59 protein-coding genes and 1 tRNA gene (1 of these 60 cut by a window edge) are annotated in these 83,994 nt (G+C 72.6%); 30 read left to right on the plus strand and 30 right to left on the minus strand.

Annotated features, from left to right (window positions below; genetic code table 11):
- Both ACZ63H_RS13150 and ACZ63H_RS13155 read right to left on the minus strand, forming a co-directional pair.
- A protein-coding gene (locus ACZ63H_RS13150) for a 6-pyruvoyl trahydropterin synthase family protein (RefSeq protein ID WP_469864329.1) crosses the window boundary here: on the minus strand, positions 1-362 show its 5' portion. Its footprint begins 37 nt before the window's first position; the window shows 362 of its 399 coding nt (coding positions 1-362); it begins with the start codon at positions 360-362; its stop codon lies off the left edge, out of view.
- Between the two features lie 111 nt (positions 363-473).
- Complete coding sequence (locus tag ACZ63H_RS13155) at positions 474-1,463, minus strand: zinc-dependent alcohol dehydrogenase (RefSeq protein WP_469864331.1); 990 nt, start codon at positions 1,461-1,463, stop codon at positions 474-476.
- Positions 1,464-1,570: 107 nt separating this feature from the next.
- Here ACZ63H_RS13155 and ACZ63H_RS13160 point away from each other — a divergent pair, with 107 nt between their 5' ends.
- A complete protein-coding gene (locus ACZ63H_RS13160; RefSeq protein ID WP_469864333.1) occupies positions 1,571-2,335 on the plus strand; it encodes a CDP-alcohol phosphatidyltransferase family protein in 765 nt (254 codons plus the stop codon).
- Positions 2,336-2,680: 345 nt separating this feature from the next.
- Complete coding sequence (locus ACZ63H_RS13165) at positions 2,681-3,280, plus strand: HD domain-containing protein (protein ID WP_469864335.1); 600 nt, start codon at positions 2,681-2,683, stop codon at positions 3,278-3,280.
- Positions 3,281-3,377: 97 nt separating this feature from the next.
- Here ACZ63H_RS13165 and ACZ63H_RS13170 read toward each other — a convergent pair whose 3' ends face one another.
- The 7 genes from ACZ63H_RS13170 to ACZ63H_RS13200 all read right to left on the minus strand — a co-directional run bounded on the left by ACZ63H_RS13170 (position 3,378) and on the right by ACZ63H_RS13200 (position 13,338).
- Entirely contained in the window at positions 3,378-5,426 is a 2,049-nt protein-coding gene (locus tag ACZ63H_RS13170; protein ID WP_469864337.1) for an Hsp70 family protein, read from the minus strand.
- Positions 5,423-6,001 (minus strand): hypothetical protein, encoded by a 579-nt coding sequence (locus tag ACZ63H_RS13175; RefSeq protein ID WP_469864339.1) that lies wholly within the window; start codon positions 5,999-6,001, stop codon positions 5,423-5,425. Before ACZ63H_RS13175 ends, ACZ63H_RS13170 begins: the two co-directional genes overlap by 4 nt.
- Complete coding sequence (locus ACZ63H_RS13180; RefSeq protein ID WP_469864341.1) at positions 5,998-7,698, minus strand: hypothetical protein; 1,701 nt, start codon at positions 7,696-7,698, stop codon at positions 5,998-6,000. The genes ACZ63H_RS13175 and ACZ63H_RS13180 overlap by 4 nt, the downstream gene beginning before the upstream one ends.
- 83 nt (positions 7,699-7,781) lie before the next feature.
- Entirely contained in the window at positions 7,782-8,285 is a 504-nt protein-coding gene (locus ACZ63H_RS13185; protein ID WP_469864343.1) for a hypothetical protein, read from the minus strand.
- A gap of 10 nt (positions 8,286-8,295) precedes the next feature.
- A complete protein-coding gene (locus ACZ63H_RS13190) occupies positions 8,296-11,376 on the minus strand; it encodes a HelD family protein (protein WP_469864345.1) in 3,081 nt (1,026 codons plus the stop codon).
- A gap of 133 nt (positions 11,377-11,509) precedes the next feature.
- On the minus strand, positions 11,510-12,076 hold the full coding sequence (locus ACZ63H_RS13195; protein WP_469864347.1) for a hypothetical protein: 567 nt from the start codon (positions 12,074-12,076) through the stop codon (positions 11,510-11,512).
- Positions 12,077-12,108: 32 nt separating this feature from the next.
- Entirely contained in the window at positions 12,109-13,338 is a 1,230-nt protein-coding gene (locus ACZ63H_RS13200; protein WP_469864349.1) for a ParB N-terminal domain-containing protein, read from the minus strand.
- Positions 13,339-13,601: 263 nt separating this feature from the next.
- Here ACZ63H_RS13200 and ACZ63H_RS13205 point away from each other — a divergent pair, with 263 nt between their 5' ends.
- From ACZ63H_RS13205 to ACZ63H_RS13235, 7 genes are all read left to right on the plus strand, one after another.
- Positions 13,602-15,800, plus strand: coding sequence for an N-6 DNA methylase (locus ACZ63H_RS13205; protein ID WP_469864351.1), 2,199 nt, complete (start codon positions 13,602-13,604; stop codon positions 15,798-15,800).
- A gap of 104 nt (positions 15,801-15,904) precedes the next feature.
- Positions 15,905-17,896, plus strand: a complete 1,992-nt coding sequence (locus ACZ63H_RS13210) for a type I restriction-modification system subunit M (protein ID WP_469864353.1) — start codon at positions 15,905-15,907, stop codon at positions 17,894-17,896.
- Complete coding sequence (locus ACZ63H_RS13215; RefSeq protein ID WP_469864355.1) at positions 17,893-19,125, plus strand: restriction endonuclease subunit S; 1,233 nt, start codon at positions 17,893-17,895, stop codon at positions 19,123-19,125. The genes ACZ63H_RS13210 and ACZ63H_RS13215 overlap by 4 nt, the downstream gene beginning before the upstream one ends.
- Complete coding sequence (locus ACZ63H_RS13220) at positions 19,122-22,304, plus strand: type I restriction endonuclease subunit R (protein WP_469864357.1); 3,183 nt, start codon at positions 19,122-19,124, stop codon at positions 22,302-22,304. The genes ACZ63H_RS13215 and ACZ63H_RS13220 overlap by 4 nt, the downstream gene beginning before the upstream one ends.
- Before the next feature lie 97 nt (positions 22,305-22,401).
- Positions 22,402-22,815 (plus strand): ATP-binding protein, encoded by a 414-nt coding sequence (locus ACZ63H_RS13225; protein ID WP_469864446.1) that lies wholly within the window; start codon positions 22,402-22,404, stop codon positions 22,813-22,815.
- Between the two features lie 181 nt (positions 22,816-22,996).
- Positions 22,997-24,535, plus strand: coding sequence for a serine/threonine-protein kinase (locus ACZ63H_RS13230; protein WP_469864448.1), 1,539 nt, complete (start codon positions 22,997-22,999; stop codon positions 24,533-24,535).
- A 49-nt stretch (positions 24,536-24,584) separates the two neighbouring features.
- Positions 24,585-26,735, plus strand: a complete 2,151-nt coding sequence (locus ACZ63H_RS13235) for a UvrD-helicase domain-containing protein (protein ID WP_469864359.1) — start codon at positions 24,585-24,587, stop codon at positions 26,733-26,735.
- 193 nt (positions 26,736-26,928) lie between these two features.
- Here ACZ63H_RS13235 and ACZ63H_RS13240 read toward each other — a convergent pair whose 3' ends face one another.
- The 4 genes from ACZ63H_RS13240 to ACZ63H_RS13255 all read right to left on the minus strand — a co-directional run bounded on the left by ACZ63H_RS13240 (position 26,929) and on the right by ACZ63H_RS13255 (position 32,017).
- Entirely contained in the window at positions 26,929-28,167 is a 1,239-nt protein-coding gene (locus ACZ63H_RS13240; protein ID WP_469864361.1) for an MDR family MFS transporter, read from the minus strand.
- Positions 28,164-29,888 (minus strand): ABC transporter permease subunit, encoded by a 1,725-nt coding sequence (locus tag ACZ63H_RS13245; RefSeq protein ID WP_469864363.1) that lies wholly within the window; start codon positions 29,886-29,888, stop codon positions 28,164-28,166. Before ACZ63H_RS13245 ends, ACZ63H_RS13240 begins: the two co-directional genes overlap by 4 nt.
- A 3-nt stretch (positions 29,889-29,891) precedes the next feature.
- The gene (locus tag ACZ63H_RS13250; RefSeq protein ID WP_469864365.1) at positions 29,892-31,385 is read right to left on the minus strand and encodes an ABC transporter substrate-binding protein; all 1,494 of its coding nucleotides are present in this window, start codon (positions 31,383-31,385) and stop codon (positions 29,892-29,894) included.
- A gap of 65 nt (positions 31,386-31,450) precedes the next feature.
- Positions 31,451-32,017, minus strand: coding sequence for a GNAT family N-acetyltransferase (locus ACZ63H_RS13255; RefSeq protein ID WP_469864450.1), 567 nt, complete (start codon positions 32,015-32,017; stop codon positions 31,451-31,453).
- A 136-nt stretch (positions 32,018-32,153) separates the two neighbouring features.
- On the opposite strand from ACZ63H_RS13255, the gene ACZ63H_RS13260 reads away from it, so the two are divergent.
- Positions 32,154-33,566, plus strand: coding sequence for a hypothetical protein (locus ACZ63H_RS13260; RefSeq protein WP_469864367.1), 1,413 nt, complete (start codon positions 32,154-32,156; stop codon positions 33,564-33,566).
- 119 nt (positions 33,567-33,685) lie between these two features.
- Here the strand turns inward: ACZ63H_RS13260 and ACZ63H_RS13265 are convergent, their stop codons facing one another.
- From ACZ63H_RS13265 to ACZ63H_RS13285, 5 genes are all read right to left on the minus strand, one after another.
- On the minus strand, positions 33,686-35,551 hold the full coding sequence (locus ACZ63H_RS13265) for a discoidin domain-containing protein (protein ID WP_469864369.1): 1,866 nt from the start codon (positions 35,549-35,551) through the stop codon (positions 33,686-33,688).
- A gap of 125 nt (positions 35,552-35,676) precedes the next feature.
- A complete protein-coding gene (locus ACZ63H_RS13270; RefSeq protein ID WP_469864371.1) occupies positions 35,677-37,041 on the minus strand; it encodes a GH1 family beta-glucosidase in 1,365 nt (454 codons plus the stop codon).
- Between the two features lie 29 nt (positions 37,042-37,070).
- Positions 37,071-37,910, minus strand: coding sequence for a carbohydrate ABC transporter permease (locus tag ACZ63H_RS13275; RefSeq protein ID WP_469864452.1), 840 nt, complete (start codon positions 37,908-37,910; stop codon positions 37,071-37,073).
- Between the two features lie 55 nt (positions 37,911-37,965).
- The gene (locus ACZ63H_RS13280) at positions 37,966-38,952 is read right to left on the minus strand and encodes a carbohydrate ABC transporter permease (RefSeq protein WP_469864373.1); all 987 of its coding nucleotides are present in this window, start codon (positions 38,950-38,952) and stop codon (positions 37,966-37,968) included.
- 8 nt (positions 38,953-38,960) lie between these two features.
- Positions 38,961-40,277, minus strand: a complete 1,317-nt coding sequence (locus tag ACZ63H_RS13285) for an ABC transporter substrate-binding protein (protein WP_469864375.1) — start codon at positions 40,275-40,277, stop codon at positions 38,961-38,963.
- Between the two features lie 348 nt (positions 40,278-40,625).
- On the opposite strand from ACZ63H_RS13285, the gene ACZ63H_RS13290 reads away from it, so the two are divergent.
- Together ACZ63H_RS13290 and ACZ63H_RS13295 are read left to right on the plus strand one after the other, a co-directional pair.
- The gene (locus ACZ63H_RS13290) at positions 40,626-41,222 is read left to right on the plus strand and encodes a TetR/AcrR family transcriptional regulator (RefSeq protein WP_469864377.1); all 597 of its coding nucleotides are present in this window, start codon (positions 40,626-40,628) and stop codon (positions 41,220-41,222) included.
- Between the two features lie 173 nt (positions 41,223-41,395).
- On the plus strand, positions 41,396-42,691 hold the full coding sequence (locus ACZ63H_RS13295) for an MFS transporter (protein ID WP_469864379.1): 1,296 nt from the start codon (positions 41,396-41,398) through the stop codon (positions 42,689-42,691).
- Positions 42,692-42,737: 46 nt separating this feature from the next.
- On the opposite strand, the gene ACZ63H_RS13300 is transcribed toward ACZ63H_RS13295, so the two are convergent.
- Both ACZ63H_RS13300 and ACZ63H_RS13305 read right to left on the minus strand, forming a co-directional pair.
- Positions 42,738-43,478 carry a class I SAM-dependent methyltransferase gene (locus tag ACZ63H_RS13300; RefSeq protein ID WP_469864381.1) on the minus strand — a complete coding sequence of 247 codons (741 nt, stop codon included), beginning with the start codon at positions 43,476-43,478 and terminating at the stop codon, positions 42,738-42,740.
- 143 nt (positions 43,479-43,621) lie between these two features.
- Positions 43,622-43,709: transfer RNA gene (locus ACZ63H_RS13305), tRNA-Leu, on the minus strand.
- A 325-nt stretch (positions 43,710-44,034) separates the two neighbouring features.
- Here ACZ63H_RS13305 and ACZ63H_RS13310 point away from each other — a divergent pair.
- The 4 genes from ACZ63H_RS13310 (at position 44,035) to ACZ63H_RS13325 (ending at position 50,646) form a co-directional block, all read left to right on the plus strand.
- A complete protein-coding gene (locus ACZ63H_RS13310; protein ID WP_469864383.1) occupies positions 44,035-45,711 on the plus strand; it encodes a thiamine pyrophosphate-binding protein in 1,677 nt (558 codons plus the stop codon).
- Between the two features lie 11 nt (positions 45,712-45,722).
- Positions 45,723-46,955, plus strand: a complete 1,233-nt coding sequence (gene frc / locus ACZ63H_RS13315; protein WP_469864385.1) for a formyl-CoA transferase — start codon at positions 45,723-45,725, stop codon at positions 46,953-46,955.
- Position 46,956: 1 nt separating this feature from the next.
- Positions 46,957-49,104, plus strand: coding sequence for an acetate--CoA ligase family protein (locus tag ACZ63H_RS13320; RefSeq protein ID WP_469864387.1), 2,148 nt, complete (start codon positions 46,957-46,959; stop codon positions 49,102-49,104).
- Positions 49,105-49,236: 132 nt separating this feature from the next.
- A complete protein-coding gene (locus ACZ63H_RS13325) occupies positions 49,237-50,646 on the plus strand; it encodes an OFA family MFS transporter (RefSeq protein WP_469864389.1) in 1,410 nt (469 codons plus the stop codon).
- A gap of 73 nt (positions 50,647-50,719) precedes the next feature.
- Here the strand turns inward: ACZ63H_RS13325 and ACZ63H_RS13330 are convergent, their stop codons facing one another.
- Positions 50,720-51,397, minus strand: a complete 678-nt coding sequence (locus ACZ63H_RS13330) for a GntR family transcriptional regulator (RefSeq protein ID WP_469864390.1) — start codon at positions 51,395-51,397, stop codon at positions 50,720-50,722.
- Between the two features lie 137 nt (positions 51,398-51,534).
- Positions 51,535-52,482: a beta-ketoacyl-ACP synthase III gene (locus tag ACZ63H_RS13335; protein WP_469864392.1), complete on the minus strand. Its 948-nt coding sequence runs from the start codon at positions 52,480-52,482 to the stop codon at positions 51,535-51,537.
- Positions 52,483-52,711: 229 nt separating this feature from the next.
- On the opposite strand from ACZ63H_RS13335, the gene fdhD reads away from it, so the two are divergent.
- Entirely contained in the window at positions 52,712-53,560 is an 849-nt protein-coding gene (gene fdhD, locus ACZ63H_RS13340) for a formate dehydrogenase accessory sulfurtransferase FdhD (protein ID WP_469864394.1), read from the plus strand.
- Positions 53,561-53,978: 418 nt separating this feature from the next.
- Positions 53,979-55,856, plus strand: coding sequence for an exo-alpha-sialidase (locus ACZ63H_RS13345; RefSeq protein WP_469864396.1), 1,878 nt, complete (start codon positions 53,979-53,981; stop codon positions 55,854-55,856).
- On the opposite strand, the gene ACZ63H_RS13350 is transcribed toward ACZ63H_RS13345, so the two are convergent.
- Positions 55,806-56,870, minus strand: a complete 1,065-nt coding sequence (locus ACZ63H_RS13350; protein ID WP_469864398.1) for a bile acid:sodium symporter family protein — start codon at positions 56,868-56,870, stop codon at positions 55,806-55,808. The two genes, ACZ63H_RS13345 and ACZ63H_RS13350, sit on opposite strands and share 51 nt — an antisense overlap.
- A gap of 173 nt (positions 56,871-57,043) precedes the next feature.
- On the opposite strand from ACZ63H_RS13350, the gene ACZ63H_RS13355 reads away from it, so the two are divergent.
- The 3 genes from ACZ63H_RS13355 (at position 57,044) to ACZ63H_RS13365 (ending at position 61,971) form a co-directional block, all read left to right on the plus strand.
- Positions 57,044-57,913 (plus strand): LysR substrate-binding domain-containing protein, encoded by an 870-nt coding sequence (locus ACZ63H_RS13355; protein ID WP_469864400.1) that lies wholly within the window; start codon positions 57,044-57,046, stop codon positions 57,911-57,913.
- 1,267 nt (positions 57,914-59,180) lie between these two features.
- Positions 59,181-61,007: an AMP-dependent synthetase/ligase gene (locus ACZ63H_RS13360; protein ID WP_469864402.1), complete on the plus strand. Its 1,827-nt coding sequence runs from the start codon at positions 59,181-59,183 to the stop codon at positions 61,005-61,007.
- 127 nt (positions 61,008-61,134) lie between these two features.
- Positions 61,135-61,971, plus strand: a complete 837-nt coding sequence (locus ACZ63H_RS13365; RefSeq protein WP_469864404.1) for an aldo/keto reductase — start codon at positions 61,135-61,137, stop codon at positions 61,969-61,971.
- 26 nt (positions 61,972-61,997) lie between these two features.
- Here the strand turns inward: ACZ63H_RS13365 and ACZ63H_RS13370 are convergent, their stop codons facing one another.
- On the minus strand, positions 61,998-62,609 hold the full coding sequence (locus ACZ63H_RS13370) for a hypothetical protein (RefSeq protein ID WP_469864406.1): 612 nt from the start codon (positions 62,607-62,609) through the stop codon (positions 61,998-62,000).
- Positions 62,610-62,811: 202 nt separating this feature from the next.
- Here ACZ63H_RS13370 and ACZ63H_RS13375 point away from each other — a divergent pair, with 202 nt between their 5' ends.
- Positions 62,812-63,507, plus strand: a complete 696-nt coding sequence (locus ACZ63H_RS13375; protein WP_469864408.1) for a glycoside hydrolase family 75 protein — start codon at positions 62,812-62,814, stop codon at positions 63,505-63,507.
- 13 nt (positions 63,508-63,520) lie between these two features.
- Here the strand turns inward: ACZ63H_RS13375 and ACZ63H_RS13380 are convergent, their stop codons facing one another.
- The 3 genes from ACZ63H_RS13380 to ACZ63H_RS13390 form a co-directional block, all read right to left on the minus strand.
- Complete coding sequence (locus ACZ63H_RS13380) at positions 63,521-64,228, minus strand: SDR family oxidoreductase (protein ID WP_469864410.1); 708 nt, start codon at positions 64,226-64,228, stop codon at positions 63,521-63,523.
- A 72-nt stretch (positions 64,229-64,300) separates the two neighbouring features.
- The gene (locus ACZ63H_RS13385) at positions 64,301-65,218 is read right to left on the minus strand and encodes a methyltransferase domain-containing protein (protein ID WP_469864412.1); all 918 of its coding nucleotides are present in this window, start codon (positions 65,216-65,218) and stop codon (positions 64,301-64,303) included.
- 144 nt (positions 65,219-65,362) lie between these two features.
- Positions 65,363-67,108, minus strand: coding sequence for a glycoside hydrolase family 6 protein (locus tag ACZ63H_RS13390; protein ID WP_469864414.1), 1,746 nt, complete (start codon positions 67,106-67,108; stop codon positions 65,363-65,365).
- A 625-nt stretch (positions 67,109-67,733) separates the two neighbouring features.
- On the opposite strand from ACZ63H_RS13390, the gene ACZ63H_RS13395 reads away from it, so the two are divergent.
- Entirely contained in the window at positions 67,734-70,646 is a 2,913-nt protein-coding gene (locus ACZ63H_RS13395; RefSeq protein ID WP_469864416.1) for a glycoside hydrolase family 48 protein, read from the plus strand.
- A 152-nt stretch (positions 70,647-70,798) separates the two neighbouring features.
- Positions 70,799-73,465, plus strand: coding sequence for a cellulose binding domain-containing protein (locus ACZ63H_RS13400; protein ID WP_469864418.1), 2,667 nt, complete (start codon positions 70,799-70,801; stop codon positions 73,463-73,465).
- A gap of 52 nt (positions 73,466-73,517) precedes the next feature.
- Here ACZ63H_RS13400 and ACZ63H_RS13405 read toward each other — a convergent pair whose 3' ends face one another.
- From ACZ63H_RS13405 to ACZ63H_RS13415, 3 genes are all read right to left on the minus strand, one after another.
- Positions 73,518-74,231, minus strand: coding sequence for a hypothetical protein (locus ACZ63H_RS13405; RefSeq protein WP_469864420.1), 714 nt, complete (start codon positions 74,229-74,231; stop codon positions 73,518-73,520).
- A gap of 102 nt (positions 74,232-74,333) precedes the next feature.
- Positions 74,334-75,089: a class I SAM-dependent methyltransferase gene (locus ACZ63H_RS13410; RefSeq protein WP_469864422.1), complete on the minus strand. Its 756-nt coding sequence runs from the start codon at positions 75,087-75,089 to the stop codon at positions 74,334-74,336.
- Between the two features lie 5 nt (positions 75,090-75,094).
- Entirely contained in the window at positions 75,095-75,400 is a 306-nt protein-coding gene (locus ACZ63H_RS13415) for a 4a-hydroxytetrahydrobiopterin dehydratase (RefSeq protein ID WP_469864424.1), read from the minus strand.
- A 102-nt stretch (positions 75,401-75,502) separates the two neighbouring features.
- Here ACZ63H_RS13415 and ACZ63H_RS13420 point away from each other — a divergent pair, with 102 nt between their 5' ends.
- From ACZ63H_RS13420 to narI, 6 genes are all read left to right on the plus strand, one after another.
- The gene (locus ACZ63H_RS13420) at positions 75,503-76,339 is read left to right on the plus strand and encodes a helix-turn-helix domain-containing protein (RefSeq protein ID WP_469864426.1); all 837 of its coding nucleotides are present in this window, start codon (positions 75,503-75,505) and stop codon (positions 76,337-76,339) included.
- Positions 76,340-76,442: 103 nt separating this feature from the next.
- Complete coding sequence (locus tag ACZ63H_RS13425) at positions 76,443-77,306, plus strand: helix-turn-helix domain-containing protein (protein ID WP_469864428.1); 864 nt, start codon at positions 76,443-76,445, stop codon at positions 77,304-77,306.
- A 100-nt stretch (positions 77,307-77,406) separates the two neighbouring features.
- Positions 77,407-81,090 carry a nitrate reductase subunit alpha gene (locus tag ACZ63H_RS13430; protein WP_469864430.1) on the plus strand — a complete coding sequence of 1,228 codons (3,684 nt, stop codon included), beginning with the start codon at positions 77,407-77,409 and terminating at the stop codon, positions 81,088-81,090.
- A complete protein-coding gene (narH, locus tag ACZ63H_RS13435) occupies positions 81,090-82,685 on the plus strand; it encodes a nitrate reductase subunit beta (protein ID WP_469864432.1) in 1,596 nt (531 codons plus the stop codon). Before ACZ63H_RS13430 ends, narH begins: the two co-directional genes overlap by 1 nt.
- Positions 82,685-83,179, plus strand: a complete 495-nt coding sequence (narJ, locus tag ACZ63H_RS13440; RefSeq protein ID WP_469864434.1) for a nitrate reductase molybdenum cofactor assembly chaperone — start codon at positions 82,685-82,687, stop codon at positions 83,177-83,179. The genes narH and narJ overlap by 1 nt, the downstream gene beginning before the upstream one ends.
- Positions 83,176-83,898 (plus strand): respiratory nitrate reductase subunit gamma, encoded by a 723-nt coding sequence (gene narI, locus ACZ63H_RS13445; RefSeq protein WP_469864436.1) that lies wholly within the window; start codon positions 83,176-83,178, stop codon positions 83,896-83,898. Before narJ ends, narI begins: the two co-directional genes overlap by 4 nt.
- Positions 83,899-83,994 lie beyond the last annotated feature (96 nt).

Raw genomic sequence — 83,994 nt, forward strand, 5'->3', positions numbered from 1 at the left:
GACTCGTGCAGGGTGACGGTGAGGCCCGCGAGGGCCCGGGCGCCCTTGCCCAGCCGGCCCGTGGCGATCCGCTCGGCGAGCCGGTCGGCGATGACCTTGGCGAGATACTCGGTGGAGGTGTTGACGCCGTGGAAGTCCGGCTCGTCGTCCAGGTTGCGGTAGTTCAGCTCCTCCACGACCGCGTGGAGTTCCCGGGTCGCCAGGCCGATGTCGACCACGATGCCGTCCTCGTCCAGCTGTTCGCGGCGGAAGGTGGCGTCCACGAGGAACGTGGCGCCGTGCAGGCGCTGCGCGGGTCCGAAGACCTCGCCGCGGAAGCTGTGGGCGATCATCAGGTGATCGCGGACGGTGATGCTGAACAACGGACGACCCTCCGGGTGCGGCGCCTTCGGTCCCCCGGCCCTTGCCCGCCGGGGGATGCCGTGTAGTACGGCTTGTCGCTTCCCCGTGTTCAGCCCTCTCTCACCCTTCCCTCAAGCCGGGCCGGTCCCGGTGTAGCGGATCCGGTGGCACAGGGCGGGGATCTCGCCGGACGCCAGCCGCGGCAGCACGGACGGGAGTTCCTCGAAGGGGCTCTCCCCGGTGACGAGGGCGTCCAGGGCGGGGTCGGCGAGCAGGTCCAGGGCGAGCGCCATCCGGTCGGCGTAGGTGCGGCCGGGGCGGGCGGCCGGGGAGACGGTGCCGACCTGGCTGCCGCGGAGGGTGAGCCGGCGGGAGTGGAAGGCCTCGCCGAGCGGCAGGGCCACGGTCCGGTCGCCGTACCAGCTCAGTTCCACGACCGTGCCTTCGGGGGCGAGGAGGGAGAGGGCCCGGGTGAGGCCGGCCTCGCTGGCGCTGGCGTGCACGACGAGATCGCAGTCGCCGAGGGCGTCGGCGGGCCGGGCGAAGTCCACGCCGAGGGCCCGCGCGGTCTCCTCGCGCGCCGGGTCGGTGTCGACCAGCTGGAGGCGGAGGCCGGGGAAGCGGGCGAGCAGCGCGGCGGCCGCGCAGCCGACCATGCCGCCGCCGACGACCGCGATCCGGTCGCCGATCAGGGGGGCCGCGTCCCACAGGGCGTTGACCGCGGTCTCCACGGTCCCGGCGAGGACGGCCCGTTCGGCGGGTACGGCCTCGGGGACGACGGTGACGGCGCCCGCCGGGACGACGTACCGGCTCTGGTGCGGGTACAGGCAGAAGACCGTACGGCCGGTCAGCGCGTCCGGGCCCTCCTCCACCACGCCGACGCTGAGGTAGCCGTACTTCACGGGGCCCGGGAAGTCGCCCTCCTGGAACGGCGCGCGCATCACGGCGTGCTGGCTCTCCGGCACCCCGCCGCGGAACACGAGCGTCTCGGTGCCCCGGCTCACCCCGGAGTACAGGGCGCGCACCAGGACCTCGTCCCGGGCGGGTTCGGGGAGGGCGACCTCGCGGAGTTCTCCGTGGCCGGGCGAGCGGAGCCAGAACGCGCGGGCCGAGCGGTGCATCGGCGTCCTCCTGAACGATCGGGGAGCGGGGCACGTACCGGGTGGTGCACAGGCCGCGCACAGTACGCGGCGTTGATCGACTCTGTCACTCGGCCGGAGGGTGTGCGGTGGCCCCGAACGACACGTACGACGCGAGGCTCGGGCAGGAGACCGCCATGGGGGCGGGGGCACAGGTCCTGCTGCTGGCGCTGCTCGGCCCGGCGACCGGCATGGGGCCGGCCGGCTGGCTGACGGGGCTGGGGTTCGCGTGCGCCACCTGGGTGGTGCTCCGCCGGGCCGGGCGGCGGTCGCGGCTGCGGTCCCTCGGGCCGGCGAACCGGGTCACGCTCGGCCGCACCGGTCTGGTCGGCGGGGTGACGGCGCTGGTCGCGGACTCCTTCGCGAGCGCGCCGCCGGTGCCGGCGCTGGTCGCGCTGACCGCCGTGGCGCTGCTGCTGGACGGCGTGGACGGCCGGGTGGCCCGGCGCACCGGCACCGCCTCGGCGCTGGGGGCCCGCTTCGACATGGAGGTGGACGCGTTCCTGATCCTGGTGCTCAGCGTGTACGTGTCGGCGCGGCTGGGGCCGTGGGTGCTGCTGATCGGCTCGATGCGCTACGCGTTCGTCGCGGCGGCCCGCTGGGCACCGTGGCTGACGGCGCCGCTGCCGCCCTCCTTCGCCCGCAAGACCGTCGCCGCCACGCAGGGCGTGTGCCTGCTGGCGGCGGGCTCCGGGCTGCTGCCGTACCCGGCGGAGCTGCTGGTCGTGCTGCTGGCGCTGGGCTCGCTGGTGTGGTCGTTCGGGCGGGACGCGGTGTGGCTGTGGCGCACCTCCCGTGCCGTACGCCCGGCACGGACGCGGCGGGTACCGGAACCGGTGCCGTCGGGCCGCTGACGACTCCCGCCGGCCGCGGCGTTCCGCCAGGGGCCGCCGTCACCGGCAGGCGATATCCATACAAAGCGCGCCGTCGCCCCGACCGAGCCGCAGCCGGGGGACGTCGACCCCCTGGCCGGGGCCATCCGGCTGCTGCGGGACCTCGGCGACTCCCGGAAGTGGGGTGGCCGCTCGGCCGCCTACCGGCCCTGCGCCTTTCCGCGCCTGAACCTCGTCCGCGCCCTCCAGGAGAAGGAGTGCTCGATCGATTGACCCGACACCGGTCCGGTGGCCCGGCGGGGCCGGTCAGGAGCCCGGACCGGAGAGTCACGCGACCCACTCCACGGTGGTTGTTACGCTCACCGGATGAGCATTCCGGGACCCGACGAGATCCGTGCGCTGCACCAGAAGTACGCGCCCACCGCCGAGGCCTTCGCCCTCGTCCACACGCACTGCGAGATCGTCTGGAGCATCGCCGAACAGCTCCTGTCCACCCCGCGCCTGAGCCACCTCGACGCCGATCTGGTCCGCGCCGGCTGCCTCCTCCACGACATCGGCGTCTACCGCCTCTATGACGACGGCCACCTGGACCACACGCGGTACATCCGGCACGGACTCCTCGGCCACGAGATCCTGGAACAGGAGGGCTACCCCGAGCCGCTGCGCCGCTTCTGCTCCCACCACACCGGGGTCGGCCTCACCCGGCAGGACATCCTCAGCCAGGGCCTCCCGCTGCCCCCCGCCGACTACCTGGCGGTGACGGAGGAGGAGCGACTGGTGATGTACGCGGACAAGTTCCACTCCAAGTCCCGCCCGTCCGCGTTCCTCACCGCCGACGAGTACGCCGCCCACGTCCGCCGCTTCGGCGAGGACAAGGTCACGGCCTTCCAGTCCCTGCGGGCGGAGTTCGGCGACCCGGACCTGTCGGGGCCGGTGCCGTGCGGTGGTACGCCGGTCGGCACCTGACCGAGGCGGCGGGCGGAGGGCCGCCTGCCCGGTCCGGGCAGTGCGCGCGCCCGGCGCCGACGTGACAGCCGCGTCCGTCGGCGCCGGGACGGCGGCCTCAGCCTCTTCCCCGAGGCGCTACGCACGTCCGGGGAGTGAAGACCCACCTGCCTTTGGTGTGGGTGGCTCCGAGGACCCGTCCGTTCTCCCGCAACCAGGGATAGCGGCTCTGCAGTTCGACGTAGTTGTCATTGGTGACGACGATCGCGCCCGACTCGTCCGCGATGGCCACGACCAGAGCGTCGCCCTTCCCCTCCGTGCCGGCCGGCGGCTGGAGGATGTCGCCCTTGCTCAGGGCGGCGGTCACGGCAGTCCTCTCCTCCTCGGCGACCTTGTGCCTGAAGGTGGCGTCCACGACCACGTGGATCTCCGCCTCGGGGAACTTGAGTGCCAGCGCGTCGCGGGCCCCGACGAGCTGGGCGTAACTCGGCCGGTCCTCCTCCTCGTAGACGCCGGGGTTGGTGGGTGAGTGCCCGATCCACGCCAGGTTGGAGCCGTCGATCACGAGCGTGTGCACTTCCCCGTCCTGGCCGGAAGCGCCCGTGCCGGGGTGTGGGGAGGCGTGCCGGGTCTGCCGGCCGGATCCGTTGGCGAGGAGGACGGACGACGCCGCCGGGTTCACCGTGAGCAGGTCGTCGAGTTCCTTGCGCACCTCGGGCGTCGGCCCTCCGGAGCCGAAACTCCTCACCTCCTCGTCGACGACCACCTGGCCGGTGTGTTCGAGAGTGGCCTTCACGTGCAGCAGGCCGTCGGAGTCGTAGGTGTACTCGAGATCGAACCTGGACTGCTCGCGCACCCGCGGGGTCGGGTAGTTCAGGGTCAACTCGGTGAGCTGGACGTTGTCGGGGTCCGTCAGTTCCTTGTCCGGGTCGCCCTCCCAGATCTCCACGGTGAGCTTGCGCTCGTAGTCGCGGGTGGGCGTGTAGCTCTTCCGCTCGCTCCAGGGCAGCGGGGAGTTCCTGGGGATGATCTCGCTGAACTGCCGGCGCCCGTCGGGCCTCTTGGTCACGGTCCCCAGAGCGTGGCTGTTCGCCACCTGGATGACACCGGGCGTCTCCTTCGCCAGGACGGCCGCGGCGATGGCCGCGCCCCTCGCCACGGCGGTCATCGGATCGCACAGGTGGGCCGGGACGGGCTCCATCTGCAGGGCCTCCGCGACCGCCGCGCGGACACTCGGGATCTGGCTGGTGCCGCCGATCATGAGGACGTCGTCGACGTCGAGCGGAGCCATGTGCAGGTCCCTGAGGCACTCCTCGACCGGGGCGAGGGCACGGTCGACGAGATCCGTGATCGCTTCTTCCAGTTCCCCCTGGAAGATCTCCACTTCCTTGTCGTCCGGCGTCCGGATCTTCACGGAGGGCTGGGAGGAGAGCAGGATCTTGCTGCGCTCGACGTCGAGTCGGAACTGGCGCTCCTGCGCCGGTGTCCACTCGCGCCGCATCGGTGCCCGCTCCAGGACCAGCCTGCGCAACCGTCGGTCGATCTCGAGACCACCGAGCTCCGTGACACCCCGCGAGGCCCGCTCCTCGAAGAACCCGTCCTCGTAGTCGAGGACCGTGACGTCGATGGTTCCGCCACCCCAGTCGAACACGAGGATCTGCATGTCCTCACGCATGTCGTGCGCGTACGACATGGCGGCGGCCGTCGGCTCGTTGAGGAGTGCCTGGACATCGATCCCGGCGAAGCGGGCCGCGGCGCGCGTCCGGTACCGGGCGGCACCGGTGGCGTTCGCGGGGACCGTGATCACGGCCCGGTCGATCTCGGTGAGGTTGTGCCGCGCGCCGTCCTTCATGGCGGTGAAGACACCGGCCGCCACGGTGGTGGCGGCGAAACGGCGGCCCTGCACGCTGACGTACTCGTCGCTCTTGAGCAGACGCTTGCACGCCTCGGCCGCCTCTTCCGAGCGGAGCTTCGCCTCCCATCCGAAGAGGGGACCGCTGCGCAGCGAGCTCATCCCGACCACCGAGGGGAAGAGCAGGTCGAAGCCGGGGCGACGCCAGTCGGCGTCGAGGTGGTGGGCGTCGAGCGGCAGCACCTCGACGTCGTCGCCCTGCCACTGGGCCACCACGGAGTTGGTGGTGCCGAAGTCGATCCCGGTCGCGGTCACGGCTTCTCCTCGTTTCCGATGCTCTGTGCCTCGTCGGCGGAATCAGCCTGCTCGGCCACACCGGGAACCCGGCGAAGCTGACCCGAAAGGATCAATTTGCCCGTGGCTTGATCCACGTAGGCAGGCCGCACGATCTCGAACCGATCGCCTTCACCCTCCACAACGACGAAAAGCTCCTGCTCCCCGGCATCCTCAACGACACGTACACCCAGCCCCAGAAGTGCCTTGCGGATGGAGACCTGCCACTTCAGTGTGCTCATCCGGTTGCCCGAGCCCCGTGCCTCGAGGTCGCTTTCGACCATGCGAGCCAAGTGTTCCTCTCGGGTCCTGAAAGCCTCCAGTACACCTTGTCGAAGAGCAGACACGACGGCGGCCTGCTTCGGCCGGTCCCCTTCAGGAATATCCTCGATCAATCGCTGAGCGCTTTCCGAGAAGCGCCTCAGCAGATCAGCCGGGTTGAGCAGCTCATCAGGCCGGTACATGAGGAGCTCAGGAGCGAGGGCTCTGCGTTTTTCCCCACGGTGACGACTCCTCGGGGAGTCGGATTGCCTGCTCCAGTTCTTTGGCTTGCTCATGGTGTCGTCCTGTGCTGGTGGTCCGGGCGCCGTGGCGCGTTGAGAAGGGTGGGAAGGAGGTCCGTGATCGCTCGACGTCGAACGGCGTCCGCGTCCTCGGAAGCGTGGGGGGCCGTCCGCCGGGGCATCGGTTCGACCGGCGGCACCAGGGAGGCGGGCGGGTCGTCGGGAAGCCTGAACACCGATGCGTCCAGCGGCAGGACGAAGAAGTCGGACCAGTCTTCGTGCTGTTCGGCCTGCTGGATGCGGCGCATGGCCCGGTTGAGCCGGGCGGCCTCATCGCGATCGTCGGCGAACTCACGTCGTAGGTCCCGGTACCGGTGTTTCCAGACCGCCGACTGATGGGGCAGGCCGAGTTCCAGATAGGGGTTGGACGGGTGCGGCCGGTCGTTGCGCGGTGTGGCCTGCCGTCGTTTGACGAGGTCGAGGTTCCGCTCCGCTGCGGGCCGGTGGTCCGCGACGCGCGTCAGGGCGATGAGCGCGGTGTTCAGGTCCTCGTCCAAAAGCGCCAGGTAGGCGGACATGTTCCAGGCCTCGGCGTTCTGCAGCGGATCCCCGTCCTCGTGGTCCAGGAACCTGTTCACCTGGGCGCGGGCCCTCTTCAGATCGCCCGCGCAGAGGGAGTCGTAGGCGTGGCGCAGCGCGGCCAGGGCATGGAAGTCGCTGCGCTGGGGCCGGATCGCGGCCTTGGGTTCCCACAGCGCGGTCATGAGCCGCCACAGGCCGCGGTCGGCCAGCACGTCCGGCTCCCAGTTGCCGGTGAGCGCTCCGTCCCTGACCTGGCGCAGTCTCAGCACGAGGGCACGCGGGAGGACGTACTCGAGTTCCTTGACGACACCGGTGTCCCCCTCGGCGGCCCGCTGGAGCAGGTCGTAGAGCTCCCCCTCTTCGGCCTCCTCTTCCGTGTGCTCTCCGTCGAGGAACCGTTGCCGCCGCAGGAACTGCTGCCATCCGATCGCCTCGGCGGTGCCCCGATCCACCAGTTCGGGTGCGAGCCGGGCCTTCAGATAATCCCGTTCGTTCCGGTCGGAGCGCGCTTCCCAGGGCTCGTCGTCCCGGGTGACCGTCCCCGCGTCGATCAGGTCGTCGACGGTCCCCAGAGGAGCCCAGGACAGGACGCGAGTGCGGACGGAACGCGGCAGTGCGGTGAGTTCGTCGTGGTGGAGGGCGTGCAGCAGGGCGAAGGCGCCCGAGCCGTCCTCGGACACCGAGGGGCGGGGCTCTCGCGGCGACACGGTCGGCGCGGGGCTCATGAGGTGCTCGAGCCTCTCCTGACCGTGCGGTGTCAGCCATGGCAGGCCGCACTCGTGGATCAGCGTCATGGCGGCCACCGTGTCGTCGGCCGCGCGGTTGTCCAGGACGGCTCGAACGGCGGAGGGCAGCTGCGCGACCGGGTCACCGTCGAGGCACCGGCGCACTGCCGCCAGCGCCCAGTCGGGTTCTTCCCCGGTACCGGAACGCGTACCGAGCAGGCCGGTCAGGTACCCCTCCACGCGTCGTACCGCATCCGCACCGAACACACCGGCCCTGCGCCATCTGCGCAGGGCGAATCCGTCCGGGCCGGCCGCCCCGGAGGTGTCGGTGTCCGGTCGGGCGCGCCGTGCGCGGCGTCGCTCACGCCACGCCTCGACCATCTCCGACCGGGACATCGAGGCGTCCGGTTCGAGGCCGGTGTCCGGCCGTTCCTCATGGTTCATCTGTTCTCACATCACTTGTACGGAGGCGTCCCGTGGGGTCACGGGTCCGCTGCCCGCCGCTTCCCGCTCCTGGACCGGCGGTGTCACCGGTGCGACGACACGTCGTGCTGGTCCGACGGCGCGGGCCGGATGCGCCGCGCGGCGGGGCCGGCCCAGGCGTCACCGTCCCGCCAGGCCAGGTCCACACGGAACGCGCGGTCGCAGGCATCGGCGGCCCACGCCTCGGCCGGTGGTTCCCGGAGCACGACGACCAGGTATTCGGCGGGTCCCTGGGCGTGCAGGCTGGAGGCCTCCAGCAGGTGCAGCGCGGCTTCCCGGATCCGCCCGTACGTCGGCGCCTCCTCGGCCAGTACCTCGAAGAGGGTGGTGCCGTCGGGCCCGTGGGTCCACGCGTCGATGTGCGCGGTGTCTCCCACCTCCTCGAAGCCGGCGTAGAGGTCGGCCAGCAGTCTGTGCCGCAGGCTTTCGTGCGGGCGGTCGGTCCGGGCCGACCGTTCGTGCCGCGCGACCACGTCGGCCAGGCCGAGGTCGTCCCCCGGCGCCGTGGCCTCGCCCCGGGCCTCGTCGGTGATGCCGCTCGTCGGCATGTCCTCCCCTTCACCGGCGGGATCGTCGGCCCCCAGCGCCTCGAATCCCCGGTATATCTCGCTTCCGGCCCTGCGGACCGTCGTCAGCATCCGGCCGTCCGACCGCAGCCACCATTGGTGGCGTTCGCCTTCGACGACCACGCGATCTCCCACCCGCTCGATCCGGCCCGTCGAGAGGTCGGCCGCGAGTTCTCCCCGCAGCCTCGCCAGGAACGCGTCGTCCGCCGGGTCCAAGGACCGGGAGAGCCGCTCGAAGGTGACGCAGGCGCCCTGGGTGACGTGGAGGCCGTCCGGGTTCACCGCGCGCACGGCGGCGTCGTCGGCCAGGGCCGCACCCGCCTCGGCCTCCGGGGGGGGTGAGCGCTGATCGCCGTTCCCCTCGTGCCCGCTGCCCCACCCGTGAGGGAACTCCCGCGGCCACCTGCGCGTAGCTGCGCTCCGGGTGGCCCGTCACGTACGCCTTGACCGCTCGCGCGCCGGCGTCGAGTACGAGGCGGTACCCCTCCAGGTCCAGGAGCCACCCGTGCGGCGAACGGAGATGGCGGCCTTCGGCCAGGAAGGGGGTGAGCATCGCGTGCAGTTCCACTGCCGCCTCACCGAGACTGCCCCGGTGCCGGATGACGAAAGCACCGCACGCGGCCGAGGTGATGCGGATGTCGGCGATCTGTTCCGGTGTGAGTTCGAGCCGCTCCTCCGTCACCCCGTCCTCGGGCGTTCCGAGGTAGTCGCTCCTGCCGAGGGGCGCGGGCTCCGCCGTGCGGAACCCTCCGCATCCCGGCTGCCGGCACCACCCGTCCGCCTGCCGTGTCTCGTTGGCGCACCGTGTGCCGTCCGACCGGTACCGGGTGCACAGGCCGGAGGTGCCCTGAGGGCTCTTTCGCCGGCTGACCTGTGCCAGGAACTGCTTCGGCGTGGGCACGGGGTTCACCGGCCCGCCGATCCAACGGGGCAGGGGCCGCCGGTGCACCACCGTCAGCGACTGGGTGCACCGGGTGAGCGCCACGTACAGGCGACGCGGTCCGGCCGGGTCGTCCGCGGTGATCGCCGCCGGTTCGGCCACGACGACGTGGTCGAACTCCAGTCCCTTGGCTTCCTCGGCGGTGAGCACCGAGACCGACTCCTGCTCGAAGACGGCGGCGGTCACGGTCTCCTTCCACGGGGCCACGTCGGGGACGATCACCGCGCTGGTCCGGCCCTGCTGCGCGCCGTCCGGTCCCGTGGCGACGGCCAGCGCGCACTCGGCGGCGCGCCGTGCCGGGTCGTCGCCGCCCTGTACGACGTTCACCTCGACGCCCGTCCACCGTACGGAGTCGGGAACACCGACCCCGGGGGCGCAGTGCGCGCCGAGGGGCCGTACGTAGTCCATGACCTCGCCGGGCACGCGGAATCCGGTGAGCAGTTCCGTCACGCGCCAGCCGTCCCTGCCGGTGAGTGTTGTGCCGAGCTCTTCCCAGTCCTGGTAGGAGAAGGGCCCGGTCGCCTGGGCCAGGTCTCCCAGGATGGTCATGGATCCCCCGGGGCAGCGACGCGACAGCGAGCGCGCCTGCATCGGCGTGAGGTCCTGCGCCTCGTCCACGACGACATGGCCGTAGGTCCGCTCGGGGCGCCCGGACAGCAGGTACTCCAGCTCGTCCAGGCAGACCTGGTCCTCGAAGCCGAGTTCCCCGGCCGTCCCGGCACGGGCGGGGCCGTCCTGCCGGGCCACGAGGAGCGCCTGCTCCGCGGGGGTCAGGATTCCGTCGGCCGCCGCGGCCAGGGCCGCGCCGCCGGCGAGGAGCCGACGCAGCACGTCGCGCGCCGACAGTTCGGGGGCGATGCGGCGCAGCAGCCGGGTGACGGGACGTGACTGATGGATCTCCGCGAAGTAGTCGGTGTCGGCAGGTCCCGGAAGCAGACCGGTGTAGACCTGGGTGAGGTGCTGTACGAGCCGTTGGACGCACCGCTCCCGGCGCACTCGGTAGGGGTTGTCGCCGGTGAGGGCTTCCGCCACGAGGGCGGCGATCTCCGTGACGGGCACGACGACCTCGCGGCGGCGGAGTTCGAAGGCGAATTCGGGGCCACCGACGAGTGCTTCGAGGCGCTCGGCCGTCGTGGTGGTGTGGTTGTCGACGGCGCGTCGGAGGACCTGGGCCATCCGCGCGTCGGACTTCACGACGGCGACCTCCCGCCGGTCCCGGCGAGTGGTCCCGTCCGACCACAGCGCGGGCAGCTCCAGCATGGTCACGCCCTTGCCGCCCAACTCGACCAGGGCCCTGCCGGCGTAGTCCAGGAATTCCCGGCTCGGTCCGACCACCAGGATGTCGTCCGGCGACACATGCCGGTTGTCGAGCAGCCAGCTCACGCGGTGCATGCCCACGGCGGTCTTTCCGGTGCCCGGGCCGCCCTGGACGATCAGCACACCTCGGGCCCGCTCCGAGACGAGTCGGAGCTGGTCCCGCTGGATCGTCTCGACGATGTCGTGCATGGTGCCGTCGCGCGCCCGGTCCAGTTCGTCGAGCAGCGGGTCGTTCCACTCCGGCTGATCGGACGCGTCGGCCTCCGCGGTCCCCTCGGGGCCCTGCACCGGCGTGTCCTCCTCGGTGGCCGAGATTCCGGCGTCCGGCCCGGCGGTCCGCTCCCCGTCCGCTCGCGCGGCCCGGGACGACGGGCCCGCACCGTCCGTCCCGTGCAGGTCGAAGTACCTCCGGACGACCCGTTCGTCGCAGACGAGCCGGCGCAGCAGGCGCACATCGCCCGGTTCCTGCTCGCTGGTGAGCCGCCATTCGATCGCGGCGGGCGCGTTCCAGGAGATGACGGCGGCGTTGTGTTCCTCGTCGAACACCGCTCGCCGTCCGATGTACACCACCTCGCGGCCGGCTCCTTCGTCGATGTCGGCCCGCATGAACACCAGGGCGTTGGTGCCGAGGTCGAGGCGGCTCAGTTCCCGCTGCCACGCCCGGTTGACGTCGATGGCGTCCTTACCGCTGGCGGCGGCGGCCACTTCCCTGAGTCGTTCCGCCTCACGTCGGGTACGTTCCAGGCAGCGGTAGGCGTGGTCGACCGCCCGCTGTTCGAGAGCAAGCACATCGGCTCGTCGTGCGTGCTTCGGCATACTGCCCGTTCTGCCTTTCTCCACCGCTGTGCTCTGCCGGTTCCGGAACAGACATCGGACGTCGGCTCATGTTGGACCGCGCCGCACCCCGTCCGGTTGTTGTGACGCTCCTCACTACAGCCGACGCGGGATCTCAGTCCACCCTCTTCCACTCCTGGCACCGGTTCGTCTTGAAGTACTCCCCGCTGCCGAGCGTCACCCGCCCCGGCCCGTCGAGGTTGTTGTTGGCGATGATGGAGCCGAACTCGCCGCTGGCGTCCTTGGCGCGTTCCCAGTAGCAGCCGAAGCCGCCGTCGGGCCCGGCCGTCCTGTAGGTGCCGGCCGCGATGTCCTCGCCGACGAGGTACTCGCCCTCGCCGGAGAAGCTGGTCGCCGGTCCGGGTGCCTCGGTCTTCTTCGGCCGGGCGGTCACCGTCTCGGTGACGGTGGGGGCCGGCTCCGCGGGGGCCGCCTCGGCCGTCTCGGTGACGGTGACCGTCGGCCGGGGGCCGGCCGCGGGCCCGGTGGTCTTTCCGGAGTCCGCCGCGTTGCCGCTGTTGCCGATGCCGACCCCGGCGAGCAGCGAGACCAGGGCGACCGCCCCGTACTTCAGCCACCGTCTGCCGGCGCGGCCCTGCTTGGCGGGACCGGCGGGCGTGCCGGGCCCGTAGGGCCCCTGCGGTCCGGGGTGGGGCGGCGGGGAGGGCTGCTGGAAGGTCATGGGTGTACTCCGTTCCGTGGTGTGCGGGGTGGTCAGAGGCCGCGGATCTTCCGGCCCGCCTCGGTCGCGGGGTAGAGGATCGCCTCGGCGACCCGGCCGCCCGAGTCCTTCACCCCGCCGCTGAAGTTGAGGCGGCCGGAGGTGCCGGTCTTGGCGGCGACCCCGTCCCAGTACGCCGCCTCCCGCTCCCAGCGGATGCCGTCGAGGAGGCGTCCGAGGTCGTCCGGATGGAAGGCGGTGGCCGGGTCGCTCCACGGCATGGTGTGGTGGGCGGCGATGCCGATGCCGGCGAGGACGGCGGGCGCGGTGATGGCGCCGCGCTCGGTGAAGGCGCGGGCGTGGCGGGCGATGAGCCGGGCGAGGACGGGTACGACGGCGGCCTCCACCTCTTCGGGGCGGGTACCGGCCGGCAGTTCGTCCTCGTGCACCGACTCGGCGGACCGCTGGAGTCCGTTCCGCCCGTAGATCGCCGTGACGACGAGGGCGCGCAGCGCGGAGAGGGTGACGACCTCGCGGTCGCTCGCGGACACCTGCCGCTTGCTGGCGTTCACGAGCCGCGCGAAGGGGACGCGCTGCCCGTCCGCGTCGGCGACCTTGACCGAGTCGGCGACCAGGTGCGCGAGCCGGGTGCCGAAGTCACGCTGGTCCATGGACATGGCGAGGTTCTTGGCGACGGCCACGCCCTCGACGTTGCGGTCGTAGAAGATCTGCCGCGCGTCGGCGGGGGCGAGGTCGATGTACAGCTCGAACGGCAGGCGCACCCGGGCGAGTTCCGGGTACGTCAGGCCGTACGTCCCGGGGTCGTCGTAGAGGTCGTGCCAGGCGGTGGTCTGGGTCTCGCCGTCGATGGCGACGACCATCGTGCCCGGGGCGACGGTGAGGGTGCGCAGGCCGCTGCCGGGGACGAGTTCGTCGCTGAGCGCGGCGAGCGGTCCGGCGTGCCAGAGGGTGACCGGGGGCGTGGACCAGGCGGCGCCCAGCTCGCCCTTGAGGCCGGCGGCGATGTACTCGGCGTACGGGCCGACGTTCTTGCCCTTCTGCGAGGACCTCAGCGTGCGCTGCACAGTGGCGCGCAGCTCGGCGTGCCGGCGCACCAGCCCGGAGGCGGCCTTGAGCCTGCGCGGATCCTCCTCGGCGCGCGGCGAGGGCACGAGCTGGACGAGCGTCGGCACGGACATCGTCCCGACGACGGCGTCCGCGCGGAACGGCATGACGGTGAGCTGGGTTCCCTCGACGGCGGCGGTCGGCATGGTGAGGCGCACGGGTCTCCCCCCGGAGTGGTTCGGGCCGGGCGCGGACGGCGCCCGCGGCGGTGCTGCGCGGTGTGGTGACGAGCGAAGGGGTGGCGCGCGAAGGGGCGCGGCACGGGTCGCCGCTGCGGCGGTCAGGGCCCGCCGGAGGGCGGCTTCCTGTGGAAGCGCCGCCAGATAAGCATGACGTTGAAAGCACTGTCAATCACGTTGACAGATTTGACGCGTGCTGTAGCTTGTTGACTCCACCGACCGAGAGGCCCAGGTCTTCCGTCATGCCCCAGCCATCCGCCCACGTGACCGCCGCGGAGATCTCCCGTATCGCGGGAGTCACGCGCGCCACGGTCAGCAACTGGCGTCGCCGGCACGAGGACTTCCCGGCGCCCTCCGGCGGCACGGAAAGCAGCCCGCTGTACGACCTGGAGGCGGTGCGCGCCTGGCTCGCCTCGCGCGGGCAGGCCGCGGCGGCCAGTCCCTCGGACGAGCTGCGCACCACCTTGCGCGTCCACACCTGGGAGAGCGCCGGCGGCACGTCCGACCTGCTGCTCCTCGCCCTGGGCGCGGCGCGCCACACCTCCGAGGAGCTGACGGCGGCCGCGCGGCTGCCGGACGCGGACCTGGTCGCCCACGCGGAGCGGGACGCCGCGGCGGTCGCCGGGGCCGTGCCGGGCGGTGACACCGTGCGCCTCGGCGCGATCGACGCGGCCGTGCTGCGCGCCCTGTACGTGTGTGTACGCGACGAAGGCGCACAGGCGGCGGTGGGCGTGCTGGCGACTCGCGAACTGGAGGACAGCGCCGTCACCGGCGCCTACCGGACGCCCGAGCCGCTCGCCGACCTCCTCGCCCGCCTGGTCCCGGGCACCCCGGCGCGGGTGCTCGACCCGGCCTGCGGCAGCGGCGGCCTGCTGACCGCGGCCGGACGCCGTGGCGTACGCGAGCTGTACGGCCAGGACGTGCTGACCGTGCAGGCCCGCCGCACCGCGGTGACCCTGATGCTCACGACACCGCAGGCCGAGGTCACCGTCCGCGCCGGCGACACCCTCCGCGCGGACGCCTTCCCCGGCCTGCTCGCCGACGCGGTGCTGTGCAACCCGCCGTTCGGCATCCGGGACTGGGGGCACGACGAACTCGCCTACGACCCGCGCTGGGCGTACGGGGTGCCGGCCCGCGCAGACTCGGAACTCGCCTGGGTGCAGCACGCGCTCGCCCACCTGGTGCCGGGCGGGTACGCGGCGGTGATCCTGCCGCCGGCGGTCGCGGGACGCGCGTCCGGGCGGCGCGTGCGGGCGGAGCTGGTGCGCAGCGGCGCGCTGCGCGCGGTGATCGCCCTGCCGGCCGGCGCGTCGGTGCCCCTGCACATCGGGCTCCAGATCTGGATCCTGCAACGGCCGGAACCGGGCGGCGCGGAGCGCAGGTCCCTGCTGTTCGTCGACACGGCGGAGGCGGCGGCCCCGGTGGCCGCGTCCCCCCGCACCCGGAGCGGCGGCCGCTCGGCCGCCGTGGACTGGGCGGCGATCGGCGAGCGGGCTCTCGGCACATGGCGGGCGTTCCTCGCGGACCCGGACGCGTTCGAGGGCGAGCCCGGGGTCGCCCGGGCGGTCGGCGTGGTGGACCTGCTGGACGACCTGGTGGACCTCACCCCGGCGCGCCTCGTACAGGCGTCGCGGGCCGCGATCGACCCGGCCGGGCTGGCCGAGGAGACCGAGGCCGCTCGCCGGGACCTCGTCGGGGCCGCCCGGGCTCTGGGTGAGGCAGCCGGTCACGCGGGCTGGCGCGCGGCCGGCCCCGCGGCACGCGAGTGGCGCACGGCGACGGCGTCCGACCTGGCGCGCGGTGGCGCGCTGGCGCTGCTGCGGACGCTGCCGGAGGGCGCGCGGGGCCGCGGGGGCGACGGTGACCACGGCGGCGGAGGCGACGGCGGCGGGGAACTCGCCGGACGGCCGGTGCTCACCGCCTCCGACCTCTCGGCCGGCACCGGCCCGACCGGCGACGCGGCCGACCTGCGCACGACGGAGTCCACGCCGGTGATCGAGGCCGGTGACGTGCTGGTGCGGGCGGTGGCGAGCGGGCCGGGTCCGGCGGCGCGGGTGGCCGGGGAGGAGGAGGCCGGTGCGCTGCTCGGCCGGCACGTCCACCTCTTCCGGCCCGACCCGGCCCGCCTGGACGCGTGGTTCCTCGCGGGATTCCTGGGCGCGGACGAGAACATCGCGAGCGCGTCCACGGGCAGTACCGTCCGCCATGTCAGCCCGGGCCGGCTGCGCGTGCCGCTGCTGCCGCTGGAGGAGCAGCGGCGGTACGGCGAGGCGTTCCGGCGCGTGCACGAGCTGCGGGCGGAGGCCCAGCGCGCGACGCGGCTGGCGGAGGAGACGGCACGGCTGCTCGCGGGTGGGCTCACGGGTGGCCAGCTGCTCCCTCCACGGGACGCGGAGCCGGTAAGGGCGGGGCGCCTCCGGAGTGGTGATTCGCCCCGTTAGGCACGCGCGCATTCACGCACAGACCACAATTGTCGGACCATCCCGGCTGCTCAGCGGCCCGGACGGTGGGGTCGGGACATTTCGGAAGGAATCCGGGGATCCAGTTGAACGTGAGCAAGCACACGGAGTTGGCGAACCACGCGTGGTCCGTCGCCGACCTCCTGCGGGGGGACTACAGGCAGTCCGACTACGGCAAGGTGATCCTGCCGTTCACGGTGCTGCGGCGCCTCGAATGCGTGCTGGAGCCGACCCGCGACAAGGTCGCGGAGATCGCCGAGCAGCACAAGGACAGCGACATCGACCCGGACCGCTTCCTGCGCCGGGCCTCGGGCCACTCCTTCTACAACCGCTCCCGCCTCACCCTGAAGAAGATCGCCGCGGACCCGCAGAACGCGGCGAAGAACCTCACGGTGTACGTGGGGGCCTTCTCGGACAACGCGCGGGGCGTCCTGGACCGCTTCGAGTTCGCCCAGCAGATCAAGCGGCTGGACAGCGCGGGGCTGCTCTACCAGGTCATCGGCAAGTTCACCGACCTGGACCTGCGCCCCGAGGTCGTGCCCAACCACAACATGGGCTACATCTTCGAGGAGCTGATCCGCCGCTTCGCCGAGCAGTCCAACGAGACGGCCGGTGAGCACTTCACCCCGCGCGAGGTCATCCAGCTGATGGTGCGGCTGCTGGTCGCCCCGGACGGCGACGCGCTGCACCTGCCGGGTACGGTCCGCACGGTGCTCGACCCGGCCTGCGGCACGGGCGGCATGCTCTCCGCGATGGACGACCTCATCACCGAGTTCAACGAGGACGCCACGGTGGAGGTGTACGGGCAGGAGCTCAATCCCGAGTCGTGGGCGATCTGCCGGTCCGACCTGATGATCAAGGGCCAGGACCCGGAGAACATCGCCTTCGGCAACTCCTTCTCCGACGACGGCCACGCCCGCAAGACCTTCGACTACATGCTGGCCAACCCGCCGTTCGGCGTGGAGTGGAAGAAGGTCAAGGACGAGGTCGAGGCCGAGCACAAGCAGCTCGGCGACGCCGGCCGCTTCGGCGCGGGGCTGCCGCGCATCAACGACGGCTCGCTGCTGTTCCTCCAGCACATGATCTCGAAGATGAAGCCGGTGGACGTGAACGGCGGGGGCGGTTCGCGCATCGCGATCGTCTTCAACGGCTCACCCCTCTTCACGGGCGCGGCCGGCTCGGGCGAGTCGGAGATCCGCCGCTGGATCCTGGAGAACGACTGGCTGGAGGGCATCGTCGCCCTGCCGGACCAGCTCTTCTACAACACCGGCATCTCCACGTACTTCTGGATCCTGACCAACCGCAAGAGCCCCGACCACAAGGGCAAGGTCGTCCTGCTGGACGCGCAGGACCAGTGGCAGAAGATGCGCAAATCGCTGGGCGACAAGCGCAAGGAGCTGGGCAAGGAGCACATCGCCGAGGTGGTCAAGCTGTACGGCGAGGCCCTGGCGGTGGCGGGAGACGCGGAACACCCCCTGCACGGCAAGGTGAAGGTCTTCCGGAACGAGGACTTCGGCTACCAGCGGATCACGGTGGAACGCCCGCTGAAGCTGCGCTTCGAGATCACGGAGGAGACCCTGGCGGCGCTGGAGGCGTCCAAGGCCATCCAGAAGCTCCCGCAGGCCCCGGTCCTGGCGGACGCGTTCAAGTCCCTGATGGGGTCGAGTTGGGGCACGAAGCAGGAGGCCTGGCTCGCCCTGAAGGACGCGGTGGTCCAGGCCGGCGGCACGTGGCCCACGGGCGCGCCGTTCAACAAGGCGCTGCGCGAGGTCGTCGGGGTGCGGGACCCGGAGGGGGAGGTGCAGCTCGTCAAGGGGCAGCCGGAGCCGGACGCGGAGCTGCGGGACTACGAGAACGTGCCGCTGGGCGAGGACGTCGAGGAGTACCTGAAGCGGGAGGTCCACCCGCACGTGCCGGACGCGTGGATCGACCACGGCAAGACGAAGATCGGCTACGAGATCCCGTTCACGCGGCACTTCTACGTGTACGAGCCGCCGCGGCCGTTGGCGGAGATCGACGCGGAGCTGAAGGCGCTGGAGGCGGAGATCCAGGGGTTGCTGGGAAGGATCGCGGAATGACGGCGTATCGCATCAAAGACGTGGCACGCATCAACCGTCGAACCCTCCCGGAAGAAACTCCTGCCGACTACCGTTTCAAGTACATCGATATCGGAGCGGTCGACGGTCTGGGCAACGTCACCATTCCGGAGCAAGAGATGACTTTCGGCACGTCGCCCTCGCGTGCTCGCCGCCTGGCTCCAGCCGGATCCGTCATCGTATCGACCGTGCGAACCTATCTTCGAGCGATCGCCACGGTTCCTCGCTGCGATGAACCACTGGTCTTTTCCACGGGGTTCGCCGTCCTGGAAGCGGAACCGCACATCGACAACCGGTTCCTCGGGTATTACTGCCGTTCGCAACCATTCGTCGATGAGGTGGCGGCTCGGTCCACGGGTGTGAGCTATCCCGCCATCAACGCGAGCGAGATCGGTTGCCTGTCCGTCCCAGTGCCTTCTTTGGAAGAGCAGCGCCGCATCGCCGACTTCCTCGACGCCGAGACGGCACGAGTCGAACAGATCGAACGCCTGGCCAAACGCGCCGGTGAATTGGCATTTCTCCGCCGCACGGCAGTGGTTGACGAAGAACTCGGAAAGCTCTCACAGGACCACGTAGTACCAGTCACTCGCGTCTGCGAAAGAGTTTTGGACTGCGTCAACAAAACGGCACCCCTCTCACCCACAGAAACTCCATACCGCATGATTCGCACGTCGAACGTGCGGCTCGGTCACGTAGACGTGGACAACACATACAGGGTCACCGAAGAGGTCTTTCACCAGTGGAACCGACGCGGAGCCCCCAAGGTCGGGGACATTCTCTTCACGCGTCAGGCCCCAGTGGGAGAAGCGGGCCTTCTGACTTCGAGCGCTCCCGTGTTCCTGGGTCAGCAGGTGATGCTGTACCGACCGAAGCAGGAACTCATCAGCCCAGAATTCCTCCTTTACAACTTCCTCAGTTCGTTTATGAGGCAACAGTTCGAGCGGGCCAGCGATGGTGCAGCCCATGCCCACATGCGGGTGCATGACTGCCTGAAGCTTCGCGTCTACTGCCCGCCACCGGAGCTGCAGTCCCGAGCCGTGCACCGGATGCGTCAGGCACTGAACCACGCCGACACCCTGCGGACTGCTACGACGCGACAGGTGGCCCTACTGGCCGAACGCCGCCAGGCCCTGATCACCGCCGCCGTAACCGGACAGGTCGACGTGTCCACCGCCAGCGGCCGCAACGTCAGCGAAGGAGTCTCCGTATGAGTCCCGTGCACGACGAGTCCTCCTTCGGGTCTGCCATCGTCGCCGCCCTCTGCCGGCGCGGCTGGCGGGAGGCGAGCCCCGAGAAGTACCAGCCCGACCTCGGGCTCGACACCGATGAGCTGTACGAGTTCATCCGCGAGACCCAGCCCGACGAGTGGGACGAGCTCCTCACCGTCTACGGCGGCAACCCCACTGAGGCCCAGCGCGGTTTCGCGCAGCGGCTCGACCGGGCCATCGCCGACGACGGACTGCTCCACGTCCTCCGCAACGGCGTCAAGGACCGCGGTGTCCGCCTCCGCGTCGCCTACTTCAAGCCCAACCTCATCTCCGCCGAGTCGGTCCTCGACGGCTACCGGGCCAACCGCCTCACCGTCGTCCGGGAACTCCGCTACGCCACCAAGCAGGCCGACTGGGGCAACGAACTCGACCTGACCCTGTTCCTCAACGGCATCCCCGTCGCCACGGCCGAGTTGAAGAACCCGCTCACCGGGCAGGGCGTGGAGCAGGCCAAGGAGCAGTACCGGACCGACCGGGACCCCACCGAGCTGATCTTCACGCGGCGCGTCATCGCGAACTTCGCCGTCGACCCGGACCTGGTCTTCGTCACCACGCAACTGCGCGACAAGAGCACCCGGTTCCTGCCCTTCAACACGGGATCGAACGGCGCCGGCCAGCCCGGCGGGGCCGGGAACCCGGCGCCCACGGCCCACGGCACGTACGCCACCTCGTACCTGTGGGAACAGGTCTGGGAGCGGGACAACTGGCTCGACCTGCTCCAGCGTTTCGTGCACCAGCAGAAGCACAGGACGCCCGGCGGCGGCACCACCAAGACCACGATCTTCCCCCGCTTCCACCAGTGGGACGTGGTCCGCAAGCTCACCGCGCACGCGTCCGTCCACGGCGCCGGCCAGAACTACCTGATCATGGCCTCCGCCGGGTCCGGCAAGTCGAACACCATCGGCTGGCTGGCCCACCGCCTCAGCGACCTGCACGCCCGCCGCGATCCCGCCGTCCTGCGGCCCGACGCCCTCGCCGACGGCCGTATCAAGCCGGGTGAGCCCGTCTTCGACAAGGTCATCGTCATCACGGACCGCCGTGCGCTGGACGCCCAGCTCTCGGCGACCGTCGGCGGCTTCTCGCAGACGGACGGCCTGGTCGTGAAGGTGGACGACAAGCACGGCGCGAAGAGCGAGCAGCTCGCCCGTGCCCTCTCCCGCGACACCGGCAAGATCGTCACCGTCACCCTGCACTCGTTCCCGGCCCTGCTGGACTACATCAAGCGCAACCCCACCAAGATCGAGGGAACCCGCTTCGCGATCATCGTGGACGAGGCGCACTCCTCCCAGTCCGGCGACGCCGCCACCGCCGTGAAGTCCGCGCTGCGCGACCTCGGCCTGGACGCGGACTCGGACGACGAGGGCGCGACCACGGTCACCCTCGACGACAAGCTGAAGGCGAAGGCGGTGGAGCGCTCGCGCGCCGCGAACCTCTCCTACTTCGCCTTCACCGCCACGCCGAAGGCCAAGACGCTCGAACTCTTCGGCACGGAAGGCGTCGAGAACGGCAAGACCGTCTACCGCCCCTTCCACACCTACTCCATGCGCCAGGCCATCGAGGAGGGCTTCATCCTCGACCCGCTGCGCAACTACGTCACCTACAACACCTACTGGAAGCTGGTGAACCAGAACCCGGACGAGAAGGAGGTCGACCCCTCCAAGGCGAACTCCCTCCTCGCCCGGTTCGCGCTCACCCACGAGCACACCGTCTCCCAGCACGCCCAGGTGATCGTCGAGCACTTCGTCGCCCACACCCGCGGCCGGCTCGGCGGACGCGCCAAGGCCATGGTGGTCACGGCCTCCCGGCACTCCGCTGTGCAGATGGCCCGCGCCATCCGCAGCTACATCGCCGACCGCGAGTACGACACCACGTACCCGGACCTCGGTGTCCTGGTCGCCTTCTCCGGGTCCCTGACCATCGACGGCGAGGAGACCACCGAGAGCAAGGAGAACGGCGGTCTGCCGGAGAGCGCGCTGCCGAAGGCGTTCGGCTACACCCGCGCCGACGACAAGGCCGCGAAGGCCGGCGGCAAGGGGCAGCAGGAGTATCGGATCCTGGTCGTCGCGGAGAAGTACCAGACCGGTTTCGACCAGCCGCTCCTGACGACCATGTACGTCAACAAGACGCTGACCGGCATCGCCGCCGTGCAGACCCTCTCCCGCCTCAACCGCACCGCCGAGCGCAAGACGCAGGCCGACCTCGCCGTCCTCGACTTCGTCAACGAGGCCGAGGACATCCAGGACGCCTTCCGCCCGTACTTCGAGGAGGCGCACACCCTGCCCTCCGACCCGAACCTCCTCTACTCGGCCCAGAGCCGCGTCATGTCCGCGCCGGTCGTCTCCGAGCAGGACATGGACGAGTTCGCCGCCGCGTACTTCGAGGCGCAGGAGAAGGCGGCCGGCTCCCAGTCCAGGTGGGAGAAGCTGCACGCCGAGCTGTACCGGCTCCTGTCCCCCGCCGTCACCCGCTTCACCGCGCTCCTGGAGAGCGATGAGGAGGACGACGTCGAGACCGCGGAGGACTTCCGCGCCAACCTCACCGACTACGTCCGCAAGTACGGCTTCCTCGCGCAGATCGTGCCGTACCACGACGCCGAACTGGAGCGCCTGTACCTCTACGGACGCCATCTCCTCAACCGGCTCCCCCGCCTCGCGGACGGCGGAGTCGACATAGGCGAGGTGGACCTCAGTCACCTGCGCGTCGAGAAGACCGGCGAGCACGACGTGTCCCTGAACCCCGAGGGCGCGGCGGAGCTCAAGGGTTTCGGTGACGGGGTGGGCGGCGGCAAGGACGCCGAGAAGTCACTGCTGTCCGAGCTGATCGACAAGTTCAACGCCAAGTTCGGCACGGAGTTCACCGAGGAGGACGTCCTCCCGGCCTTCAACGCGACCAAGGAGGACCCCAAGGTCCGGGCCGCCGCCCTCGTCAACGACGAGGAGAACTTCGGCATCGTCTTCGACAAGAAGTTCGAGGAGAACATGATGGACCATGTCTCCACGATCGAGACGCTGGGCAAGCGGTACTTCGGCACGGACCGCGACTTCAAGTCCAACCTCGACCGCAGTGCGCGCCGCGCGGCCTGGCGGATGATCCGCCGCGAGGAGGGGCTGGAGGACTTCTGACACGGTCGGGCCCGGTGCGACGCAGGCACCGGGCCCCGCCGGTTCAGCGCCGGACGGCCGGCCGTATGAATCACCCCTCACGGTGCACGAGTTCTCGATGCGCTTCAGTTCGACACCGCGCGGCGCCCGCCTGGCCCGGCGGCTGTGCGGGAACCGGCTCGACGCCTGGGGCGTTCCGTACGGCAGCGACGCGCACGACGCGCTCACCCTCATCACGGCGGAGCTGTGCGCCAACGCCGTCCGGCACGGGCACGTGGCCGGCCGCGACTTCCGGGTCTACTCCCTCACCGCCGATCCGGCCACCGGCACCGTACGGGTCGAGGTCACCGACACCCGCGGCGAACGCCTCCTCCACCTGCCCGCGCCCGCCCCGCACGCCGGTCTTCGCGACGGCGGTCGCGGGCTCCTCCTCGTCGAGGCCCTGGCCGACCGCTGGGGCTGGACACCCCGCGCCGACGGCGGCCCGGGCAAAACCGTGTGGGCCGAGCTGGCCGCGCCGCACCTGACCTGATCACGCAGGTGGCCCGCCACCTGGCTGGACGCGCGAAACCCGCACCCGCGAAACTGTGCCGAGTACATCGAAGAGCGAGGAAGACGTCGGACACTCGACGGGGCGGGGCGGGGACCAGGTGCCGGACGCTGGACGGATCGCGGGACGCTACGAGCTGCTGGAGCAGTTCGGCCACGGCGGCATGGGGGACGTCTGGCGCGGCTACGACGCCGTCCTGGACCGGCCGGTCGCCGTGAAGCTGATCCGCCCGCAGGCCGTGACGTCGCCGCACGCGGCGGAGGAGTTCGAGAAGCGGTTCCGGCGCGAGGCGCGGATCACCGCGCGGATCCAGCACCCGGGCGTGCCGCAGGTGTACGACGCGGTACTCGACGAGTCGTACGAGCAGTTGTTCCTGGTGATGGAGCTGGTCGACGGCGTGCCGCTGACCGCGTACGTGCGCCCGGACCGGCCGCTGCCCGTCAGCTGGGCGGTGGCCGTGGCGGCGCAGGTGGCGACCGTGCTGTCGTACGCGCACGACGTGCCCGTGGTGCACCGCGACCTGAAGCCGGGCAACGTCCTCGTCGCGCGGGACGGCACGGTGAAGGTGCTGGACTTCGGCATCGCGGCCATGCTGCGGACGGACGTCACCAAGCTGACCGCGACGGGCAGCCCCATCGGCACGCACCAGTACATGGCGCCGGAACAGGTGCGCGGCGGCCGGGTCACGCCGCGCACCGACCTGTACGCGCTGGGCTGCCTGGTGCACGAACTGCTCTGCGGGCGCCCGCTGTTCACCGGGGACAGCGAGTTCCAGCTGATGATGCAGCACGTCAACGCGGCACCGACGCCCCTGCGCCGGTTCCGTGCCGACGTGCCCGAGGCCCTGGAGGAGCTGGTCCTCGACCTGCTCCGCAAGGCGCCCGAGGCGCGTCCGGCGGACGTGCAGGAGGTGTACGAGCGGCTGCGGCCGTTCCTGCCCGCGCCGGGAGAGGAGTCGGCGCCCGAGGAGGCGGGGCCCGCCGGGGCGCCCGACCCGACCGGGATCTTCCGCCGCCCCTACGCCCCCCGTTCCCGCGCCGGTGCCGGGAGCGTGCGGCCAGGTGCCGCCGCGCCGGGCGCGCCGCCGGTCGTGGCGGCGGCCGAGCGGGAGGCGCTGCGGGAGCAGATCCGCGCAGTGCACGAGCACTACCTCGCCCTGATGGAGGAGGAGCGGTACGCGCAGGCCGCCGAGGTGGTGGACGAGCTGATCGGGCCGGCCGCGCGCGCCCTCGGCTCGGACAACAGGGCGGTGCTGCGGCTGCGCACGTGGCGGGCGGTCAGCCGTCAGCTGGCGGGGGACCACCGGGCCGCGCTGCCCGAGTTCGAGGCGCTCGCCGACGCCTTCGCGCGGGTCAGCGGACCGAGCAGCGAGGACGCGCTGAACAGCCGCGCCCAGGCGGCCCGCTGCCGCGGTGAACTCGGCCGGGTGACCGAGGCGCTGGCCGGACTGAACGACGTCCTCGACGTCGTCCGCGCCGTCGACGGCGACGTGAGCGAGAACGCGGTGGAACTGCGCCGCGACATCGGCATGCTGCTGCTCGCGCAGGGCCGGACGGCGGACGCCTTCGACGTCCTCGACCCGCTGCACGCGGACCTGTGCCTGGTGTTCGGCCCGGACGACGAACTGACCGCCGAGGTGGCCGAGACCCTGGCCGTGATCCGTCTGGATCTCGACGGCGCCGGGCCCGGTGTCCCTTCCTGACCTGGCCTTCCTTCCCCCCGCCGCCCCGCCGGAGCCTTAGGATCCTCCCATGCCCCAGCTCGCCTTCGACATCGGTTTCTTCGCCGAGCTCCCCAAGCTCCAGCCCCCGGTCAGGAAAGGCGTGCTGGACGCCTGGGAGAAGTTCGGCCGGCTCACCCTCGACCAGCTCTTCAAGGACCAGGGACTGAAGCTGGAGAGCCTGACGAACGCGCGGGACAAGCAGATCCGGACCATCCGCATCGACCAGTTCTGGCGCGGCGTGGTCCTCGCCCCGGCCTCCGGCGACACCTTCGTGCTGCTGCGGGTCATGCAGCACGACAAGGCCATCGCCTGGGCGAAGAAGCAGAAGTCCAGCATCAACGAGGTGACGCGGGCCGTCGAGATCCGGGACGCGGCGACCCTGGACGAGATCACGCCGGCGTACGAGCGGGTGGCGCGGGACTCGCCCAAGGAGCGGCTGTTCGCGAAGTTCTCCGACGGCGACCTGAAGGCGCTCGGCATCGACGACGAGACGCTGCGGCAGGCCCGGTCGCTCGTCGACCAGGAGCAGCTGGACGTCTTCGCGCCGCTGCTGCCGCAGGACCAGCGCGAGGTGCTGCAGTACCTCGCCGCGGGCTGCACGGTGGAGGAGGTCTGGCAGGACATCGTGGCGCCCGCCTTGCAGGCGTCGGCGCAGCCGGTGGACACGCAGGACTACGAGACGGCGATCCGGCACAGCCGGGCGCGCATCGCGCTGGTCACGGCGTCCGAGGAGCTGCGGGACATCCTGGAGAAGCCGTTCGCGGCCTGGCGGGTCTTCCTCCACCCCTCCCAGCGGAAGGTGGCCTACCGGGCGTCCTACTCGGGGCCCGCCCAGGTCACCGGCGGGCCGGGCACCGGCAAGACCGTCGTCGCGCTGCACCGGGTCAGACACCTGCTCCGGCACCTGCGCGACGGTGACCGCATCCTGCTCACCACCTACACCAACGCCCTCGTCAACGCGCTCCGCTCGGGCCTGGAGTCCCTGGTGGAGGACCCGGAGCTGCGTGAGCGGGTGGACGTGACCACGGTGGACGGCTTCGCCGGCCGTGTCGTCGCCGGAGCACCGGGCGCCGTGGCGCTGCGGCCGCTGGTGAACAACGAGGAGGAGAGCCGCTGGGGCAGGGCCGCCAAGGCGACCGGCTTCACCGGCAGCGCGCAGTTCCTCGCCCAGGAGTACCGGCACGTGATCCTGGCCCAGGACATCAGGACCCTGGCCGAGTACGAGGCGGCGGACCGGCGGGGCCGCGGAAGCCGGCTGGCGGCGGCCGAACGGCCGCTGGTGTGGGAGACGGTGGAGCGGTTCACGGCCGACCTCGCGGCGGACGGGTGCCGCACCTGGTTGCAGACGTGCGCGGAGGCGGCGCGCCTGCTGGAGGAGACGGGGCCGCGGTACCGGCACGTCGTGGTGGACGAGGCGCAGGACCTGCACCCGGCGCAGTGGCGGCTGCTGCGCGCGGCCGTCCCCGCCCGCCCGGACGACCTGTTCATCGCGGGCGACCCGCACCAGCGCATCTACGACTCGAAGGTGTCCCTCAGGTCGCTCGGCATCAAGGTGACCGGGCGGTCGGTGAAGCTGCGCAAGAACTACCGCAGCACCCACGAGATCCTGCGCTGGTCCACGGCCCTGCTGATCGGCCGTCCGGTCGCGCAGCTGGAGGACGAGAACCGCAACGAGACCCTTCTCGGCTACCGCTCCGCCCTGCACGGCGACGGACCGGTGGTGCACGCGGCGGCCACCGAGGACGCCGAACTGGACGCCCTGGTCGCCCAGGTGCGGACCTGGCTGGAGGCGGGTGTCGGCGCCGGGGAGATAGGTGTCAGCGCCCGGTTCAACAAGACGTGCGCGAAGGCGGTGGGGCGGCTGAAGGACGCCGGTATCGCGGCCGCCACCCTGCGCGCCGCGGACGCGTCCGGCGGGAAGGCGGAGAGCGTGCGGGTCGGGACCATGCACTCGTTCAAGGGCCTGGAGTTCCGCTGCGTCGCGGTCATCGGCGTCACCGGGGACGCCCTGCCCTTCCCGAAGGCGGTCACCCCGCCGGAGCTGGACGCCAAGCAGCACGAGACGGACATGATGTCGGAACGCTGCCTGCTGTTCGTCGCCTGCACCAGGGCCCGGGACAGCCTCTACGTGTCCTGGTCGGGCGAGCCCAGTCCGTTCCTGGTGGAGGCGGGCGTGTGAGCCCCCCGCTCACGCAGCCGGCCCGCGGCCTGCCGTTCGGCAGTCCGTCGGTGCCGTCGCGCGGACCCGCCTCGGCCCTGTTCGGGCATGGAGCTGGGCCGGGCGCCGGCCGCGGTGCCCGTGGGAACGAGCCCGGCAAACGGATCATTCCGGCTGCCCCAGCTGCCGGAGCCGGCGGCGCGTTGAGCGGCGCTCAGCCCGGTTCGGGCACCGTACGGCGGGCGGGGTGCTCCCTCGGCAGGACCAGCACCGCCGCCAGGGGCACCGCCGCCAGGGCCGCCCAGGGCAGCGCCGGGGGCAGCCCGAGGTCGAGGAGCGCGCCGGAGGCGGTACTGCCGAGCAGGACCAGCAGGCCGGAGACGGACGACAGGGCGCCGGTGTACAGGCCGATGCGGCCGGGTGCGGCGAGGTCGGGCAGCCAGGCGCGGGCGACCGGGGCGACCAGCATCTGGCCGAGGGTGAGCAGCACGACCAGGGCGGCGAGCGGGGCCAGTCCGGCCGTGCCGGTGAGTCCGGCGGGGCGGACCGCGGCGACGGCCGCGAAGCCGGCGCCGGTCAGCAGCAGCCCGGCGGCCAGCGAGCGGCGCGGGGCGAGCCGGCGGTCCGCCCAGCGGGTGACGGGCAGTTGGGCGGCCACCACCAGCAGGGAGGACAGCGCGAACAGCCAGGCGACCGGTGCCTGGGAGCCGGAGGTGCGCCGCACTTCGGCGGGCAGGGCCAGGTAGAGCTGGTTGTAGGCGAGCAGTTGGGCGCCGTACCCGCAGCACAGGGCGAGGAAGCGGCGGTTGCGCAGCAGCGGTCCGAGTCCGCCGCGCACGGCGACGGGCCGGCGGCCGGGGATGTGCCGGGGCAGCAGGACGGCGTGTCCGGCGAGGACGACGGTGAAGACGGCCGCGCCGGCCAGGCAGACCGTGCGGAAGTCGGCCGTCAGCAGCAGGGCGCCCAGCAGCGGGCCGGTGAAGGCGCCCGCCTGACCGGCGACGGTGAACAGGGCCAGCACCCGGGCGCGCGGCCCGCCGCCGGCCTGCTCCCGCAGGACGGCCTGCCGGGCGACCTCCGACTCCACCGCCGGGGAGAACAGCGCGGCGGCGCAGCCGATCAGCAGGACGGACCCGATCACCGACCAGGTGCGTTCCGCGTGTCCGAGCCAGGCGAACCCGGCGATGCGCAGCGCGCAGCCGATGAGGACGACGGGCCGCACGCCGTACCGGTCGGCGAGGGCGCCGCCCACCACGAACAGTCCCTGCTGGCTGAAGGTGCGCAGGCCGAGGACGACCCCGACCAGCCAGCCGGCCATGCCGATCGTCGTGCCGAGGTGTTCGGCGAGGAACGGCAGGACGGCGAAGAAGCCGATGTTGAAGGCCAGTTGGGTGAGGATCAGCAGCCGCAGCAGCGGCGACAGCGGGACCCGGTCGGTGCGCGGGGCGCTCATCGGGCGGTCGGCTCCCTCACGGTGGTGGCCGGGCGGCGGCGGTGCAGGGCGCCCGCGGAGGTCACCGCCAGCGCGCCGAGGACGGCGAGGACGGCGGCGGGCGCGAGGACGGCCCAGGGGGCGCGCTCGGCGTAGGGCTGGTTCTCGGCGAGCAGCCGGCCCCACTCGGGGGACGGCGGCTGGGCGCCGAGGCCGAGGAAGCCGAGCGCGGCGAGGGCGAGCGCGGTGCCGGGCAGCCGCAGCAGGGCGTGCCGGGTGACGGACGGGACGACGGCGGGCAGGAGTTCGTGGCGCAGCAGGTGGTGGCGGCCGGCGCCGAGGGCCCGGGTGGCGGTGAGGTGGAGGGCGGCGCGTTCCTGGCGCAGCAGGGCGGAGGTGTGGGTGGCGAGGGGTGCCCAGGCGACGGCGGCGACGGCGAGCGCGGGGGTGGCCGGGCCGCCTCCGGTGACGGCGGTGACCAGCAGCGCGGCGAGCACGGGCGGCACGGCGTTGACGGTGTCGGCGAGCGGTCCGGACAGCCGGGGCAGCAGGCCGAGCAGCAGCCCGGCGAGCAGCGTGCCGGCGCTGATCGCGAGCGCGAGCAGCAGGGTGTCCAGGGCCCCGTGGGCGACCCGGGCGAGCAGGTCGCGGCCGAGTGCGTCGGTGCCGAACGGGTGTGTCCAGGACGGGCGCTGGAGGCGGGCGGCGGTGTTCACGGCGAGCGGGTCGCGGGGCAGGCCGGCGGCGAGGACCGCGAGCAGCGCTCCGCCGAGCAGCAGCGGCGGGGTGCGGCGGGCGGCCGGGGTGAGCCGGGGCGGGGCGGGCAGGGCGCCGTCGCGCAGGGCGGGGCCGGTGAGCAGCCGGACGGCGAGCCGGGCCGCGCCGGTGGCGAGCGCGGCGAGCAGCAGCAGGGCGAGGGTGCCGGCCTGGAGGACGGGCAGGTCCTGGGCGAGGGCGGCCTCCAGGGTGGTGCGGCCGAGGCCGGGGATGTCGTAGAGCTGTTCCACGGCGACGGCGCCGCCGGTCATGCCGACGACGAACAGGGCGGTGTTCGGCAGCAGTCCGGGCAGGCAGCGCCGTACCGCCTGCCGGGCGACGCGCGCCCGGGACAGTCCGCGCGCGGCGGCGGCGCGCGCCCAGGGCTCGGCGAAGGCGCCGGGCAGCTGGTCGTCGAGGAGCCGGCCGAGGACGGCCCCGGCGGGCAGGCCGAGGGCGAGCGCGGGCAGCACGGTGTGGCGGGGCCCGTACCAGCCGAGGGCGGGCAGCCAGCCCAGCTGGACGCCGACGACGGTGGCGAGGACGGAGGCGGTGAGGAACTCCGGCAGGGTGGCGAGCATCGCGGAGCCGGTGCCGCCGGGCCGGGTCCGGCCGCCCCGGTACAGGGTGCGGGCGCAGACCGCGGCGGCCGTGCAGGCGGCCACCAGGAGGGCGACCGCCATGAGCAGCAGGGAGGCCCCGAGCGCCTGTACGACGACCGGTCCGGCCTCGGCCCCGGAGATCCAGGACCGGCCCGCGTCCCCGCGCGGCAGCCCGCCGAGCCAGCGTCCGAGCAGCGTGAGCGGACCGGCGTCCAGGCCGAGTTGGTCGCGGATGGCGGCGAGCACGGCGGGGTCCGGGTCGCGGTCCTGGGCGCGTGCCTTGAGGACGGTGAGCGCGGGGTCGGTGTGGCTGAGCCAGGGCAGCAGGCCGATCCCGCACACCAGGGCGGAGGCGAGGACGGCCCGCCACAGCAGGGTCCGCACGGGTCAGCGCCGGGTGCCGGTGCCGATGAGGGTGCGCTCGTAGGGGTCGAGCAGCACGCCCTTGACGGAGCGGCCGACGCCGGTGATGACCCGCTGGTGGACCAGCGGGACGACGGAGTCGGTGCCGAGGACGCGGGCCTCGGCGCGCAGCGCCGCGTCCTGCCGCTCGACGGTGTCGGCGGTGCTCTCGGCCTCGGCCACGGCCCGGTCGACGCCCTTGTCGCACAGCAGGGCCAGGTTGTAGCCGCCGTCGCAGGTGTAGTCGCCGGCGAGGATGGCGACCGGGTCGCCGGTGTCGACGAGGCTGTTGCGGGCGAGGACGAAGGCGTCGAACTTCCCGGCGAGGGCGTCGCTCTCCAGCCGCGCGTACTCGCGGACGACGAGTTCGACGCGGAAGCCGGCCTTCTCCAGCTGTTCCTTGAGCACCTGGGCGGCCTCGGGGAGTTCGGGCCGGTTGTCGTAGGTGGCGAGGGTGATCCGGGTGCCGTCGGGCCGCCGCGGCGCGGCCCTGCCGACCGGGGCGAGGTGGCGTCCCTCGGCCCAGCTGACGGCGGGGCCGTAGATCCCGGTGCCGCGGTCGGCGTGGCCTTCGTACACGCCCTTGGCGAGGGCGGAGGTGTCGACGGCGGCGCGGGCGGCGGCGCGCAACCGCGCGTCCTCGAACGGGCCGGTGCGGTGGTTGAGCAGCAGGCTGGTGGTGCGGGTGGTGGCGGTCTCCCGGCGGGTGTCCGCCCGGAGCGTGGCGGCCTGGGCCACGGGGACGGCTTCGGCGATGTCGGTGTCGCCGCTGCGCAGGGCGTTGGTGCGGGCGGTGCCGTCGGGGACGAAGCGGACGTCGATACCGGCGGCCTGGGCGCGTCCGCCCCAGTAGCCGTCGTACCGGTCGAGCGTGGCGGAGGCGGCGCCGGTGACCTTCTTCAGGGTGAAGGGGCCGGTGCCGGTGCCGGCCGGGTCGACGCGGTCCTTGTCCCGGTAGGCCTTCGCGGAGAGCACGGCGAGGCTCGGGCTGGACAGCCTGAGCGGCAGGATGGGGTCGGGCCGGCCGGTGCTGACGCGTATCCGGTGCCGGTCCACGGCCTTCGCGGTGAGCGTCACTCCGGACAGCGCGGCCGGGGCGGGCCGGGCGTGGGCTGCCCGGCCGAGCGAGGCGGCCACGGCGTCGGCGGTGACCTCGGTGCCGTCGTGGAAGGTGGCCTCGCGCAGGGTGAACTGCCAGGTGCGCGCGTCCTGCCGGCGCCAGGAGGAGGCGAGGGCGGGGGCGGCGGTGCCGTTGCCGTCGAGCGCGGTCAGGCCCTCGGTGACGCCGAGCCGGCTGAGGATCGTGGCGTCGGCGCCGTAGGGGGAGAGCCGTTCGGCGGGCGGGAAGGCGAGTGCGACGCGGAGCCGCGAGCCGTCGGCGGGCTTGCCGTCCGCCTCGCCGGAGGAGGCGAAGCACCCGGCGAGAAGGGGCGCGGCGAGCAGGGCGGCGAGCAGGCGGGAAGGGCGCGGGGCAGGCATGGTCCTCGGTTCGTGCTGGGTGGGGGGCGGCGTGCGGGTGGCTCGGACGACAGATTACATGGAAATCATTTCCAATTAGCCGTCGCGCGCCCGGCGTCCCCCGCGGTCCGCTCCAGGGGGATCTCGAAGTGCACGACACTCTGCCCGCCGCCGTCGCCCTCGCGTTCGTCGTGCACGACCGTGCCGAGCGAGCGCCAGAAGGGCTCGGCGCCGGGCACGGCGGGGTCGGTGTGCAGGTACACGGACCGGTAGCCGCCGTCCGCGGCGGCGAAGTCCAGCAGCCGGGCCACCAGTTCGCGCGCGATGCCCCGGCGGCGGTGCCCGGGACGCACGTACACGCGGCGCAGTTGCGCGGTCTCGCCGGAGGGGTACCGCTCGGCCAGCCGGGGCGGGTTCGGCGGCGACTGCGGGCCCCGCGAGTCGAGGGCTCCGGTGCCGACGACCCGCCCGTCCGCGTCCACGGCGACGAGCAGGGTGTGCCGGGCGGGCGCGAGGTAGTAGGCGGCGGGGTCCACGATGTCGGCGTGCCACCGGGGCACGTACCCGGTGCCGAAGTCGCGGTAGACGGTGTCGAGCATGACGGACCTCGCGCTGTCGAGGTCGTCGGCGGTCGCGGGCCTCACGCTATACATACGCACTTGCACATCATATGCATCAAGCGGCAGGTCATGATCACGGGGCAACCTTCCCGCCCGCTCGGCGGTCGCCTCTGCGGAGGCGACGTCTCCGAGCCGCGAGCGCGGCGTCCGGCCCCCTGAGCGAGAGACCTTGAGCGAGAGCACCACCACCCTGCGGGAGGGGCACGTCCCCGTCCCGCCCTCCCCCGCGGAGATACGCGCCGAGCGCCGCCGGCTGATCGAGTCGGTGCGCGCCCTGCGCCGCCTGCTGGACGGGCGCCGCGCCTTCGAACTGGCCGACCGGCGGCGGCTGAACCGGGAGGCCCGGGAGCGCGGGCGCGCCGAGGCCGCCTGCGCGAAGACCCTGCAACGCGTCCACGAGCGGCGGTTGCGCCGCGAACGCTCCCTGGCTCGGCGGCTCGCCGGCCTGGACGGCAAGCGGGAGCACCAGGAGCGGCGCGCCCTGACGGCGCTGCGCCGGGAGTCGGTCGAGAACTCGCTGCGCGCCACCCGGCTCACCGCGAACGACGTCAACGGCATCGGCGCGGGCCTGGTCCGGGACCTCGCCGCGGCCGGGATCCGCACGGCCGCCGACTTCACCCGGGTCAGCTGGGGCAAGGCCCCGGGCGGCAGGGGCGGCGAGGTGCTGTACCTCCACCGCCCGCACGGCCGCAAGGTGCACATCAACGGGATCGGGGAGCACCGCGGCCGGCCGCTGATGGAATGGCGCCGGGCCGCCGTGGCCCGCGCCAAGGCCCGCGCGCCGCAGGAGCTGCCGCCGGACCAGCGGCACCGCATCGCCGAGATCATCGAGGCCGAACGCGCCCGGCTGCGGGCGGAGGCGGCCGAGGTGCCCCGGGAGGCGGACGCGGCCCGCGAGGACGCCGTACGGCTGCGCACCGAGGCCTTGTCCCGGCTCGCCGGGGCGGCCCGCGAGGCCGGCCGGCGGGCCGCCGAACGCCGGGCGGAGTTCGACGCGATGGCCGAGCGGCTGCTCGCCCTCCAGGCGGAACTCGCCGCCCACCAGGACCGGTACGGCGACCCGGGCCGCCGCCTGCGCCACGCCCAGTCCCGTGCCCTGCGCCCGCTGCCGGCCGTCCCCGCCCCCCGCGCCCCCGAGGACGGCGCCGGGCCCGGGGAAGACGCCGGGACCGGGGAAGGCACGCCGGTGCGTGATCCGGGGACCGCGGGAACGCCCGGCACGCAGGTGCGCGCGGGCCTCGGCTGGCTGCTGCCCCTCCTGCTGTTCGCGCTGTTCACCGTGGCCGGCGTGGGCGAGCTGGGCGAGGTGACGCCGCCGCTGTGGCTGCGGGTCGGCTCCCGGCTCGCCGCGCTCGCGGCCGCGGCGGAGCTGCTGCGGCTGTGGGTCCCGCGCAGACGCCCGTGGACGGCGGCCCCGATGCCGCCCGGCACCGGCACGCAGGCCTGTGGCGTGTTCCTCGCGCTGGTCGCGGCGGGCATGTCCGGATCCGGGGAGCACGGCGTCCTGGCGACCGCCTGGGCGACCGCCGCCCTGTCGGCGCTGCTGCTGGCGACCGGGACGCGGCGCCGCGCGAAGGGCTGAGCGGGCGGGGGCCGGCCCCCGCCCGCTCGCCCGGCGCGCAGGCCGGTTTCCGGCCTCCCGTCCTCCCCGGCGCGCAGGCCGGGTTCAGCCCTTCCGTCCTCCCCGGGCGGAGGGGCGGTTCAGCCCTTCTGTTCCACCCGCACCCAGTCGATCTCGGCCTGCACTCCCCCGGACGCGACCTTGTCGACACTGGACTGGGGCAGGCCCCAGTAGGGGCTGGTGACCTTGTTCCAGCCGGCCGGGTAGGCGCCGCCGAGGGCGAGGTTGAGGATGACGTACTGGTTGTGGTCGTAGACCCACTGGCCCCGGGTGGACTCCAGCTTGTTGCGGGTGGTCTCCTGGACCAGGCGGTCGTCGACGTAGAAGCGCATGGCGGTCGGGGTCCATTCGACCGCGTAGGTGTGCCACTGGTCGGCGGTGCCGCCGCCCGGGTAGGTCTGGCGGGCGCCGATGTTGCCGTCCGCCGAGTAGCCGGGGCCGTGCAGGGCGCTGCTGGTCCAGTCCGGGTAGCCGATGTTCTCCATGATGTCGGTCTCGCCGGACGCCGGCCAGGACACCGAGGGGTCGTCGACGTTGCTGCCGAGCAGCCAGAAGGCGGGCCAGAACCCGTCGCCGACGGGGAGCTTCATCCGGGCGCTGACCTTGCCGTAGGTGAAGTCGAAGTGGGTGCTGGTGTCGATGCGGCCCGAGGTGAAGTCGTAGGTGCCGCCCCCCGCGCGGGTGCAGCCCTTGCAGTACTTCGCCTTCAGGATCAGGCTGCCGTTCCGGGTGCTGATGTTGTCGGGCGAGTCGACGTACGCCTGGGACTCGCCGTTGACCGGGCCCATCTCCGTGCCGGTGCGCACCACCCGCCACTTGGAGCGGTCGAGGCCGGCCGAGGTGAAGTCGTCGAAGAAGGTGGTGCGGTAGGTGCCCGGGAGGTCGGCGGGGAGCGCCGGGTAGGCGGCCGACGCGCTGCCGCCGGTGCCCCAGACCTGGAACTCGTACAGCGAGTAGCCGAACTGGGCGGTGGCGGGTGCCGGGTTGTAGAAGGAGCGGCGTTCCTTGCCGAGCATGCGGACGTAGCGGCCGGTCGCGGGCGACGGCAGCTTGACCGTGTCGTGCCGGCCGGCCGCGTCGCCGGGGGCCTTCACGTCGGCGCGGCGGGCGGCGATGTCGGCGGCCGACGGTTCGTAGACCGTGCGCCAGGTGCGGTTGTCGTCGGACACCTGCAGGAGGTAGTCGACGGCGTAGGCGGCTTCCCAGTAGAGGTCCACCGTGTCGATCGTCGACTGCGCGCCGAGGTCGACCGAGACCCAGCGGTCGGTGTTCCAGTCGCTGGACCAGCGGCTGGTGTCGCCCTTGAGGTCGGCGGGCCAGCCGCCGTCGGTGAGGAAGGCCGGTGAGTGGCCCGCGTCCTGGTGGAAGTTGGCGTACGCGGGGTGGTTGAGGGCCAGGTTGGTGCGGGTCGTGGACGCCGGGGCGGGTTCGCCGCCGTAGACCCTGAAGCTCCACAGCGAGTAGCCGTAGGGCGTGGCGCGTTCCAGGCCGCGCAGCCGGACGTAGCGGCCGGTGACCTCCTGGGGGTGGGTGTGCGCGGTGACCGAGCCGCCGGTGCCGGCGGTCTCGGTGAAGAAGGGCGTCCAGTCGGTGCCGTTCCTCGAGACCTCCAGGACGTAGCGCTTGCCGTAGGCGGCCTCCCAGTCGAGGGTGACGCGGTCGACCCGGAGCACGGAGCCGAGGTCGACGCGGATCCAGGCGTCGTCGGCGAAGTCGCTCGACCAGCGGGTGGCCGCCTGGCCGTCGAAGGCCAGGCCGGGGCCGGTGCCGGCGTTCTCGCTGCCGGAGGCGGTGACGGCGGCCGGGTTCAGCGCGTAGGCGGCGGCCGCCCGGTCGGTGTCCCAGCCGACGGCGGCGGGGGCCGCGGAGGCGGGGGCGGTCAGCAGGGGGCCCGAGCACAGCAGGGCGGTGGCGGCCAGGGCGGCGAGCAGGGGGCGGGACGGCATGCGGCGCTCCTTGTGGGGTGGAGGTGCACTACTGCTTCTTTGTCGTGCGCATGACATATATGGAGGAGGGTGGGCCGGTGGACACGGACTCCCCAGCCGTGTCCACCGGCCGTCCGGGCCGGGGCTCAGGCGGCCCGGCGTGTCCGGCCGCGGTGGGCGCGGATCAGGTCCGCGTACCGCCGGCCGCTGCCCTTGATGGTGCGGACCTGGGTGCGGTAGTCGACGTGGACCAGCCCGAACCGCTTGTCGTAGCCGTAGGCCCACTCGAAGTTGTCCAGCAGGGACCAGGCGAAGTAGCCGGCCAGCGGGGCTCCCTTGCGGACGGCGGAGGCGCAGGCCGCGAGGTGGCGCTCCAGGTAGTCCTGGCGCTCGGGGTCGGCCACGCTGCCGTCGGGGCGCACGACGTCCGGGAAGGCGGAGCCGTTCTCGGTGACGTACAGCGTGCGGGCGCCGTACTCCTCGGTGAGCCGGAGCAGCAGCGTCTCGATGCCGGAGGCGTCGATCTCCCAGTCCATGCCGGTGCGCGGGACGCCCTCGCGCCGGACGGAACGGGCGTACGGCGCCGGTCCCTCCGGGTCGTCGACGATGTGCGCCGGGAAGTAGTAGTTCAGGCCGAGCCAGTCGAGCGGGGCCGCGATGGTCGCGAGGTCGGCGTCCTTCAGCGGGAGTTCGACGCCGTAGGTGTCCACCATGTCGGCGGGGAAGCCGCGGCCGTGCACGGGGTCGAGCCACCAGCGGTTGACGTGGCCGTCCTGCCGGCGGGCCGCCGCCACGTCCTCGGGGCGGTCGGTGGCCGGGTGCACGGTGGAGAGGTTGTTGACGATGCCGACGCGGGCGCCGGGGGCGGCGGCGCGGATCGCCTCGGTGGCCAGGCCGTGCCCGAGGAGCAGGTGGCAGGAGGCCCGGACGGCGGCGGTGAGGTCCTTCCAGCCGGGTGCCATCGTGCCTTCCAGATGACCGATCCAGGCCGAGCACAGGGGTTCGTTGAGGGTGGTCCACAGGGTGACGCGGTCGCCGAGGCGGCCGGCGACGACGGAGGCGTACTCGGCGAACGCCTGCGCGGTGTCCCGTTCCGGCCAGCCGCCGCGGTCCTGGAGCACCTGGGGCAGGTCCCAGTGGTAGAGGGTGACGGACGGGGTGATGCCCGCCTCCAGCAGCGTGTCCACCAGCTCGTCGTAGAACGCGAGGCCCTTGGGGTTCACCGGGCCGGTGCCGCCGGGGAGCACCCGGGGCCAGGCCACGGAGAGCCGGTAGGCGTTGACGCCCAGTTGCCGCATCAGGCCGATGTCCTCGCGCCAGCGGTGGTAGTGGTCGCAGGCGACGTCGCCGTTGTCGTCGTTCGCGATCTTCCCGGGGGTGTGCGAGAAGGTGTCCCAGATCGAGGGCGTACGGCCGTCCTCGGCCACGGCTCCCTCGATCTGGTACGCCGCGGTGGCCGTGCCCCACAGGAAGTCGGGCGGGAAGGCGGCGAGGTCGATGGGTTCGGACACGGGAGTCCCTTCGGGAGCGGGGGTGGGGGTCACTTGACGGCGCCCGCCGTCAGACCCGCGACGAGATAGCGCTGGAGCAGCAGGAACCCGGCCACCACGGGCACGCTGACGACCAGCGAGGCGGCCATGATCTGGTTCCAGTAGACGTCGTTGAGGGTGGAGTAGGCCTGGAGGCCGACGGCGAGGGTGCGGGTGGTGTCGTTGGTCATGACCGACGCGAAGAGCACCTCGCCCCAGGCGGTCATGAAGGCGTAGACGGCGACCGCGACGATGCCGGGCGTCGCGGCCGGCACGACGATCCGCAGCAGCGCCTTCAGCGGCCCGCAGCCGTCCACCAGCGCCGCCTCGTCCAGGTCGCGCGGCACCGAGTCGAAGTATCCGATCAGCATCCAGATGGAGAACGGCAGCGAGAAGGTGAGGTACGTCAGGATCAGCCCGCCGCGCGAGCCGAACAGGGCGATGCCGGTGGTGTTCCCGATGTTGACGTAGAGCAGGAACAGCGGGAGCAGGAAGAGGATGCCGGGGAACATCTGCGTCGACAGCACGGTCACCGTGAAGACGCGCTTGCCGCGGAAGTCGTGGCGGCTGACGGCGTAGGCCGCGAACACGGCGATGACGACCGAGCAGACCGTGGCCGCGCCCGCCACGATGAGCGAGTTCACGAAGTACCGCGCGAGCGGGACCGTCGACCAGATGTCGATGTACGGGCGGATGGTCAGTTCGCTGGGCAGCCAGTGGAACTCGCCGCTGACGTCCGCGAGCGGCTTCAGCGAGCTGGAGACCATCACGTACACCGGGACCAGCACGAACCCGGCGAGCAGGGTGAGGAAGATCCGCCGGAGCCACAGGAACGAGCGCGCCGGCGCCATGGGCGAGCGGGTGTTCGTCACCGGCGTGCGGGTGTGCGCCGCCGGCGTGGGGGTGCTAGACATCGGCGGCCCTCCGTCCGCGCGAGGTGAACAGCAGGTAGCCGCCCGTGACGACGAGCAGGAAGAGCAGCAGCAGCACGGACATGGCGGAGCCGGTGCCGAAGTTCCAGGTGACGAAGGACGCCTGGTAGATGTGGACGGAGACGAGGTCGGCGGCCTCGGGCGCGGACTTGCCGAACAGCACGTACGGCGTGTTGAAGTCGTTGAACGTCCACAGGAACAGCACCAGGACGAGGACCTGGTTGACCGGGCGCAGCGACGGCAGGGTGATGCGGCGGATCCGCTGCCACGTCCCGGCGCCGTCCAGCGCGGCGGCCTCGTACAGCTCCTTGGGGATGTTCTGGAGCCCGGCCGTCACGATGAGGAAGGCGAACGGCCAGCCCTTCCACACCGAGACGGTCAGCAGGGCGTAGAAGCTGTTGTCCCCGATGAGCCAGAAGGAGGGCTTGTCGGTGAGGTGCAGCTGGTCGTGCAGCACGTGGTTCACCAGGCCGTTGTCGTGCTGGAACATGAACACCCAGGTGATGACGGCGGTGTAGACGGGCAGCGCGTACGGCACCAGGAACAGGGCGCGCAGCAGCCCGCGCCCGCGGAAGGTGTCCTGCATGAAGACCGCGGCGGCGGTGCCGATCAGCCAGCACAGGGCGACCGAGAGCAGGGTGAAGCCGACGGTGACGAAGAAGGAGTGCAGCAGGGCCTCGCCGACGGGGGCGTCGAAGTCCACCGACACCTGGTAGTTGCCGAGGCCGGACCAGGGGGCGGTGCCCCAGTCGCGGATGTAGAACTGGGTGAGTTCCTTGAAGCTCATCACGATGCCGATGACCATCGGCACCAGGTGGACGAGGAGTTCGAGCAGCAGGGCGGGCAGGAGCAGCAGGTACGGCAGCGAGATCCGGCGCAGCCGTCCGGGGCGGCGGGGTGCGCGTGCCGTGGCGCCGGACGAGGCCTGGCGCACCGGTTCCTTGAAGGCGGTGGTGGTCATCGTGGGACTCACGCCGCCGGCATCTGCTGCTGGGCCTTCTGCAGCTTCGCCTCGACCGAGTCGGTGGTCACCGGGCGCCCGGCGGCGGCGTCGGCGAACAGGTCCTTGACGGCCGTACCGACCGCCGTCTCGAACTGCGACTCGGACGCGACCTGCGGCAGCGCGGCGGCGCTGGTCGCCAGCGTGTCCTTCAGCACCGCGGTGTCCGGGGCGTCGAAGGCGGGGTCGGCCTGCGCGGACGTGACCGGCGGGATGGCGCTGTAGGCCTTGTTGAGGATCTTCTGCTCCTCGTCGGAGGTCATGAACTTCACGAACTTCGTGGCGCCGTCGAGGTTGTCGGTGTTCTTGAAGACGGCCATGTTGATGCCCATGACCGGCGAGTTGACCTGGGTACCCGCGCCGGGCTTGCCGGAGATCACCGGGACGGGCGCGATGCCGTAGGCGTCCTCGCCCATCCCCTGGGACTTGAGGTTGGCGGAGGCCGTCTGCCACAGCAGCATGGCCTGCTTGCCCTTGGCGAAGTCGCTGACGGACTGGTTCTGCGCGTACTCGGCGTCGCCCGCCGGGATGACCTCGTGCTCGGCCATCAGGTCGACGTAGCTCTTGACCGCGTCGACGACCTTGCGGTCGGTGAAGTCGGGCTTGCCGTCGGCGGTGAAGAAGTCGGCGCCGTGCTGCTTGGCGAAGACGAAGACGTGGTGGATGTTCTCCGACAGGTTCGCGCCCTCGGCGCCGAGCGGGGACACGCCCTTGGCCTTGATCTTCTTGCCGTCGGCGACCAGTTCGGCCCACGTGGCCGGGGGCTTGGTGATGCCGGCGTCGGCGAAGATCTTCTTGTTGTAGTAGAGGGCGTACGCCATCGAGTACAGCGGGACCGCCACCGGGTCCTTGCCCCGGGCGCCGGTCGAACCGAGGGCGGTCCCGGCGAACCGGTCCCGGCCGCCGATCGCGGCGAAGTTCTTCTCGTCCCAGGGCAGCAGCGCGCCGGTCGCCTGGAGGGAGGCGCTCCAGGTGTTGCCGATGTTCAGCACGTCCGGACCCTGGCCCGAAGTGGTCGCGGTCAGGATCCGGTTGAGCAGGTCCGACCAGGGCACGACCTCCAGCTCGACCTTGATGCCGGTCCGCTGCTCGAACTTGTCCAGCTCGGGCCGGAGCACCTTCTTGTCCGCCTCGATGCTGGCTCCCTGGTTGGACGCCCAGTACGTCAGCGTCTTCGGCGAGTCGTTGGAGCCGCCGCCGGTGGCCGACCCGCCTCCGCAGGCCGTGGCCGCCAGGGCGAGTGACAGAGTGACGGCGCCTACGGCCGCGGCTCGGATGCTGCGCATGGGTCCCGGTGTCCCTTCGGGGATTGCACTCATGACTTAATTTAGGACGTGAGTTAACCGGCCGGAAGGGCGATCGTCAAGGGATTCGACAGCTGATCGTCAGGGACTCGGGACCGCGCGGTCCGTGGCCGGAAGCGTGCGGCGCCCGCACCCCGACGCCGTTCTCGCGGACACCGGGACGCCCGGCAGGGACGGCACGGAGAGGGCGCGGGTCCTCCTGAAGAACGCCTCCCCGGTCGTCCGCCGGTCGCGGCCGGCAACAGCGGCGCGGTAACCAGGTTTCCGCCTGCGGCCCGGGCGGTGGGCCAGGTATTGCAATGGACAGTCCAAAACAGCTAGGGTCCGGGCATGGCCCGACCGAGGACGTTCGACGAGGAAAAGGCGCTCGACGCGGCGATGGCGACCTTCTGGCAGAAGGGGTACGAAGCCACGTCCACCGAGGACCTGTGCGTCGCCACGGGGCTGGGGCGCAGCAGCATCTACAACACCTTCAAGAGCAAGCGCGCCCTGTTCCAGCGCGTCCTGCACCGCTATACGACCGCCATGAACGCGCGTCAGCTGGCCGTGCTGGAGGATCCGGCGCGCAGTGGCGCCGACCGGATCCGCGCCCTGTTCACCCTGGTGCTCGACGGTGACGCGCAGAACCGGCCCACCGGCCGCAGCCTGGGGTGTCTCGGAGTGAACACCACCATCGAACTCGCGGGGCGGGACGCCGTCGCGGCCGGGACGCTGGAGCGTGACACGGCCCTTCGACTGGACACCCTGCGCGCCGCCGTCGAGGCCGGCCGGCGGGACGGCAGCATCACCTCCTCCCGGGACGCCGGCGACCTGGCCCGGTTCCTCAACGCAGCCATCGCGGGCCTGCGCGTCTCCGCCCAGGGCGGCGCCGACCGGGCCGCCCTGGACGCCATCGCCGCGATCACCCTCGACGCGCTGACCACCTGATCCGGGCCGCCCGTCCCGGCCGCCGCGCCGGCCGGGACGGCCGTGCCACGACCGCTGCCCTTGTTTTGAACTGATCCATCCAAAACCTTCTCTGCCGCCTAGATTTTGAACATCTCAGTCCATAATCGACCGCCTGCCACCCCGCGCGGTCCCGCATCCCGAGGAGTCCCACCGTGCCCCGAGCCGTCTACGTCCTGGCGCTCGGCATCTTCGCCATGGTGACCAGCGAGTTCGCGGTCGCCGGCCTGATGCCGCAGATGGCCGCCGGCCTGCACGCCACCGTTCCGCGGATCGGCTACCTCATCACCGCGTTCGCCGCCGCCATGGCCCTCGGCGGACCGGTGCTCACCGTCGCGGTGATGAAACTCCCGCCCCGCACCGCCCTGCTGGTGCTGTTCGCCGTCTTCCTGACCGGCAACGTGCTCGCCGCCACCGCGACCGGCTACGGCACCATGCTCGTCGCGCGCGTCGTCACCGGCGTCGCCTCCCAGGCGTTCTTCGGCGTCGCCCTCTCGCTGTGCGCCCGTCTCACCCGGCCCGAGGCCCGGGGGCGGGCCGTCGCCGTGGCCATGAACGGGCTGATGCTCGGCACCCTGCTCGGGCTGCCGCTGTCCACCCTGATCGGCGAACGGCTCGGCTGGCGCGCCGCGTTCTGGGCCGTCTCGGCGCTCGCCCTGGCCGCCGCCGCGGCCACCGCCACCGGGGTGCCGCGCCTCGCCCCCGCGCCGAGCGGCGGTCTGCGCGCCGAGGCCGGCGTCTTCACCCGGCCCCGCCTGTGGCTGGCGCTGGCCACCAGCACCCTGATCATCGGCGCCACGTTCTCCGCCTTCAGCTACCTGAATCCCATCCTCACCGGCCTCACCGGCTTCCCGGCGGGCACCGTCCCGCTGCTCCTGATCGCCTACGGCGCCGCCACCGTCATCGGCAACACGGTCGTCGGCCGGCTCGCCGACCGGCACACCCTACCGGTCCTCGCCGTCGGCCTGCTGCTCAACCTGCTCTTCCTGACCGGCTTCGCGGTCTTCGCCGGCGCGCCCGCCCCCGCCGTGGCCTGCATGCTGGGCGTCGGTCTGGTGGGCGTCACCATGAACCCGGCGATGATCACCCGGGTGCAGCGCGCGGGCAATGCCGGACCGCTGGTCAACACCGTCCACTCCTCCTTCATCACCTTCGGCGTCATGCTCGGCTCGTCCCTCGGCGGCGTCGCCATCGACCTGTGGGGTCTGCGCTCCCCGCTCTGGCTCGGTGCCGGCCTCGCCGGCGCGGGGCTCCTCACCGTCCTGCCCGAACTCGGCCGCGCCCGGACCGGCAGCGGGATCGCGGCGACGCGGGCGCGGGAAGGGGCGACCGGTGGGCGGGAAGCGGTGCGTGCGTGCCGCCCCGCCCCCAGCGGGGGCCTCCACGCCCGCCCGCGACCCGGCGAGTTCGCACCCTCCGGCGAGCCGGCCTGCGAAACCAAGCCCCGCTAGGAGTTGTGCGACGAGGCCGTGGCCGCACGTCCCGGCGCGGCGGGGCTCACGGTTTGTGCGTGACCCAGAGCAGTTCCGCCGGCCAGTGGTGTGCCCAGTCGGGCGGGTCGGTCTCGTTGTAGCCGTTGGGTGTTCCGGGTGCGGGCCGGGGTTCGATGAGGTCGTCGATGACGAGACCCGCGCCGCGCAGCACCCTGACCCAGTCGCCGTAGGTGAGCTGATAGCTGGTCGCGCCGTCGTCCTCGGCGATGGTGCTCAGCCCGAAGTAGTGCTGCTGCAGCGTCGTGGTCACGCGGCCGGCGGCTTCGTCGTAGCAGGCTTCGAACCACGGGCTGGCGACGTTGAACACCAGGCGCCCGCCTCGGCGCAAGACGCGTGCGGCCTGCGGGACGGCCAGGTGCGGGGGCGCCCAGCTGAGCCCACCGAAGTCGCAGAACACCAGGTCGAAGCTGCCGTCGGCGAAGGGGAGTTGCTCGGCGGCGCCTTGCACCAGCGAGTAGCGGGCCGCCCCCCTCGCGCGGGCCGCTGCGGCGAGCTGGGCCTCGGACAGGTCGACCCCGACCACGCTGGCGCCCTCGGCGGCGAGCGCCCTGGACCACTGGCCGGCGCCGCAGCCGAGTTCGAGGACGCGCTTGCCGGTGACGTCGCCCAGGGCGCCCAGCTGCGCGTCGGGGAGGGAGTACATGCCCCACAGGCGGGGCGTCGCGCCGATCCGCGGGTCGTGCTTGTGCTGGTAGGCGCCGCTGATCCGATTCCAGAGCCGCCGGTTGGCGGGGATGCTGTCCACGGACCGACTCCACCACCGCCCGCCGGGGGCGGTCAACACGATTAGATCACCGGCCGGCCCCCGCCACGGGCGGTCCCTCGTCCGACCCGGGAAGTCTCCAGGCCGGAGAAACAGAAAGACCCCAGGTGAACTGGGGTCTCTGCTGGTGTCCGAGGGGGGACTTGAACCCCCACGCCCGATAAAGGGCACTAGCACCTCAAGCTAGCGCGTCTGCCATTCCGCCACCCGGACCAGGTGTCTGCCGCCTTGCGCGGGCGTGTTCCCCGCGGCGACATGGACAACAATACCAAGGTTTCGGAGTGCGTTTCACCTGCGTATCCGTCGCCTGGCGGCAGGCGGGAGGGGCTCCCACCAGCGCGGGCGCGGGTACGGGCTCCGCCGCGCACGGTCGGCGAGGGCGGTCGCACGCACCGTGAGGGAGGCGGCCGCCGGGGCGTGTGGCCGGATGTGCGCGCACCCCCTGGACACCACTCGTCGGATGAGGGATAACCAGTCCATACAGTATTCGTCGACTGTATGCAATGTGCGGTATGCACACCTACGAAAGGGTCTCGTCATGCCCGACCAGGACCTGATCTCCGGCGGCCACCTCGTCGCCAAGGCGCTGAAGGCCGAAGGCGTCGAGCGCGTCTACACCCTCTGCGGCGGCCACATCATCGACATCTACGACGGCTGCGTGGACGAGGGGATCGAGGTCGTCGACGTACGTCACGAGCAGGTCGCCGCGCACGCCGCCGACGGCTACGCCCGGATCACCGGCACGCCGGGCTGCGCGGTGGTCACCGCCGGACCCGGTACGACCGACGCCGTCACCGGGGTCGCCAACGCGCTGCGCGCGGAGTCCCCGATGCTGCTCATCGGCGGCCAGGGCGCCCTCGCCCAGCACAAGATGGGGTCGCTCCAGGACCTGCCGCACGTCGACCTGATGACGCCGATCACCAAGTTCGCGGCGACCGTGCCCGACACCGCCCGCGCCGCGGACATGGTGTCGATGGCCTTCCGCGAGTGCTACCACGGCGCCCCCGGCCCCTCCTTCCTGGAGATCCCCCGGGACGTCCTCGACGCCAAGGTGCCGCGCGAGAAGGCCCGGGTGCCCCGCGCCGGCGCCTACCGGGCCTCGACCCGCTCGGCCGGCGACCCGGAGGCGGTCGAACGGCTCGCCGACCTGCTGGTGCACGCCCGCAGGCCCGCGATCCTGCTCGGCAGCCAGGTGTGGACGACCCGCGGCACCGAGGCCGCCGTCGAGCTGGTGCGCACCCTGAACATCCCGGCGTACATGAACGGCGCCGGCCGCGGCACCCTCCCGCCCGGCGACCCGCACCACTTCCAGCTCTCCCGGCGGTACGCCTTCTCGCACGCCGACGTCATCCTGATCGTCGGCACCCCGTTCGACTTCCGCATGGGCTACGGCAGGCGCCTGCCCCCCGACGCGACGGTCGTGCAGATCGACCTCGACTACCGGACCGTCGGCCGGAACCGCGACGTCGACCTCGGGATCGTCGGCGACGCGGGACTGGTCCTGGCCTGCGTCACCCAGGCCGCGTCCGGACGGACCGACGGCGGCGCCGCGGGGCGCAAGGAGTGGCTGGACGAGCTGCGCGCGGCCGAGCAGGCGGCCGTCGGCAAGCGGCTGCCGCAGCTCAGGTCGGACGCCTCGCCCATCCATCCGTACCGGCTGGTCAGCGAGATCAACGACTTCCTCACCGAGGACTCGGTGTACATCGGCGACGGTGGCGACATCGTCACCTTCTCCGGGCAGGTCGTCCAGCCGAAGTCACCCGGCCACTGGATGGATCCCGGCCCCCTCGGCACCCTCGGCGTCGGCATCCCCTTCGTGCTCGCCGCCAAGCAGGCCCGCCCGGACAAGGAGGTGGTCGCCCTCTTCGGCGACGGCGCCTTCTCGCTCACCGGCTGGGACTTCGAGACCCTCGTCCGCTACGACCTCCCCTTCGTCGGCATCGTCGGCAACAACTCCTCCATGAACCAGATCCGCTACGGCCAGGCCGCCAAGTACGGCAAGGACCGCGAGCGGGTCGGCAACACCCTCGGCGACGTGCCGTACGACGAGTTCGCGCGGATCCTCGGCGGTCACGGCGAGGAGGTCCGCGACCCCGCCGGCATCGGCCCCGCCCTGCGCCGGGCCCGCGAGTCCGGCAAGCCGTCGCTGATCAACGTCTGGGTCGACCCGGACGCGTACGCCCCCGGAACCGTGAACCAGACGATGTACAAGTGAGGTGAACACCCATGACCACCAAGGCACTTGAAGGCATCCGCGTCCTCGACATGACGCACGTCCAGTCCGGGCCGTCCGCCACCCAGCTGCTCGCCTGGCTCGGCGCGGACGTCGTCAAGCTGGAGGCGCCCGCCGGGGACATCACCCGCAGGCAGCTGCGGGACCTGCCGGACGTCGACTCGCTGTACTTCACGATGCTCAACTGCAACAAGCGCAGCATCACGCTGAACACCAAGACCGGGCGCGGCAAGGAGATCCTCACCGAGCTGATCCGGCGCTCGGACGTCCTGGTCGAGAACTTCGGGCCGGGTGCCGTCGACCGGATGGGCTTCGGCTGGGAACGCGTCCGGGAGATCAATCCGCGGATCGTCTATGCCTCGATCAAGGGCTTCGGGGACGGTCCGTACACCCGGTTCAAGGCGTACGAGGTCGTCGCGCAGGCCATGGGCGGGTCGATGGCGACCACCGGCTTCGAGGACGGGCCGCCGCTGGCGACGGGGGCCCAGATCGGGGACTCGGGGACGGGGGTGCACACCGTCGCGGGGATCCTCGCGGCCCTGTTCCAGCGCGAGCGGACCGGGCGCGGACAGCGGGTCGACGTGGCCATGCAGCACGCCGTGCTCAACCTGTGCCGGGTGAAACTGCGCGACCAGCAGCGCCTGGCCCACGGGCCGCTCCCCGAATACCCCAACGAGGACTTCGGCGCGGAGGTCCCCCGCTCGGGGAACGCGTCCGGCGGCGGCCAGCCGGGCTGGGCGGTCAGGTGCGCGCCGGGCGGGCCGAACGACTACGTGTACGTCATCGTCCAGCCCGTCGGCTGGCGGCCGATCACCGAACTCATTGGCCGGCCGGAACTCGCCGACGACCCCGAGTGGGCCACGCCCGAGGCACGGCTGCCGAAGCTGGACAAGATGTTCCAGCTCATCGAGGAGTGGTCGGCCACGCTGCCCAAGTGGGAGGTGCTGGAGCGGCTGACCGCGCACGACGTCCCGTGCGGCCCGATCCTGTCCACCAAGGAGATCATCGAGGACGCCTCGCTGGCCGCCGACGGCATGGTGGTCCGCGTCCCGCACCCCGAGCGCGGCGAGTTCGTCACCGTCGGCAGCCCGATCAAGCTCTCCGACTCCCCCGTGGAGGTGACGTCCTCGCCCCTGCTCGGCGAGCACAACGAGGAGATCTACGCGGCCGAACTGGGCCTCACGGCCGACGAATTGCGCCTGCTGAAGTCGGACGGGGTGATCTGAGGTGGCGACCGGGGACCGGAGGGCGCGGGTGCGGGCGGTGCTGGAGTCGGTGCGGGCCGAGGGCCGTACCGCGCTGACCGCGCCCGAGGGCAGGGTGGTCGCCGAGGCCTACGGGATCGCCGTACCGGCCGAGGAACTGGCCCGGGACGCGGAGGAGGCGGTGGCCGCGGCGGCGCGGCTGGGCGGACCGGTGGTGCTGAAGATCGTCTCGCCGGACATCCTGCACAAGACCGAGGCCGGCGGGGTCGTCGTGGGGGTGGAGGGCGCGGAGCGGGTGCGGGCCGCGTTCCACCGGATCGTCGCGGGCGCGCGCGCCCACGACGCCGGGGCCCGGATCGACGGCGTGCTGGTGCAGGAGTTGCTGCCGGCGGGCCAGGAGGTCATCGTCGGCGCGGTCACCGATCCCGCGTTCGGGAAGGTGGTGGCGTTCGGGCTGGGCGGGGTGCTGGTGGAGGTGCTGAAGGACGTGACGTTCCGCCTCGCGCCGGTCGGTGCCGACGAGGCGCTGTCGATGCTCGACTCCCTCCGGGCCGCGGAGGTCCTGCGCGGGGTCCGCGGGCGGGCCGGGGTGGACCGGACGGCGGTGGCCGGGCAGATCCGGCGGGTGTCCGAACTGGTCACGGACTTCCCCGAGATCGCGGAGGTGGACCTCAATCCGGTGATCGCCACGGACCGGGGCGCGGTCGCCGCCGACATCCGGGTGATCCTCGCCGGGCAGCGCCGGCCGGCCCGCAGGACGTACACCCGCGAGGAGATCCTCGCCTCGATGCGCCGGCTGATGCGGCCGCGCGCGGTCGCCGTGATCGGCGCGTCGAACGAGCCGGGCAAGATCGGCAACGCGGTGATGCGCAACCTTGTCGACGGCGGCTTCGCCGGTGACATCCACCCGGTCAACCCCCGGGCCGACGACATCCTGGGCCGCAAGGCGTACCGGAGCGTGACCGACGTGCCGGGCGAGGTGGACGTGGCCGTCTTCGCCATCCCGGCCCGGCGGGTGGCGGCGGCCCTTCAGGAGGCGGGACGCAAGGGCGTCGCCAACGCGGTCCTCATCCCGTCCGGTTTCGCGGAGACCGGCGAGCACGCGCTCCAGGCGGAACTGGTGGAGATCGCGGAGCGGTACGGCGTCCGCCTGCTCGGCCCGAACATCTACGGCTACTACTCCACCTGGCAGGACCTGTGCGCCACGTTCTGCACGCCGTACGACGTCAAGGGCCCGGTGGCGCTGACCTCGCAGTCGGGTGGCATCGGCATGGCCGTCCTCGGCTTCGCGCGCGCCACCAGGACGGGCGTGTCGGCGATCGTCGGCCTCGGCAACAAGGCGGACCTGGACGAGGACGACCTGCTGACCTGGTTCGGCGAGGATCCGCACACCGAATGCGTCGCCATGCACCTGGAAGACCTCAAGGACGGGCGGGCGTTCGTGGCGGCGGCCCGGGCGGTCGTGCCGAAGAAGCCGGTGGTGGTGCTGAAGGCGGGCCGTACGGCGGCGGGCGCGAGGGCGGCCGGTTCGCACACCGGGGCGCTCGCGGGCGACGACGCGGTCTACGACGACATCCTCCGGCAGGCCGGGGTGATCCGGGCGCCGGGCCTGGACGACCTGCTGGAGTACGCGCGCGCGTTGCCGGTCCTGCCCGCCCCGAAGGGCGAGAACGTCGTCATCATCACCGGCGCCGGCGGCAGCGGGGTGCTGCTGTCGGACGCCGTGACGGACAACGGGCTCACGCTGATGGGGATCCCGCCCGACCTGGACGAGGCGTTCAGCCGGCTCATCCCGCCGTTCGGCGCGGCGGGCAACCCGGTCGACATCACCGGGGGCGAACCGCCGTCGACGTACGAGGCCACGATCCGGCTGGGCCTCGCGGACCCGCGCGTGCACGCCCTGGTGCTCGGCTACTGGCACACCGTCCTCACCCCGCCGATGGTGTTCGCCGAGCTGACCGCGCGCCTGGTGGCCGAGTTCCGCGAACGCGGCGTCGAGAAGCCGGTGGTGGCCTCCCTCGCCGGTGACGTGGAGGTCGAGGAGGCCTGCCGGTACCTGTTCGAGCGGGGGGTCGTGGCGTACCCGTACACGACCGAGAAGCCGGTGGCCGTGCTCGGCGCGAAGTACCGGTGGGCGCGCGCGGCCGGCCTGCTGCGGGGCGGTTCGTGAGCTGACGGGGGCTCCGGTCCCGAACGGATCCACCCGCCCCTTCCCTCGGCGCCGGGCCCCACCCCGCGTCCGGCACACCGCCCGTGCCCCACACCCCCCACCCGTCCCCCACCGGCGAGGAGCTGGCCCCACATGACGTCAGATCCCATGAGGACCCGGAAGACACCGGCCGGGCCGGAGGCGCCGTACCACGCGTACCGCGAGGTGACCGACGCCCGCGGCCGCGTCTACCGCGTCGGCGAGACGGACCGGGACATCCTCGGTCACTCGCGCAAGCTGATGGTGTACCTTCCCTGGCTCTCCATGATGGCCATCAGTGTCTCGGAGTACGCCTACGGCTCCGCGGAGGACACGTTGTCCTCCGCCCACGGCTGGACCCAGAGCGACACGTTCTGGATCCTGAGCGTCTGGATCTTCTTCCAGGCGGGCATCGCGTTCCCGGCGGGCTGGCTGCGCGAGCGGGGCCTGCTCTCGGCGCGCCGGGCGATGTACGTCGGCGCCGTGATGTGCCTGCTCGGCTTCCTGTCCCTGTCCCACTTCCACGACGTCCTGCCGGCCGTCCTCGGCTTCGGTGTCGTGGGCGGTGTCGGCTCCGGGCTGATCTACGCCACGTGCATCAATATGGTCGGCAAGTGGTTCCCGGAGCGGCGCGGGGCGAAGACCGGCTTCGTCAACGGGGGCTTCGCCTACGGCTCGCTGCCCTTCATCTTCCTCTTCAACTACGCCTTCGACACGGGCGACTACGAGCGGGTGCTCGACCTGATCGGCGGCTACGTCCTGGTCGTGGTCGCGGTCTGCGCGTTCTTCTTCCAGGACCCGCCGAAGAACTGGTGGCCGGCCGACGTGGCCCCGCCGGCCCGCGCCGGGAGCGGCGCCGGTGCCGCGAGCCTGGCGAAGAACCCGCCGGCGGTGCGCCAGTACACGCCCGGCGAGGCCATCCGGACCGGGATGCTCCCGCTCATGTGGGTCATGATCGTGATGACGGCGGGAGTGTCGATCTTCGGGATCTCCTTCCAGGTCGACTTCGCCAAGGAGGTCGGCTTCGGCCCCCTGGTCGCCGCGTCCTCGATGGGTGTCATGGCCGTCGTCAACGGCATCGGCCGCGCGGTGGTCGGCTGGCTGTCGGACCTGTGGGGCCGCAGGACGACGCTGGTGTTCGTCATCGTGGTGCTGGGGCTCGCGCAGTTCGGTGTCATCTGGGCCGGAGAGTCCCGCAACCAGTGGCTGTTCCTGTTCTTCGCCTTCCTCTCCGGCTTCGGCGGCGGCGCGTTCTACCCGCTGTTCGCGGCGCTGACCCCGGACTACTTCGGCGAGAACTACAACGCCACCAACTACGGCCTGGTGTACAGCGGCAAGCTGGTCAGCGGCCTGTTCGGCGGCGGCCTCGGCTCGCTGGTGGTCGGCGCGTGGGGCTACGACGGGGCCTACGCGCTGGCCGGCGGTGTCTCGATGGCCGCGGCGGCGCTCGCCCTGCTGCTGCGGCAGCCGGGCCGGGGCGGCACGGGCCGGCTGCCGGCACCGAGGCCGCGCCCCGCCGCCTGACCCTCGGGCCGCCGCGTCCTGCCAGGTGTTCCCCCGGCCGCCGGCGGACGGGGGAACACCTGGCGTATGCCGCTCAGGCGGTCTCGCGCTCGTGGTACGACCGCCGCGTGTGCTCGGTGTGCGCGCGCATCAGCTCCGTGGCGCGCCGCTCGTCCCGGGCCTCGACGGCGGCGATCAGCTCCCGGTGCTCGACCCAGGACTGACGGCCGCGCTGCCGGGCCACCGGGGTGTAGTACCAGCGGACCCGCCGGTCCACCTGGGCGGCGAGTCCGGCGAGGACGGTGTTGCCGGCCAGTTCCATGACCTTGCTGTGGAAGGCCGCGTTGAGGGCGACCGCGCGGTCCACGTCCTCGGCCGCCACGGCCTCCTCGCCCTCGGCGCACAAGGCGTGGAGGACGGCGATGCCGGCGCCGTCCGCGTGCGCGGCGGCCAGCCGGGCCGCCTCCGCCTCCAGCAGGGTGCGGACCGTGAGCAGCTGGTCGGCCTCCTCCTCGGTCGGCTCGTGCACGAACGCGCCCTGGGCGGGGCGCAGATCGACCCAGCCCTCGGTGTTCAGCCGTTGCAGCGCCTCGCGCACGGGCTGGCGGGAGACGCCGAGGTGCCCGGCGAGTTCGCTCTCCACCAGGTGCTGGCCGGGGCGCAGGGCGCGGGTGGTGATGAGTTCGAGCAGCGCCTCGTACACGCGCTCGCGCAGCGGGCCGGGCCTCTCCAGCCTGGGCACCGCCCCCTGCGGCAGTCCGGTCGACAACATCGCGGTCCTCCTGGCGGGTCTGACGCGTGGGCGATGGACGCTCAGTATCGATTGTCTTTCGTCTACAGTCTACGGTGCACAGGATCCCGTACCGGGGTCGCGGACGGAGCGCGCAACCCGTACGCGGGGGGCGGTCCTCAGGGGCAGCGCACGACCTGCCCGGCGTACGACAGGTTGCCGCCGAACCCGAACAGCAGCACCGGGTCCCCGCTGCGCAGGGCGCCCTGTTCGAGCAGCTTGGAGAAGGCGAGCGGGATGCTGGCGGCCGAGGTGTTGCCGGACTCGGTGACATCGCGGGCGACCACCGCGTTCACGGCGCCGAGCCTGTGGGCCAGCGGCTCGATGATCCGCAGATTGGCCTGGTGCAGCACGACCCCGGCGAGGTCCTCGGGGGCCGTCCCGGCCTTCTCGCAGGCCTGGCGGGCGATGGCCGGCAGCCGGGTGGTGGCCCAGCGGTAGACGCTCTGCCCCTCCTGCGCGAACCGGGGCGGGGTGCCCTCGATGCGGACGGCGTTCCCCATCTCCGGCACCGATCCCCACAGCACCGGTCCGATGCCGGGTTCCGTCCCCGGCGGGCAGGCGGTCAGCACGGCGGCCCCGGCCCCGTCGCCGACCAGGACGCAGGTGCTGCGGTCGGTCCAGTCGGCGACGTCCGACATCTTGTCGGCGCCGACGACCAGGGCTCGGGTGGCGGCGCCGGCCCGCAGGGCGTGGTCGGCGGTGGCGAGCGCGTGGGTGAAGCCGGCGCAGACCACGTTCACGTCCAGGGCGGCGGGTCCCGGGATGCCGAGCCGGGCGGCGACCCGGGCGGCGGTGTTCGGGGAGCGGTCCACGGCGGTGGAGGTGGCGACGAGGACCAGGTCGATGTCGCCGGGGGTCAGGCCGGCGGCGGCGAGGGCCTTGGCGGCGGCGTGCGCGGCCAGCTCGTCCACCGGCTCGTCGGGGCCGGCGATGCGCCGGGTCCGGATGCCCACCCGGGTGCGGATCCACTCGTCGCTGGTGTCGACCATGGCCGCCAGGTCGTCGTTGGTGAGCACCCGGGCGGGCTGGTAGTGGCCGATGGCGACGATGCGCGAGCCGTTCATTGCGGGAATCCCCTCGTGGCCGTGGGTGGCGGGATCCACCAGTGTGGTCAGTGACCGGCGGGTACGACGGCAGGTGAGGCCACAGGAAACCGGCGTCGTGATTGTCGGCTCCGGTCAGACTGTCGGACGTCCGTACAAAGCGCCCACCGTGCGGCCGATGGAACGGGCCCACCGCGCCGCCCGCCCCCCGCCCGGTCCCCCGCCCCCCGTGTGCAGGACAATGAGGGGCATGGGACGAGTGACGGAACGACGCAAGGTCCTGCGCATCCGGGACGGGGCTGTCTCCACCCGGCCGGACACGCTCGTCGCGGAGGAACCCCTGGAGATCCGGCTGAACGGCAAGCCGCTCGCGATCACCATGCGGACCCCGGGCGACGACTTCGCGCTGGCCGCCGGCTTCCTGGTCAGCGAGGGCGTCCTGGCCTCGGCGGCGGACCTGCGGAACATCGTCTACTGCGCGGGCGCCACGGCGGACGGCTCGAACACCTACAACGTGGTCGACGTGCGCACCGCCCCCGGTGTCGCCCTCCCTGACTTCACCCTGGAGCGGAACGTCTACACCACCTCCTCCTGCGGTCTGTGCGGCAAGGCCAGCCTGGACGCCGTCCGGACGACCGCGCGCTGGCCCATCGCCGACACTCCCCCGCTGCGGGTCACCCCCGGGCTGCTGGCGGAGCTGCCCGGCCGGCTGCGGGCGGCCCAGCGGGTGTTCGACCGGACCGGGGGCCTGCACGCGGCGGCCCTGTTCGACGAGGACGGGGAGCTGCTGGACACCCGCGAGGACGTGGGCCGGCACAACGCGGTCGACAAGCTCGTGGGACGGGCGCTGCGCGACGACGCGCTGCCGTTGTCCCGGACGCTCCTGATGGTCTCCGGCCGGGCCTCCTTCGAGCTGGCGCAGAAGGCGGTCATGGCGGGCATCCCGGTGCTCGCGGCCGTCTCGGCGCCGTCCTCGCTGGCGGTGGACCTGGCCGCGGAGACCGGCCTGACCCTGGTGGGCTTCCTGCGCGGCACCTCGATGAACGTGTACGCGGGCGAGCACCGGATCGCCCTGCGGGAGCCGGCCGCCCGCGGCTGACCTACGCGGCGCGCCAGCCCTCCGTGCCGGAGATCCGGGCCGGGGTCGCCCGCGGTTCCGGCGGCGGCACGAGCCGGGCGCTCGGCCTGCCGGTGGGCGCCACGCCGGTGACCGGCTCCCGGCCGGCACCGATCGCGCGCGAACGGCCGGAGGGGTACGAGCGGTGGCGGCGTCAGCTGCGGCGGCTGCGCGCCGAGGGCACCCGGGGCCGCCGTGCACGGGGAGTCCGGCCTTGAGGGGGCGGCGGCCGCGCACCGGGCGATCACCACCCGGGCCACCCTCGGCAGAAGTCGTGCCGCGCCCGTGAGTGCACGCTTCTTGTGAGCCGCGCACCCCCCAACTACCTTCGGTGGGACGCTCGTTGGACGTGGGATGTCCGGTTGTCCGCACGTCCGGCCGACGAAGGGCAGGTCCCGCCGTGCCGTCACCTCTCCGCGCCCGTCCCGGATCCGTACTCGCCACCGCCGCCCTCACCGCCGCCGGGCTGCTCCTGTCGTTCCTGCCCGCTCCCCCGGCCCTCGCCCAGCCGGCCGCCGCCGCACCGGACTTCGAGCAGCAGGTGCTGTTCAAGGCCGCGCAGGACCCCGGTTACGCCTGCTTCCGCATCCCGGCGATCGTCCGGACGACCGACGGCACGCTGCTGGCCTTCGCCGAGGGCCGCGTCCTCAACTGCGGGGACGCCGCCGACATCGACATCGTGCTCAAGCGCTCCACCGACGGCGGGCGCACCTGGGGCCCGCTGCGGGTCGTCACCGAGGGGGCGGGCGACACCCACGGCAACCCGGCACCGGTCGTGGACCGCGACACCGGGCGGATCTGGCTCGCGGAGACGTACAACACGGGCCGTACGGACAGCGCCAACTGCCCGGTCCCCTGCGACCGCACCCCGCACCTGCAGTACAGCGACGACGACGGCGAGACCTGGTCCGCGCCACGCGATCTGAGCCCCGAGATCCTGCCCGCCGACTGGAACTCCTGGTACGCCACCGGGCCCGTGCACGGCATCCAGCTGACCCGCGGCCGGTACGCGGGCCGTCTGGTCCTCGGCGTCAACACCGAGACCTGGGACGGGACCAGGGTCACCGCCAACCACGCGGCGCTGGTCGTCAGCGACGACCACGGCCGGCACTGGCGGATCGGCGCCACCGACACCTGGCCCGTCGCCGCCGACGGCACCTTCCGGCAGAAGCCCTCCGAACTGACCCTCGCCGAGCGCGGCGACGGCTCGGTCCTGGTCAGCGGGCGCGAGCAGGACGGCACCGACCTCGGCCACCGCACCCAGGCGGTCAGCCGCGACGGCGGCACCGACTTCACCGGGCCCTTCCGCGCCCTGCCGGACCTGTACACCCCGCAGGTGCAGGGCTCGCTGCTGCGCGTCGGCGACCGGCTGCTGCTCGCCTGCCCCGGCGACCCCGACCGGCGCCGCACCATGATGATCCGCTCCTCCTGGGACGGCGGACGGACCTGGGACGGCACGGACCGGGGCACGGTCGTCACCACGGACTGGTCCGGCTACTCGGACCTGGTTCGCGTCGGCTCCGCCGGGATCGGCCTGCTGTACGAGGGCGGGGCGGTGGACGCCCGTGACGAGATCCGCTTCGCCCGCTTCACCGAGGACCGGCTCGGCCCGCGCCGCGGACCCGACCCGGTCACCCCCGACCTCGCCCGGCACGCCCGCCCGGCGGCGGTGCTCGGCGACCCGGAGGACACCGACGGGGTGTCCGGGGGCGCGCTGCGGTTCGACGGGACCGACGACGCGGTCCGGCTGCCGTACCGCGCCGCCCTCCCGCTCGGCACGTCGGACTTCACGGTGTCGCTGTGGTTCCGGTACTCGGCGGCCACGGGGGAGCAGCCGCTGCTGTGGATGGGCGGGACCGGCACGAGCCAGCCGCAGGTGTGGCTGCGCGGGGAACCGGCGGGCAACCGGGTGCAGGCACTGATCACGGTACGGAACGGGGCCGCCGCGCCGCAGTCCGCGTCCGTGCGCACCTCGACCGCCTACAACGACGGCCGGTGGCACCACGCCGTGCTCCGCCGGGGCGGCGGACTGCTGTCCCTGTCGGTCGACGGAACGGCCGTCACCACGGCGGACAGGCCGGGCTCGGTCAGCCGCAACTCGCCCTTCGGCGTGCACCTCGGCCAGCGCGTGGACAGCCGTGCCTTCCTCACCGGCGCGCTGGACGAGGTGCGGGTCTGGGACCGGGCGCTGACCGACGGGGAGCTGACGGACCCGGACGTGCTGCGGTCAACGCAGGACACGGTTGCCTGGCTGCCCCTGGACCGGGTCCGCGGCTGACCCCTCGGGCGCGTCCCCCGGCTCGGGGGACGCGTCCTCGGCCGCCTCCGGGTCGTGGGACCGGCGCTTGGCGATGACCGCGCACACCATCAGCTGCATCTGGTGGAAGAGCATCAGCGGCAGCACGGCCAGCGAGGCGTGGCTGCCGAACAGGACGCTCGCCATGGGCAGCCCGGAGGCGAGGGACTTCTTCGACCCGGCGAACTGCACGGCGATCCGGTCCGCCCGGCCGAAGCCGAGCGCCTTGGCGCCGTACCAGGTCAGGGCCAGCATCACCGCCAGCAGGACGGCCTCGACGCCGAGCAGCCCGGCCAGCCGCAGCGGGCTGACCTGGTGCCAGATGCCCTGGTTCATGCCCTCGCTGAACGCGGTGTAGACGACCAGCAGGATGGAGCCGCGGTCGACCAGGCCGAGGACCTTCTTGTGCCGGGTGACGAACTCCCCGATCCAGCGCCGCAGCAGTTGCCCGGCGACGAACGGCACCAGCAGCTGGAGCACGATCCGCAGCAGCGAGTCCGTGGAGAACCCGACCGTGTCGCCGCCGAGCAGCCCCGCCGCGAGCAGCGGGGTCAGGACGATGCCGGCGAGGGAGGAGAAGGACCCGGCGCAGATCGCCGCGGGCACGTTGCCGCGGGCGATGGAGGTGAACGCGATGGACGACTGGATGGTGGACGGCACCAGCGTCAGGAACAGCAGGCCCTGGTAGAGCGGCTGGGTCAGCAGGACCGGCACCAGGCCGCGGGCGGCCAGCCCGAACACCGGGAAGACGACGAAGGTGCAGACCAGCACGGTCAGGTGCAGCCGCCAGTGGCGCAGTCCGTCCAGCGCTTCCCGGGTGGACAGCCGGGCGCCGTAGAGGAGGAAGAGGAAGGCGATGGCGGCCGTGGAGGCGCCCGAGGTGACGTCGGCGGCGGTGCCCCGGGCCGGGAGCAGGGCGGCGAGCCCCACCGTCCCGAGCAGCAGCACGATGTACGGGTCGATCGGCAGCCAACTGGGCCGGCGCAGGCGTGTCACGGTGCTCCGTCTGTTCTGTGTCCGGTTGCTGTTCTGGGCCCGGTCGCTCGGTGTCGCACGGTCCCGGGCCCGCAGGGCCCCCCTCCATCGTCCTCCTGCCGCCGCCGATCGGGAATCCGGTATACCGCTCTGACTGCCATCGCGTTCCGTGATGGCCGCGCTAGGCTCGGGGGGTGTACGAGCCGACGCACCTGCGCACCTTCCTGGCGGTCGCCCAGACGCTGAGCTTCACCCAGGCCGCCCGGCGGCTGGGGCTGCGCCAGTCCACGGTCAGCCAGCACGTGCGGCGGCTGGAGGAGGCGGCCGGGCGGCAGCTGTTCTCCCGGGACACCCATTCGGTGGAGCTGACCGAGGACGGCGAGGCGATGCTCGGGTTCGCCCGCCGGATCCTGGAGGTGCACGAGCAGGCGACGGCGTTCTTCTCCGGCACGCGGGTGCGGGGCCGGCTGCGCTTCGGCGCCTCGGAGGACTTCGTGCTGACCCGGCTGCCGGAGATCCTGGAGGGCTTCCGCTACGACCACCCGGAGGTTGACCTGGAGCTGACCGTGGAGCTGTCCGGCACCCTGTACGAACGGCTGGCGGCGGGGAAGCTCGACCTGGTGCTGGCCAAGCGGCGCCCGGAGGACCCGCGCGGTGAGCTGGTGTGGCGCGACGACCTGGTGTGGATCGGCGCCGAGCGGCTGCGGCTGGAGGCGGACCGGCCCGTTCCGCTGATCGTCTACCCGCCGCCGGGCATCACCCGGGCCCGGGCCCTCCAGGTGCTGGAGCGGCAGGGCCGTCCCTGGCGGATCGTGTGCACGAGCGGCAGCCTCAACGGGCTGATCGCGGCGGCCCGGGCCGGCCTCGGGGTGATGGCCCACTCCCGGCGGCTGATTCCCCCGGGCCTGTTCCGGCTGCCGGACCGGGCGGGCCTGCCCGAGCTGGGCAAGGTCGACTTCGTCCTGGTGCACGGCCGCCGCCGGGGCCCGGCCGAGGACGCCGCGAACGCGCTGGCGGCGGCGGTGCTGGCGGGCGGCGAACACCTGCGCCGCAGCACCGGCTGACCGGCGCGGCCGGGCGGCGGGACGTCACCGTGCCGGGCGGCGGGCCGGCTTCTAGACCCGGCCCGGGACGGGCGTCGCCTCCCCGCGCCGCACCCCCCAGGCGGCCCGGGGGCTGGGACAGGCGCACCGGGCGGCGGTGCCGCGGACGACGACGGTGCCCACGAGGCGGACGCGACCTCGTCGCGGCCGGTGAAGGTCCGGCCGCCGGGGTCCGGGGGCGCCCGGGCGGTGGTGCCGCCACAGGACGGCCGCCCCGGGGCAGCGGCGCCGGCGGCGAAGCGCCACTGATCGGCACAGGCACGCCGGGCCGCGCGGTGCCGCATCTCGGGCCCACACCGGAGGGCGCCCGTCTCGGAGTCCGCGCCGGCGGGGCCGGTGGCGGGCGCCCTAGTGCCCCCGCCACAGGACGGCCGCCCCGGGGCAGCGGCCGGCGGCGAGGCGCCACTGATCAGCGCGGGCACGCCGGGCCGCGCGGTGCCGCATCTCGTGCCCGCACCGGAGGGGCGCCCGTCCCGGGGTCCGCGCCGGCGGGGCCGGTGGCGGCGGGCGCCCTAGTGCCCCCGCCACAGGACGGCCGCCTCGGGGCAGCGAACGGCGGCGAGGCGCCACTGATCGGCGCGGGCACGCCGGGCCGCGCGGTGCCGCATCTCGGCCCACACCGTAGGGCGCCCGTCCCGGAATCCGCGCCGGCGGGGCCGGTGGCGGCGGGCGCCCTAGTGCCCGCCACAGGACGGCCGCCTCGGGGCAGCGGCCGGCGGCTAAGCGCCACTGATCGGCACAGGCACGCCGGGCCGCGCGGTGCCGGGTCTCGTGCCCGCACCGTAGGGCGCCCGTCCCGGGGTCCGCGCCGGCGGGGCCGGTGGCGGACGCCCCGGTGTCGGCGCGGCGGGGGCGGCCGGCGCCCGCGCGGGCGTCCCGGGGCGGGCGCCCGGAAGGCGGGGGCGACCCGCTGACGAGCCGCACCGCCCCGGCCGGCACGCCGGTACGGCGGGCGGGGCGGGGCTCCGGGGTCACCTGGTGCGGGTGGGTGCCCGTAATCGGGGCGTACAGATTCGGTGGAGATTACGGTACCGAAACCTACGGACCCGTCGGTAAGGTGTCCGGCCCTTCCCCTTGTGCGGGCATTTCCCCGTGGTCGTCCGGGCGGAACGCGCGGTTTGCCCGGCTTCCGCATCCCTCCCGCGCACGGAGGGTGTGAGGTAGCTTTCACCGCGCTGCCGCGGTGCGGGGACCGTCGACACCGGGGCGCGAGAGACGGGGAGCGAGGTTGCGCGAGTTCACCAACCCTGCGCTGGTGTCGCCGCCGCCCGCGGGCGGCCTGGCCGACATCGTCTTCGAGCACGCCGTGACGGATCCGCGGCGCATAGCGCTCGGCCGCAAGGACGCCGCCGGGCAGTGGCGGGACGTGACGGCCGCCGAGTTCCGCGACGAGGTCATGGCCCTCGCCAAGGGCCTGCTGGCCGACGGCGTCCGCTTCGGCGACCGTGTCGCGATCATGTGCCGCACCCGCTACGAGTGGACCCTCTTCGACTTCGCCCTGTGGACCATCGGCGCCCAGGTGGTGCCCGTCTACCCCACCTCCTCGGCCGAGCAGTGCCTCTGGATGCTGCACGACGCCGAGGTGTCCGCGGCGGTCGTGGAGCACGAGGACCACGCGATGACCGTCGCCACCGTCATCGACCGGCTGCCGCGGCTGCGCCGGCTGTGGCAACTGGACGCCGGCTGCGTGCAGGAGCTGTACGACGCCGGGGCGCACCTGGACGACGAGGTCGTGCACCGGCACCGCCAGGCGGTCACCCCGGACTCGGTCGCCACCGTCGTCTACACCTCCGGCACCACCGGCCGGCCGAAGGGCTGTCTGCTGTCCCACGGCAACTTCATGTGCGAGGCGGACACCGTGCTGCGGCGGTGGGAGCCGGTGTTCCACTCCAGGAAGGGCGACGAGGCGTCCACGCTGCTGTTCCTGCCGCTGGCGCACGTCTTCGGGCGGATGGTCCAGGTCGCCGCGATCCGCGGCCGGGTCCGCTTCGGGCACCAGCCGCACCTGCACGCCGCGGCCCTGCTGCCCGACCTGGCCGCGTTCCGGCCCACGTTCGTCCTCGCGGTGCCGTACATCTTCGAGAAGGTGTTCGACGCGGCCCGCCGCAAGGCCGAGCGCGAGGGCAGGTCGGGGCCGTTCGAGAAGGCCGTCGACATCGCCGTGCGGTACGCCGAGGCGGTGGAGGCCAGGGCGTGGGGCACCGGGCCGGGCCCGTCGGCGGCGCTGCGGATGCAGCACCAGCTGTTCGACAAGCTGGTGTACGCCAAGGTCCGCGCCGCGATGGGCGGCCGGATCCGCAACGCGATGTCCGGGGGCTCGGCGATGGACCGCCGGCTGGGCCTGTTCTTCGCGGGCGCGGGCGTGCAGATCTACGAGGGCTACGGCCTGACCGAGTCCACGGCCGCCGCGACCGCCAACCCGCCCGGCCGCACCCGCTACGGCACCGTGGGCCCCCCGATCCCGGGCGTGACCGTGCACATCGCCGACGACGGGGAGGTCTGGCTGCGCGGCGGCACCGTCTTCCAGGGCTACCTCAACAACCGGAAGGCCACCGACGAGACCCTGCACGACGGCTGGCTGGCCACCGGCGACCTGGGCACGCTGGACGGGGACGGCTATCTGACGATCACCGGCCGCAAGAAGGAGATCCTGGTGACCTCCGGCGGCAAGAGCGTCTCCCCGGCCGTGCTGGAGGAGCGGGTCCGCGAGCATCCGCTGGTCCACCAGTGCGTCGTGGTGGGCAACGACCGCCCCTACATCGCCGCCCTGGTCACCCTGGACCGGGAGGCGGTCGAGCACTGGCTCCAGATGCATTGCAAGCCGGGGATGACCTCGGCCGAGCTGGTGCGCGACCCGGACCTGGAGGCCGAGGTGCGGCGCGCGGTGGTGGCCGCCAACACGCTCGTCTCGCAGGCGGAGTCGATCCGCACCTTCCGCATCCTGGCCCAGCCGTTCACCGAGGAACACGGGCTGCTGACACCGTCGTTGAAGCTGAAGCGCAAGGCGATCGAGAAGGCGTACGAGAGCGAGGTGGAGGCTCTCTACCGCGTCTGAGGCCCTGCCCCGGACACCTCGGCGGGCCCTCGGCGGGGGGTGGATCGCGCGGTCAGGAATGCGGAACGGCCCGTGATCGTTGACCATGGGAGTGACACATGCCGACAAGCGAAGGACCACGAGGCTCGTGAGCAGCAACGTCCCCCCGATCATCCTCAACAACGGCGTCGAGATGCCGCAGCTGGGATACGGCGTCTGGCAGGTGCCGGACGACGAGGCCGAGCGAGCCGTCGCCACGGCGCTGGAGGCCGGTTACCGCAGCATCGACACCGCCGCGATCTACGGCAACGAAGAGGGCACCGGCAAGGCCATCACCGCCTCCGGCCTGCCGCGCGACGAGATCTTCGTCACCACCAAGCTCTGGAACAGCGACCAGGGCTACGACGCCACACTGCGCGCCTTCGACACCTCGCTGGCGAAGCTGGGGCTCGACTACGTCGACCTGTACCTGATCCACTGGCCGCTGCCGTCCCGGGACGCCTACGTCGACACCTACAAGGCGTTCGAGAAGCTGCACTCCGACGGCCGGGTGCGCGCCATCGGCGTCTCCAACTTCCTGCCCGAGCACCTGCGGCGGCTGACCGAGGAGACCTCGGTCGTCCCGGCGGTCAACCAGATCGAGCTGCACCCGCACCTCCAGCAGCGCGAGTCGCGCGCCGTCCACGCGGAGCTGGGCATCGCCACCGAGGCCTGGTCGCCGCTCGGCCAGGGCAAGGGCCTGCTGGAGGTGCCCGCGATCGTGGCCATCGCGCGCAAGCACGACCGCACCCCGGCCCAGGTCGTGCTGCGCTGGCACCTCCAGCTCGGCAACGTCGTGATCCCGAAGTCCGTGACGCCGTCCCGGATCAAGGAGAACATCGCGGTGTTCGACTTCAGCCTGGACGACGAGGACCTCGCGGCGATCAGCGCGCTCAACGAGGACCGGCGCATCGGCCCCGACCCCGCCACCTTCGACATGGCCTGATCACCGGCCCGGCGCGACCGCGCGGCTCAGTCGGGGCGCACGTCGGCGTACACGACCTCGAACTCCTCCAGGCCGACCACGTCGACGTGCGCCCCGGCCGCCGCCTCGTGGTGCGCGCCCGCCATGGCCGCGCGGGCGGCGGCGAGCGCGGGGCGGTCGCGGAACAGGGTGCCGGCCACGGCCCGGCCGCGTTCGCGGTCGAGCAGCAGGGAGGTCCGGCACAGCCCCGGCAGCGCCTCGGCCCGCGCCACCACCGTGGCCCGGAAGGTGTCGACGACCAGGTCCGCGTCGCGCGGGTCGAACTCCAGCCGGACGGCGCGCAGTCGGCCGCCCTGCCGGGGGTGCTCGACCTGGTGGGACACCGCGGCCTCGTAGTTGGCGACCGACACCGTGCCGGCGAAGGGCTCCAGCAGCGCCTCGCGCCGCTCGCGCATCACCTCGTCGCTGTGGTGCCGCGCCCCCTCGGTCTCCCACCAGCTCACCGCGAGGAGTTTGCCGGCGTCGCGGTCCACGAAGACGCCCGCGCCCCGGTATCCCGGGCGTTCCTCCAGCAGGTCCCGCCCCTCGCTGTTCAGCGACCGGACGGCGGCGTCCAGCAGTGCCGGATCACCGGTCGCGTACACCGCGCGTACGAACATGAGACTCGCCTCCGGAAACGGCGACCGCGGATCGAGTCGAACATCCGAGACGTTTCGGTCCCCACCAGTCTCCCCAGCTACCCGGAGCCCCGCAATGCGCGGGCGATTCAGCCGTTCGCGACCCGGGGGTTGACGAGGGCATGCCGTCGGGGCACGGTGGACGCACCCGGTAAGGAAACTTTCCTAACAGAAGGGGCCCACCGTGCGCCTCCGAACCCTCACCCTCGCCGCCGCCTCCGGCACCGCCCTGCTCGCCGCCGGTCTGCTGCCCGCCCACGCCTCCGCCGCCGCCTCCCCGAAGTCCGCCCAGGAGGGCACGGTCGCCGCCGCCGACCTGCTCGCCAAGGTGACCTCCTGTTCGCAGATCTCCTCCGGCAAGTACAAGACCGACGAGGAGACCTCGGCCACGGTCCCGGTGTGCGGCAAGAACGGCGCGGTGTTCTGGAAGGCCGACATGGACATCGACTGCGACGGCCAGCGCACCACCAACTGCAACGAGGACCGCGACCCGTGGTTCCAGGCCGACACCGCCTTCCACCAGTCCGACGGCAAGCCGCTGAAGGCGGAGACCCTGCCGTACGTCGTGGTGCCCAGCACCAGCTCCCTCTGGGACTACTCGGGCGCGGGCATCAAGGGCGGCGGTGTGGTCGCCGTCATCTACAACAACAAGGTCGAGTACGCCGTCGTCGGCGACACCGGCCCCTCGAAGATCATCGGCGAGGCGTCGTACGCCACCGCCAAGGCGCTCGGCATCGACCCGGACCCGGAGACCGGCGGCGCGGACTCGGGGGTGACCTACATCCTGTTCAAGAACTCCAAGGTCTCCCCCATAGAGAGCCACAGCGCCGCCGTCTCGCTCGGGGACCAGCTGGCCAAGCAGTTCCTGGCCGCCAACTGAGGCCCGTCGTCCGTCAGGTGGGCTGACCCACCGGGCGGACGACCACCGTGTTGACGTCGACCCCGGCCGGCTGCCCGATCGCCCAGACAACCGAGTCGGCGATCTGGCCGGCGGTCAGCAGGTGCCCCGGGGGCAGGCTGCCGTAGCCGTCCCAGAAGGGCGTCTCCACCCGGCCGGGGGCCACCAGCGTGACCCCCACGCCGAACTCCGTGACCTGCCGCCGGGTGTTCTCCGCGAGCCCCGTCACCGCCCACTTGGTGGCGCCGTAGAGGTTGCCCGGGCCGTGCACGAACCCGGCGACGCTGCCGACGAGGACGATCCGGCCCCGGGTCTCCTTCAGCGCGTCGACCGAGGCCCGGATGAGCAGGGCCGGGCCGAGCACATTGGTGAGGACCATCTCCTTCCAGCCGGACGGGTCGCCGTCCGCGACGGTGTCGTGGGTGGCGGAGCCGGCGTTGGCGACGACCGTGTCCAGCCGGCCGTACGCCGTCAGCGTGCGGTCGACCGCGTGCCGGACGTCGGCGAAGTCCGAGGCGTCGCCGGCCACCGTCAGCAGCCCCTCGGGGCGGCCGAGTTCCTCGGCGAAGTCCCGCAGCCGCCGCTCTCCGCGCCCGGTGACGGTCACCCGGTGTCCGGCGTCGAGCAGCCGCCGCGCCACGGCGGCGCCGATCCCGCTGCCGCCGCCGGTGACAAGCGCGACCGGAGAGTCGTTCGTGGTCATGTGTGGCCCCCTGTGCGTCGGATGAACGCCCGGAGTCCATCACTTGGAGAGCACTTCAGGTCAAGCGCGGCATCAGCCCTGGCGGACGGCGGTGTGCACGGTGTAGGCGCCGAGCACGAACACGTCCGGCCGCACGTGCACGCTCGCCGGGTCGGACGGGTCCAGGAGCCGGTCGAGGGCGGCGCGGTCATCGGCGTCCAGTGCCTCGGCGACGCCCTCGCGCACCCGGGACAGGTGCGCGGCGACATAGGCGCGGGCCCGGTCGTCGGCCGGGGCGGGCAGGTCGAGCAGGAAGGTGCGGGTGCCGGTGTGCTTCAGCCCGGCCGCGGTCAGCAGGGCGGGCCAGTCCTCGGTCTCGGCGACGGAGCCCGGCAGCCCGGCCCGCATCCGGGCGAACCACTCCTCCTCCAGGGCGTCGAGCCGGGCCTGGAGTCCGGGGCGGCCGATGCCGGTGTCCCGGGGCAGGAAGCGCGAGGGGAGCCCGCCCTCCAGCAGGGCCAGGGTGCCGCCGGGGGCCAGGTGCCCGGCGAACGCGGCGAGCGCGGCCCGCTGGTCGCCGAGGTGGTGCAGGCTGCGGCTGGCCCACAGCAGGTCGGCCGGGCGGTCCAGCCGGCCGAGCGCCCCGGGCAGCTCGCCGGCGACGGTGTCGAAGCGGTCGGCCACACCGTGCCGGGCGGCCCGGTCGCGGGCGCGCTCCAGCAGTGGCGCGGTGCCGTCGACGGCGACGACCCGGGCGCCGGGGAACGCCTGCGCGAACAGACAGGAGACGACGCCGGGGCCGCTGCCCGCGTCCACGACGAGGCCCGGCTCGGCCGCCTGCTGCCCGAGCCAGGCCAGGGCCTGCCGGTAGACGGGGGCGAACAGCTCCGCCTGCGCTTCCAGCAGGAGGGCCAGTTCGTTCCAGTCGATGTCCGTGCCGTGCCCGTGTCCGTGACCGTGGCCGTGCCCGGTGTGGTGCTGGTGGCGCTGCTCGTGGTGCGCGTGTGCCATGGTGGTCAGCCTCTCGTCCGGTTGCCGTCAGGGTGCGACGGCGCACCGGCCGGGGGCCACTTCCGTTGCCGCTTCGGCAAACGCGCGTGCCGGTTCGGACCGCCGGGGCCCGGAGGTCGGGCGGGCCCCGGCTCGGTCACCGCGTCAGGACAGCGGCGGGTAGGCGTTCTGCATCAGCTGCTGGAACTGGGCGGAGAACCAGTGCCCGGCCAGCGGGGAGTTCGGCAGCGCGCCCGAGGGGTTGTTGCCGTTGCGCGCGTTGCCACCGTAGTTGGGGTCGCACATCTGGTCGAAGCCCTTGCCCTCGTCGTTGTCGATGGGGGCGCTGGCACCGTCGGACTGCCCCGGCGGCTTGGCCCACACGTAGGCGTCTATCCCGGCGGCGGGAGCGGCGGTCGGCCGTTCGCCGAGTCCGGCACCGCTCTGGTTGCACCAGTTGCCGACGTGGACGCGCCGGTCGATGCGGCCGCCGTTGACGTAGCTGTCGACCGAGGTCAGCGGGCCGGGGCCGGTGGGCCGGGCGGTCCCGCCCCAGCCGTTGCGGGAGGTGTCGATCAGCATGCCGATACCGGAGTTGAACCCGGCCGAGATCAGCTTGTCCCGCAGGCCCTGCGCGTACGACTGCTCGTCCACGTACTGGTTCCAGTCGACCCACTTCGACTGGCGGACGGTCTGGCCGTTCACGGTGTCGGTGACCTTGAAGTTCGGTTCCTTGGTCGGGCTGTAGTTGGCCGTGTTGACGATGAAGCCGGCCACGTCGCTCAAGCTGGCGCCGTTGGTGGTGGCGACCTTGTAGAACTCCTGGGCGGTCGGGCCGAGGTTGGTGTCCCAGCCGAGCCAGCCGTGGTGGCCGGCGTCGATGTAGTTGTAGACGTTCGAGAGGTTGCCCAGCTTGTCCAGGGCGTAGCTGACGCCCTTCTCGTAGTTGCCGTTGGACTTCATGGTCACGCAGGCGTCGGTGGTGGTGTTGGTGCCGCCGGCGTTGGTGACCAGGTTGGGCAGCGAGTCGGGCTCGATGAGCGCGGAGATGCGCAGGCCCGCGTACTTGGAGTCGGCCAGGATCGAGGCGATGGCGTCGATGTACTGCGTCTTGTACTTGTCGATGTCCGTCGGGCCGAGTTCGCCGTTGGAGGCGAGGGCGGCGCAGTCACGGCCGGGCAGGTCGTAGATGACCAGCTGGACGACCAGTTGGCCGGAGCCCTTCTGCTTGAGGGCCTCGTCCAGGTGGGCGCGCAGGCCCATGCCGCCGTTGACGCCGTTGATGGCCGCGATGCGGTCCAGCCAGACGAAGGTCGGCTGGCTGGAGACGCGGCTGCCGCCCGGCTCGGCGGCGGCCAGCTTCGACCACTCCGGGTCCACGTACACCTTGGCGCCGGTGTACGGGTTGTCGACGCGGCCGGAGGTGCCTCCGCCGCCGTTGTCGCCCCCGCCGCCGTTGTCCCCGCCCCCGCCGTTGTCGCCACCGCCGCCGTTGTCCACGTTGCAGGTGACGCCGTCGAGGGTGAACGTGGCGGGCACGGCGTTGGTGCCGCTGTAGCTGCCCTGGAAGCCGAAGCTGACCGTGCCGCCGGTGGCCAGCGCGCCGTTGTAGCTCTCGTTGGCGGCGGTGACCGCGGTACCGCTCTGGCTGAGCTTGGCGTTCCAGCCGCTGGTGACCTTCTGGTCGCCGGCGTACGACCACTTCAGCGACCAACTCGACTTCGTGGCCGCGTTGTTGGTGATGGTCACCGCGGCGGTGAAGCCGGTGCTCCACTGGTTCTGCACCTTGTAGTCCACGGTGCAGGGGACGGCGGAGGCAGCGGCGGAGGCCGATTGCATGCCGATCGCCGTCCCCGAGGCCCCGGCGACCAGCGCCAGGGCTGCGAGCAGTGATGTCCTGGTACGACTCATGAGTGCGGGTGTCCTTCGGTGTGCTGTGGGTGTGTGGTGCCGTGTCGGGAACTGCGGTGGGACGGCGCGGAGGTGGTCGCGCGGCCCGGCGCCGTGCGCGGCGGGTGTGCCGTCGCAGGCGGGGGTGGGACGGGCGGCGGAAGGTCCGCCCGCCGGGTCGGTGGGTTCGCGGGTGTTCCACTGGCGGAGGTCGTCGCGGTACGCCGCCCCGTAGGAGCGGTTCGTGCCGGGCGGGCGGCCGGCGCCGACGGGCCGGGGCCCGGCCGGCCCGGGGCGCGGTCGGACCGAGTCCTCGACGGACCCCGGAAGTCCTTCGCCCACTGGCCGGCGACGGCTGAAAGTACGGAACGCGGGGGGTGACGCATGAGCGAGTCCTCGCAGTGTGGCGCGCCCTGACGGACGCGTCGACTGAATGGAACCGCTCCCACTGGTTGCGAAGGAAGGTAGCGCCAACTGGCCGGAAAGCCCAGGGGGGTCGCTTTACTTTTTCGCGATCGGGCCGGTCGAATCTTTTCGCATCGTCTAGGTCTTGACCGTCCGTTACCCCGTCTTCACTATGGGAGCGCTCCCACTGGTTCAAGCCTTGACTTCTCCCCGAGCCGCAGCCGCAAGGAGGAACCAGCACATGGATCCTGGACGCAGACGCAGAACCGTGCGTCGGTTGTGGACGGCGGTGGTCGCCGCGTCGGCCCTGCCGCTGTCGATGCTCGCCACCGGAACGGAGACCGCCCACGCGGCCTCCGTCCAGTGCAGCGTCGACTACAAGACCAACGACTGGGGCTCGGGTTTCACCGCCGACCTCACGATCACCAACCGCGGTACGGACGCCGTCAACGGATGGACGCTGACGTACGCCTACGCGGGCAACCAGAAGCTGACCAGCGGCTGGAACGGGACCTGGTCCCAGTCCGGCCAGTCGGTCACCGTGAAGAACGCCTCGTACAACGGCGCCATCGCCGCGGGCGCCGCCGTCTCCACCGGCGCGCAGTTCACCTACAGCGGCGCCAACACCGCTCCCACGTCCTTCGCCGTCAACGGCACCACCTGCGCCGGCGCCCACCAGCCGCCGGTGACCGTGCTGACCAGCCCGAAGCCGGGCGCGGTCTACAGCCAGGGGGACGCCGTGCCCCTCGCGGCGACCGCGGCGGCGGCCGACAACGCGACCATCAGCAAGGTGGAGTTCTACGACGACACCACGCTGCTGGGCACGGACACCAGCGCGCCCTACTCGCTCTCGGCCTCCAGTTTGACCGTGGGCAGTCATTCCCTGGTGGCGAAGGCGTACGACAGCCTGGGCGCGTCCGGCACCTCCACCCCGGTGGGCATCACGGTGGCCTCCGGCCCCGCCGTGGTCGCCTCGCCGACCCAACTGGGCGTGCAGCAGGGCAAGTCGGGCACGTTCTCGGTGAAGCTGTCCACGCAGCCGAGCGCGAACGTGACGGTGAGCACGGCCCGCACGGACGGCAACACCGGTCTGTCCGTGACCGGCGGTTCCTCGCTGACCTTCACCCCGGCGGACTGGAACACCGCGCAGACCGTGACCGTCACGGCCGACGCCTCCGGCACCGGCAGCGCGACGTTCACCGCGTCGGCCACCGGCCACGCCAAGGCGACGGTCACGGTCACCGAGCTGCCCGCGGCCAAGGCGTACGACGCCCGCTTCCTGGACCTGTACGGGAAGATCACCAACCCGGCGAACGGCTACTTCTCACCCGAGGGCATCCCGTACCACTCGGTGGAGACGCTGATCGTCGAGGCCCCGGACCACGGTCACGAGACCACCTCGGAGGCGTACAGCTATCTGCTGTGGCTCCAGGCGATGTACGGCAAGGTCACCGGCGACTGGTCGAAGTTCAACGGCGCCTGGGAGATCATGGAGAAGTACATGATCCCCACGCACGCCGACCAGCCGACGAACTCGTTCTACAACGCCTCGAAGCCGGCCACCTACGCGCCCGAGCTGGACACCCCGAACGAGTACCCGGCGAAGCTGGACACCTCGGTGCCGGTGGGCACGGACCCGATCGCCGGTGAGCTGAAGAGCGCGTACGGCACGGACGACGTCTACGGCATGCACTGGATCCAGGACGTGGACAACGTCTACGGCTACGGCAACGAGCCCGGCAAGTGCGAGGCCGGACCGACCGCCACCGGACCGTCCTACATCAACACCTTCCAGCGCGGCTCGCAGGAGTCGGTCTGGGAGACGGTCCCGCAGCCGACCTGCGACGCCTTCAAGTACGGCGGCAAGAACGGCTACCTGGACCTGTTCACCGGCGACAGCTCCTACGCCAAGCAGTGGAAGTACACCAACGCCCCGGACGCGGACTCCCGCGCGGTGCAGGCCGCCTACTGGGCGGACCTGTGGGCCAAGCAGCAGGGCAAGAGCGGTGACGTGTCCGCGACGGTCGCCAAGGCCGCCAAGATGGGCGACTACCTGCGGTACGCGATGTACGACAAGTACTTCAAGAAGATCGGCAACTGCACGAGCCCGTCCTGCCCGGCCGGCACCGGCAAGGACGCCTCGCACTACCTGCTGTCCTGGTACTACGCCTGGGGCGGCGCCACGGACACCTCCGCCGGCTGGGCCTGGCGGATCGGCTCCAGCCATGTCCACGGCGGCTACCAGAACCCCCTGGCCGCCTACGCGCTCAGCTCCGTCGCCGACCTGAAGCCCAAGTCGGCCACCGGCGCCGGCGACTGGAGCAAGTCGCTGCAGCGGCAGCTGGAGTTCTACCAGTGGCTCCAGTCGTCCGAGGGCGGCATCGCGGGCGGTGCCACCAACAGCTGGGCCGGCCGCTACAGCAACCCGCCCGCCGGCACCTCCAGCTTCTACGGCATGTACTACGACCCGGCGCCCGTCTACCACGACCCGCCGTCCAACCAGTGGTTCGGGTTCCAGGCGTGGTCGATGGAGCGGGTCGCCGAGTACTACCAGCAGACCGGGAACGCCCAGGCCAAGGCGGTCCTCGACAAGTGGGTGAAGTGGGCGCTGTCCAAGACCACCATCAACCCGGACGGCACCTACCGCATCCCCTCCACCCTCCAGTGGTCGGGCCAGCCCGACACCTGGAACGCCTCCAGCCCCGGCTCCAACAGCGGGCTGCACGTCACGGTCGCCGACTACACCGACGACGTCGGGGTGGCCGCCTCCTACGCCAAGACGCTGACGTACTACGCCGCCAAGTCCGGTGACGCGACGGCCAAGTCCACGGCGAAGGCGCTGCTGGACGGCATGTGGAGCAACTACCAGGACAGCCTCGGCATCGCCGTGCCGGAGACCCGGACCGACTACAGCCGGTTCAACGACAGCGTGTACGTGCCGAGCGGCTGGACCGGCACGATGCCCAACGGCGACGCGATCAACTCCTCGTCCACGTTCTCCTCGCTCCGGTCCTTCTACAAGAGCGACCCGAACTGGTCGAAGATCGAGGCCTACCTCAAGGGCGGCGCGGCGCCCGTGTTCACGTACCACCGGTTCTGGGCCCAGGCGGACATCGCCCTGGCCATGGGCTCGTACGCGGAGCTGCTCGAATAGTCCCCGCCGGCGCTCCGCGTACCCGGCCCCGCCACAGGACGGCGGGGCCACCCGGGCCGGGCGGCCCCCGACCGCACAGGGGGGCCGCCCGGTCCGTCCGCATCCCACCTCCGTGACCTTGTCCAGACTCCGTCAGGAAAGGCAGCCCCACCGTGCGCAGAACCCGCATCCTCGTGGCCGCGTTCTCGCTGGCCGCCGGACTGCTCGCCGGCACCCCGCCCGCACTGGCCGCGGCCACGTCCGCCCCGCCCCTGGCCGCGGACACCTACACCTGGAAGAACGCCCGGATCGACGGCGGCGGATTCGTCCCCGGGATCGTCTTCAACCGCACCGAGAAGAACCTCGCCTACGCCCGCACCGACATCGGCGGTGCCTACCGCTGGCAGCAGTCGACCAAGACCTGGACGCCGCTGCTGGACTCGGTGGGCTGGGACGAGTGGGGCCACACCGGCGTGGTGAGCCTCGCCTCCGACCCGGTCCAGCCGGACAAGGTCTACGCGGCCGTCGGGACGTACACCAACGGCTGGGACCCCACGAACGGTGCGGTGCTGCGCTCCGCCGACCGGGGCGCGAGCTGGCAGAAGAGCGACCTACCGTTCAAGCTGGGCGGCAACATGCCCGGCCGGGGCATGGGCGAGCGGCTGGCGGTCGACCCCAACAAGAACAGCGTGCTGTACCTGGGCGCGCCCAGCGGCAAGGGCCTGTGGCGGTCGACGGACTCCGGGGTGACCTGGTCGCAGGTGACGAGCTTCCCCAACCCCGGCGACTACCGGCAGGACCCGAGCGACACGAGCGGGTACGCGAGCGACAACCAGGGCATCGTCTGGGTCACCTTCGACGAGTCCACGGGCACCTCCGGGAGCGCGACGAAGACCCTCTACGTGGGCGTCGCCGACAAGGACAACGCGGTGTACCGCTCCACGGACGCGGGCGCCACCTGGACCAGGCTGGCGGGCCAGCCGACCGGGTACCTGGCGCACAAGGGCGTCCTGGACGCCGTGAACGGATACCTCTACCTCGCCTACAGCGACACGGGCGGCCCCTACGACGGCGGCAAGGGCCGGCTGCTGCGGTACGCGACGGCGACCGGCGCCTGGACCGACATCAGCCCGGTCGCGGAGGCCGACACCTACTACGGCTTCAGCGGGCTGACCGTCGACCGGCAGCACCCGTCCACCCTCATGGCCACCGCGTACAGCTCCTGGTGGCCGGACACCCAGCTGTTCCGGTCCACCGACAGCGGCGCCACCTGGACGAAGGCGTGGGACTACACGTCGTACCCGAACCGCTCCAACCGCTACACCATGGACGTGTCCTCCTCGCCCTGGCTGACCTTCGGCGCGAACCCGTCACCGCCCGAACAGGCGCCGAAACTGGGCTGGATGACGGAGGCACTGGAGATCGACCCGTTCGACTCCGCCCGGATGATGTTCGGCACGGGCGCCACGGTCTACGGCACCGAGGACCTCACGAAGTGGGACACCGGCGGGCAGTTCGGCCTGAAGCCGATGGTGCGGGGCCTGGAGGAGACGGCGGTCAACGACCTGGCCGCACCGCCCTCCGGCGGCGCCCGGCTGTTCAGCGCCCTCGGTGACATCGGCGGCTTCCGGCACACGGACCTGACCTCGGTCCCGTCCATGATGTACACCTCACCGACCTTCACCTCGACCACCGGCCTGGACTTCGCCGAGTCGGACCCGGACACGGTGGTCCGCGTCGGCGACCTGGACTCCGGGCCGCACATCGCGTTCTCCACGGACAACGGGGCCAGCTGGTTCGCGGGTCAGGACCCCTCGGGTGTCTCGGGCGGCGGCACGGTGGCGGCGGCGGCGGACGGCAGCCGGTTCGTGTGGAGCCCGGCCGGCACCGGCGTGCGGCACACCACGGGCTTCGGGACCTCCTGGGCAGAGTCCGCCGGCATCCCGGCCGGCGCGATCGTCGAGTCGGACCGCGTCGACGCGAAGACCTTCTACGGCTTCAAGTCCGGGAAGTTCTACACCAGTACGGACGGCGGGGCCACCTTCACCGCCTCCGCGGCCACGGGACTGCCGAGCGGGGACAGCGTGCGGTTCAAGGCGCTGCCCGGCACCGGGGGAGACGTGTGGCTGGCGGGCGGGGCGGCGGACGGCGCGTACGGGCTGTGGCACTCCACCGACGGCGGCGCGAGCTTCACCAAGCTGGCGAACGTGCAGCAGGCGGACACCGTCGGCTTCGGCAAGGCCGCGCCGGGCGCCTCGTACCAGACGCTCTACACCAGCGCGAAGATAGGCGGGGTGCGCGGCGTCTTCCGCTCCACGGAGAAGGGCGCGTCCTGGACCCGGATCAACGACGACGCCCACCAGTGGGGCTGGACCGGCGCGGCCATCACGGGAGATCCGCGGGTGTACGGCCGGGTGTACGTGTCGACGAACGGCCGGGGTGTCGTCTACGGCGACACCTCCGACACGAGCGGCGGAGGCGGGGACGGAGGCGGCGGCACGGACCCGCCGGTGCCCACGGGTGCCTGCACCGTCAGCTACAAGATCACCAATCAGTGGGCCGACGGCTTCCAGGCCGACGTGCGGCTGACCAACACCGGCTCGTCGCCCTGGAACGGCTGGTCCCTCGGCTGGACCTTCGCCGACGGCCAGAAGGTCACGCAGATGTGGAACGCCGGCTACACCCAGTCCGGCGCGACGGTCACGGTGGGGAACGCCGGCTGGAACGGCACCGTGGCGGCGGGCTCGTCGGTGTCCTTCGGCTTCACGGGCGGCCGGGCGGGTACGAACACCGCACCGGCCTCGTTCAAGCTGGGCGACCGGACCTGCGCGGTCGCCTGACGATCGGCCCGGCGGGGGTGCCGTCCACGAGCGGCATCCCCGCCGCGGCCCGCTACTTGACGGTGCCGGTGAAGATCGACGCCTCCGAGTCGAAGTCGGGGCTGACCTCGATCTGGATGAGCTTCTCCCCCTTGGGCAGTGCGCAGCCCCAGGGCACGTTCAGGGAGCGGCCGGGGAGCAGCTTGGTGTCCGGGCCGCCGTCCAGGCCCGCCTCGGAGTCGAACACCGAGTCGCTGCTCTCGCCGTCCTGTCCGTAGGAGCAGTTGACGGTGAGCTGGGTGACGTCGATGGCCTTCTTGCCGCCGTTCTTCACCTTGACGGTGAACTTCAGGTACGGCGTGTTCTCCGGCTCGGCGTACTCGCCGGTGACGGCCCGCTGGAGCCCGGAGAGGGCGACCTCGGTGTCCGGTTCGTAGACGGCGGTGTCGTCCAGGGCGTAGACCCCGTCCTCGTCGCCGGCGTCGCCGGCGTCCTCGTCCTCGGCGGCGTCCGCGTTCTCCGCGTCGTCGTCGGCCGCCGTCGCGTCCTCGTCGGCCTGGTCCGCGCCGTCGTCCGCGGCGGCGGTCTCGGTGACGGTCACGGTGGGCGCGGGCTTCGCCTCGGCGTCTCCGCTGACCCCCGCCGTGATCAGGGCCGAGACCGCGGCGGCGACGACGGCCGCCGCCACGGCGATGAGCGCGGTGCGGGATTTCCTCGGCGGTACGGGCGGCGGGGGGACCGGCGGTCCGTAGCCCGGCATGGGCGGTGGTGTGAAGTCGGTGCTCATGGGCCCCCCAGGGACGTGCTGTGTGATCTTCGCATCATCCCTTCTCCAAGCGGAATGTGAAAACCCTGTAATGGAATCGTGTCCCTGGCCGACGCCACGCCCTCAGGGCGCGCCCGGTGCCGCTTTCCGGAACGCCCGCACGTGGAAGACCGGGTCGGCGCGCGGGCGGTCCTGGCCGGGGAGGGCGGCCAGCCGGGCGGCCAGTTCCTCGGTGCGCGGCTCGCCCGGCGGCAGCAGGGTGAACCAGCCGCGGCGCAGATCGGCGATGGTGCCGCGGGGGCTGCGGCCCTGTCCGGGGCTGCGGAAGGAGCCGTGTCCGGCGGGGCGGAGCCCGTGCCGGGCGGCCTCGGCGGTGACGGTGCCGGGGGCGTCGGGCGCGGGCCGGCGCGGGCGGTCGGCGAGGACGGCGTCGATGTCGCTGCCGACGTCGTGCGCGGCGGCCTTGTCGACGGTGGTGACGTACACCCCGCCGGGCCGCAGCACCCGGGTGCACTCGGCGAGGACCGCGCGCAGGTCCCGGGGGTCGTACAGCAGGTGCAGCAGCCAGATGCTGGTGACGGCGTCGAACGCGCCGTCGGGGAACGGGAGTCGGCGGCTGTCGGCCCGGACGATCGCGCCGGGCAGCCGCGCCGCCGCCCGGCGGGCCATGGCGGGGGTGAGGTCGGCGCCGGTCACCCGCAGCCCGGGGCGCGCGGCGGCGAGCCGCCGGGTGACGGACCCGGTGCCGCAGGCGAGGTCGAGGAGCCGTCCGGGCCCGGGGGGTATCAGACCGAGGACGGCGTGTGCGGCGGCCTTCGCGCGGGCCTCGCCGCCGCGGGAGGCGTCGTAGTCGCCGGCTTCCTTCTCGTAGTCCAGCACATCGTTCAGTGTGCCCCGTGGCCTGGGGCGATGTCCTCCACCCTGCGGGCGAGTTCGAAGTCCTTGACGGTGAGCGCGCCCCCCGCGCTGTGGGTGTGCACCCGGAGGGACACCGTGTCGTAGCCGAGGGTCAGGTCGGAGTGGTGGTCCAGCTCGTCCTGGATGCCGGCGATGTGCACCACCAGCGCCGCGGCCGCGAAGTGCGAGCCCAGCCGGTAGGAGCGGCCGAGCCGTCCGTCCCGCACCGACCAGCCGGGCAACCCGGCCAGCCGGCCCTCGATCTCCTCCTGCGCCAGCGGTTCCACGGCCATGACCGTTCGCTCCCTTCCGTGCCGGGGGTACGCACCCAGCCTGCCACGCGGGCGCCACGAGCGGCGCACCGACGCGTGACCGCCTCGACTAGGGTCGCCTGCATGACGGTTGCCGCCTCCACTCCCCCCGTCCCCGCCGTCCCCGCCGTCGCCGCCGGCCGGAGTGTCGGCCCGTTGCTGCGCGCCTGGCGTGAGCGGCGCCGGATCTCCCAGCTGGAGCTGGCACTGCGTGCCGACTCCTCGGCGCGGCACATCAGCTTCATCGAGACCGGGCGGTCCCGGCCGAGCGAGGAGATGGTGCTGCGGCTGGCCGAGCGGCTCCAGGTGCCGGTGCGCGAGCGCAACGCGCTGCTGCTCGCGGCCGGTTACGCGCCGCGCTATCCGGAGACCCCGCTGGACGACCCGGCGCTGGACGCCCTGCGGGACGGGCTGGAGCGGCTCATCCGGGGCTACGAGCCGTACCCGGCGCTGGTGGTCGACGCCGGTTACACGGTCGTCGCCGCGAACCGGGGCATCGCCCTGCTGCTGGAGGGGGTACCGGAGGAGCTGATGACCCCGGCGCCGAACGCGATGCGGCTGACGCTGCACCCCAAGGGGCTGGCGCCGCGCATCCGGAACCTCCGGGAGTGGCGCGGGCATCTGCTGGCCCAGATGGAGCGGGAGATCGCCCTGCACCGCTCGGACCGGCTGCGCGCGCTGTACGAGGAGGTGGCGGCGTACCCGGTGCCGCCGGAGGAGCCCGGCGCCGAACCGGCGGAGCCGGTCCCGTACTTCGCGCTGCCGCTGCGCGTGGAGCACGCCGGGCGGGTGCTGTCGTTCGTGTCCTCGATCTCCACGTTCAACACACCGATGGACATCACGGTCGCCGAGCTGGCCATCGAGACCTTCCTCCCGGCGGACCGCGCGACCGCCGACCACCTGCGCGCCCTCGCCGGCTGACGGGTCCGGGCGCCTTCACCTCCCCCTCGGCCATATGTGCGAAAGCGCGATCGCATGACAGACTGCTGCCCGCGTTCATCGGCACGTAGGGGAGGACGTGGCTGTGAGTGAGCGGCGGGCCGCACCCACCGTGGGTCAGGTGGTGCTCGGCAAACGGCTGCAGGAGCTGCGGGAGGCCGCGGGGCTCAGCCGTGAGGAGGCCGCCGGGGTCCTCAGGGTGGCGTCGGCGACCGTGCGGCGGATGGAGACGGCCGAGGTCTCGCTGAAGATCCCCTACGTGCAGGTGCTGCTGACCGCCTACGGGGTGCCCGAGGAGGAGGCCGAGGCGTTCGTCCGGCTGGCCGAGGAGGCGAACCGGCCCGGCTGGTGGCAGCGGTTCCACGATGTGCTGCCGGACTGGTTCAGCCTGTACGTCAGCCTGGAGGGCGCGGCCCGGATCATCCGCTCCTACGAGCCGCACTTCGTGCCCGGCCTGCTCCAGACCGAGGACTACGCGCGGGCGGTGATGGAGGCCGGCACCATCGGGCACACCTCCCCGGAGACGGTCGACCGGCATGTGTCGCTGCGCATGGAACGGCAGCGGCTGCTGGACCGCGCCGACCCGCCCCACCTGTGGGTGATCATGGACGAGACGGTGCTCCGGCGCCCGGTGAGCACGGACCCGAAGGTGCAGCGCGGCCAGCTCGAACGGCTGCTGGAGTACGCCGAACGGGACCGGGTGACGCTCCAGGTCGCCGAGTTCGCGGCCGGCCCCCACCCGGGGACGTACGCGCCGTTCACGCTGTTCCGGTTCGCCGAGCCGGAGCTGCCGGACATGGTGTTCACCGAGTACCTGACCGGCGCGCTGTACCTGGACGGGCGCCGGGAGGTGGCCGCGCACCTGGAGGTGCTGGACCACATGACGGCCCGGGCCGCGTCCGCCCGGCGCACGCAGAAGCTGCTGCGGGAGTACCGCGAGCGCGTGTGACCCGGCCCGCCGCCCGGCGTGACCCGTACGGGTCTGCGGACAGGTGGCCTCCCGGGGCAGCCCCTAGGTTCTGAGTACGGGGTGAACCGAGGGAGCGCACGTGACCGACACGCGGAGACCGCCCAGGGAGCCCGGCGCCGCCCTGCTGGCCGCCGGCCGCTTCTTCCGGCCCGGCACGCCCACGCCCGACCTGCACGGCATCACCCTGACCGGCGGCCGGCAGGGGGACGCCTTCTACCGGGACCGGTGGAGCCACGACAAGGTGGTGCGCTCCACCCACGGGGTGAACTGCACCGGATCCTGCCGCTGGAAGGTGTACGTCAAGGACGGCATCATCACCTGGGAGACCCAGGAGACGGACTATCCGTCGGTGGGCCCGGACCGGCCCGAGTACGAGCCGCGCGGCTGCCCGCGCGGCGCCGCGTTCTCCTGGTACACCTACTCCCCCACCCGGGTGCGCTACCCCTACGTCCGGGGCGTCCTGCTCCAGATGTACCGGGAGGCGAAACAGCGCCTGGGGGATCCGGTGCTGGCCTGGGCGGACATCCAGAACGACCCCGAGCGGCGCCGCCGTTACCAGCGGGCGCGCGGCAAGGGCGGCCTGGTGCGGGCGCGCTGGGAGGAGGCGGTGGAACTGGTCGCCGCCGCGCAGGTGCACACCATCAAGACCCACGGCCCCGACCGGATCGCCGGGTTCTCCCCGATCCCGGCGATGTCGATGGTGTCGCACGCGGCCGGCGCCCGCTACCACTCGCTGATCGGCGCGGCGATGCTGTCGTTCTACGACTGGTACGCCGACCTGCCGGTGGCCTCCCCGCAGGTCTTCGGCGACCAGACGGACGTGCCGGAGTCCGGCGACTGGTGGGACGCCGCCTATCTGATCATGTGGGGCTCCAACGTCCCGGTCACCCGCACCCCGGACGCGCACTGGATGGCGGAGGCCCGCTACCGCGGCCAGAAGGTCGTGGTGGTCGCGCCGGACTACGCGGACAACGCCAAGTTCGCCGACACGTGGCTGCACCCGCACCCGGGCACCGACGGTGCGCTGGCCCTCGCGATGGGCCACGTGATCCTCAAGGAGTTCTTCGTCGACCGGGAGACGCCGTTCTTCACCGACTACGTACGGAAGTTCACCGACCTGCCGTTCCTCGTGACGCTCGCCGAGCGGGACGGGGCGTGGGTGCCGGCGAAGTTCCTGCGCGCCGACGGCATCGGCCGGGCCGGGGAGGGCGCGGAGTGGAAGACGGTCGTCCTGGACGAGACGACCGGCCGCGCGGTCGTCCCGGGCGGCTCCCTGGGCTTTCGCTGGACCGAATCCGACGAGGGCCGGTGGAACCTGGACCTCGGCGACATCCGGCCCCGGCTGAGCCTTTACGGCAGCGACGTCGCGGTGCCGGTGGAGGTGCTGCTGCCCCGGTTCGACACCGAGGGCGGGCCGCACGGACAGGGACGCGGCGAGGTGCTGCGGCGCAGCGTGCCGGCCACCCGGCTGGGCGGCGCGGACGGCCCGCTGGTGACGACCGTCTACGACCTGCTGCTGGCCCAGTACGGGGTGGGCCGGCCCGGGATGCCCGGCGACTGGCCCGCCTCCTACGACGACGACAGCGTGCCGGCCACCCCCGCCTGGCAGGCGACGCACACCTCCGTCCCGGCCGCCCAGTGCGTGCGGATCGCCCGGGAGTTCGCGCGGACCGCCGAGCGCTCCCGGGGCCGCTGCATGATCATCATGGGGGCTGGCACCAACCACTGGTTCCACTCGGAGACGATCTACCGCGCCTTCCTGGCCCTGCTCCAGCTCACCGGCTGCCAGGGCCGCAACGGCGGCGGCTGGGCGCACTACGTGGGCCAGGAGAAGTGCCGCCCGGTGACCGGCTGGGCGACGCTGGCCGCCGCGTCCGACTGGTCCCGCCCGCCCCGGCAGGCGATCGGCACCGGGTACTGGTACCTGCACACCGACCAGTGGCGCTACGACCGCTTCGGCGCCGACGTGCTGGCCTCGCCGCTCGGCGAGGGCCGCTTCACCGGGATGACCGCCGCGGACTGCCTGGCGCTGTCCGCCCGCGCGGGCTGGATGCCGTCGTACCCCACCTTCGACCGCAACCCGCTCGACCTCGGCGCGGAGAGCGGCGATCCGGTGGCGAAGGCGGTGGCCGGGCTGCGCGCGGGCACCCTGAAGTTCGCCTGCGAGGACCCGGACGCCCCGGAGAACTGGCCGCGCGTGCTGACCCTGTGGCGGGCCAATCTGCTGGGCTCGTCGGCCAAGGGTGCCGAGTACTTCACCCGGCACCTGCTGGGCACCCACTCCTCGCTGCGGGCCGAGGAGGCCGCGCCCGGCGAGCGCCCGCGGGACGTGGCCTGGCGGGAGCGGGCACCGGAGGGCAAGCTCGACCTGCTGCTGTCGCTGGACTTCCGGCACACCTCCTCCACGCTGCTGTCGGACGTGGTGCTGCCGGCGGCGACCTGGTACGAGAAGCACGACCTGTCCTCCACCGACATGCACCCCTTCATCCACTCCTTCACCCCGGCCGTGGACCCGCCCTGGCAGGCCCGCACCGACTTCGACACCTTCAAGGCGCTCGCCGAGAAGCTGAGCGAGCTGGCGGTGCACCACCTGGGCGTCCGCCGGGACCTGGTGGCGAGCCCGCTCCAGCACGACACCCCGGGCGAGATCGCCCAGCCGGGCGGCGTGGTGCGGGACTGGAAGCACGGCGACTGCGAGCCCGTACCGGGCAGGACCCTGCCGAACCTGACCGTCGTGGAGCGCGACTACACCGCCGTCGGCGCCAAGTTCGCCGCGCTCGGCCCGCTGGTGGAAGAACTGGGCCTCGCCACCAAGGGAGTCGCCCTGCGCCCGGACGTGGAGGTCGCGCGGCTGCGCGAGTCGAACGGCACCGGCTTTCGGGGACGGCCGTCGCTCGACACGGCCGTGAAGGCGGCGAACACCATCCTCGCCCTGTCCGGCACCACCAACGGGCGCCTGGCCACCGAGGGTTTCCGCACGCTGGAGCGGCGCACCGGGCAGCGGATGGCCCATCTCGCCGCCGAGCACGAGGGCAAACGGGTCACGTACGCCGACACCCAGGCGGCGCCCGTGCCGGTGATCACCTCGCCGGAGTGGTCGGGCAGCGAGTCCGGCGGCCGGCGCTACACGGCCTTCACGCTCAACACCGAGCACGGCAAGCCCTGGCACACCCTCACCGGCCGCCAGCACTTCTTCCTCGACCACGACTGGATGCACGAACTCGGGGAGGCGCTGCCGGTGTACCGGCCGCCGCTGGACATGCACCGGCTGTTCGGCGAACCGCGCCTCGGAGCGGACGGCCAGCGGGAGGTGACGGTGCGGTACCTCACCCCGCACAACAAGTGGTCGATCCACTCCGAGTACCAGGACAACCTGTTCATGCTGGCCCTCTCCCGGGGCGGGCAGACCATCTGGATGTCCCCGCAGGACGCCGACGCGATCGCGGTGCGGGACAACGACTGGGTGGAGGCGGTCAACCGCAACGGCGTGGTGGTGGCCCGCGCGATCGTCTCCCACCGGATGCCGCCCGGCACCGTCTACATGCACCACGCGCAGGAGCGCACGGTGAGCGTGCCGAAGACGGAGACCACCGGGATGCGCGGCGGCGTCCACAACTCCCTGACCCGGCTGCTGCTCAAGCCGTCCCATCTGATCGGCGGCTACGCCCAGTTGTCCTGGGCGTTCAACTACCTGGGCCCGACGGGGAACCAGCGCGACGAGGTGACCGTGATCCGGCGCCGCGGCCAGGAGGTCGAGTACTGATGCGCCCGATGGCCCAGATCGCGATGGTGATGAACCTCGACAAGTGCATCGGCTGCCACACCTGTTCGGTGACCTGCAAGCAGGCGTGGACCAACCGGCGCGGCATGGAGTACGTCTGGTTCAACAACGTGGAGACCCGCCCCGGGCAGGGCTATCCGCGCCGCTACGAGGACCAGCGAAAGTGGCGCGGCGGCTGGGAGCTGAACCGGCGCGGCGCGCTCAGGCTCAAGGACGGCGGCCGGTTCAGGAAGCTCGCCGGGATCTTCTCCAACCCCCGGCTGCCCGAGATCAAGGACTACTACGAACCCTGGACGTACGAGTACCGCAACCTCACCGACGCCCCGCTCGGCGACGACTACCCGGTGGCCCGGCCGGTGTCGGCGATCACCGGCGGGCCGATGAAGATCGAGTGGTCCTCGAACTGGGACGACAACCTCGGCGGCGCCCCCGCCTACGGCGACCTGGACCCCGTGGTCGAGCGCCTGCGCGAAGAGGCGTCGCAGAAGGTGCGGTTCGCCTACGAGCAGGCGTTCATGTTCTACCTGCCGCGGATCTGCGAGCACTGCCTGAACCCGTCATGCGTGGCCTCCTGCCCGTCCGGGGCGATGTACAAGCGGGCCGAGGACGGCATCGTCCTGGTCGACCAGGACCGCTGCCGGGGCTGGCGGATGTGCGTGACCGGATGCCCGTACAAGAAGGTGTACTTCAACCACGCCACCGGCAAGGCCGAGAAGTGCACCCTGTGCTACCCGCGGATCGAGGTCGGCCTGCCGACGGTGTGCTCGGAGACCTGCGTGGGCCGGCTGCGCTACCTCGGCGTGCTCCTCTACGACGCCGACAAGGTGACCGCCGCGGCCTCGGCGCCGGACGAGAAGGACCTGTACGAGGCCCAGCTGGGGGTGTTCCTCGACCCGGACGACCCGGCGGTGCTGCGCGCCTGCGAGGACGCGGGCATCCCGCGCGACTGGACCGAGGCCGCCCGGCGTTCCCCGGTGCACGCCCTGATCAGCCGGTACCGGGTGGCGCTGCCGCTGCACCCCGAGTACCGGACGATGCCGATGGTCTGGTACATCCCGCCGCTGTCGCCGGTCGTGGACGCGCTGGCCGAGACCGGGCACGACGGGGAGGACGCGGGCAATCTGTTCGGCGCCATCGACACCCTGCGCATTCCGCTGGAGTACCTGGCGGAGCTGTTCACGGCGGGCGACACCGGGCCGGTGCGGGCGTCGCTGGAGAAGCTCGCCGCGATGCGCTCCCACATGCGGGGCGTCAACCTCGGCGAGGTGCCGGACCCCGCGATCGCCGCGTCGGCCGGCCTGCGCCCGGCCGACGTCGAGGCCCTGTACCGGCTGCTGGCGATCGCCAAGTACGAGGAGCGGTACGTCATCCCGACCGCCGCCCTCGGGGACGCCCGCCGGCTGGAGGAGTCGGCGGTGCCCGGCGAGTGCAGCCTCGACGTCGCGGGCGGCCCCGGCATGGGCGGCGACGGCCCGTTCGGCCGGGACTCCGGCCGCCGGCGGCTTCCGCTGGTGTCCGTGGAGAACTTCCACCTGCTGCGCAGACGGCAGACCTCGGACGACGCGGAGGACGCCTGATGCCCTCGGACACGGTGCTCTACCAGGCGGCGGCCCTCTGCCTGACCTACCCGGACGACGACCTGATCGCCCGGCTGCCGCTGCTGCGCGAGGCCGCCCCGCAACTGCGGGAGTTCGCCGACCACGCGGCCCTCACCCCGCTCCTGGACCTGGCCGCCCACTACGTGGAGGTCTTCGACCTCAAGAACCGGCACAGCCTGTACCTGAGCTGGTGGCAGGACGGCGACACCCGGCGGCGCGGGATGTCCCTGGTGCGCTTCAAGGACGTCTACCGCCGGCACGGCCTGGAGTTCAGCGGCGAGGAACTGCCGGACTTCCTGCCGGCGGTGCTGGAGTTCACCGCGCGGACCGGCGACACCGGCCTGCTGACCGAACACCGCGCCGGGCTGGAGCAGTTGCGCACCCGGCTGACCGCCTGCGGCACACCGTACGCGGGCGTCCTGGACGCGGTGTGCGCCGCCCTGCCCGCCTCCCGACCGGGGGTACGCCGATGACCGTCCTCCTGTGGGGCGCCCTGCCCTACATCGCCTTCGCCCTCCTGGTGGCCGGCCTCGTCTGGCGCTACCGCTACGACAAGTACGGCTGGACCACCCGCTCCTCCCAGGTGTACGAGTCCCGGCTGCTGAACATCGCCTCCCCGGTCTTCCACTACGGCATCCTGTTCGTGCTGGCCGGACACCTGGTGGGGCTGTTCGTGCCGGTGTCCTGGACACGGGCGTTCGGGGTGGGCGAGCACACCTACCACCTGCTGTCGCTGTACGGCGGGACGGCGGCCGGGGCACTGGCGGTGGCCGGGATCGGGCTGCTCGTCTACCGCCGCCGCACCCGCGCACCCGTCTTCCGGGCCACGACGGCCAACGACAAGGCGATGTACCTGCTGCTGCTCGGCGCGATCGTGCTCGGCATGGTCGCCAAGCTGACGCACACCGGTGGCAACGGCTACGACTACCGGCACACCATCGCCCCCTGGGCGCGCAGCCTGTTCACGCTCCGGCCGCGGACGGAACCGATGACGGGCGTGCCGGTGCTGTACCAGGCGCACGCGGTGGTCGGCATGGTGCTGATCGCGTTCGTGCCGTACAGCCGGCTGGTGCACATGTTCAGCGCGCCGGTGCGGTACCTCTTCCGGCCGTACGTGGTCTACCGGACCCGGGACCCCCGGCAGCTCGGCCCGCGCCCGGAGCGGCGCGGCTGGGAGCGCCTGGGCGGCTGAGCCCGCGCACACCGCGGGGGGGGGGGGGGGCGGGGGGGGGGGGGGGGGGGGGGGGGGGGGGGGGGGGGGGCGGAGGGGGGGGGGGCGGGGGGAGCG

The sequence above is a fragment of the Streptomyces sp. NPDC104831 genome (assembly GCF_055583025.1).

What these genes read in the sequence shown, in the direction of transcription:
- ACZ63H_RS13155 (WP_469864331.1), bottom strand. Translation starts at nt 1,463, where the DNA reads ATGCACCGCTCGGCCCGCGCGTTCTGGCTCCGCTCGCCCGGCCACGGA.
- ACZ63H_RS13165 (WP_469864335.1), top strand. Translation starts at nt 2,681, where the DNA reads ATGAGCATTCCGGGACCCGACGAGATCCGTGCGCTGCACCAGAAGTAC.
- ACZ63H_RS13175 (WP_469864339.1), bottom strand. Translation starts at nt 6,001, where the DNA reads ATGAGCAAGCCAAAGAACTGGAGCAGGCAATCCGACTCCCCGAGGAGT.
- ACZ63H_RS13180 (WP_469864341.1), bottom strand. Translation starts at nt 7,698, where the DNA reads ATGAACCATGAGGAACGGCCGGACACCGGCCTCGAACCGGACGCCTCG.
- ACZ63H_RS13185 (WP_469864343.1), bottom strand. Translation starts at nt 8,285, where the DNA reads ATGCCGACGAGCGGCATCACCGACGAGGCCCGGGGCGAGGCCACGGCG.
- ACZ63H_RS13190 (WP_469864345.1), bottom strand. Translation starts at nt 11,376, where the DNA reads ATGCCGAAGCACGCACGACGAGCCGATGTGCTTGCTCTCGAACAGCGG.
- ACZ63H_RS13195 (WP_469864347.1), bottom strand. Translation starts at nt 12,076, where the DNA reads ATGACCTTCCAGCAGCCCTCCCCGCCGCCCCACCCCGGACCGCAGGGG.
- ACZ63H_RS13205 (WP_469864351.1), top strand. Translation starts at nt 13,602, where the DNA reads ATGCCCCAGCCATCCGCCCACGTGACCGCCGCGGAGATCTCCCGTATC.
- ACZ63H_RS13215 (WP_469864355.1), top strand. Translation starts at nt 17,893, where the DNA reads ATGACGGCGTATCGCATCAAAGACGTGGCACGCATCAACCGTCGAACC.
- ACZ63H_RS13220 (WP_469864357.1), top strand. Translation starts at nt 19,122, where the DNA reads ATGAGTCCCGTGCACGACGAGTCCTCCTTCGGGTCTGCCATCGTCGCC.
- ACZ63H_RS13225 (WP_469864446.1), top strand. Translation starts at nt 22,402, where the DNA reads ATGCGCTTCAGTTCGACACCGCGCGGCGCCCGCCTGGCCCGGCGGCTG.
- ACZ63H_RS13230 (WP_469864448.1), top strand. Translation starts at nt 22,997, where the DNA reads ATGGGGGACGTCTGGCGCGGCTACGACGCCGTCCTGGACCGGCCGGTC.
- ACZ63H_RS13235 (WP_469864359.1), top strand. Translation starts at nt 24,585, where the DNA reads ATGCCCCAGCTCGCCTTCGACATCGGTTTCTTCGCCGAGCTCCCCAAG.
- ACZ63H_RS13240 (WP_469864361.1), bottom strand. Translation starts at nt 28,167, where the DNA reads ATGAGCGCCCCGCGCACCGACCGGGTCCCGCTGTCGCCGCTGCTGCGG.
- ACZ63H_RS13250 (WP_469864365.1), bottom strand. Translation starts at nt 31,385, where the DNA reads ATGCCTGCCCCGCGCCCTTCCCGCCTGCTCGCCGCCCTGCTCGCCGCG.
- ACZ63H_RS13255 (WP_469864450.1), bottom strand. Translation starts at nt 32,017, where the DNA reads ATGTATAGCGTGAGGCCCGCGACCGCCGACGACCTCGACAGCGCGAGG.
- ACZ63H_RS13265 (WP_469864369.1), bottom strand. Translation starts at nt 35,551, where the DNA reads ATGCCGTCCCGCCCCCTGCTCGCCGCCCTGGCCGCCACCGCCCTGCTG.
- ACZ63H_RS13275 (WP_469864452.1), bottom strand. Translation starts at nt 37,910, where the DNA reads ATGGCGCCGGCGCGCTCGTTCCTGTGGCTCCGGCGGATCTTCCTCACC.
- ACZ63H_RS13280 (WP_469864373.1), bottom strand. Translation starts at nt 38,952, where the DNA reads ATGACCACCACCGCCTTCAAGGAACCGGTGCGCCAGGCCTCGTCCGGC.
- ACZ63H_RS13285 (WP_469864375.1), bottom strand. Translation starts at nt 40,277, where the DNA reads ATGCGCAGCATCCGAGCCGCGGCCGTAGGCGCCGTCACTCTGTCACTC.
- ACZ63H_RS13290 (WP_469864377.1), top strand. Translation starts at nt 40,626, where the DNA reads ATGGCCCGACCGAGGACGTTCGACGAGGAAAAGGCGCTCGACGCGGCG.
- ACZ63H_RS13310 (WP_469864383.1), top strand. Translation starts at nt 44,035, where the DNA reads ATGCCCGACCAGGACCTGATCTCCGGCGGCCACCTCGTCGCCAAGGCG.
- frc (WP_469864385.1), top strand. Translation starts at nt 45,723, where the DNA reads ATGACCACCAAGGCACTTGAAGGCATCCGCGTCCTCGACATGACGCAC.
- ACZ63H_RS13325 (WP_469864389.1), top strand. Translation starts at nt 49,237, where the DNA reads ATGACGTCAGATCCCATGAGGACCCGGAAGACACCGGCCGGGCCGGAG.
- ACZ63H_RS13330 (WP_469864390.1), bottom strand. Translation starts at nt 51,397, where the DNA reads ATGTTGTCGACCGGACTGCCGCAGGGGGCGGTGCCCAGGCTGGAGAGG.
- ACZ63H_RS13335 (WP_469864392.1), bottom strand. Translation starts at nt 52,482, where the DNA reads ATGAACGGCTCGCGCATCGTCGCCATCGGCCACTACCAGCCCGCCCGG.
- fdhD (WP_469864394.1), top strand. Translation starts at nt 52,712, where the DNA reads ATGGGACGAGTGACGGAACGACGCAAGGTCCTGCGCATCCGGGACGGG.
- ACZ63H_RS13370 (WP_469864406.1), bottom strand. Translation starts at nt 62,609, where the DNA reads ATGTTCGTACGCGCGGTGTACGCGACCGGTGATCCGGCACTGCTGGAC.
- ACZ63H_RS13380 (WP_469864410.1), bottom strand. Translation starts at nt 64,228, where the DNA reads ATGACCACGAACGACTCTCCGGTCGCGCTTGTCACCGGCGGCGGCAGC.
- ACZ63H_RS13385 (WP_469864412.1), bottom strand. Translation starts at nt 65,218, where the DNA reads ATGGCACACGCGCACCACGAGCAGCGCCACCAGCACCACACCGGGCAC.
- ACZ63H_RS13390 (WP_469864414.1), bottom strand. Translation starts at nt 67,108, where the DNA reads ATGAGTCGTACCAGGACATCACTGCTCGCAGCCCTGGCGCTGGTCGCC.
- ACZ63H_RS13395 (WP_469864416.1), top strand. Translation starts at nt 67,734, where the DNA reads ATGGATCCTGGACGCAGACGCAGAACCGTGCGTCGGTTGTGGACGGCG.
- ACZ63H_RS13405 (WP_469864420.1), bottom strand. Translation starts at nt 74,231, where the DNA reads ATGAGCACCGACTTCACACCACCGCCCATGCCGGGCTACGGACCGCCG.
- ACZ63H_RS13415 (WP_469864424.1), bottom strand. Translation starts at nt 75,400, where the DNA reads ATGGCCGTGGAACCGCTGGCGCAGGAGGAGATCGAGGGCCGGCTGGCC.
- ACZ63H_RS13420 (WP_469864426.1), top strand. Translation starts at nt 75,503, where the DNA reads ATGACGGTTGCCGCCTCCACTCCCCCCGTCCCCGCCGTCCCCGCCGTC.
- narH (WP_469864432.1), top strand. Translation starts at nt 81,090, where the DNA reads ATGCGCCCGATGGCCCAGATCGCGATGGTGATGAACCTCGACAAGTGC.
- narJ (WP_469864434.1), top strand. Translation starts at nt 82,685, where the DNA reads ATGCCCTCGGACACGGTGCTCTACCAGGCGGCGGCCCTCTGCCTGACC.
- narI (WP_469864436.1), top strand. Translation starts at nt 83,176, where the DNA reads ATGACCGTCCTCCTGTGGGGCGCCCTGCCCTACATCGCCTTCGCCCTC.